Origin of the sequence: Luoshenia tenuis (assembly GCF_014384745.1) — a bacterium.
In the GTDB taxonomy this organism is placed as follows: domain Bacteria; phylum Bacillota; class Clostridia; order Christensenellales.
This window is the reverse complement of the sequence record NZ_JACRSO010000001.1, coordinates 402,659-516,316: the sequence shown is the minus strand read 5'-3', so window position 1 is coordinate 516,316 and position 113,658 is coordinate 402,659. Positions and strand designations below refer to the sequence as shown.

Annotated in this window: 120 protein-coding genes and 1 tRNA gene (1 of these 121 running past the window's edge); 79 read left to right on the top strand and 42 right to left on the bottom strand. The window is 55.6% G+C overall.

The annotated features are described in order from the left end of the window. Positions 1-71 precede the first annotated feature (71 nt). The gene (locus H8699_RS02500) at positions 72-809 is read left to right on the top strand and encodes a YhfC family glutamic-type intramembrane protease (RefSeq protein WP_249284337.1); all 738 of its coding nucleotides are present in this window, start codon (positions 72-74) and stop codon (positions 807-809) included. A 97-nt stretch (positions 810-906) separates the two neighbouring features. Beyond that, on the top strand, positions 907-1,404 hold the full coding sequence (locus tag H8699_RS02495; RefSeq protein WP_249284336.1) for a GNAT family N-acetyltransferase: 498 nt from the start codon (positions 907-909) through the stop codon (positions 1,402-1,404). Positions 1,405-1,458: 54 nt separating this feature from the next. On the opposite strand, the gene H8699_RS02490 is transcribed toward H8699_RS02495, so the two are convergent. Beyond that, positions 1,459-4,518, bottom strand: a complete 3,060-nt coding sequence (locus tag H8699_RS02490; protein ID WP_249284335.1) for a glycoside hydrolase family 2 TIM barrel-domain containing protein — start codon at positions 4,516-4,518, stop codon at positions 1,459-1,461. A gap of 485 nt (positions 4,519-5,003) precedes the next feature. On the opposite strand from H8699_RS02490, the gene H8699_RS02485 reads away from it, so the two are divergent. Both H8699_RS02485 and H8699_RS02480 read left to right on the top strand, forming a co-directional pair. Continuing rightward, positions 5,004-7,187, top strand: coding sequence for a DNA topoisomerase 3 (locus H8699_RS02485; protein ID WP_249284334.1), 2,184 nt, complete (start codon positions 5,004-5,006; stop codon positions 7,185-7,187). A 140-nt stretch (positions 7,188-7,327) separates the two neighbouring features. Beyond that, a complete protein-coding gene (locus H8699_RS02480) occupies positions 7,328-8,176 on the top strand; it encodes a DegV family protein (RefSeq protein ID WP_249284333.1) in 849 nt (282 codons plus the stop codon). A gap of 136 nt (positions 8,177-8,312) precedes the next feature. On the opposite strand, the gene H8699_RS02475 is transcribed toward H8699_RS02480, so the two are convergent. The 4 genes from H8699_RS02475 to H8699_RS02460 form a co-directional block, all read right to left on the bottom strand. After that, positions 8,313-8,519: a helix-turn-helix domain-containing protein gene (locus H8699_RS02475; protein WP_138294853.1), complete on the bottom strand. Its 207-nt coding sequence runs from the start codon at positions 8,517-8,519 to the stop codon at positions 8,313-8,315. Between the two features lie 194 nt (positions 8,520-8,713). Continuing rightward, positions 8,714-8,971, bottom strand: a complete 258-nt coding sequence (locus tag H8699_RS02470) for a helix-turn-helix domain-containing protein (protein WP_147517986.1) — start codon at positions 8,969-8,971, stop codon at positions 8,714-8,716. 104 nt (positions 8,972-9,075) lie between these two features. Further along, positions 9,076-9,363, bottom strand: coding sequence for a helix-turn-helix domain-containing protein (locus H8699_RS02465; protein ID WP_249284332.1), 288 nt, complete (start codon positions 9,361-9,363; stop codon positions 9,076-9,078). A 255-nt stretch (positions 9,364-9,618) separates the two neighbouring features. Next, complete coding sequence (locus tag H8699_RS02460; protein WP_147517985.1) at positions 9,619-9,861, bottom strand: helix-turn-helix domain-containing protein; 243 nt, start codon at positions 9,859-9,861, stop codon at positions 9,619-9,621. Between the two features lie 308 nt (positions 9,862-10,169). Between H8699_RS02460 and H8699_RS02455 the strand changes: the two genes are divergently transcribed. The 3 genes from H8699_RS02455 to H8699_RS02445 all read left to right on the top strand — a co-directional run bounded on the left by H8699_RS02455 (position 10,170) and on the right by H8699_RS02445 (position 17,556). Next, the gene (locus H8699_RS02455) at positions 10,170-13,535 is read left to right on the top strand and encodes a PD-(D/E)XK nuclease family protein (protein WP_249284331.1); all 3,366 of its coding nucleotides are present in this window, start codon (positions 10,170-10,172) and stop codon (positions 13,533-13,535) included. Next, positions 13,532-17,008: a UvrD-helicase domain-containing protein gene (locus H8699_RS02450; RefSeq protein ID WP_249284330.1), complete on the top strand. Its 3,477-nt coding sequence runs from the start codon at positions 13,532-13,534 to the stop codon at positions 17,006-17,008. The genes H8699_RS02455 and H8699_RS02450 overlap by 4 nt, the downstream gene beginning before the upstream one ends. A 230-nt stretch (positions 17,009-17,238) precedes the next feature. Further along, positions 17,239-17,556: a hypothetical protein gene (locus tag H8699_RS02445; RefSeq protein ID WP_138294848.1), complete on the top strand. Its 318-nt coding sequence runs from the start codon at positions 17,239-17,241 to the stop codon at positions 17,554-17,556. Between the two features lie 723 nt (positions 17,557-18,279). On the opposite strand, the gene pckA is transcribed toward H8699_RS02445, so the two are convergent. After that, complete coding sequence (gene pckA / locus H8699_RS02440) at positions 18,280-19,884, bottom strand: phosphoenolpyruvate carboxykinase (ATP) (protein WP_249284329.1); 1,605 nt, start codon at positions 19,882-19,884, stop codon at positions 18,280-18,282. A gap of 227 nt (positions 19,885-20,111) precedes the next feature. Beyond that, entirely contained in the window at positions 20,112-21,128 is a 1,017-nt protein-coding gene (gene gap / locus H8699_RS02435; RefSeq protein ID WP_249284718.1) for a type I glyceraldehyde-3-phosphate dehydrogenase, read from the bottom strand. Positions 21,129-21,376: 248 nt separating this feature from the next. On the opposite strand from gap, the gene H8699_RS02430 reads away from it, so the two are divergent. Genes H8699_RS02430 through H8699_RS02420 form a run of 3 tightly spaced genes read left to right on the top strand, consistent with a single transcriptional unit; the run spans position 21,377 to position 24,239 of the window. After that, positions 21,377-22,216 carry a metallophosphoesterase gene (locus H8699_RS02430; RefSeq protein ID WP_249284328.1) on the top strand — a complete coding sequence of 280 codons (840 nt, stop codon included), beginning with the start codon at positions 21,377-21,379 and terminating at the stop codon, positions 22,214-22,216. Beyond that, on the top strand, positions 22,210-23,610 hold the full coding sequence (locus tag H8699_RS02425) for an HdeD family acid-resistance protein (protein WP_249284327.1): 1,401 nt from the start codon (positions 22,210-22,212) through the stop codon (positions 23,608-23,610). The genes H8699_RS02430 and H8699_RS02425 overlap by 7 nt, the downstream gene beginning before the upstream one ends. Before the next feature lie 14 nt (positions 23,611-23,624). Next, on the top strand, positions 23,625-24,239 hold the full coding sequence (locus H8699_RS02420) for a GNAT family N-acetyltransferase (RefSeq protein WP_249284326.1): 615 nt from the start codon (positions 23,625-23,627) through the stop codon (positions 24,237-24,239). 72 nt (positions 24,240-24,311) lie between these two features. Here H8699_RS02420 and H8699_RS02415 read toward each other — a convergent pair whose 3' ends face one another. The 3 genes from H8699_RS02415 to H8699_RS02405 all read right to left on the bottom strand — a co-directional run bounded on the left by H8699_RS02415 (position 24,312) and on the right by H8699_RS02405 (position 27,979). Then, positions 24,312-27,230, bottom strand: coding sequence for a glycosyl hydrolase family 28-related protein (locus tag H8699_RS02415; protein ID WP_249284325.1), 2,919 nt, complete (start codon positions 27,228-27,230; stop codon positions 24,312-24,314). Between the two features lie 155 nt (positions 27,231-27,385). After that, positions 27,386-27,790: a DUF1540 domain-containing protein gene (locus tag H8699_RS02410; protein ID WP_138295231.1), complete on the bottom strand. Its 405-nt coding sequence runs from the start codon at positions 27,788-27,790 to the stop codon at positions 27,386-27,388. 18 nt (positions 27,791-27,808) lie between these two features. Beyond that, positions 27,809-27,979 (bottom strand): DUF1540 domain-containing protein, encoded by a 171-nt coding sequence (locus H8699_RS02405; RefSeq protein WP_171025936.1) that lies wholly within the window; start codon positions 27,977-27,979, stop codon positions 27,809-27,811. A 201-nt stretch (positions 27,980-28,180) separates the two neighbouring features. On the opposite strand from H8699_RS02405, the gene H8699_RS02400 reads away from it, so the two are divergent. The 3 genes from H8699_RS02400 to H8699_RS02390 are packed head-to-tail and all read left to right on the top strand — an operon-like array spanning position 28,181 to position 29,896. Then, complete coding sequence (locus H8699_RS02400) at positions 28,181-28,840, top strand: hypothetical protein (protein ID WP_249284324.1); 660 nt, start codon at positions 28,181-28,183, stop codon at positions 28,838-28,840. Positions 28,841-28,870: 30 nt separating this feature from the next. Beyond that, on the top strand, positions 28,871-29,596 hold the full coding sequence (locus tag H8699_RS02395; RefSeq protein WP_249284323.1) for an alpha/beta hydrolase: 726 nt from the start codon (positions 28,871-28,873) through the stop codon (positions 29,594-29,596). 30 nt (positions 29,597-29,626) lie between these two features. Next, the gene (locus tag H8699_RS02390; protein WP_249284322.1) at positions 29,627-29,896 is read left to right on the top strand and encodes a glutaredoxin family protein; all 270 of its coding nucleotides are present in this window, start codon (positions 29,627-29,629) and stop codon (positions 29,894-29,896) included. Between the two features lie 156 nt (positions 29,897-30,052). On the opposite strand, the gene H8699_RS02385 is transcribed toward H8699_RS02390, so the two are convergent. The 3 genes from H8699_RS02385 to H8699_RS02375 all read right to left on the bottom strand — a co-directional run bounded on the left by H8699_RS02385 (position 30,053) and on the right by H8699_RS02375 (position 31,651). Continuing rightward, positions 30,053-30,403: a helix-turn-helix domain-containing protein gene (locus H8699_RS02385; protein ID WP_249284321.1), complete on the bottom strand. Its 351-nt coding sequence runs from the start codon at positions 30,401-30,403 to the stop codon at positions 30,053-30,055. Between the two features lie 197 nt (positions 30,404-30,600). Beyond that, entirely contained in the window at positions 30,601-30,894 is a 294-nt protein-coding gene (locus H8699_RS02380) for a hypothetical protein (protein WP_249284320.1), read from the bottom strand. Positions 30,895-31,063: 169 nt separating this feature from the next. Continuing rightward, positions 31,064-31,651, bottom strand: coding sequence for a DUF7018 domain-containing (lipo)protein (locus H8699_RS02375; protein ID WP_249284319.1), 588 nt, complete (start codon positions 31,649-31,651; stop codon positions 31,064-31,066). Between the two features lie 181 nt (positions 31,652-31,832). Between H8699_RS02375 and H8699_RS02370 the strand changes: the two genes are divergently transcribed. Continuing rightward, complete coding sequence (locus H8699_RS02370) at positions 31,833-35,237, top strand: ABC transporter permease (protein WP_249284318.1); 3,405 nt, start codon at positions 31,833-31,835, stop codon at positions 35,235-35,237. A gap of 78 nt (positions 35,238-35,315) precedes the next feature. Here H8699_RS02370 and H8699_RS02365 read toward each other — a convergent pair whose 3' ends face one another. The 5 genes from H8699_RS02365 to H8699_RS02345 form a co-directional block, all read right to left on the bottom strand. Then, the gene (locus tag H8699_RS02365; RefSeq protein WP_330605148.1) at positions 35,316-36,746 is read right to left on the bottom strand and encodes an aldehyde dehydrogenase; all 1,431 of its coding nucleotides are present in this window, start codon (positions 36,744-36,746) and stop codon (positions 35,316-35,318) included. Between the two features lie 8 nt (positions 36,747-36,754). Beyond that, complete coding sequence (locus tag H8699_RS02360; RefSeq protein WP_249284316.1) at positions 36,755-37,438, bottom strand: lysoplasmalogenase family protein; 684 nt, start codon at positions 37,436-37,438, stop codon at positions 36,755-36,757. Positions 37,439-37,564: 126 nt separating this feature from the next. Next, the gene (locus H8699_RS02355; RefSeq protein ID WP_249284315.1) at positions 37,565-38,365 is read right to left on the bottom strand and encodes an amidohydrolase family protein; all 801 of its coding nucleotides are present in this window, start codon (positions 38,363-38,365) and stop codon (positions 37,565-37,567) included. A gap of 185 nt (positions 38,366-38,550) precedes the next feature. After that, a complete protein-coding gene (locus H8699_RS02350) occupies positions 38,551-39,378 on the bottom strand; it encodes an SDR family NAD(P)-dependent oxidoreductase (RefSeq protein ID WP_249284314.1) in 828 nt (275 codons plus the stop codon). A 29-nt stretch (positions 39,379-39,407) separates the two neighbouring features. Next, positions 39,408-40,124, bottom strand: coding sequence for an MgtC/SapB family protein (locus H8699_RS02345; RefSeq protein ID WP_138294827.1), 717 nt, complete (start codon positions 40,122-40,124; stop codon positions 39,408-39,410). A 211-nt stretch (positions 40,125-40,335) separates the two neighbouring features. Between H8699_RS02345 and H8699_RS02340 the strand changes: the two genes are divergently transcribed. The 7 genes from H8699_RS02340 to H8699_RS02310 all read left to right on the top strand — a co-directional run bounded on the left by H8699_RS02340 (position 40,336) and on the right by H8699_RS02310 (position 48,697). Then, positions 40,336-41,433 carry a PIN/TRAM domain-containing protein gene (locus tag H8699_RS02340; RefSeq protein WP_249284313.1) on the top strand — a complete coding sequence of 366 codons (1,098 nt, stop codon included), beginning with the start codon at positions 40,336-40,338 and terminating at the stop codon, positions 41,431-41,433. A 220-nt stretch (positions 41,434-41,653) separates the two neighbouring features. Further along, positions 41,654-42,100, top strand: a complete 447-nt coding sequence (locus H8699_RS02335; RefSeq protein WP_138294823.1) for an FHA domain-containing protein — start codon at positions 41,654-41,656, stop codon at positions 42,098-42,100. Beyond that, complete coding sequence (locus H8699_RS02330; RefSeq protein ID WP_249284312.1) at positions 42,093-43,553, top strand: FtsW/RodA/SpoVE family cell cycle protein; 1,461 nt, start codon at positions 42,093-42,095, stop codon at positions 43,551-43,553. Before H8699_RS02335 ends, H8699_RS02330 begins: the two co-directional genes overlap by 8 nt. Then, positions 43,550-44,956 carry a penicillin-binding transpeptidase domain-containing protein gene (locus H8699_RS02325; protein WP_249284311.1) on the top strand — a complete coding sequence of 469 codons (1,407 nt, stop codon included), beginning with the start codon at positions 43,550-43,552 and terminating at the stop codon, positions 44,954-44,956. The genes H8699_RS02330 and H8699_RS02325 overlap by 4 nt, the downstream gene beginning before the upstream one ends. Before the next feature lie 383 nt (positions 44,957-45,339). Beyond that, positions 45,340-46,698, top strand: a complete 1,359-nt coding sequence (locus H8699_RS02320) for an ABC transporter substrate-binding protein (RefSeq protein ID WP_249284310.1) — start codon at positions 45,340-45,342, stop codon at positions 46,696-46,698. 129 nt (positions 46,699-46,827) lie between these two features. Continuing rightward, a complete protein-coding gene (locus H8699_RS02315) occupies positions 46,828-47,568 on the top strand; it encodes a ThuA domain-containing protein (RefSeq protein ID WP_138294819.1) in 741 nt (246 codons plus the stop codon). Between the two features lie 46 nt (positions 47,569-47,614). Then, on the top strand, positions 47,615-48,697 hold the full coding sequence (locus H8699_RS02310; RefSeq protein WP_249284309.1) for a Gfo/Idh/MocA family protein: 1,083 nt from the start codon (positions 47,615-47,617) through the stop codon (positions 48,695-48,697). 251 nt (positions 48,698-48,948) lie between these two features. Here H8699_RS02310 and H8699_RS02305 read toward each other — a convergent pair whose 3' ends face one another. Continuing rightward, complete coding sequence (locus tag H8699_RS02305) at positions 48,949-49,416, bottom strand: GNAT family N-acetyltransferase (protein ID WP_249284308.1); 468 nt, start codon at positions 49,414-49,416, stop codon at positions 48,949-48,951. A gap of 153 nt (positions 49,417-49,569) precedes the next feature. Here H8699_RS02305 and H8699_RS02300 point away from each other — a divergent pair, with 153 nt between their 5' ends. Then, positions 49,570-50,922 carry an MATE family efflux transporter gene (locus tag H8699_RS02300; RefSeq protein WP_249284307.1) on the top strand — a complete coding sequence of 451 codons (1,353 nt, stop codon included), beginning with the start codon at positions 49,570-49,572 and terminating at the stop codon, positions 50,920-50,922. Positions 50,923-51,002: 80 nt separating this feature from the next. Here the strand turns inward: H8699_RS02300 and H8699_RS02295 are convergent, their stop codons facing one another. The 7 genes from H8699_RS02295 to H8699_RS02265 all read right to left on the bottom strand — a co-directional run bounded on the left by H8699_RS02295 (position 51,003) and on the right by H8699_RS02265 (position 57,819). Continuing rightward, complete coding sequence (locus H8699_RS02295; protein WP_249284306.1) at positions 51,003-51,887, bottom strand: DegV family protein; 885 nt, start codon at positions 51,885-51,887, stop codon at positions 51,003-51,005. 188 nt (positions 51,888-52,075) lie between these two features. Then, on the bottom strand, positions 52,076-52,891 hold the full coding sequence (locus H8699_RS02290; protein ID WP_249284305.1) for a sugar phosphate isomerase/epimerase family protein: 816 nt from the start codon (positions 52,889-52,891) through the stop codon (positions 52,076-52,078). Positions 52,892-53,043: 152 nt separating this feature from the next. Continuing rightward, the gene (locus H8699_RS02285) at positions 53,044-54,270 is read right to left on the bottom strand and encodes an FAD-dependent oxidoreductase (RefSeq protein ID WP_249284304.1); all 1,227 of its coding nucleotides are present in this window, start codon (positions 54,268-54,270) and stop codon (positions 53,044-53,046) included. A gap of 253 nt (positions 54,271-54,523) precedes the next feature. Then, positions 54,524-55,039, bottom strand: a complete 516-nt coding sequence (locus H8699_RS02280) for a hypothetical protein (protein ID WP_249284303.1) — start codon at positions 55,037-55,039, stop codon at positions 54,524-54,526. Between the two features lie 187 nt (positions 55,040-55,226). Next, the gene (locus H8699_RS02275; protein ID WP_249284302.1) at positions 55,227-56,306 is read right to left on the bottom strand and encodes a site-specific integrase; all 1,080 of its coding nucleotides are present in this window, start codon (positions 56,304-56,306) and stop codon (positions 55,227-55,229) included. An 11-nt stretch (positions 56,307-56,317) separates the two neighbouring features. After that, on the bottom strand, positions 56,318-57,037 hold the full coding sequence (locus tag H8699_RS02270; protein ID WP_249284301.1) for a hypothetical protein: 720 nt from the start codon (positions 57,035-57,037) through the stop codon (positions 56,318-56,320). 164 nt (positions 57,038-57,201) lie between these two features. Further along, the gene (locus tag H8699_RS02265; RefSeq protein ID WP_249284300.1) at positions 57,202-57,819 is read right to left on the bottom strand and encodes a LexA family protein; all 618 of its coding nucleotides are present in this window, start codon (positions 57,817-57,819) and stop codon (positions 57,202-57,204) included. A gap of 148 nt (positions 57,820-57,967) precedes the next feature. On the opposite strand from H8699_RS02265, the gene H8699_RS02260 reads away from it, so the two are divergent. From H8699_RS02260 to H8699_RS02055, 44 genes are all read left to right on the top strand, one after another. Then, entirely contained in the window at positions 57,968-58,153 is a 186-nt protein-coding gene (locus tag H8699_RS02260) for a helix-turn-helix domain-containing protein (protein WP_249284299.1), read from the top strand. Between the two features lie 23 nt (positions 58,154-58,176). Then, complete coding sequence (locus H8699_RS02255; RefSeq protein ID WP_249284298.1) at positions 58,177-58,464, top strand: hypothetical protein; 288 nt, start codon at positions 58,177-58,179, stop codon at positions 58,462-58,464. Positions 58,465-58,483: 19 nt separating this feature from the next. Beyond that, positions 58,484-59,077, top strand: a complete 594-nt coding sequence (locus H8699_RS12575; RefSeq protein WP_407943989.1) for a pentapeptide repeat-containing protein — start codon at positions 58,484-58,486, stop codon at positions 59,075-59,077. Next, the gene (locus tag H8699_RS02250; protein ID WP_249284297.1) at positions 59,070-59,429 is read left to right on the top strand and encodes a hypothetical protein; all 360 of its coding nucleotides are present in this window, start codon (positions 59,070-59,072) and stop codon (positions 59,427-59,429) included. Before H8699_RS12575 ends, H8699_RS02250 begins: the two co-directional genes overlap by 8 nt. After that, positions 59,426-59,554: a hypothetical protein gene (locus H8699_RS12425; RefSeq protein WP_283244112.1), complete on the top strand. Its 129-nt coding sequence runs from the start codon at positions 59,426-59,428 to the stop codon at positions 59,552-59,554. Before H8699_RS02250 ends, H8699_RS12425 begins: the two co-directional genes overlap by 4 nt. Beyond that, on the top strand, positions 59,551-60,426 hold the full coding sequence (locus H8699_RS02245; RefSeq protein ID WP_249284296.1) for a PD-(D/E)XK nuclease family protein: 876 nt from the start codon (positions 59,551-59,553) through the stop codon (positions 60,424-60,426). Before H8699_RS12425 ends, H8699_RS02245 begins: the two co-directional genes overlap by 4 nt. Next, complete coding sequence (locus H8699_RS02240) at positions 60,410-61,186, top strand: Rad52/Rad22 family DNA repair protein (RefSeq protein WP_249284295.1); 777 nt, start codon at positions 60,410-60,412, stop codon at positions 61,184-61,186. Before H8699_RS02245 ends, H8699_RS02240 begins: the two co-directional genes overlap by 17 nt. After that, on the top strand, positions 61,179-61,505 hold the full coding sequence (locus H8699_RS02235; protein ID WP_249284294.1) for a hypothetical protein: 327 nt from the start codon (positions 61,179-61,181) through the stop codon (positions 61,503-61,505). The genes H8699_RS02240 and H8699_RS02235 overlap by 8 nt, the downstream gene beginning before the upstream one ends. A gap of 12 nt (positions 61,506-61,517) precedes the next feature. Then, the gene (locus H8699_RS02230) at positions 61,518-62,288 is read left to right on the top strand and encodes a DUF6291 domain-containing protein (protein ID WP_249284293.1); all 771 of its coding nucleotides are present in this window, start codon (positions 61,518-61,520) and stop codon (positions 62,286-62,288) included. Continuing rightward, on the top strand, positions 62,266-62,814 hold the full coding sequence (locus H8699_RS02225; protein WP_249284292.1) for a replicative helicase loader/inhibitor: 549 nt from the start codon (positions 62,266-62,268) through the stop codon (positions 62,812-62,814). The genes H8699_RS02230 and H8699_RS02225 overlap by 23 nt, the downstream gene beginning before the upstream one ends. Then, on the top strand, positions 62,807-63,199 hold the full coding sequence (locus H8699_RS02220) for a single-stranded DNA-binding protein (RefSeq protein ID WP_249284291.1): 393 nt from the start codon (positions 62,807-62,809) through the stop codon (positions 63,197-63,199). The genes H8699_RS02225 and H8699_RS02220 overlap by 8 nt, the downstream gene beginning before the upstream one ends. A 12-nt stretch (positions 63,200-63,211) precedes the next feature. Further along, positions 63,212-63,619: a RusA family crossover junction endodeoxyribonuclease gene (locus H8699_RS02215; RefSeq protein WP_249284290.1), complete on the top strand. Its 408-nt coding sequence runs from the start codon at positions 63,212-63,214 to the stop codon at positions 63,617-63,619. Then, positions 63,597-64,931, top strand: coding sequence for a helix-turn-helix domain-containing protein (locus H8699_RS02210; RefSeq protein ID WP_249284289.1), 1,335 nt, complete (start codon positions 63,597-63,599; stop codon positions 64,929-64,931). Before H8699_RS02215 ends, H8699_RS02210 begins: the two co-directional genes overlap by 23 nt. Positions 64,932-64,943: 12 nt before the next feature. Then, on the top strand, positions 64,944-65,303 hold the full coding sequence (locus H8699_RS02205; RefSeq protein ID WP_249284288.1) for a hypothetical protein: 360 nt from the start codon (positions 64,944-64,946) through the stop codon (positions 65,301-65,303). A gap of 335 nt (positions 65,304-65,638) precedes the next feature. Beyond that, on the top strand, positions 65,639-65,845 hold the full coding sequence (locus H8699_RS02200) for a Lar family restriction alleviation protein (protein WP_249284287.1): 207 nt from the start codon (positions 65,639-65,641) through the stop codon (positions 65,843-65,845). Next, entirely contained in the window at positions 65,820-66,248 is a 429-nt protein-coding gene (locus H8699_RS02195) for a DUF551 domain-containing protein (protein ID WP_249284286.1), read from the top strand. The genes H8699_RS02200 and H8699_RS02195 overlap by 26 nt, the downstream gene beginning before the upstream one ends. A gap of 2 nt (positions 66,249-66,250) precedes the next feature. After that, positions 66,251-66,562 (top strand): hypothetical protein, encoded by a 312-nt coding sequence (locus tag H8699_RS02190; RefSeq protein WP_249284285.1) that lies wholly within the window; start codon positions 66,251-66,253, stop codon positions 66,560-66,562. Continuing rightward, entirely contained in the window at positions 66,540-66,860 is a 321-nt protein-coding gene (locus tag H8699_RS02185) for a hypothetical protein (RefSeq protein WP_249284284.1), read from the top strand. The genes H8699_RS02190 and H8699_RS02185 overlap by 23 nt, the downstream gene beginning before the upstream one ends. Further along, positions 66,853-67,131 (top strand): hypothetical protein, encoded by a 279-nt coding sequence (locus H8699_RS02180; RefSeq protein ID WP_249284283.1) that lies wholly within the window; start codon positions 66,853-66,855, stop codon positions 67,129-67,131. The genes H8699_RS02185 and H8699_RS02180 overlap by 8 nt, the downstream gene beginning before the upstream one ends. Positions 67,132-67,416: 285 nt before the next feature. Beyond that, positions 67,417-67,788, top strand: a complete 372-nt coding sequence (locus H8699_RS02175) for a peptide chain release factor family protein (protein WP_249284282.1) — start codon at positions 67,417-67,419, stop codon at positions 67,786-67,788. Then, positions 67,781-67,930 (top strand): hypothetical protein, encoded by a 150-nt coding sequence (locus tag H8699_RS02170; RefSeq protein ID WP_249284281.1) that lies wholly within the window; start codon positions 67,781-67,783, stop codon positions 67,928-67,930. Before H8699_RS02175 ends, H8699_RS02170 begins: the two co-directional genes overlap by 8 nt. Further along, positions 67,927-68,148: a hypothetical protein gene (locus H8699_RS02165; protein ID WP_249284280.1), complete on the top strand. Its 222-nt coding sequence runs from the start codon at positions 67,927-67,929 to the stop codon at positions 68,146-68,148. Before H8699_RS02170 ends, H8699_RS02165 begins: the two co-directional genes overlap by 4 nt. 78 nt (positions 68,149-68,226) lie before the next feature. Next, the gene (locus tag H8699_RS02160; protein WP_249284279.1) at positions 68,227-68,385 is read left to right on the top strand and encodes a dATP/dGTP diphosphohydrolase domain-containing protein; all 159 of its coding nucleotides are present in this window, start codon (positions 68,227-68,229) and stop codon (positions 68,383-68,385) included. A 23-nt stretch (positions 68,386-68,408) separates the two neighbouring features. Continuing rightward, on the top strand, positions 68,409-68,834 hold the full coding sequence (locus H8699_RS02155) for a hypothetical protein (protein ID WP_249284278.1): 426 nt from the start codon (positions 68,409-68,411) through the stop codon (positions 68,832-68,834). 321 nt (positions 68,835-69,155) lie between these two features. After that, complete coding sequence (locus tag H8699_RS02150) at positions 69,156-69,938, top strand: hypothetical protein (protein ID WP_249284277.1); 783 nt, start codon at positions 69,156-69,158, stop codon at positions 69,936-69,938. A 74-nt stretch (positions 69,939-70,012) separates the two neighbouring features. Further along, entirely contained in the window at positions 70,013-70,450 is a 438-nt protein-coding gene (locus H8699_RS02145) for a DNA-packaging protein (RefSeq protein ID WP_249284276.1), read from the top strand. A 2-nt stretch (positions 70,451-70,452) separates the two neighbouring features. Continuing rightward, positions 70,453-71,787: a terminase large subunit domain-containing protein gene (locus tag H8699_RS02140; RefSeq protein ID WP_249284275.1), complete on the top strand. Its 1,335-nt coding sequence runs from the start codon at positions 70,453-70,455 to the stop codon at positions 71,785-71,787. 13 nt (positions 71,788-71,800) lie between these two features. Continuing rightward, entirely contained in the window at positions 71,801-71,989 is a 189-nt protein-coding gene (locus tag H8699_RS02135; RefSeq protein WP_249284274.1) for a hypothetical protein, read from the top strand. After that, a complete protein-coding gene (locus H8699_RS02130) occupies positions 71,989-73,581 on the top strand; it encodes a hypothetical protein (protein WP_249284273.1) in 1,593 nt (530 codons plus the stop codon). Before H8699_RS02135 ends, H8699_RS02130 begins: the two co-directional genes overlap by 1 nt. A gap of 279 nt (positions 73,582-73,860) precedes the next feature. After that, positions 73,861-74,637 carry a hypothetical protein gene (locus H8699_RS02125; protein ID WP_249284272.1) on the top strand — a complete coding sequence of 259 codons (777 nt, stop codon included), beginning with the start codon at positions 73,861-73,863 and terminating at the stop codon, positions 74,635-74,637. Between the two features lie 13 nt (positions 74,638-74,650). Continuing rightward, positions 74,651-75,715, top strand: a complete 1,065-nt coding sequence (locus H8699_RS02120) for a N4-gp56 family major capsid protein (protein WP_249284271.1) — start codon at positions 74,651-74,653, stop codon at positions 75,713-75,715. A gap of 92 nt (positions 75,716-75,807) precedes the next feature. Then, positions 75,808-76,185 carry a hypothetical protein gene (locus H8699_RS02115; protein WP_249284270.1) on the top strand — a complete coding sequence of 126 codons (378 nt, stop codon included), beginning with the start codon at positions 75,808-75,810 and terminating at the stop codon, positions 76,183-76,185. A gap of 13 nt (positions 76,186-76,198) precedes the next feature. Further along, positions 76,199-78,070: a hypothetical protein gene (locus H8699_RS02110; RefSeq protein ID WP_249284269.1), complete on the top strand. Its 1,872-nt coding sequence runs from the start codon at positions 76,199-76,201 to the stop codon at positions 78,068-78,070. Between the two features lie 6 nt (positions 78,071-78,076). Beyond that, positions 78,077-78,559, top strand: coding sequence for a hypothetical protein (locus tag H8699_RS02105; RefSeq protein WP_249284268.1), 483 nt, complete (start codon positions 78,077-78,079; stop codon positions 78,557-78,559). 4 nt (positions 78,560-78,563) lie between these two features. Further along, complete coding sequence (locus tag H8699_RS02100) at positions 78,564-79,643, top strand: hypothetical protein (RefSeq protein WP_249284267.1); 1,080 nt, start codon at positions 78,564-78,566, stop codon at positions 79,641-79,643. A gap of 11 nt (positions 79,644-79,654) precedes the next feature. Beyond that, positions 79,655-79,978 carry a hypothetical protein gene (locus H8699_RS02095; RefSeq protein WP_249284266.1) on the top strand — a complete coding sequence of 108 codons (324 nt, stop codon included), beginning with the start codon at positions 79,655-79,657 and terminating at the stop codon, positions 79,976-79,978. Beyond that, positions 79,968-80,381, top strand: coding sequence for a carbohydrate-binding protein (locus H8699_RS02090; protein ID WP_249284265.1), 414 nt, complete (start codon positions 79,968-79,970; stop codon positions 80,379-80,381). Before H8699_RS02095 ends, H8699_RS02090 begins: the two co-directional genes overlap by 11 nt. A 1-nt stretch (position 80,382) precedes the next feature. Further along, positions 80,383-81,498 (top strand): N-acetylmuramoyl-L-alanine amidase, encoded by a 1,116-nt coding sequence (locus H8699_RS02085; protein WP_249284264.1) that lies wholly within the window; start codon positions 80,383-80,385, stop codon positions 81,496-81,498. Then, positions 81,492-81,800 (top strand): hypothetical protein, encoded by a 309-nt coding sequence (locus tag H8699_RS02080; protein ID WP_249284263.1) that lies wholly within the window; start codon positions 81,492-81,494, stop codon positions 81,798-81,800. Before H8699_RS02085 ends, H8699_RS02080 begins: the two co-directional genes overlap by 7 nt. A 12-nt stretch (positions 81,801-81,812) precedes the next feature. After that, positions 81,813-82,106, top strand: coding sequence for a phage holin family protein (locus H8699_RS02075; RefSeq protein WP_249284262.1), 294 nt, complete (start codon positions 81,813-81,815; stop codon positions 82,104-82,106). Further along, positions 82,107-82,856 (top strand): hypothetical protein, encoded by a 750-nt coding sequence (locus H8699_RS02070; protein WP_249284261.1) that lies wholly within the window; start codon positions 82,107-82,109, stop codon positions 82,854-82,856. 14 nt (positions 82,857-82,870) lie between these two features. Continuing rightward, positions 82,871-88,309, top strand: a complete 5,439-nt coding sequence (locus H8699_RS02065; protein WP_249284260.1) for a hypothetical protein — start codon at positions 82,871-82,873, stop codon at positions 88,307-88,309. Between the two features lie 117 nt (positions 88,310-88,426). Continuing rightward, positions 88,427-88,690 carry a type II toxin-antitoxin system Phd/YefM family antitoxin gene (locus H8699_RS02060; RefSeq protein WP_249284259.1) on the top strand — a complete coding sequence of 88 codons (264 nt, stop codon included), beginning with the start codon at positions 88,427-88,429 and terminating at the stop codon, positions 88,688-88,690. Beyond that, entirely contained in the window at positions 88,683-88,946 is a 264-nt protein-coding gene (locus H8699_RS02055) for a Txe/YoeB family addiction module toxin (protein WP_249284258.1), read from the top strand. The genes H8699_RS02060 and H8699_RS02055 overlap by 8 nt, the downstream gene beginning before the upstream one ends. Positions 88,947-89,497: 551 nt before the next feature. Here the strand turns inward: H8699_RS02055 and H8699_RS02050 are convergent. Continuing rightward, positions 89,498-89,716, bottom strand: a complete 219-nt coding sequence (locus tag H8699_RS02050) for a helix-turn-helix domain-containing protein (RefSeq protein ID WP_249284257.1) — start codon at positions 89,714-89,716, stop codon at positions 89,498-89,500. A 247-nt stretch (positions 89,717-89,963) separates the two neighbouring features. Here H8699_RS02050 and H8699_RS02045 point away from each other — a divergent pair, with 247 nt between their 5' ends. The 3 genes from H8699_RS02045 to H8699_RS02035 are packed head-to-tail and all read left to right on the top strand — an operon-like array spanning position 89,964 to position 90,881. Next, positions 89,964-90,284 carry a hypothetical protein gene (locus H8699_RS02045; protein WP_249284256.1) on the top strand — a complete coding sequence of 107 codons (321 nt, stop codon included), beginning with the start codon at positions 89,964-89,966 and terminating at the stop codon, positions 90,282-90,284. A gap of 17 nt (positions 90,285-90,301) precedes the next feature. Next, on the top strand, positions 90,302-90,583 hold the full coding sequence (locus tag H8699_RS02040) for a hypothetical protein (protein ID WP_249284255.1): 282 nt from the start codon (positions 90,302-90,304) through the stop codon (positions 90,581-90,583). Positions 90,584-90,632: 49 nt separating this feature from the next. Then, positions 90,633-90,881 (top strand): lipoprotein, encoded by a 249-nt coding sequence (locus H8699_RS02035; protein WP_249284254.1) that lies wholly within the window; start codon positions 90,633-90,635, stop codon positions 90,879-90,881. Positions 90,882-90,980: 99 nt separating this feature from the next. On the opposite strand, the gene H8699_RS02030 is transcribed toward H8699_RS02035, so the two are convergent. Next, on the bottom strand, positions 90,981-91,499 hold the full coding sequence (locus H8699_RS02030; RefSeq protein WP_249284253.1) for a helix-turn-helix domain-containing protein: 519 nt from the start codon (positions 91,497-91,499) through the stop codon (positions 90,981-90,983). 309 nt (positions 91,500-91,808) lie between these two features. Beyond that, a tRNA-Glu gene (locus H8699_RS02025) sits at positions 91,809-91,884 on the bottom strand. A gap of 341 nt (positions 91,885-92,225) precedes the next feature. On the opposite strand from H8699_RS02025, the gene araB reads away from it, so the two are divergent. Genes araB through H8699_RS02010 form a run of 3 tightly spaced genes read left to right on the top strand, consistent with a single transcriptional unit; the run spans position 92,226 to position 96,121 of the window. Beyond that, entirely contained in the window at positions 92,226-93,896 is a 1,671-nt protein-coding gene (gene araB, locus H8699_RS02020; protein WP_249284252.1) for a ribulokinase, read from the top strand. Beyond that, positions 93,889-94,593 carry an L-ribulose-5-phosphate 4-epimerase gene (locus H8699_RS02015; protein WP_283244111.1) on the top strand — a complete coding sequence of 235 codons (705 nt, stop codon included), beginning with the start codon at positions 93,889-93,891 and terminating at the stop codon, positions 94,591-94,593. Before araB ends, H8699_RS02015 begins: the two co-directional genes overlap by 8 nt. Before the next feature lie 46 nt (positions 94,594-94,639). After that, positions 94,640-96,121 (top strand): L-fucose/L-arabinose isomerase family protein, encoded by a 1,482-nt coding sequence (locus tag H8699_RS02010; protein ID WP_249284251.1) that lies wholly within the window; start codon positions 94,640-94,642, stop codon positions 96,119-96,121. A gap of 88 nt (positions 96,122-96,209) precedes the next feature. On the opposite strand, the gene H8699_RS02005 is transcribed toward H8699_RS02010, so the two are convergent. Then, positions 96,210-97,163, bottom strand: a complete 954-nt coding sequence (locus H8699_RS02005) for an NAD-dependent epimerase/dehydratase family protein (RefSeq protein ID WP_249284250.1) — start codon at positions 97,161-97,163, stop codon at positions 96,210-96,212. After that, the gene (locus H8699_RS02000; protein WP_249284249.1) at positions 97,160-97,618 is read right to left on the bottom strand and encodes a MerR family transcriptional regulator; all 459 of its coding nucleotides are present in this window, start codon (positions 97,616-97,618) and stop codon (positions 97,160-97,162) included. The genes H8699_RS02005 and H8699_RS02000 overlap by 4 nt, the downstream gene beginning before the upstream one ends. 300 nt (positions 97,619-97,918) lie before the next feature. Between H8699_RS02000 and H8699_RS01995 the strand changes: the two genes are divergently transcribed. The 4 genes from H8699_RS01995 to H8699_RS01980 all read left to right on the top strand — a co-directional run bounded on the left by H8699_RS01995 (position 97,919) and on the right by H8699_RS01980 (position 101,128). Further along, positions 97,919-98,257 carry a P-II family nitrogen regulator gene (locus H8699_RS01995; RefSeq protein WP_147518403.1) on the top strand — a complete coding sequence of 113 codons (339 nt, stop codon included), beginning with the start codon at positions 97,919-97,921 and terminating at the stop codon, positions 98,255-98,257. A 16-nt stretch (positions 98,258-98,273) separates the two neighbouring features. Continuing rightward, positions 98,274-99,476 carry a cation:proton antiporter gene (locus tag H8699_RS01990; RefSeq protein WP_249284248.1) on the top strand — a complete coding sequence of 401 codons (1,203 nt, stop codon included), beginning with the start codon at positions 98,274-98,276 and terminating at the stop codon, positions 99,474-99,476. A gap of 146 nt (positions 99,477-99,622) precedes the next feature. Then, positions 99,623-100,309, top strand: a complete 687-nt coding sequence (locus tag H8699_RS01985; protein WP_249284247.1) for a GntR family transcriptional regulator — start codon at positions 99,623-99,625, stop codon at positions 100,307-100,309. A 120-nt stretch (positions 100,310-100,429) separates the two neighbouring features. Further along, positions 100,430-101,128 carry a GntR family transcriptional regulator gene (locus H8699_RS01980; protein ID WP_249284246.1) on the top strand — a complete coding sequence of 233 codons (699 nt, stop codon included), beginning with the start codon at positions 100,430-100,432 and terminating at the stop codon, positions 101,126-101,128. A gap of 52 nt (positions 101,129-101,180) precedes the next feature. Here the strand turns inward: H8699_RS01980 and cysK are convergent, their stop codons facing one another. The 3 genes from cysK to H8699_RS01965 all read right to left on the bottom strand — a co-directional run bounded on the left by cysK (position 101,181) and on the right by H8699_RS01965 (position 104,053). Next, on the bottom strand, positions 101,181-102,116 hold the full coding sequence (cysK, locus tag H8699_RS01975; RefSeq protein ID WP_249284245.1) for a cysteine synthase A: 936 nt from the start codon (positions 102,114-102,116) through the stop codon (positions 101,181-101,183). Positions 102,117-102,128: 12 nt separating this feature from the next. Continuing rightward, entirely contained in the window at positions 102,129-103,424 is a 1,296-nt protein-coding gene (locus H8699_RS01970) for an O-acetylhomoserine aminocarboxypropyltransferase/cysteine synthase family protein (protein ID WP_249284244.1), read from the bottom strand. Between the two features lie 236 nt (positions 103,425-103,660). Beyond that, positions 103,661-104,053: a pyridoxamine 5'-phosphate oxidase family protein gene (locus H8699_RS01965; protein ID WP_249284243.1), complete on the bottom strand. Its 393-nt coding sequence runs from the start codon at positions 104,051-104,053 to the stop codon at positions 103,661-103,663. Positions 104,054-104,177: 124 nt separating this feature from the next. Between H8699_RS01965 and H8699_RS01960 the strand changes: the two genes are divergently transcribed. Further along, a complete protein-coding gene (locus H8699_RS01960) occupies positions 104,178-104,519 on the top strand; it encodes a winged helix-turn-helix transcriptional regulator (protein WP_249284242.1) in 342 nt (113 codons plus the stop codon). Here H8699_RS01960 and H8699_RS01955 read toward each other — a convergent pair. The 8 genes from H8699_RS01955 to H8699_RS01920 all read right to left on the bottom strand — a co-directional run bounded on the left by H8699_RS01955 (position 104,516) and on the right by H8699_RS01920 (position 112,235). Further along, complete coding sequence (locus tag H8699_RS01955) at positions 104,516-106,102, bottom strand: oligosaccharide flippase family protein (protein WP_249284241.1); 1,587 nt, start codon at positions 106,100-106,102, stop codon at positions 104,516-104,518. The genes H8699_RS01960 and H8699_RS01955 overlap by 4 nt on opposite strands. A gap of 418 nt (positions 106,103-106,520) precedes the next feature. Continuing rightward, complete coding sequence (locus H8699_RS01950; protein WP_249284240.1) at positions 106,521-107,693, bottom strand: GerAB/ArcD/ProY family transporter; 1,173 nt, start codon at positions 107,691-107,693, stop codon at positions 106,521-106,523. Positions 107,694-107,702: 9 nt separating this feature from the next. Continuing rightward, on the bottom strand, positions 107,703-107,918 hold the full coding sequence (locus H8699_RS01945; protein WP_249284239.1) for a hypothetical protein: 216 nt from the start codon (positions 107,916-107,918) through the stop codon (positions 107,703-107,705). A gap of 13 nt (positions 107,919-107,931) precedes the next feature. After that, positions 107,932-109,086, bottom strand: coding sequence for a Ger(x)C family spore germination protein (locus H8699_RS01940; protein WP_249284238.1), 1,155 nt, complete (start codon positions 109,084-109,086; stop codon positions 107,932-107,934). After that, positions 109,083-110,636: a spore germination protein gene (locus tag H8699_RS01935; RefSeq protein ID WP_249284237.1), complete on the bottom strand. Its 1,554-nt coding sequence runs from the start codon at positions 110,634-110,636 to the stop codon at positions 109,083-109,085. Before H8699_RS01935 ends, H8699_RS01940 begins: the two co-directional genes overlap by 4 nt. A 158-nt stretch (positions 110,637-110,794) precedes the next feature. After that, positions 110,795-111,310: a ferritin-like domain-containing protein gene (locus tag H8699_RS01930; protein ID WP_249284236.1), complete on the bottom strand. Its 516-nt coding sequence runs from the start codon at positions 111,308-111,310 to the stop codon at positions 110,795-110,797. Then, positions 111,300-111,629 (bottom strand): hypothetical protein, encoded by a 330-nt coding sequence (locus H8699_RS01925; RefSeq protein WP_249284235.1) that lies wholly within the window; start codon positions 111,627-111,629, stop codon positions 111,300-111,302. The genes H8699_RS01930 and H8699_RS01925 overlap by 11 nt, the downstream gene beginning before the upstream one ends. Positions 111,630-111,821: 192 nt before the next feature. Continuing rightward, a complete protein-coding gene (locus H8699_RS01920) occupies positions 111,822-112,235 on the bottom strand; it encodes a Fur family transcriptional regulator (RefSeq protein WP_249284234.1) in 414 nt (137 codons plus the stop codon). A gap of 138 nt (positions 112,236-112,373) precedes the next feature. Here H8699_RS01920 and H8699_RS01915 point away from each other — a divergent pair, with 138 nt between their 5' ends. Then, positions 112,374-113,315: a metal ABC transporter substrate-binding protein gene (locus H8699_RS01915; RefSeq protein WP_249284233.1), complete on the top strand. Its 942-nt coding sequence runs from the start codon at positions 112,374-112,376 to the stop codon at positions 113,313-113,315. Next, on the top strand, positions 113,312-113,658 hold the start of the coding sequence (locus H8699_RS01910; protein WP_249284232.1) for a metal ABC transporter ATP-binding protein. Its footprint extends 388 nt past the window's final position; the window shows 347 of its 735 coding nt (coding positions 1-347); the start codon lies at positions 113,312-113,314; the stop codon falls past the right edge of the window. Before H8699_RS01915 ends, H8699_RS01910 begins: the two co-directional genes overlap by 4 nt.

Genomic DNA, 113,658 nt, shown 5'->3' with positions numbered 1-113,658 from the left:
ACGAAAGGCTGCCTTTCGCATAAACTTAAATGACGGGGGAGATGATCCCCGCAAATGAGGGAGGGATCTCCATGACATTTTGGGCAAGCTATGGCATGCCGGTGGGCTTTGTTTTGGTAATTACGGTACTGGTGCCCCTGGCGCTGGTGGCCTTTGGGCTGATACGGGACCGGGCCAATCTTTTGCCCTTTGGCTTTGGCGCGCTGGCCTTTGCCGTCTCCCAGCTGGTACTGCGCCTGCCCCTGCTGGCGCTGGTGGGCAGCTGGTTTACAGCCCCTGCCGCGCAGCTCTCGGTAGGGTATGCCGCATATGTGGCGGCAATCTCCTTTTCAGCCGGGCTGTTTGAGGAATGGGGCCGGTTCTTCTTTCTTAAACTGCTTTCCCGCAGGGAACAACTGGATGGTTACGACGCGCTGGCCTTTGGCTTGGGCCATGCCAGCTGCGAGGCGCTGGTGCTGGTGGGGGCCAGCTACCTGGTGTTGCTGTGCACGCCGCTAGGGCAGCTAACCCTCTCCCAGAGTGCGCCGGCGGATATCGCCATCGCCGGGATGGAGCGGGCACTGAGCTATTTTATCCACGTGGGGCTGACTTTCTTAGTCTTCTCCGCGGTGATCCACAACCGCAGGCGCAAGGTCTGGGGCGCGGTGGCGCTGCACGGCATCGTCAACTTTTTTGCGGTGGTGCTAAGCTCGGTGTTCTCGGGTAACATCTGGCCGGCGGAGTGCTGGATGTTCTTTTGCGCCATTGCCGCGGGGTTGTACGTGCTGCTGCGCCTGCCGGATTATCTGCCGGGTCACCCTAAAGCCTGACAGACGGCCGGCAGCACTTTTTGCCTATTATATACGTACATACATCTGTAATATTAATAGGAAGCGATTTGTCCTGCTTTTGAGGGGAGGCGTGCCCATGGACCTGCGGACGGCTACCCCGGCGGATGTGGAAGCGATCCTGCATCTGATCGCGCTTGCCCGGGAGCACTTGCGCCGCCTGGGCATAGATCAGTGGCAGGGCCCCTATCCGGGCCGGGAGGCGATCCTGGAGGATATTGGTCAAGGCGCAGGGTATGTGCTGGAACGCGCCGGCGTGGCGGGCTATGTGGCGATCCTGCCTGGGGAGGAGCCCACTTACCGCCAGATCGAAGGGGCCTGGCTGCAGCAGGGCCCTTACTGCACCCTGCACCGCGTGGTAGCGGATACGCGGCGGCGCGGACAGGGGCTGGGTGCCTCCCTTTTGGCAGAGGCCGCCGCATTGGCACAAAAAGGGGCCGTGGAGGCTTTGCGCGTCGATACCCATAGGGCTAACACTCCCATGCGCCATTTGCTGGAAAAGCAGGGTTTTGTGCCTTGTGGGCAGATCACGCTGGCGGACGGCGCACCCCGCGTGGCCTATGAAAAACGACTGTAGCGCCGGATAAGCAAAAGGCAGAGGAGCATTTTCCTCTGCCTTTTTGGTTCTGCTTTAAAGCGTATCCCGCTCGGGCGGCAGGGCGCGGCAAAAGGCCGGCAGGTCTCCGTGGGACAGGTGCACCGGCCGCAATAGTACGTGCAGCTGCCTGCGCTTGGGGTAAAGCCGGTGCTGGGGCAGCGGCTCGGGGCCGCAGCTGTTGGAGCCAAGGCCCCCCTGGGCCGCATCCAGCGAAAGGATGACCTGCTCGGTACGCGCCAAAGAAACGTCATGCGTGGCCTTTTCCAGCTGCGCATCGGTATGGTGCCGGGCGGAGAACTCAAAGGGCTGCCGGGCGATCACCGCCAGGCCCAGGCCATGGGGGCTTAAAAGGGCCAGCATGCGGGTATCGTAATGGTTGCCGTACTCCTGCGGGCGGATATAATCCACATACTGCTGGGACACGGTGGAGCGCCATAGGCCAAAGGAGGCGTTCTCCTTCAGGTCGCAATAGGTCTGCCCGGGGCCAAGGCCCAGATAGGTCAGGTTCTCCAGCGCCGGGTCCAGGGCCAGCGTCACGCCCATGCGGGGGAGGTAGGGCAGGTAATCCTGCGGGCGGAAGTCCACCTTCAGGTCGATATCTCCGTTGCCGTATACCGTATAGGTGGAGATGATGTCCGCCACCGGCGGGCAGGCCGCCGCGGCCAGCCTGGCGCAGGCGCACACCGTAAGGGTACCGTCTTTATTATAATGCCAGGAGCAATCCCGCTTGCGGGTCTGTAAGCGATGAAGCCCCGCCTTGCGCCACACTTCTTCGATGGCGTGGGCATCGTTATCCGTAGGGGCGCGCCAGAAGTTAGGCTGCGGGCCCTTGGCGATCAGCTCCAGGCCCTGATAGCCAAGGGCGCACAGGTTGCCCTGGGTCAGGTCAAAACGGGCGGTAAAATCCGTGCCCGTCACGGTGAGGACGCGCCCGTCAGACTGGGTCTGCATACTGGGCAGCGCGGCTAAGGGCAGTTGGGGCGCTGCGGCGGTGTCCGGCAACAGGAACTGCTGGAAAGCCACCCGGTGGCCGGCATGGGCCCACAGGGTATCCTGCGCCAGGGCAAAGGATACCTGCAGCGACCAGACGCCGGGTATGGGCAGCCGCTGGGGGAAGGGCAGCTCCAGCTCCCGGCTCTCCCCGGGGCCGATGTACAGCGGCGCCAGCGCGCCGCTGGCCACGGCGCGCCCATCCACCCGCAAAGACCAGCTGGGGGTCAGGTACCCCAGGTCCCGGAAAAAGTGGCGGTTTTCCACCGTGATGCGCCCCTGCTCCGGGTGCGCGGCGGTGATGTGCACCGGCTGGATGATCCACTTGTAGGCCTTCAGGCTCTCATGAGGCACCCGGTCCGGGTTGCACAGCCCATCGATGCAGAAATTGCTATCGTGAGGGTACTCGCCAAAGTCGCCGCCATAGGCAAAGTGGCTGGCGCCTCCTTCATCCTGTACGCGGATGCCGTGATCCGCCCACTCCCATACGCATCCGCCGATCAGCCGGGGATAGCGGTAAAAGGCGTCCCAGTAATCCTTCAGGTGCCCGGGGCCGTTGCCCATGGCGTGGGCGTACTCGCACTGGAAGAAGGGCCGCTCGTCCTGAACCTGAGCGCCCTGGCGGATGCACTCCTCCAGCGTTGCGTACATGCGGCTGACGATGTCCAGCTCTGCCGAGTCGTAGCCCCCCTCATAGTGGATGGGGCGGGTGGGGTCTAAGGAACGGATGGCCTGAGCCATGGCCACGTGGTTTTGCCCGTGGCCGGATTCGTTGCCCAGCGACCAGATGATCACGCTGGGATGGTTGCGGTCCCGCAGGACCATGCGGTGGGCCCGCTCCAGATAGGCCTGCTGCCAGGCCGCATCGTCCGATATGGCCGATACGTTGCCCACCTCTTCCATGCCGTGGGTCTCAATATCGCACTCATCGATGACGAACAGGCCGTACCGGTCGCAAAGGTCTAAAAAGCGGGGATCGTTGGGATAGTGGGAAGTGCGGACCGTGTTGATGTTGTACTGCTTCATCAGCCGCACATCCCGCTCCATCTCCTCAAAGGTGACGGCGTAGCCCCGGTCGGGCGAAAAGTCGTGCCGGTTCACGCCCTTGAGCTTAACGGATACCCCATTGACCCACAGCTGCCCATCATGTACGGCCACCTCTTTAAAGCCGATGCGCAGCGGGCTGATCTGCTGCAGGCCGCCCGGGCCTTCCAGCGCCAGCACCAAAGTGTATAGGGCGGGCACTTCGCAGTTCCAGGGCGTCACGTCCGGCACGCGCAGGGTCATCTCCTCCTGCAGGGAGGCAAAGCTGCCGCTGGCAGCCAGCTGGCCCCGGGGCCCGTACAGTTTGGCGGAGAGGGTATAGCCGGTGGTATCCTTATTTCCGGCCATGGCCGGGGTAATGCGCAGCACCCCGTCGCGCCCCTCAAAAGCGGTGCGGGTATAGACGTCCGCTAAGTACACCGGCCCTTGGGCGGTCAGGTACACGTCACGGAAGATGCCGTTCATCCGCCACATATCCTGATCCTCTAAATAGCTGGCGAAGGACCACTGAAACACCACCACGTCCAGGTAGTTATCCCCCTCGCGCAAAAAGGCGGTGATGTCAAACTCGCTGGGCAGGTGCGCCCCCTGGCTAAAGCCCACGCGGGAGCCATTTAAATATACGTAGAAAAAGCCGGCCACCCCGTCAAAGTGCAGGTGCACCCGCCGCCCGGCAAAGGCCGCCGGCAGGCGGAAAGCGCGCCGGTAAAAGCCCACCGGGTTCTGGTCCGGCACATAGGGCGGGTCCACCGGGAAAGGATAGCGGATATTGGTGTACTGGTTGCGGCCATAGCCCTGCATCTGCCAACAGGAGGGCACGGGCGTTTCATCCCATTTCAAGGTCTCTACCGCCGAGGTATCCAGCACCTCCGCCGGAGAAAAACCCCCGGCGTTTTCCGCGTAGCGGAAGGCCCACACGCCGCTGAGCAGCTTAAAATAGGGCGATAGCTCCCGCTGGAAGGTCAGCGCCGCCTCCTCCCGGGCATACGGGTACATCGTGGCGCGGGAGGGCAGCCGCCCGGCGGAAAGCACTGCGATATTTTCCAGATCTTTTGCCATTTTTTCTCCCCCTCATAAGGCCCGCAGGCCTTTATCTTCACATGGTTTTGGGGCGCACAGCATCCGGCGCCCTATCTCCTATTATAGGGGGTATCCCCGGGCAGGGCAAGGCGAAAAATGGGGAGAGCAGGCGCGTTTGCGGGGAGCATTCAGGGCATGGTATAATGGTGGCGGATAGCAAGGGCGTAGAGGCCCTGCGCCCATCCGCACAGGAGGCCCCAGCGTACCTTTATAAAGCGTCATTCAGAGCGCAGGCGCAGCCGCAGCGAAGAATCTCCGGCATTGGCACGAGGGCAGGGCTTTACCGGCGGGGCGTGGGCAAGCAATACCCGGCACTCTCCATGAGATGCCTCGCGATGCTCGGAATGACGGGGAGAACAAGCGGGTTCTGGGCCGCCCCCTGCGGCAGGCCGGGGGAAAACGATAGTAAATGGAGGGGCGCCATATCCGTACGCCCATGGAAAACGAATTGGGGGAGTAACGAAATGGGGAAGACCTTGGTGGTGGCGGAGAAGCCCTCCGTTGCCAAAGAGCTGGCGCGGGTGCTTAAGTGCCGCAAGTCCGGCGAGGGGTGCCTGGTGGGGGAGGATTATATCGTCACCTGGGCGCTGGGGCACCTGGTGGGCCTGAAAGAGCCTGAGGAGATCGACGAGCGCTGGGCCCACTGGTCGCTCAAGGCCCTGCCCATCCTGCCCGGAGAGATCCCCTGCAAGGTGCTGCCCAAAACACGCAAGCAGTACAGCGCCATCAAAAAGCTGATGCTAAGCGACGAGGTCACCGACCTGATCTGCGCCACCGACTCCGGACGGGAGGGGGAGCTGATCTTCCGGCTGATCTACCACCAGGCCGGCTGCCGCAAGCCCTTTAGGCGCCTCTGGGTCTCGGCCATGACGGATGCCGCCCTGCGCGAGGGGCTGAAAAACCTGCGCGAGGGCCACGAATACGACGCGCTCTACCAGTCCGCCCGCTGCCGCGCCCAGGCGGATTACCTGGTGGGCATGAACTTTACCCGCGCCTACACCGTGCGCTATCGCTCGCTTTTATCGGTAGGGCGGGTGCAGACCCCCACGCTGGCCATCCTGGTCAGGCGGCAAAGGGAGATCGACGCATTCGTCAGCCAGGATTACTGGGAGGTAGAGGCGGACTTTGGGGACTACAAGGGCACCTATCAGACCCCGCAGGGGGAGAGCCGCCTGTTTGAAGAAGGGCTGGCCCAAAAGGTGCGGGATGCGGTAGACGGCAAAGCGGCCCTTATCCTTCGGGCGGATTATAAAGAGGGCAGCCGCGCCGCCCCCCTGCTTTACGATTTGACCGACCTGCAGCGGGACTGCAACCGGCGCTTTGGCTTTTCCGCCGCGCGCACGCTGCGGGCCGCCCAGGCGCTTTACGAGCGGTATAAGATGATCACCTATCCCCGTACCGACAGCCGGTATTTGAACCGGGCCATGATCCCCAAACTGCCCGGCACCCTGGCCCGGCTGACCTTTGGCGCATACGAGCCCTTTGCCCGTCAGGCGCTGGCGCTCCCTAAGCTGCCCATCACCGGAAGGCTGGTCAACGACAAGCGGGTGCACGACCACCACGCCATCATCCCCACCGATACCACGCCCCACCCCGAGCGGCTGGAGGGGGATGCGGCCAAGGTGTACGATTTGATCGTGCGGCGCTTTATCATGGCCTTTATGCCGCCGGAGCGCTATGAGACCACCGAGATTTTGACCCGGGCGGCGGGAGAATACGATTTTTTGACCAAGGGCCGCCGCACCCTCGACCGGGGTTGGCGCGCCCTGGAGCCGCTCCGCAAGCGCGAGGGGGAGACTGCGGAGCTGCCGCGGGTACAGGCCGGGGAGGCGCGGCAGGTAGAAGGCGCGCAGGTGCTGCAAAAGGCCACCCAGCCGCCCCAGCCCCACACCGAGGACAGCCTGCTCTCGGCCATGGAGAACGCGGGCCGGGAGCTTGCGGATGAAGGGCTGCGCGAGCAGATGAAAGACAGCGGCCTGGGCACCCCGGCCACCCGCGCCGCCATCATCGAGCGGCTGATCGCCGTGGAGTACGTTACCCGCAAGGGCCGGGCGCTTAACCCCACTGAAAAGGGCAAAAAACTGATCGAGATCGCCCCGGCGGAGCTGACCTCGCCCGAGGTCACCGGCCGGTGGGAAAAAGAGCTCAGCCGCATGGCCCGGGGCGAGGCCGCGCCGGAGGGCTTTATGGCCGGCATTGAGGACTATGTGCGCGCCGTGGTGGAGGATATGATCGCCCACCCGGTAAAGATGCAGTTCCCCAAAAAGGAAAAGAGCCCCAAGGAAAAGGCGGCGGCGGAAAAGCGCAAGGCCCCCAAAGAACCCTTGGGCAAGTGCACCCTTTGCGGGGAGGGAGAGATCTTGGAGAACTCTAAGGCCTACTACTGCACCAACTGGAAGGAAAAGGGCTGCAAGTTCACCATCTGGAAAAACGCGCTGGGCGGGGAGGGCGTGCGCACCATCACCCCGCTGATGATGAAAAAGCTGCTGTGCGGCCAAAAAGTCACCCTCACCCGGGGCACGGTCTCCCTGGTTTCCCCGGAGGGCGGGCTGGATTTTGCGCTCAAACCCGGCATGGAGCCGGCCCCGCCGCGCAAGGCGCCGGCCCGGCGGCGCTATGCCCGCCGAGGGGCAAGGACAAAAAAATAAACGCAACGCATCATGTGCCGTGGAAGAAGCATTCGCCTCCGGACCTGGGAGACGAGATTTATACCCTTTGTGGATTAAGCATTGGGCTTACGGCGCACACTATCCCGTAAGAACGGTACGGCGATGGAGGCCCAATCGATATGAATTTAATACCCAATAAAATCAAGATCATGGTGGATTCAACCGCCATGCTCAGCCGCCAGGAGATGGCGGACACCGGCATCGGCGTGATCGAGCTGCCGCTTTTGATCGGCGCTACAACGTATTATGAGCGTCCACGCGGGGAAAATGACGCATTGCTAGCGGCGCTGGCCACACCGCAGGCCCAGCAAGCCACCACCTCCCAGCCGGCGGTGGGGCAGGTGGCTGAACGCTTCCAAACGGCGCTGCGCCAGGGCTATGAGGTGATCTGCATTCTGCTTGGCGCTCAGGTGAGCGGCACCTATTCGTGCTGCCAGCTGGCTGCGCGCATGGTGGACAGCGGGCGCATCTCGGTGGTGGATTCAGGCGTGGGCGCCAGCGCCCTGCGCTTTTTGGCCTTAGAGGCGCAAAAAATGGTAGAGGAAGGGCACGCGCGCGAACAGATCGTCTCCAGCCTTGAGGCGCGCAAAGGCGCATCGGCGGTGCTGATCGCCCCCAAATCCCTGGATCACCTGCGCCGCAGCGGGCGCATCGGCGGAATTGCAGCCATGCTGGGCTCGGCGTTGAACATCCGCCCGGTGGTGCGCCTGCAGGGTGCGCTGCAAACGCTGGGCAAGGCCCGGGGCGAAAAAAGGGCCATGGAGATGATGCTTTCCGCGCTGCCCGCAGGGGCGCGCTTTATCCGCGTGCTGCATGTGGGCGACCCCGAGGGCGCCGCGCGCCTGCAGGCGTTGGTGCTCTCGCGCGTGGAAGGGGCGCAGTGCGGCGTTGAAGAAGCCAGCCCGGTCTACGCTGTGCACTTCGGGCCGGGGGCGCTGGGCATCGCCTACGCGGCAGCACAGGCGTAAAAAGCGTTGCTTGCGCGCTGCGGACGAATCTAAATAGCGAGTCGGGTGTGGGTGAAACAGTAGAATAAGCGCCTGATAAGATCAGTCATATCAGATAAGAAAAACGGCGCTTTGCAAAAAAGCGGGCGGGGAAGGATTATTCCTCAGTGGTCAGGGTAAATAGATCGTTGGGCGTGCATTCCAGCAGCAGGCAAAGCGTCTCGATATTTTCGTACCGGATGGATTTGGTCTGGCCGTTGACCATTTTGTTGAAATTCTGGTAGCTCATACCCATCTGTTTATAGAGCCAGTACTTGGTATGCCCCTTCTTCTCCAGCAGAGAGAGGATATTCAGTTTCAGCATATCGCATTCTCCTAGTATTGGTTTAAGATAATTTCGATACTAGAAAGTTTGCGCCAAAAGGGCATAGACTATTACATTATATAATGGGTCGATTTTTCATCAAAAATCGGCTTTTTTGCATAAAAAAAGCCCGAATGCCACCATAGAGTAGCATGAGGGCGCGGGAATCTCTGTCTTGTGCAGGGGGCTGTTTTTTAAACATCCTGCAGGTTGTCGTCGTCAAACGAGTACTCGTTCAGATCCTTAAAATCCAAAAATTCCGCCAGGGTCATATTCAGGCCCAGAGCAATGTGGTGCAGGGTGGTGATGCGTGGGTCTTTGGTAATGCCGCGCACAATGTTGTCGATGGTGGATTGGTTGAGACCGCACATGGTAGCCAACTTATTAAAGGCGATCTGGCGCTCCTTGCATAGTGCGGTGATCCGTTTGATGATGATTTCAGAGTAGGTCAAGGCAAATCCCCCACTTAACAAAATTTATCTAAAGGGTATCAAGAAAAAAACAATAGCTTACCCGTATTCGGGTAAGCACTCACAGTTTCGTCTGCTATAATAACCTATATTCGGGTAATACCGCCGGGAGAAGGGTCGGTATCAAACCCATCCAGCAGCGCGGCTATCGTGGTATCCAGCGCCCGCGCCAGGAGAACCAGTTCGATATCCGTCACAAACCGTTGGCCGTTTTCAATGCGGCGGATAAAGTGATTGTCCACGTCATAGCCCATCACCTGCAGGCGCAGGGCTAGCCTGCGCTGAGAATAGGGAGGGTTATGCGCCAGACGCAGCCGCCGCAGATTTCGCCCGATCAAATTGTTTGTGCCATCCGGCGCCTTTAACTTGAACATGGACAGGTCCTCAATAAGCTAAGATAGGTGGTATATACTGTTAATCATTACAAGATTTTAAAGTGTTATAATGAAAATATTGGTTAACGGTATTCAACACTTGCGAAATTTTGAAGGATGTACTGCAAGTATTTTCACTAAATTTGCAATGAAAAGGGCAAAGGGGCGTAAAAAAAAGGACGCGTGCCGCATGAATGGGGGCCGCGCCTTTAAGAAGTGAAGGCAAGTGTATGGTGCGCGGCCGATGGTTGAGGTTTAACGGATCTCCTGCTCCAGGTTTTCAAACAGGGGCGAATCAAAAAAGAAGCGCAGGCTGATGTCCAGCCCGTCGCAAATCTTTTTGATGGTGACGATGCCAGGGTTCTGGCTCTTGCGGCCGAGCATGCTGTATATGGTTGATGGCGGCATACCTGCTAGGTAGCCTAAGGCGTTTATAGCCAGCTGTTTTTCAATGCACAGCTCGATGATGCGCCGTGCGACAGCCTCTTTCGTGTTCATGGTAGCACCGCTTTCCTTGAGTACATACATTCATCATAAAAAGTTTGGGGTTGCACGTTCTGGGATATATCCAAATGTAGGGCAGATTTTTAGTAGTAATATTTGGAATATGAGATACGCTGCAAAGCGCATCGCCATTAGCATGTCCGAAAAACGTGGATAGGATGCCTGGAAGATTGAAGCCGGCGCGGGTTCGGTTTTGAATTGCTAATAATCTTTCGGGGAGATATAATAAAAGTGCCCTGATGAGGGCAGATAAATTGATGGCGCACCGCCTGGCAGGCGGGCGCCCGGTTGGTGGGACGCAAATGGAACTACGCTTGCTCTGCGGCCGGGAGGGCAGCGGCAAAAGTAGAAGAATATTACAGGAGATCGGGCAGGTAGCCGCAGCGGGGCGGCCTGCCTATTTTGTGGTTCCCCAGCAATTTACCTTTCAGGCCGAGCGGGACCTGATGGAGATCCTGGGCCTGAAGGGGCTGATGGGCATAGAGGTGCTCAGCTTTGAGCGGCTGGCCCACAAGGTTTTCGGCGTTACCGGCGGGCAGGACGAGGTGTTTTTGGATGAGACCGGACGGCTGATGGTGCTGCGGACCATCCTGACACGGAGAAAGGACGAATTGAAGGCCTTTCGCGCCGCCGCGGGGCAAAGCGGCTTTGCGGGCCGCTGCGGCGAGATGGTGCGGGAGATGCACCAATATGGCATGACCCCGGAGGTGCTGCGCGCCAGGGCTAGCGACTGTGGAGAGGCGCTGCTGGCGGCCAAGCTGGAGGACTGCGCGCTGATCCTGGAGGATTTTGAGGGTTTTCTTGCGGGGAGGTATATCGACCCGGAGGGAAGGCTGGCGGCCCTTTGCAGGCAGATACCGGACTGCGAATTTTTAAAAGACGCTTATGTGTTTATCGACGGGCTGGACTCGTTTACCCCGCTGATCGAGAGCGTGGTGGAGGCGCTGATGCGGGTATGCGCCAGGGTGACGGCCACGCTGGCGGTGGACCATGAACGCCCCTGCCGGGACGAGGGGCTTTTTGCCGTAGACCGGTATTACGAAAGCCGCCTGCGGGAGGCGGCCATGCGCGTAGGGTGCAAGGTGGTCACGGTGGAGGTACGGCCGGAGGCCGGGGCGCTGCGCGCGCGCAAGGCGCCCGAGCTGATCCACTTAGAAAAGGAGCTTTACGCCTTCCCGCGCCGCGGGTACGCGGGAGCGGATACCGGCGCTGTGCGCCTGTTTTCGGGCACGGGCCCGCAGGCGGAGGCGGAGGATGCCGCCCGGGAGATCCTGCGCCTGGCGCGGGATGAGGGGATGCGCTACCGGGAGATGGCGGTGGTGTGCTGCGACCTGGAGGCATACGCGCCCCTGCTTAAAACGGCGCTTGAGCGGGTGGGCGTGCCCTGCTTTATCGACCGCAAGCGCCCCGCCCGGGATGATGCCGCGGCCGAGACGGTGTTGCAGGCGCTGCGCGCGGCGGATGGGCGCTACCGCACTTTGGAGCTGATGCGCCTGGCCAAGGGGGGCTATGCAGGGCTAACGGGCGAGCAGGCCGAGGTGCTGGAGAATTACGCCCTTTTTGCCGGGTTGCAGGGCAGCGCCTGGTTAAAGCCTTTGCACTATGGGGAAGAGCGCTTTGACTTAAGCGTGCTGGAGGTCTGGCGCCTGAAGCTGGTCGAACCGCTGGAGGCCCTGCACCAGGGCCTGCGGGCGGCCCGAAATGTAGAGCAACAGTGCCGCGCGCTGTTCCAGTACCTCGAGCAGATCGGGCTACGACAGGCGCTGGAAGAGGAGGCGGCCGATGCGGGGCAGGACGCGGCCTTTGCCGCCGCCCACGCCCAGGTGTGGGCGCTGATCCTGGACGTGCTGGACCAGGCGGTGACCCTGATGGGCCCAGAGCGCCAGAGCCCGCGGGAGCTGCTTAAAATGCTGGAGAGCGCCATGGATGGCGCGGATATCGGCGTGATCCCCACCGCGCAGGATCAGGTGCTGGTGGGCAGCCTGACGCGCAGCCGCAGCCCGGAGCTGAAAGCCCTGTTCCTGCTGGGGCTAAACGATGAAGGCGGGCAGGACCGGCTGCGGGAAGAGGGGCTGCTGCACCGGGGAGAGGCCGACCTTTTGGCCGCACAGGGTACGGTGGTAGCGCGCACCAGCGCCCTGCGTTTTGGCCAGCAGCGCTTTGCCCTATACCAGGTAACGGCCCGGCCACTGCGCCATTTAAGCTGCAGCTACGCCATGAGCGACAGCGCCGGCCGCCCCCGCCGCCCGGCGTTTTTGATCGCCGGGCTGCAAGAAGCCCTGCCCGGACTCAAGACCCAGAGCGACATTCATCCGCTCTCGCCGGCACAGTTGCTTTCGGCCCCGGGGGAGGCGCTTTACCAGCTGCTGCCAAAGCTGGGCGAAGAAGCCCGGGGCGCCGGGATGGGAGCTGAATACCGCGCGGCAGAGGAATACCTGCAAAGCCAGGAGGCGTGGCGCGGCCGCCTGATGCGCGCGCAGGCGCTGGCCGGGCGGCGGGCCTTCCCCCAGATGTTGAGCGGTAAAGCCCTGGGGGTAATGGGGCGCGCGCCCTATAGGATGAGCGTGACCCGCTTGGAGCAATTTGCCCAGTGCCCCTTTAAGCACCTGGTGCGCTTTGGCCTGGGCGCCCGGCCCCGGGAGGAAGCCCGGGTAGACGCGCCTGGTACGGGCTTGCTGCTGCACGAGGGGATTGAGCAGCTCAGCCGTGCCGCGCTAATGGGCGGGTGGGATTTTGACCGCCTGGAGACAGATGAGCTGGAGGCGCGCAGCGATGCGCTGGCCGATACCATTTTGCCCCGCTACTTTGCCGGCAAGCTGGGGGAAAGCGGCCGGGGCCGGTACCTAAGCGACCGGTTTAAAAAAACGCTGCGCCGCAGCGCCGGCCTTCTGGCCCGGCAAATGCGGGAGAGCGGATTTGAGCTTCAACATGTGGAGTTGGATTTTGGCGGGGAGAGCCAGCTGCCCGCCCTGAAAGTGCCGCTGCCCGGCGGGGGCGAGGTGTGGCTCTTTGGCCGGATCGACCGGATCGACGTGCTGCATGGGCCGCAGGGGGACAGCCTGCGGGTGATCGATTACAAGAGCGGGCAGGCCGCCTTTAGCTTGCGGGATGTGTACTTTGGCCTGCGCATCCAGCTGCCCACCTACTTAAACGCGGCGCTGAACGGACTGCCGGGGGCGCACAAGCGCCCGGCGGGCATGTTTTACTTTGCCTTGCGGGATCCGCAGCTCAGCTTGGAGGCAGAGGACAGCCTGGAGCGCCAGACGCTGGCCGCAGGACGGCTGCAGGGGCTGGCGCTAAACGACCCGGAGCTGCTGCGCGCGGCGGATCATGCCCTGGAGGGGATGGGCGAATCCGCCATTTATCCGGTGCGGCTGAAAAAAGACGGGGATGCCAGCGGCAGCGCGCTGGTCACGGCCGAGCAGTTCGAATCTGTGCTCAGGCGCGCCCTGCGCATGGCGGGCACCTGGGCTAAAGGCATCCTGGAGGGGGATTGCCGGGCCTATCCGGTGCGCAGCGGGGCCTATACGGCCTGCATGCATTGCGATTACGGGGCCATCTGCGGGTTTGACCCACGGGATGCCCGCTGCCGTACCCGTACCCTGCCCGACGGTACCCAGGCCGAGGCCCTGGCGGCCATGGAGCGGGAATGGAAGGAGGGAAAATGATGCCAAACTGGACGCCGCACCAGCATACCGCGATCTACGACCGGGGGAAAAGCCTGCTGGTCTCCGCCGCTGCGGGCAGCGGAAAGACCGCCGTGCTGGTAGAGCGCATCATTTCTCTGATCCGCGAAGGAGAGGACTTAGAGCACATGCTGGTGGTGACCTTTACCAACGCCGCCGCCAGCGAGATGCGCGAGCGCGTCCGGGATGGGCTGGAGCGCGCCCTGCGCGAGGAGGGGGAAAATGCGCATCTGCTCGCCCAGCTGGAGGCCATTGGCCGGGCGGATATCTCGACCATCCACCGCTTTTGCGGCGAGCTGTTGCGGCGTTATTTCCACCTGGTGGGTATTGACCCGGGCTTTCGCATTTTAGAGCAGCCGGAGGCTGACCTGATGGCGGGCGAGGCCGTAGAGGCCGCCTTTGAGGAAGAGTATGAGCAGGCCACCACCCGGTTTTATAACCTGTTGGATTCCTTTTCCGCCACCGGAGATGACGCGCCGGCACGGGAGGCGGTGCTGCGGCTGTACCGGTTTGCCCGCAGCGACCCGGACCCACAGGGGTACCTGCAGCGGGCGCTGGAGAACTACAGCCTCAAGGAGGCGGATTTTGCCGCGTCACCCTTTGGTAGCGAGCTGAAAAGCGCGGCGGTGGAGATGCTGCGCGGCGCTTGCAGCGCGCTTTGGCCCTGCGTGGAGATGAGCAAAGCCCCCGGTGCGCCCGAGAAGTACGCGGCCTATTTTGAGACGCATTATACCTTGTTTGTCCAGACGGCAGAGCAGTTGGAGCAGCTGGATATGGCGCAGGGCGCGGCGCTTTTGGCTGGCCTTGGTTTTGGCCGGCTGCCCGCCCGGCGCAAGGGGGACGACGAGGCGCTGTGCGAGGCCATTAAAAAACGGCGGGGCGCGGCGCAAAAGTTGCTGGCCCAGGCGCAAAAACAGCTGACCCCGCCCGAGGGCGGCTATACCGCCGGGCTTGAGCGGGCTGGGGAGCTGGCTTACGAGCTGGTCTACCTGACCCAAAGCTTTGCCGCACGCTATGCGCAGGCCAAGCAGGAGCGGGGCGTGCTGGACTTTTCCGATCTGGAGCACGAGGCGCTGCGCTGCCTGCGCGCGGGCGCGGCGCAGGAATGTGCCCGACAGTACGCCTATATCTTTGTGGATGAGTATCAGGACTCCAACCTGCTGCAAGAGACGCTGCTGTCCACCTTTGCGCGGGAGGACAATTGCTTTTACGTAGGCGACGTTAAGCAGAGCATTTATCGCTTCCGCCTGGCGGAACCGGGGCTGTTTCTCGAAAAATACCGGCGTTATGCCGAGGGAGGTCCCCATCAGATGCGCATCGACCTCAACCGAAACTTCCGCTCCCGTCCCGAAGTGCTGGAAGCCGTTAACACGGTATTTGAGCGGATCATGCAGGAGGGGCCGGGGGGCCTGAACTACGGCGCGGCCGAGCGGCTATACCCCGGCCGGGAGGCGGTGCAGCCCCCGATAAGGGCGGAACTGCACCTGCTCTCCCCGCGCAAGGAGATGGAGGGCGAGCCCGAGGCCTTGGCCGAGGCGCGCCAGGTGCAAATAGAGGCCAGGGCGGTGGCCGCCCGCGTGGCGGCGCTGTTGGGTGAGGAAATGCCCGATGGCGCGGGCGGAACGCGCAGGATCTGCCCGGGGGATATCGCCATTTTGCTGCGCACGGTGCACAACCAGGAAAAGGAGTTTTTGGATGCGCTCTCCGAGGCAGGCGTCCCCGCCTGGTCAGAAGGGGGGGCGGGCTTATTTGAGGCGCCGGAGGTATCCGCCTTTTTGGCGCTGCTCAAATGCATTGACAACCGCCGCCAGGATGTGCCGCTGCTAAGCGCCCTGCGCGGGCCGGCAGGCGGCTTTGAGTTGGAGGCGCTGTGCGCGCTGCGGCTGCGCTATCCGGGTACCCGCTACTTTTTTGAAGCCTGCCTGGAGGCTGCAAATGATGCCGAAAGCGGGGAAGAAGGGCAGAAAATGCGGGAGTTTTTTGCCCGGCTGGATGGCTGGCGGGCCCGGCTGCATACCATGGGTTTAGGCGACTTTATGGATTACCTGATCGAGGATTCCGGCTTTATGGCGGGCACGCTCACGTTGCAGGACGGGGCGCGCAGGCTGCAAAACCTGCGCCAGATCGCCGGGCAGGCCCGCAGCTATGGCGCGCATATGGGCAACCACCTGGATGGATTTCTCGCCACCTGTGAGAACCTGCGCACGGGCGGGGAGAGCGCGGGGGCCGTGCTGCTGCCCCAGGGCGAGCAGGTGGTGCGGGTGATGAGCATCCACAAATCCAAAGGCCTGGAGTTCCCCGTGGCCATTGTGGCAGGGCTGGGGCGGCGAATGAACCGCAGGGATACCACCGCGCCGCTGTTGATGGACCGGGCTTTGGGCTTTGGACTGCGGGATTACGATGCGCAAAAGCGGCTGTTCGGCCCCACGGTGATCCGCAGGGCCATCGCCAGCCGTACCGGGCGCGAGGCGGTGCGCGAGGAAATGCGCGTGCTGTACGTAGCCATGACGCGCGCGCGGGAAAGGCTGCTTCTCTTTGGCTCTACCGGAGGGATGGAGGAGACGCTTTCGCGCTGGCGCAGCGCAGGGGATTATGCGGCCCAAGCCCGCCAGGCCAAAAGCCTGCTGGATATGGTTGGCCCGGTAGCCCTTTCTCCGGAGGGAGAGGCCGCCTTTGCGGTGACCTGCCACCGGGAAATGGAGGGTTTTGAGGTCCCCGCCGTGGCCCAAAGCCCGCTTTATGAAGAACCGGAGGCGGATGCGGCCGCAAAGCAGGTGCTGCGCCAGCTGTCCTGGCGCTATCCATACGCGCAGGCTACGGGCACACCCAGCAAGCTGACGGTCAGCCAGGTGCGCTTTAAGGAGGGGGCGGGCGAGGTACGCTTTGCGCCCCAGCCCCGCTTTATGGAAGGGGAGCGGCAGATCACCCCGCTGCAACGGGGTACGCTGACCCACCGCATGTGCCAGTTGATGGACTTAAAGCGCGCCCATAGCTTAAAGGACCTGGAAGCGCAGCTGCAGGACTTTGTGGCGCGCAGGTTCTTTTCCAAAGAGGAAGCGGGGGCGATCTCCCTGCCGTGGATTTGGCGGTTTTTGCAAAGCGATATCGGCCGCCGCATGGCTGCGGCCCAGGTTTTGCACCGGGAGATCCCATTTAGCTTATCGATCCCGGCGCGGGAATTGTTTGAAGAAACCGAACATGGAGAGGGGGTCGTGGTACAGGGGATCATCGACGCGTGTTTTTTGGAAAATGGAAGTTGGATTTTGCTCGACTATAAGACCGATTACCTGCCATTTGGCGAAATGGCAGCCTTTAAGCGGCGCTATGGCCCGCAGCTGGACGTGTATGCCCGGGCGCTTGGCACGCTGACGGGTAAGCCCGTATCCAAGGGGTACCTTTACCTGTTGCGCAGTGGGGACTGCATTGAAATGCCTTTGGGCACGTTTTTAGGGTAGGGCCAAAAATGTGGCTGGCTTTTTGAGGCATTGCGGGATGAGGGGGGACAAAACGGGCTATGCTATCCAGGGATGTATACGTTCTTTTCCTGAGCGAAACGCTATGCTATAATGGTAAAGCCCAGGGGAAAAACCTACAAAATTAGGGGAAAATGAAAGATATATAGCAGGAAAACTGCAAAATGGTTTTGGTGGCTTAGGGATAGTTGTAACTAGGAGGGATTTCATTCATGGCAAATGGAAAGGATCATTTGAAAGACGAGGGCGCGGGGAAAGAGCAGGTCAAGCCGCTCGTCAACAAGCAGATATTTTATGACCTATGGGAGCAGGATATGCCAGAGTTGGCCGCAGAGCGGGAAAAACTTGAAAAGATGACAGAGGAACGGCTGGGTGAGGACGAAGCCGGATATCTCTCTTTACAGGTGGATGAGGATCTGCTGGCGCAGAGCCGCAAAGTGGATGAGCTGATCGTCGAACAGATGAAGCGCATGGGTATGCTGGACGAAAACGGAAAGCTGTCCGAAAGCCAGAAGCCCAAAAAGGAATAAAAGACTTTGATGATCGTTTTATCAGGCTATGCATTTTGATGGGTAAAAAATGCAGTACTTAAGGGGAATGGCGCGTATATGCGCCAAAGTTTAAGCATAGGGGCATCATCATTCAATTTCCTATCCACTTTCAAACCTTGAATATAATGAACCGCTTCTGTATAGGGGCGGTTTAGTTTTATGCTGAGGCGGGGACGGGCGCAGGTTTATTATAGCATGGCGTTTCGTGTCAGGGTTCGCATTTGCGCTGGCGGGCGAATGGGAGAGGGGCGCTTAAGAAGGACAGAGTACACGCCCCTCTGGGGAGGCTTGCTCGCGTCCCGCAGGGGACGCGCCTCCCGCGGAGGAATCCCCCCGAGGGGGTTGGGTTCGGTTAGGTTCGGTTGGGTACGGTTCGGTTAGGTTCGGTAGGTGCGTCACACCGCGTCACAGCTGCGTCACGGTTGCGTCACGGTGACGCGTCACCAAAGCGTCACAGCCGCGTCACGGTAAGGCGCTGCCAAAGTGCGGCGCGGGCAGTGGCCTTGCAGGCGTTAAGCAGAAAATATAAAACGCCCTTTAAAGCCGGACGGTTTTTACAGGAACGCCTGATTTTTAGGGGCGCTGGCCGAACAGGCGCGCTTATATTGCGGGCGGGCAGAGCAAAGAGGCGCCGCAGGGCAAAGAAAAAACGGGTGTGGCATTTGCCACACCCGTTTTGTACGCTTTTAAGCGGTAAAGCGCTTATTTCTGGGGGCCAGCGGAAACCAGCGCCTTGCCGGCCTCGTTGCCCTCGTACTTGGCAAAGTTCTTGATGAACCGGCCAGCCAGATCTTTGGCCTTTTCTTCCCACTCGGAAACGTTGGCGTACGTATCGCGGGGATCCAGGATCTTGGGATCCACGCCCGGAAGCTCCGTGGGTACTTCAAAGTTGAAGTAGGGGATCTTCTTGGTGGGCGCATTGAGGATGTCGCCGCTCAGGATCGCATCGATGATGCCGCGGGTATCGCGGATGGAGATACGCTTGCCGGTGCCGTTCCAACCGGTGTTGACCAGGTAGGCCTTGGCGCCGCTCTTCTTCATACGCTTGACCAGCTCCTCAGCGTACTTGGTGGGATGCAGCTCCAGGAAGGCCTGACCAAAGCAAGCCGAGAAGGTGGGCGTGGGCTCGGTAATGCCGCGCTCGGTACCGGCCAGCTTGGCCGTAAAGCCGGACAGGAAGTAGTACTGGGTCTGCTCGGGATCCAGGATGGAAACCGGAGGCAGCACGCCGAAAGCGTCCGCCGAGAGGAAGATGACCTCTTTGGCCGCGGGCGCAGCGGAGACCGGGCGCACGATGTTATCGATATGATCGATCGGATAAGAAACGCGGGTATTCTCCGTTACGGACTTATCGTCAAAGTCGATCTTGCCGTTCTCATCCAGCGTTACGTTTTCCAGCAGCGCGTTGCGCTTGATGGCCTTGTAGATGTCGGGCTCGGACTCTTTATCCAGGTTGATGACCTTGGCATAGCAGCCACCCTCAAAGTTAAAGATGCCGTTATCGTCCCAACCGTGCTCGTCATCGCCGATCAAAAGACGCTTAGGATCGGTGGACAGCGTGGTCTTGCCGGTGCCGGACAGGCCGAAGAAGATGGCCGTGTTCTCGCCGTTCATATCCGTATTGGCAGAGCAGTGCATGGAAGCCACGCCCTTGAGCGGCAGGTAGTAGTTCATCATGGAGAACATGCCCTTTTTCATCTCGCCGCCGTACCAGGTGTTGATGATGACCTGCTCGCGGCTGGTGATGTTGAAGACCACGGCGGTCTCCGAGTTCAGGCCCAGCTCTTTATAATTCTCAACCTTGGCCTTGGAGGCGTTGTAAACGACGAAATCCGGCTCAAAGTTCTTGAGCTCTTCCTCGGTGGGCTGGATGAACATGTTCTTTACAAAGTGGGCCTGCCAGGCCACTTCCATGATGAAGCGGATAGCCATGCGCGTATCGGCATTGGTGCCGCAGAAGGCATCCACAACGTAAAGCTTTTTGTTCGAGAGCTCTTCCTGGGCGATCTTCTTCACCACATCCCAGGTCTCCTTGGAGGCGGGGTGGTTGTCGTTCTTATACTCGTCGGAAGTCCACCACACGGTGTCTTTGGAATTCTCGTCCATCACGATGAACTTATCCTTGGGAGAACGGCCGGTGTAGATGCCGGTCATAACATTCACGGCGCCCAGCTCGCTGACCTGGCCCTTTTCGTAACCTTCCAGGCTCGGATCGGTCTCCGCCTTAAATAAATCGTCAAAAGAAGGATTGTGCACGATCTCCGTCGTTCCGGTGATGCCATACTTGGTCAAATTGATGTCTGCCATATTCTGCTCTCTACCTCTTTTCTTTGTATTTTTAATGCATTGCAAACTGCCTTTGGCGCCGGTCTTTAGGGGAATTAAAAATGCCCCAACCTTCACCACTTACCATTATACAGAAACCAGGGAAAATTACAATACAGATTTGGCAATTTTGCAATAAAAAGGCCCTTTTCATTCACAATGAATGAAAAGGGCCTTTTCTTTAAATGCTCATTCCAAAGGGTAAAAGCTTATTCGGCGTCGACCTTGGCCATGTGCTGGATCAGGTTGACGACCTTGTTGGAATAGCCCCACTCATTGTCATACCAGGCAACGAGCTTTACAAAGGTGGGCGAGAGCATGATGCCGGCGGTCGCATCGAAGATGGACGTGCGCGGATCGGTGGTGAAGTCGCTGGAAACCACAGCATCCTCGGTGTAGCCGATGATGCCCTTGAAGCGATCAGACTCGCTGGCTTCCTTCATCGCGGCTTTGATCTCGTCATAGGTGGTCTCTTTGGCCAGGCGGCAGGTCAGGTCCACAACGGACACGTCAGCCGTGGGCACGCGGAAGGCCATACCGGTCAGCTTGCCGTTGAGCTCGGGGATAACAACACCCACAGCCTTGGCCGCGCCAGTGGAGGAGGGGATGATGTTGAACGCCGCGCCGCGGCCGCCGCGCCAATCCTTCTTGGAGGGGCCGTCAACGGTCTTCTGGGTAGCGGTGGTAGCATGGACGGTGGTCATCAGACCCTCGACGATGCCGAACTTATCGTTGATGACGCTGGCCAGAGGAGCCAGGCAGTTGGTGGTGCAGCTGGCGTTGGAAACAACCTTCATATCCTTGGTGTAGGTATTCTGGTTTACGCCCATAACGAACATGGGGCTCTTATCCTTCGCGGGGGCGGTGATGACGACCTTCTTAGCGCCGCCCACAAAGTGCTTGGAAGCCTTCTCTTCGGTGCAGAACACGCCGGTAGCCTCGGCGATGTACTCAGCGCCGCAATCTTTCCACGGAATCTCCTCGGGGTTCATGCAGGAATACACGGCCACTTCGTTGCCGTTGACCACCAGCTTGTCGCCCTTCACGCACACCTCACCGTCAAAACGGCCATGTACGGTATCGTACGTGAGCATGTATTTCATGTACTCAACGTCGATGAAAGGATCGTTGATGCCGACGACCTGCACTTCAGGATTGGCGGCAGCCGCGCGGAAAACCAAGCGGCCGATACGACCAAAACCATTGATACCAATTTTTACCATGATTTTTCCTCCTTAGCCAATTTATGCTTCTATTATTTTACTCCACCTGCCCCCAAATGACAAGCCAATTTGTGAATTCTTTAACACTTCTTGATGCAATTATAACGCAACCGCCCCGCACACCTGCAAAAATGCGGAAGATTTTGGCAAACGGTGACGTGCAAACGGTTTTGCTGCGCAATTAGCAGCCATAAAGATGGGAAACGTGTTAAAATATAACTTGTAAAGAACGAATGGAAAGGGGGCGGGCCATGGCGGGCTTATGGATCGCGCTGGCGCTGGCGGCCCTGCTGGTTTTGGCGCGGCTGATCTATGATTTCAGCGCGCTGAAGGTGACGCACATCGCTTTAGAACACCCCAAGATCGCCGCGCCTGTACGCATCTGCCACTTGAGCGACCTGCACACGCGCTCTTTCGGGCGGGGCAACCGGCGGCTGCAACAAAAGGTCGCCGCGCTTGCGCCTGACCTGATCTGTATGACCGGGGACATGGCCGACCGGCGCCGGAAAAACGCGCGCTTTGTGCGCGAAACTGCCCGGGTACTGGCCGCTATCGCCCCGCTTTACTACGTATCCGGTAACCACGATACCTATGTAAATAAGCGCAAAAACCGGCTGTTTGGCGCGGTGCAAGTGCGCGCGGGCGGTGGGGAGGCGCCGGGAAGGACCGAGCGGGTGGTACACATCGGCAGGACTTCTATCGGCATCAGCGCGCTTTCGGATGACGACGACAAGGATGCGGCGCTGATCGCACGGGCGCGCAGGCTGCGCTTTAAGGGCGAGGCCTTCCACCTGTTTTTATGCCATAAGCCCGAGATATACCCGGATATCGCGGACATCGGCTTTGATTTGATGCTGGCGGGCCATGCGCATGGCGGGCAGATCCGCCTGCCGGGGCTGCCCGCGCTTTTTGCCCCCGGGCAGGGGTTGCTGCCCCAATATGTGGGCGGCTTGTACCGGGAGGGAGGAAGCGCGCTGGCGCTCAGCCGGGGGCTTGGGGCCTCCAGCCGGATGCCGTTTCGCTTTTGGAACCCGCCCGAGATCTTGTGCATTACGCTGCAGCCATCCAAAAAGGAGGATAAGGGATGCTGAAAAGCTGGGTGCGCCAGGCGCTTTCCCTGGGGCTGGGGCTGGCCTACATCGCACTGGGGCTGGCGGCCCTGGTCAAGCTGGGGGAGAGCTGGCGCTGGACGGTGTACGTTATTGGCCTGGTGCTGATCGGACTGGCAGTCGCCCACCTGATCAGCGGGGCGCAAAAAAGCGAAAAGGGCTATAAAAACCCTGCCCTTTGGGCGCAGGCTGCCCTGACGCTGGCGCTGGGCGTGACCTTGCAGCTGCATCCCGGGGACTTTGAGCCGGTGGTGCAGGTCGTGCTGGGGCTGTGGATCGCAGGGCAGGGGATGATCGACGCGCTGGTCGGCCTGCAGCTCTGGCTGGACGGTGAGCCGGGAGGGTGGACCCGGCTGGCTTTGGCGCTGCTCTCATGGGCTTTTGCCGGCACGCTGTTTGCCGTAGGTCAGGTGGCGGAGCTGTTTTACTCGCTGGTGTTAGGAGTGTACCTGCTGCTGTTTGGGCTGCGCAACATCTACCGGGTATTGGAGCAGCGGGGGGTATTGCGCAAACCCCTGCCCCAGAGCGTCAAGCGGCGGCTGAGCATCTCGCTGCCTATCTTTATAGAGGCTTTCTACCCCTCGCATCTGCTGCGGAAGATCCGCCGGGCGATCCGGAAACAGGGGGCCGAAAGCTTTACCAAGGCCTATGAGATCGGCGGGGAAAGCGCGGATATCGAGGTGTACATCCACCTGGCCGAGCCCTTTATGAGTTCATTTGGCCACCTGGATATCGCCATTGGGGATACGGTGATCTCCTATGGCAATTACGACCCGGGCGGGCACCTGCTCTGGGGATTATTCAGCCGGGGCGTGGTGGCCGTGGCGCCCCGGGAGGACTACATCTATTATTGTATTGAAAAAGAGAATAAGGTGCTGCTGGGCTACACCATTTCCGCCACGGCACAGCAGTTTGCCGCCGTGCGGGAAAAACTGGACGAGCTGTATGGCGACTGGCAGCGCTGGAAGCCGGTGCGGGGGGATAAGCGGCTGGACTATCTTTTTAAGATGCAAAAGTACACCGGCGCCAGGTTTTACCGGGTGGTCAAATCCCCCTTCCGGCGTTTTTCCACCCTTTCGACCAACTGCGTGCGGATGGTGGACCAGCTGCTGGGGGCCATGGGCTTTCGGCGCATCGCGCCGGGGGATACCATTACACCTGGCGCGTGCTACCGCTTTTTTGAAGGGGAGCTGGCGCGGGAGGAGAGCCCGGTGCGCGGGCGGCGTATCTACGTAAAAAACGGCGGCAAGGATCTGGAAAAGCGAAAGAAAGATCAGCTGCGCAGGGAAAAAAAGGAGAAAAAGCGCAGGCGCCGCCAGAAAAAGGCGGCCCGCAGCAAAAGGCGCGCGGCCAAAAAGGCCGGCATAAAAGGCTAAAAGGAGGAATGGAGATGCCGGACAGGATCGAGATCCGTATGGCTACAGCGGCGGATGCGGCGGCGCTGCGGGCGATTTATGCGCCCTATGTGCGCCGCACGGCCATAACCTTTGAGTACGCCCTGCCCACAGAGCAGGAATTTGCCGGGCGCATCCAAAATACCCTGGCGCGCTACCCGTACCTGGTGGCCCTGCGGGAGGGCGCGCCCCTGGGCTATGCCTACGCGGGCCGCTTTAACGGCCGGCAGGCCTACGATTGGGCGGTGGAGACCTCCATCTACCTGGCGCCGGAAGCCCGGGGAAAGGGATTGGGGCGGGCGCTGTACGCTGCCCTGGAAGAGATTTTGCTCGCGCAGCGCGTGCTCAACTGCAATGCCTGCATCGCTACCTGCCAGGGGGAGGACCGGCATCTGCCCGTGGGAAGCGTGCCTTTTCACCAGCGCATGGGCTACCATCTGGTGGGGCGCTTTGCAAAGTGCGGATATAAGTTTGGCACCTGGTATGATATGATCTGGATGGAAAAGCATTTGGCCGCCCACCCGGCGCTGCCGCAGCGCTTCATCCCCCTGGAGGAGATGGAAGCGCAGTGGCGGGGTTATCGAAGGATCATTGACCTTGGGCGGGAATAGGGAATAGCAAAAGCCCCCGGCGTAAGCCGGGGGCTTTGGTCTTTTTAACAGAATTAAGCGGGCAATCCGCTATCAGGCCAGCGCGACGGCGTAAAATCCGCTGCGGGTGGTCATGTACAGCGTCTTTCCATCCGCGCCGCCAAAGGCTACGCAGCTGGGCCGGTCCGGACAGTCCACCCATCCAAGGGGAGCGCCGTCCGCCGCGTACACGTAAAGCTGGCCGTTGGGCACAAACAGGCGGCCGCAGGCATCCTGCGCCACGCTGTACTCGCCCCGCTCGGCCACCACCTGGGGGTTGGACAGGGCGCCCTTTGCATCCACGTCAAAGCGCACGGTGCGCTTTAGATACTCATCCACCGCATAGAAGGGCGCGCCCGGCGTGGCGGGGGAGAGGGTGGACATGCGGATCAGATCGTAGCAGTAGGGGATGATGGTCACCCCATCCGGCGCGACAAAGCACTTTTCACAGGGCTCCACGGCCTTTTGCAGGTAGTCATTGGAATCCCGCCAGCGGTTGCCGGGGTAATAAGCCCGGGCGACCTTAGCTACGCCCTGCATATCCTGCAGGGGCAGGGGCCGCACGCTCTCCTCGGGGTTCTCCGGATCGATGGCGTACATGCGCACCACCGCGTCCGCGCGGTACCAGGTACCATACGAGGTGGGCTCGTTGGGCTTATCCCCCACCACGGGCCGGCCGCCCTGGGTCGCCCCCTTGGGGATGATGAACTCGCAGGCCACAAGCAGGTTGCCAAGGGTATCCACCGCCAGGCCCAAGGGCTTAAAGGGCGCATCCCAGATCAGCTTCAGCGTTTGGGCCGCCGCGTCCCAACGGTAGATGCGGCGCATGCGGGATTCGCTAAAGTACACGTTGCCCTTTTGATCCGTCGTGATGGCGTCGGGGAACTCAAAGCCGCCGGCCAATTTCTGCGGCAGGCCGTTTAACACCGCCGGGCAGGTGACGGGAGGCCGCTTTTCGGCCTTTTCGCCGAGGATGAGGCTGCTAAGCTGCCAGGGGCGCACCTCAAGGCCGCTGGTCCGGTCGAACAGCAGGTTATCCATGGTGTACTTGACCTGGGTAAAGTTATGCACACCCGCAAATTCGATATCCCGGCACCCTTGCGTGGTAATGGCGTAAGGATAGGGATTGTACAGCCAGATCACCCGGAAAAGGTAAGTGTTGGCGAACAGCAGATTAGCGCAGTCCCGCAGCTCCAGCGGCTGGCAATGGCGGCTCTCGGCCACCTCCTCCTCGGTCTGCAAGCCGTACACCTTCCAGTTGCGCACGTTTTTGAACTTGACCTCGTTGCGGCAATGGTGCTCGATGCTCATGGCATAGATGCGGGAGGGGATATGGGTATCCGAGGCGTAAAAGCCCGCCGCCGCAAAGGTAGAGGCGGTCCAGACATCCTTAAAGACACCGCCGCCGCCCGCGACCCAAAGCGACCAATACTGGTAATCCCACACCCGGTCGATATCCGGGTCCGCCGTGCGGTTGGCGTTATAGCTGGGCTGGTTTTGCCCGTCCCAGCCCATGGTGCCGTGGCCGCCCACGAACTTGACATCGTTCATATAGCTACCGGCGCCCGCGCACCACTTGCACCCCACGATGCGGGGGTTATTGGCCCCGGCATTTAGACCGATGCCAAAGAGGATGTTCTGCCCGCCCGGGGCCACCTCCAACAGCGGCAGCGGCGCGCCCACGTCGCCAAAAGCCTCGCAGTTATCCGGCACCACCAGTTGGGTAGAGATGGGGTTTAAGCCGATAAGCCTCGTGCCCGGGCGCATCTTCAGCGGACGGGTGACGATGTACCAGCCCTGGGGCAGATACAAGCAATCGTACTTTTGCAGCGCGGCCTCCAGTACGTCGGTATCGTCGGTGCAGTTATCGCCCTTGGCGCCCAGGTCCTTGAGGTTGACCCAGGCCGAAACCGGCGGCAGGGCCGGAATGTCGCTCTCCGGCATGACCGGCGGCGCAGATAGGGCGGAAACCTCGCAAAGGGTGCGCATCTCTTCGTGCGCGCCCAAGCCCTCCTGCACCAGGCCATGGGTAAAGCGGGTTATGAGATAATCGCCCTCCCGCCCGGCGCAGACCTTGCCGCTCGCCCGGAAGCGGGCCAGGGTAGGCACGTTATGGCAGGCGACATTGCGCAGGTTGATCTGGCCCACGCTGTTATCCTCCAAGCTGATGACAAGGGCGGTATCGGTGATGTTCTCCAGCACGCTGTCCTCCACGTACAGCTTTTCGTAAAAGCCATCCGGCGTTTGGGCAAACACCGGGGTATCCTTTACATGGGTGCGGATGGCGGTCAACCCCACCTCCTGGGTGCAAAGGGCGGCTTTGCGCTGGCCGTAAAAGGCGGTATCCACCATCACAAAGGGCCAGCTGGGGGAGGTACGGGTGGAGATGATGCCGTAATCCCCGCCGAAAAAGCGCACGTCCTCCATCTCATTGCCCGCGTCAAACATCCCGGCCCGGCCGCTTTCAATGTGGATATCCACGTGGGCGATAAAGCTGTGCTGGGCAAAATGGGTGCGCAGCGCCACCGCGCTGGGGTTACCCTTGCCTAAGCGCAGGTCCACATTGACCAGGGCGCTGTAAAAGGTGCCGGCGTTGGCGTCCCGCACTGCCTCGCCCAGCTTAGGCACCCGGTCCACATACCAAAGTAGGTATTTGCTTTGCCCCTTATCCTCCGGGTCATCTTGGTCAAAACCGGGGGCGTTATCCTCCAGCACAAAGGTGGGGCGGTTTTGCCCGTAACCGATCAGCCGCACGGCTTTGGGTACGTAAAGGGTGCGGGTGATCCGGTAAGTCCCCTCCGGGATCAAGACGACGCCGTAGCCCATCTCCTCTTTTACCTGGTTGATGGCTGCCTGTATACCCAACGTATCGTCATTTACGCCGTCGCCGCGCACGGGGAAGTTCTCCGGCGTGAGGTAGGCGGCGCGGGGGTCCTTTGGCGCCTGCAAATAAAACGATTTTGAACTTTGCATAGCAAGCCCTCCTTTTTATCTTTGGCTTTTCTCTTTTAGCGCCGTTGCCGGGGCGCTGTTCATTTAGATTATAGCATAGTTGCCATAAGAATTTAAGGAAAGCTTATAAACAAAAAAGCGCGGGAAATAATCCCGCGCCTTTTGCTTGGATGTGCCTATTCCCGTCCCTGGGGCCGGTAGGTTTCGCAGGCCGCCTCTTGGGTGGGCTGCTGGGAGGGCATGCCGATCTTCAGCTGCCCTGCCGTACATTGCAGGTCTGCATTGTACAGGCACTCCCTGGCCGTACACAGCACCGCCGGGTTATGGTCCTCCATCCGTACGGACGCGCCGGTGATGGGGGAGGCAATGCCAACGCCCGCAAAATCCACCTCGATAAAACCAAAGGTGGACATACCCTCGGTGGGCTTGTTGGGCGTATCCTCCTCGCCCAGACGGTAGCTGTAGGTGGAGCAGCGCACGACGGGGGCGTGGTCGTCCACCACTTCGATATCCCCAGCGCCGCACCGGTAGTTGTTGTTATACGCGCAACTGGTAGCCAGGCAACGTAAACTCGGTCTCATTCTTGCGCCTCCTTTAGGCTAGCGCTGCTGGAAGCTGGCGCACATGCTCTGGTCTTCTTTGCGCCCGGTCCCATCGTCGCGGCAGTTGCAAACGTCGATGGCGTCCAGCCCGCAGCGGCAACTGTCCTCGTTGAACGCGCACTTGGTCACATCGCAGTGGATGGCCTGACGGCCCATGCAATCACTCATGCTTAACATACCTCCTTTGTTTTGGGTTAACCCTAGCTTTCCCCGGCGTGGGCGAAAACAAGCTGGCAATTCCTAGCTTAAAATTTTGCCTAGAAGGCGGATTTGCCCGCCAACGGCTCAGGAGGTATAATAAAAATAACCGATTCTAACGCGGCCGCATTGGGCGGCGCTTAGACATAAAAGCGATTTGGAGGAACGGGCATGCCCAACCATAAAAACCGAAAAAAGAAAAAAAGTAAGGGCAAGGGCGCGCCGCTTGCCGCGCAGGGCCCATGCGCGTCCACGCCATCTTTTAGCTGCCGGTGGCTGCCCTACTATATTTATGGCTGCCTGCCGGTTTACGCGCTGGCTGCTGTGGCGTATTTTGCGTTTTTAACGCTGCCCGCTTTGGTGCTGCCCGCCTGGGAGATGGGGATGCAGGGCATGGCGCTGCTGATTGCGGCAGCCTCGCTGAGCCCGGCGGCGCTGGCGGCGTACCTGGTCGTTCCGCTGGCCCGGCGGCGGGCGGCGGGCTTCCGGGGCAACCGCATTTTTTTGGCGGTAGCCCCCTTGCTGCCGCTTTATATGCCCTGGCAGATGCTTTTGCTGCTGGCGGCCTTCGCGCTGCCCAACCTGATCTATTTTGAACGGCGCAAATCCCTGTTTGCCGGGCCGGAGATGCACCAGAAGCTGTGCGGCCGGCTGGTAGCCATCCCCATGCTGGTTGGCCTTACGCTGTGCCTGGTGCAGTTTGGGCTGGGGCCTGTGGGGGTGTACTGGATCTACGCGGCGAACATCGCGGCGCTGGTGCTGGCGCTGTGGGTGCGCCGCCGCCCGCCGCTTTTAAGCGACCGGGACGTGTATTTTGACGGAGAGCATTAATAGGTTGTTTTGCCATAAAGGAGGGCGGCCATGCAGGGAAATTTGGAAAAATTTGACCTGTCCGGGCGAGTGTGCGCGGTTTTGGCGCCCCGGGGAAAAGGGCCTTATGGCTGCGCGCTGCTTTGCGGGCTGGAACCAGAGCAGCTGCCTGCCCTGGCCCAGAACCTGCCGGATATGGTGCTGATGGCCGTACAGGCTGATGGCATGCGGGATTACACCCCCTGGGCTGCCCCGCCGCTGCAGGCGGACAGGCCCTTTACCGGGCAGGCGCAGGATTTTTTGGATTTTTTGACCGGACAGGCGCTGCCGGCGCTGGCGCTGCGGGCGCCGGTGGAGGAGCGGCCCTGCCGCAGGCTGCTGGCGGGTTACTCGCTGGGCGGCCTGTTTGCGCTATGGGCCGCGGGGCAATGCGGGGCGTTTGGGCTGGTCGCCTCGCTGTCCGGCTCGCTATGGTACGATGGGTGGCTAAGATACCTGCAGGATACCCCGCTGCAGGCCGGCCGCATCTACCTTTCCCTGGGGCGCGCGGAGGAGCATGGCGGCCCTGCGCGTATGCGCGCCGTGGGGGAGGCTACGCGCAGCAGCTACGCGCTTTTATCCGGGCGGTTGGGGCCGGGACGCGTTACCCTCCAGTGGAACCGGGGCGGGCATTTTACCGGCATCCCGGCGCGCTGGCAAAGGGCGCTTTGCTGGGCGGCGCCCTATCTGACGAATTCTGATTATGGGGATATGGCCCCTGACGCTGGGCCAGACTAATGAATGATGATTGATGAAGGGAGAAGCAAAATGCAGGAGATACTGATGTTTATTCTGCCCGATTGCCCTTATTGCCATGAGGCGAAAAGGCTGATCGACCAGCTCTGCCGAGAGAACCCGGAGTATAGCAAGATCCCGCTGCGGGTGATCGACGAGCGTGCGCAAAAGGAGTTGGCGGACCGGTACGATTATTATTACGTGCCTACCTTCTATGTGGGCGGGCAAAAGCTGCACGAGGGCGTGCCGGATATGGAAAAGGTGCGCCGGGTATTGGAGGCCGCCTGCCGCCCGGCGCTGTAAGGGCTATGCGCGGCCGCTGCTATAACGGCGCCCTGCCGCGCATAGGAAGGATTGTGTTTGCGGCCGGGGCGCGCTATCCTAATAACGCAGGTCCCACCAAAACCACCTGCGGCCCGCTGGTTCTCCTAGACAGCGGGCCATTCTATATCCGCAAGGTCAATGTTGCTGTGTTTTAAAGACGATCTTAATAAAATCGCTGAAGGATTGTATGGCCGCGGCCTGATTTTCAGGGCTGAGGGATTGGAAGCCATTGAGCTGTTTGAACAGTGGCAGGTAAACATCCATGATGTGCAGTTTGCAATTTTCTGCCAGCAGGCTGGACAGGTCCACATCCAAGCCGTCTGCCAGGCGCTCCAGCGTGCTTAAAGTCGGGTTGCCCCGGCCATGCTCCAGCTCGCGCAGCACCGAGAGGCTGATCTCGGTATTCAGGGAAAGGTCCTCTTGCGTTAGGGCATGGATGGCGCGCAGAGATTTGATGTTTCGGGCAAGGCGATGCAGATATTTCATGAGACTTGTCCTCCTTAAGTATAACTTATGTGAACATGACTCATGTATCAATTTGATATAGCATCGGTATTCCACCGATGAGTCGGCGGTGACGGTTGCCCGGGCAGCCCTTACACCTATGGATCGGGCATAGCCTGAAACGGTAGAAATACAAACGGCGCAGGGGGTATCCCCTGCGCCGCGCAACCCTACCAGGGTTATTGTGCGTTAAAGATGATGTCCTCCACCGCGGATACGATATCCTGGGTGGTAAAGCGGGCCACGCCCAGGGAATCCAGCAGCGCATCCGTATCGGTCCGGGTCAGGTCCAGATAGCGGAACTCGGCTTTGGAGATCGCCGTTTTCAAAATACGGCTCTCCTCCGGGGTATTGTTGGGGTCGTTGGCCTCCATCTCCAGCAGCCGCAGCGTAACGGTAACGGCCTGCTGCTTATTAAACAGGGCGTTGCTGGCCTCGCCGGCAAATTCGCGAACCTTTGAAAGCGTCCTCATTTCCAACCATTCCTCCTTTGCTAAGCTTTACCTTATTGTACACCCCCATACTTTGAAAAGCAAACCGGCCGGGCGCCTAAGATAGGGGGCAAAAAGGGCGGGTCGCTTGCGCTTCCCGCCCTTAAGGTATGCCATTATGCTTTTTTTCATGCGGCGTACGCGCAAAAGCTTATTTTACCGCGTCCTGCATGGCCTGGGCGCCTTCCTGCATCGTTTGGCTGCCATCCAGCAGCAGGTCATTGGCCTGGGTCACATAGTCCACCAGCTTGTTCACATCCTTGGAGGACATGTAATCGTTGATGCCATCGCGGTATTGGTTCAGCGCGGCGATGAATTTTTCTGCGGCCTCGCTGTAGAGCTGCTGGGTCTCCTGGAAGATGGAAGGCGCCTGCATGTTTTTAAAGTTTTCGCAGTCCTTTTTACAGGTCTCGATCTTATCCAAAATATCCTGCGCCCAGGCTTCGTCCGCCTCGGCCAGGTTCTGGAAGGCCTTGCCAACATCCGTCATGGAGGTGGAAAGGGCGTTGGCTTTGCTGGTCATATCGTTAATATAACGCAACAGGCTGGTTTCATCGTCGCCGGCGGCAGATGAGGCGGACGCTTGGGGCGTAGCAGTGGCCTGCGGGGTGGCGGTGGCTTCCGGCGTGGCGCTGGGGGATGGGGTGGCCTCGGGAGCCGGCGCGGCGCAGCCGCCCAGCATCAGCGTTGCGGCTAAAAGGGCGCATAGAAGTGCGCAGATCAGCGTTTTGGTTTTCATGTTTTTTCCCTCTCTCTTTCTCAAATCTGCCCATTCTCTCAATGAGGCATATTTGCATAATACATATTAAGAATAGATATTGTAGACGTTCCTGTCAACCCCGCTGGATTGTGGTGGCAACGGGAAAAAGTGTGATATACTGACAAGATAGAGTGGTTTTCGCATTTTTAAGGAGGCAAGCATGAGAAATAACAGCGGCCCCATGCTTTTGCGGGACCTGCGCCGGGAGATCGCCCGCACGGCGGGGCGCTTTATCTCCATCACCGTGATCGTGGCGCTGGGCGTAGCCTTTTTTGTAGGCCTGCGGGCCACGGGGCCGGATATGCGCCAGAGCGCCGACGGATATTTTGACCGCCAGCAGATGATGGACCTGGAGCTGCTCTCCACCCTGGGCTTCACCCAGGAGGACGTGCAGGCTTTACAGGCCCAGACGGGCGCTGCCCAGGTGCAGCCCGGCTATCAGTTAGATGCGCTGGTGGTGCAGGACACGGCGGAAACGGTGGTCAAACTTTATTCCATCCCGCCGCAGGGAGAGCAGATGCTCAGCCGGCCCAGCCTGGTGGAGGGCGCCTGGCCCCAAAGCGAGGACGAGTGCCTGGTCGATACCCGGCTATGCCAGCGCGCGGGCCTTGCGGTGGGGGATACCCTTACCCTGGATGAGGGGCGCGGCGCGCAGGAAGGCCAGCAGGATGAGCCGCACCTTGGCAGGCAGACCTTCCGCATCGCAGGGACGGTGGAAAGCCCGCTGTTTATCGATCTGGAGCGGGGCACCAGCACCCTGGGCAACGGGCAGGCGGATGCTTTTGTTTACCTGCCCCAGTCCGCCTTTGAGAGCGAGGTCTATACCCAGGTACAGCTCACCGTATCCGGCGCATCCGGCCTTAACAGCTTTTTGCAGCCCTATTGGGATGTGGTAGACCCGGTGGCGCAGCAGCTGGAAACGCTGGGGGAGAGCCGCGCGGCGCAGCGGTTAAGCGATGTGCGCGGCCAGGCGCAAGAAAAGCTCTCCGATGCCCGGGAAGCGTTGGAAAGCGCCGGGCAAGAGCGGGACGCCGCGCTTGAGGCGGCCCAGGCGGAGCTGGATGAAGGGGCGCAGGCCATTGAGCAGGGGGAGGCGGAGTACGCCCGCAGCCAGGCGGAGCTGGCCGAAAAGCTGGAGGCCGGAGCGCAGGCCATAGAACAAGCCCAGGCGCAGATCGACGCGGGCCAGTTGGAGTTGGAAGTCCAGCAACAGGCGTTGGAGCAGCAGGCCGCACTTTTGGATGAGCAGCAGGCAGCGCTTGAGGAAAATGAGGCGGAATACCAGGCGCGAAAGGCGCAGCTGGAGCAGGGCCAGGCGGACTTTGAGGCACAACGGCCCCAGATAGAGGCGCTGGAAAAGCAGGTGGCGGATTTTGATGCGCTGGCTGCGCAGATCGCGGCCTACCCCACGCCAGGGGATGAGACCTATGCCCTTTTGGTGGCCCGCTATGAGGCGCTAAAGCCTGCGGTAGAGGCGCTGCGCCCCAAACTGGAGGCAGCGCAGGAGACCCAGCAGGCCCTGGAAGCATGGGATGCGCAGCTTGCCCAGGCGGCGGCCGAGCTTGAGCAGGGGAGGGCTGCGCTATCTGCCGGCCGCACGGCGATTTCCGATGCGCGCAGCCAGCTGGATGCCGCTAAAGCCCAGCTGCAACAGGGGCGCCAGGAGCTGGAGCGCCAGCGCACAGCGCTGGAAACCGGCCGCCGGGAGGGGTACCAGGCGCTCGCCTTAGCGCGCGCCCGGCTGGACGAGGCACAGGCGGCGTACGATGCGGGCCTGGCGGAGCTTGAAACGCAAAAGGCCGAAACCCAAGGGCAGCTGGATGAGGCGCAGGCGCAGATCGATACGGCGCAGCAGCAGCTGGACGGGGTGACCAGTTGCCGCTGGTACGTGCTGGACCGCAGGGATAACGCAGGGTTTTCCGGTTACGATGAGGATGCGGCCCGGGTGACGGCGGTAGCGGATGTGTTCCCGGTGCTGTTTTTCCTGGTGGCGGCCCTGGTCAGCCTGACCACGATGACCCGTATGGTAGAAGAGCAGCGCACCCATATCGGCGTGCTCAAGGCCCTGGGTTACAGGCCCTGGGCGGTGGCCTTTAAATATGTGGCGTACGCGCTGCTTAGCACGCTTTTGGGCTGCGCGCTGGGGATGATGGCGGGCTTTTGGGGCCTGCCGCGGGTAATATCCTCGGTATACGCCATTTTATACACGGTGCCGCCAGTGCAAACGCCCTTTATCCCGTCCTATGCCATTGGGGCTACGCTGCTGGCCGTGGCCTGCACGGCGCTATCGGCCTTCGCGGCCTGCGCGGCGACGCTGCGGGAGGCCCCCTCCCAACTGTTGCGCCCGCGCGCGCCCAAGGCCGGGCGCCGGGTGATGCTGGAGCGGATCGGCTGGTTTTGGAAGCGGCTCTCTTTTATCCGCAAGGTGACCGCGCGCAACCTTTTGCGTTACCAGCGCCGGTTTTGGATGACGGTGCTGGGCATCGCCGGGTGCATGGCGCTGCTGCTGACCGGCTTTGGCCTGCGGGATTCCATCATGTCCATCGTGCCCAGGCAGTTTGAGGGGATCAGCCACTATCAGCTGATGGTATCGGTTGACCCGGATGCCGCCGCGGGCGACCTTGAAGCGGTAGCCGCCGCGCTCAAAGGCCCGGACGGCGCGGCCAGCACCCTTATGGTCTCCATGCAGAACATGCAGGCCACGGGCCCGGAGGGCGGAGGCAGCAACGATGCCATCGTCGTCGCTTTAGAAGAAGGAGAGCCTTTAGGGGATTACATCTCGCTGCACCCCCGCGCCTCTGAGGAGGAGACCGCGGTGACCGGCGGCGAGGCGGTGATCACCGAAAAGCTGGCCAGCCTGCTGGGTATCGGCGTGGGAGATGCCCTCACCCTGAAGGCGCCGGGCAATGGGGAAGAGCCGGTGAGCGTGGTGGTGGGCGCGATCGTTGAAAACTACGTTTACCATTACGTGTACCTGACCCAGGAGGGGTACGCCGCGACCTTTGGGAAGGCGGCGCAGCCCAATACCTACCTTTGCCGCCTGGAAGGGGAGGATGCGGCCCGGGATGATGCGCTGGCCAAGAAACTGACCGCCAACGCGGCCGTGCGCCAGGTGCGCTTTACCACCAAGGGCCTGGAGGATATCAACCAGATGCTGAGCAGCATCAATTACGTGGTTTACGTCATCATCATCGCCGCGGGGGCGCTGGCCTTTGTGGTGCTTTATAACCTGGCCAATATCAATATTACAGAGCGCACGCGGGAGCTGGCTACCATCAAGGTGCTGGGCTTTTACGATGGCGAGGTGACGGCCTATGTCTGCCGGGAAAACGCCCTGCTGACGGTGCTGGGCATCCTTTTGGGGCTGGTGGGCGGCTACTTTTTGCACCAGTACGTGGTGGTGACCTGCGAGGTGGATATGGTGATGTTTGGCCGGGAGATCGCCCCCATGAGCTACCTGTACGGCGCGGGGATGACGGCGCTGTTCGCCGCGCTGGTCAACCTGGTACTGCACCGCAAGCTGCAAAAGATCGATATGATCGAGGCGCTGAAAAGCGTGGAATAAAGGAAAATGAATCCTAAAACGTAAAAGTCAAGGCGAAAAGGAATGCTCCTTTTCGCCTTGATTTTGTTGTTCATACAGCTATTTCATCACCTTGCGGATCATGTCCTGTTTTCGCTTTGTATAGGGCGGGTAACGCAGGGGAATATCCGGCCACAGGCCCTTTTTAAGCACACCCTTCCGGTGGGTGAAGGCCTCAAAGCTGGCCTGGCCGTGGTAAGCGCCCATCCCGCTTTCCCCCACGCCGCCAAAGGGCAGGGCGGGCGAGGCCAGGTGCATCACCGTATCGTTGATACACCCCCCGCCAAAAGAGAGGGTGTGCAAAAAGCGCTGCTGGGTATGCCGGTCCCGGGTAAAGCAATAGGCAGCCAGGGGTTTAGGGCCGCTGCGCACCTGGGCAAAGGCCTCGTCAAGGCCGGCATAGGGCAGCACCGGCAGCAGAGGGCCAAAGATCTCCTCCTGCATGATGGGGCTGTCCATATCCACATCGCCCAGCAGGGTAGGGGCGATCTTGCAGGCGTCAGGATCGGTCTTTCCCCCGGCAAGGACGCGGCAACCGGCCAAAAGCCCGGTCAACCGTTCAAAATGCCGGGGCGAGATGATCTTGGGATAATCCGGGTTCTGCAAAGGCTCTGGGCCGTAAAACGCGGCGATGGTCTCGCGCATCCTCTCCAATAAGGGTTGGCATACGTCCTGATGGACGAGCAGATAATCCGGCGCGACACAGGTCTGCCCGGCGTTTAAAAATTTGCCCCATACGATGCGCCGCGCGGCCAGCGCAAGGTCGGCAGTCTGATCCACGATACAGGGGCTTTTGCCCCCCAGCTCCAGGATCACCGGGGTCAGATGCTGGGCCGCAGCCGCCATTACCTTGCGGCCCACCTGGCCGCCGCCGGTGTAAAAGATAAGGTCAAAGGGGTGCTGGCAAAGGGCCTGGCTCACCTCCGGGCCGCCCTGCACCACGGCCACGTACTCCGGGGCAAAGGCCTGCGTCAGGATATCCTCCAGCACCCGGGCCGTATGCGGCGCGTATTCCGAGGGCTTGAGCACCGCGCAGTTGCCGGCGGCCAGCGCGCCTACAAGCGGCTGGAGGCTGAGCAGCGCGGGGTAATTCCAGGGCGCCAGGATCAGGCAGCGGCCATAGGGCTCTGGGTAGATTCTGCCCTTGCCGGGGAAATTGGCCAGCGGGGTGGGGACCCTTTGCGGGCGGGCCCACTTCCCCAGGTGCCGCTGCATCTCGCGGGCCTCGGCGTAGATCATGCCCACCTCGCTTAAATAACTTTCCGAAGGGGACTTGCCGAGGTCTTCGGCCAATGCGCGCACCAGCGCCGGCTCGTGGGCGCGCAGGGCATCGGTCAGCTTTTGCAGCTGCGCGCGGCGAAAGGCTGCCGGGCGGGTGTGCCCCGCGTCAAAATACGCCTGCTGGCGGGAAGCCAAAGCCTGTAGATCCATATACGTACCTCCTTGAACAAAAAAGAGGCGCTTGTATGCGCCCCTTTGTGTTGGTCCAATTCTAATGTTTAAAATGAAGCGTTCATCAACCCCAGCACCAGGGCGATCTGCCCGGCAAAGCTCAGTATCAGCGCAGGGATCCTGTGGCGGCTAAAGCGGGAGGAGAACTGCGGCAGGGCTACTACCGCCTGTCCGCCCAGCAGCAGCAGGGTACCGGCCACGCTCCACCAGCCGCAGGCCGCGGGCAGGCGAAAAACATACAAAAGGGAAAAGGCTTTGGTCAACATCAGCGTGGCGCTGATAGCGGCCAACACGGCCGGCACCTTCAGCGTTTCGATCCGCAGCCCCGCCATCCGGGGAACCAGGATGAACAGCGCCAGTATGCCGATGAAGAACAAAATATCCAGCCAGTGCATGCCGCTGGCCTGTGCAAAGGCCATGGAAAAGATCACATTTGCGACCAGCGCGCTGAAGAACCCCGCCAGAAACCGGGGGGACTCCACCTGCTCGTGCATCACAAACACCACGGCAAATAGCAGCAGCGCCAGTATCATCAGCAGTGCGTAGCCTACGGCTGCCTTTCCGGCCAGGGCGCCAGTGGCCGCCGCCGCCAGGATCAAGCCGCCGCAGATCAGCAGCTCTACCATCGTCTTTTGGTTGCGCTCTTTTGCGGTGTGGATCATATAGACCGTTGCCATGACGGCGAAGCCCGCAAGGAACAGATAAGTGAGAATCGAGAAGAAAACGGCCATGTTCAATACCACCTTTCAAACGAGGCCCGTCCAATCGTTATCGATTAAAGCTACCCCTTATTTCCATTATAACCCATTTATCGCCCCTGTGAAACCGGGGCCGTGTAAATAATCGGTTAATTCTGCCTAAGCGTCAAGCCCCAGCAGCCTTGCCGCGTTATCTCCCAGTATGGCCTCTTTTTGGCTGGTGGGGATGGGGAGCGAATCGATCAGGCGCATCTCGTTTTCGGGTAGGTGCCAAGGGCAGTCGCTGCCCAGCAGCACCCGCTCGTAGCCGTGGCGGGCGATCATCTCCTGCAATAAGGCGGGGGCCATGAAGCCTTCGGCACAAAGCGCGGTATCAAAGTACAGGTTGGGGATGCCGCAAAGGGTCTCCAACGCCTCTAAACGGCACTCCATCCCCCCCATATGGGCGGCGACCACTTGCAGGCGGGGAAAGTCCGATGTGATCCGCCGCAGCATGGCGGGCGTGGTATGGATCAGCTTGGGCGAGAGCGGATCGTATCCGGCGTGGAAGACGATGGGCAGCCCTAGCGCCTGGGCCTGTTCATACACCGGGTAGGCGGCCCGGTCGTCGGCCCGGTAATCCTGATAATCCGGGTGCAGCTTGAGCCCATGCAGGCCCATTTCCCGGATACGGCCTACCCACTGGGCCGCGCCGGGGTCGGTGGGGTAGACCGAACCCATACAGATCAGCCTGTCCGACTGGATCTGCTGGGCAAATTTGTTTACGCTCTCCGTCTGTCCGGGGCGGGTGGCGATGTGCTCGATCACCCCCGCGTCCACGCCGCAGCGGTCCAAAATATCCAGCGTGTCCGCTACCGTGCCCGCGCCGCGGGGGACCATGCCGCAGGTACGGGCCAGCCCGGCCAGTGCCTTGGGGGCAATAGCGTCCGGAAACAGGTGCATGTGAAAATCGACGATCATTTGACAAGCCTTCTTTTCAAGAGTCTAGGGCCCGTCCCATTTGAGCATACCCGCAGGGACGGGATTTATGCAGCCCGCCTTATATGAGGGGGCAACGATTTTGGAGAAACAGTTGCGTGATTTTCCTCCTAACCCGTGCAGCCTTCGCGCGCACAACCGGGTTCCGGCGGCCATGCCTTGGGGGCTTATTCGCCGGGGAAGCGGTAGTCCAGTATCTCTCTGTCCGGCGGATAGTCCGGGTTGCCCCAGGCGGGGCCAAAGGGTACCTCCGGCATGCCGGGAAGGATCAATCCGCCATCCACCCGCAAGGTGGCGCCGGTGATGTAGGCGGCCTGAGAGGAGCACAAAAAGCGCACAGCCTGGCCGATATCCTCCGGCCGCCCGGCCCGGCCCAGGGGAATGCGCGCGCCGAACCCATCTGAAAACGCCTGCACTTCGGGGGTATCCCGGGTCTGGATATAGCCCGGGGCCACGGTGTTGACCCGGATGCCGTAGCGCGCCAGATCAAGGGCCATCCCCTCAGCCGCGCGGCAGAGCGCAGCCTTGATCCCGCCGTAGACCGCATCCTCCGGAAAGGCCCGCGTGGCCCGCACGGAGGTGATCATTACGATGGCGCCCGGCCTGCCCGCGGAGATCATCACCTTGGCGGCGGCCTGCGCCGTAAGCAGGTAGCCCCGCAGGTTCAGGTCCATCAGCGTTTGCATCTGCTCCAGAGGAAAATCCTGAAACGGGTAAGTCAGCGTGACGCCGGCGTTGCACACAGCCGCGTCCAGCTGCCCCAGCGCCTGGGCGGCCCAGGCCACGGTTTCCCGGCAATCCTCTACCTTTTCCAGGTTGGCCTGGCGGCAAAAGGCGCGCGCGCCATAGCCTTCCAGCTCCCGGCAGAGCGCCTGCGCCTCCTTATGCGCGCCGCGGTAGGTAAAGGCCACGTCATACCCGTCCTGGGCCATACAGCGGGCAATGCCGCTGCCGATACCCCGGCTCCCGCCGGTGACCAGTACGCCTTTACGCATGAATGTTCCTCCTTATCTTTTAAGTGGGCCTAAAAACCGGCCTCTTCATCGTTGCCCACGTGATCCTCCCGATACCAGGAGGCGCGGCGCACCCCCTCGCGCAGGGCAAGCTCGTGCACCACATACTCGGCGGTGGCATCCTGCGGGGTGCGCTGGCGGGCATAGACCGTAAAATCCACAAAACCGTCCTTGGCGTCCTTGCTCTCCAGGGCCTGCAGCTGCATTTTCTGGTCGCGCAGCATTTGCGCCAAATCGCCGCGCAGGGTCCACTCGTCGCTCTGGCGGCAGGTGATCTCAAAGCGGTACAGGCAGCCATAGCGGGTATTCTGGCTGAAGTTTTTGGCAGAGATATGGTTGGAAAAGGGCCGCAGCAGGATATTGGTCAGCAGTACCAGCGCGGTGGCCATGCAGGCAAACATCAGGTGCCCGGCGGCCAGCAATACGCCGATGGCGGCGGTGCACCACAAGGTGGCCGCGGTGGTCAGCCCCTTGATGGTAAACCCATCGCGCACGATCACGCCGCCGCCCAGAAAGCCGATGCCGGTGACCACCTGGGCCGCTACGCGGGAACGATCCCCCATTTCCTCATCGATCAGGGAAAAAAGCACGAAAAGACAGGCGCCAACGCAGACCAACACGTTGGTGCGGATGCCGGCCATATGCCGGTGCATCAGCCGTTCAAGGCCGATGAGCGCCCCCAGTACGGCGGCTAAACTGATGCGGATCAAAAAGTCGGTCCAGACCATGTGGGCCGTATCCTCCTTTACAAGGAACGCACAGTTCCTTTACATAATATTGAATGTTAACAAGATTATAGGCCATTTACCCCATGCGGCACAAGGGCAAGATGGGCAGGTTGACGGCATTTTCCTTCATGATGTATGATAATGAAGGATAAAGTATGTTGATCTGGCCCTAAAAGCGGGGCCTTTGGCTTATAGAAGGGGGGCGCGGTATTTGATCGCCAGGGTATTGCGGGGGATCGTCACGCTGGTGGGCGTGCTGGCCGGGTGGAGCCTGGGGATCGTGATGCTGGGCTTCAACTTTCTGGGCGGGGGAGAACTGGGCCGGTACATGCCGATTTGGGGGCATCTGATTTTGGTGCTGACCTGCGCGGCGGTGGGCGGGGCGATGGCCTTTTTGCTGGCGCCGCCGCTTTTTCGCGCGGTGTACCGTGTAGCCGGGGCGTTGGAGCAGCGCCTGAGCGCCACGCCCATTGCGGATCTGGTGGCAGGCGCCCTGGGGCTTTTGGTGGGGCTGGCGGTGGCCTTTATGCTCTCTTTTCTGGCTAACGATCTGCCGGTCTTCTGGCTGAGCGTGGTGGTCAAGCTGTCGATCTACATGCTGCTGGGGCTGCTGGGGATGCGCCTGGCTGTGCGCCGCCGCAGCGAACTGATGGATTACTTTGCCGCGCTGCGCCGCCGCGAGCAGGAGCGGGCCGCCCAGGCCGAGGGGCTAAAGCCACCGGCGGATAAGGTGCTGGATACCAGCGCGATCATCGACGGGCGGATCTTTGACGTGGTGCGGGCGGGCTTTGTGGACGGGCGCTTGTCCGTGCCGGATTTTGTACTGCAGGAGCTGCGCCACATTGCCGATTCGCCGGACCCTTTGCGCCGCCAGCGGGGCCGGCGAGGGCTGGAGATGCTCGAAAGCATCCGCCAGGAACTGCCCGCCCGGGTGCATGTGGTGCGCCGGGAGCGCCGGACAGGTGAAGAGGTGGACGCGGCGCTTTGCCGTATCGCCCGGGAAGAGGGGGGGTGCGTGGTTACCACCGATTATAATCTAAATAAAATGGCGGGGGTACAGGGGGTGCGGGTGCTCAACGTCAACGAATTGGCCGGGGCCATGCGCCAGCGCCTGCTGCCCGGGGAGCAGTTCACCGTGCAGATTCTGCGGGAGGGCCGGGAAAAAGAGCAGGGCCTGGCCTATCTGGACGATGGGACGATGATCGTCATCGAGGGCGGCAGGCCTTATATCGGCATGCGGCGCCAGGTAGAGGTGACAAGCCTGCTGCAAACGGCGGCGGGGCAGATGGTATTTGTGAAGTTGGTGTAAAAGTGGGATTGTAGGGCCGGGGCGTTTGCTCCGGCTTTTGTTTACCCCCAAAAGTTTACACCGCCCATACAAGGCGGATACAGCGCTTTTGCATCTTAAAGCGGCGCCATGGTATAATTGTAGGCGTAAACCGACCGGCTTACCGGGCAGCCCCCGGGCGCGGTGTGGTATAATAGGCTATCTGTAATAGGATAAATCGAATGGAAGGATTTTAGGCGATATGGAGGATACGCTTTATCAGTTTATAGCGGGGATCATGCGTTATGTGTTCATCCTGCTGATCTGGCTGATCCTGATCGTTACCGCCCGCAGCGCCTGGAAGGAATACCGCCTCCAGCGCCGCTACATGGGAAAGCGCGTAGTGATCGGGTACTTGGAGCGCCGGGGCCCGGAGGGGGCGCTGGAGCGCTATCCCCTGGGGATGGATGCGCTGATCGGCTCTGGACGGGGATGCGATGTGCGCATCCGCGACGAGGGATTAGAGCGGCGCCAGGCGCAGATTTCCTGCCGGGATGACGGCGTGTTTTTGCTGGACCTTTCCAAGGGAGACCCGCCGGTGATCAACGGCGTGGGCGCCCCTGAGCGGGTGCAGCTGCTAAACGGCGACCAGATCCGCTTTGGAGAGGTGACGTTTCGCTTAAGATTGGAGGTGGAGCGGGATGCGTGAACATTGGCCCAGTGCCAACGGCCTGGTCTTCGTTATCGCGATATTCCAGCTGCTGGCCTTCGCGCTGTTGGCGGTAAAGGCGCAGCCCGTGGATTACGGGGCGTTGATGCTGGGGGCGCTCTCGGTGGCGATATTGCTGTTTCAATACCTGGTTTTTGTGCGGGTATTCCCGGGGCTAGACCGGTGGATCCTGATCATCGCCAACATGCTGGTATCCCTGGGCTTTATCTTGCAATACCGGCTGAACCCGGATATGTGCATCCGACAGATGCAGTGGTTCGGCGTGGCGGTGGTGTGCATGGTGGTGGCGCTGATCGCCGTGCGGTATTGGACGTGGCTGGATAAGCTCAGCTATGTATATATGGGCATTACCCTGGCCTTTCTGGTGCTGACGCTGCTGTTTGGCAGCCGGGAGGGCGGGGCTAAAAGCTGGTTCAGCTTTGGCACGGTCAGCTTTCAGCCGTCCGAGTTGGGCAAGATTCTGCTGGTATTCGCTCTGGCCAGCGCCATGAAGGAGCGGCGCAGCCTGTGGCGGCTGATCCCCTTGGGGATATTTGCCGCCGTTTCGGTGGGGCTATTGGTGCTGCAAAAGGATCTGGGCGCAGCGCTGTTATACTTTTCAACCTCTATTGTGGTGTTTTATATCGCCACCAGCAACCTGCTGCTGACTGGGGCGGCCCTGGGCGCGGCGGGGGTAGGCTCGGTGGCCGCGTATAAGCTGTTCTCCCACGTGCGGGTGCGCATCGCGGCCTGGCAAAACCCCTGGGCGGACGTGGAGGGCGGCGGTTATCAGATCGTGCAGTCGTTGATCGCCATCGCCAGCGGCGGGCTGCTGGGTCTGGGCCTGGGCCTGGGAAGCCCCAAGAGCATACCGGCCTACCATACGGACTTTATCTTCGCGGTGATCTGCGAGGAGTTCGGGGTGCTGGTGGGCATCGCCGTTATCCTCTTTTATGTGGTGCTGATCCTGCGCGGGGCGCGCATCGCCCTGGATGCGGGGCAGACCTTTTACAAGCTGGTGGCCATCGGCTGTACGGCCATGGTGGCGCTGCAGACCTTTATCATCGTAGGCGGGGTGATCAAGATGATCCCGCTCACCGGCGTAACGCTGCCCTTTGTCAGCTACGGGGGCAGCTCGCTGGTCACCAATATGGTGCTGATCGGCATTCTGGAGGCGGTGGCTGTGCGCAACCATGCCATGCGCGAAAGCGCCATGGGCCCGGTAGAGATCCCCGGTTATAATATCGACGAGGACGCCTATTACGATGAGGATGCGTATGACCAGGAGTACGCCGACTACGAGGATGAGTATTACGACCAGGACGATGATGAAGCGCAGCAGGCCTACGACCAGGAGGACGAATATCCGCAGGACGGGCAGGAAGACGCGGTAGAGCGCCGGCAAAGCGGAGAATCGGGAACGCGCGGCAAGAAGGGAGGCGGCCGTAAATGAGGCAGATGGACCGAAATATCAAGCTGATCACTACGGTATTCGCCGTGGCCTTTAGCTTTTTGCTGGTCTACTTTGGCTATCAGGTGATGACCGAGGGCGGGCGCTGGTTCGTCAGCCCCAGCAACCAACGCTTGGGCAAGCAGCTGGAGAACATCACCCCCGGCGATATTTTGGACCGGGCGGGCGCGACGCTGGCCTCCAGCGACGAAAGCGGCAACCGCACCTATTCGGATGACGCGGCCCTGCGCCTGGGCAGCGCCCACGTGCTGGGGGACCATACCGGCTACAGCGCCACCGGCGTGCAGACCTACCATGCCAATACGCTTTTAGGCTTTAATAACTCCCTTTCGGGACAATTAGGGCAGCTGATGGGCGGCAAACGCCAGGGCTCGGATATGCGGCTTACCTTGCTGAGCAGCATGCAAAAAGCGGCCTGGGAGTATTTAAGCGGCAAAAAGGGCGCCGCCGTGGTGTTGAACTACAAGACGGGGGAAGTGCTCTGCTCGGTCTCCAGCCCCGCCTTTGAGCCGGCCAATGCCGCCCAGGAGGCCAAGGGAGCGGATGCCGAGACGAACGGCATCTTCGTCAACCGGGTGACCCAGGGCAAGTACGCCCCCGGCTCGATCTTTAAGATCGTCACCGCCAGCGCACTGCTGAAAAACGACATGGGTGGTTTGACGCACACCTGCACGGGTACCCTGCAGCTGCCCGGCGGCACGGTGACCTGCGAGGAGGCCCACGGCGCCTGCGATCTGAATAAGGCGATGACGGTATCCTGCAATACCTATTTTGCCAATGCCGGCGTAAAGCTGGGCTACAGCGCCCTGCTCTCCGCGGCGGAGGATCTGGGCTTTGAGGATGATTTTACCTTTAGCGACCTGTCTTTGTACAAGGGCCGCGTGCCCGAGCCGGAGAACGACTTTGAGCTGGGCTGGGCCTCGGTAGGCCAGAATAAGGATACCATGACCCCCATGCAGGCCGCCATGATGGTGGGGGCCGTAGCCAACGACGGCGTGATGATGGAGCCCAAATTGGTGTTGGGGATCACAGAAAACGGCGGGGAGGAGAAAAACGCGCTGAATAGCAACGTATACCGTACCTCGATGAATGCGGAGGTGGCGGACACGCTCAAGAGCATGCTGCTGGGCGCCGTGCAAAACGGCACCGGCCGCAGCGCCCAGGTCAAGGGCCTCTCTATCGGCGGTAAAACCGGTACCGCGGAGGTATCCACCAATAAAGAGGTAGCCCCGCATGCCTGGTTTGTCGGCTTTTTGGATGACGAAAGCGCGCCGCTGTGCGTGGCGGTGATCGTAGAAAACGGCGGGTACGGTTCGGGCGCTGCGGCGCCGCTGGCCGGCCAGCTGCTCAAGATCGGCTCGGACTATTACCATACCAATGGATAAAGCGTAAACAGCATGCGCCCGGGAAACTTCCCGGGCGCTTTTTTTATTTGCGGGCAAGACGTTGCTGCATGAGGCAATGATTTGGGGGAAAAGTAAAAATGATAAATTTCTAAAATAATGTTGACAAATATAGAATATAAACATAAAATAGAATTGAAAAGAATACAATTTTAAATAAGAGATACATAATTAATAATAGATACACAAATATCTAACGCATACATAAGCACTGCTTTAAAAATATTTTCGTAAATAACATGGCGGCCAAGCGTGACCGGGCGGCGGAAAGGGGGCTGATATACGGATATGCAGCGGCCCGTGCTAGCAAGCGACGAAGCGGCCATGCGTTATTAAGATTACACAAATACAGGGGGAAAAGAATAATGAAAAAGACTATGGTAGGGGCAATGGCCCTGGCGCTTAGCGCGGCGATGTTGCTAACCGCCTGTACAGCGCAACAGAGCAGTCCGCCGACAGGATCTACGGCGGCAGAGAACACGTCTTCAGCCGTGCAGGAGAATACAGAGCCCGTGACCCTTGCATTTTGGGATATGAACTGGGGTTCATCCAATTACCCTGCTGCTGCGGAAGCGTTGGCCAAAAAATATACAGAAGTAGCCTCGAACGTAACCGTCAATTACACCAGCGTGCCATGGGGTAACTGGTTTGAAACATATTCGACCGCTGTGGCTTCCAACGGCGCGCCAGATGTGGCTACGGGCGGCGGATACATGCCTTTCCAGTTTGCGGCAAGTAATGAAACGGCCGACCTGAAGTGGATCTATGACGAGTGGAAAAAGGAAGGTACGTTGGACGATTTTCTTGAAGATGATATCGAATACTGGAATTGGAAAGGCAAGTACCTGGCTATCCCTTCGGATAAAGACTTTAGAACTATGTTTATCCGTAAGGACTGGATGGAGGAAGACGGCGTATCCATGCCCAAGACCTGGGACGACGTGTACGAAGCGGCTAAAGTTTTTGACCGACGCGGTAGCGATGTTTATGGCCTCTCCCACGGTGTGACGGGTAGCGGCAATGGTATGGTATTTATGCACTTCCTGGGGGCCAACTATGGCGGCATTCTGTATGATAAAGATGGAAATGCTACCGTCGATACCGAAGGCACTTATGTGATTCAAAAATTCCTGCGCAAACTGAAGGACGAAAAACTTGTGCCCGAAGGCATCGAGAACTATCAAGGTGAGGACGCCTCCAAATTGTTCGGCGCTGGGAAGGCGGGCATGTTTATCGGCAATAATAGCCATTTGCGTGATTTTTATACCGCCGGTATGACAAAAGATCAAATCTCTGTTGTCCCGCCGCTGACAGCGCCCAACGGCAACAGTTATTCTGCCGTCAGCCGCAATGGGCAAATGGTTTTTGAAGCCTCTGCGAATAAGCAGACGGCTATGGAGTTTCTCAAATGGTTCAACGAGAACAGCGAGATCCTCTGGACGGAGGGCGAGCGCAACAATATCCCCGCGAGGATCAGTATCCAGAATAACGATATGTTTAAGGATGATTTCCGCACCGAGGTCATTAAAACCTATGCCCCGGTAGGCCATCAGTTCCTTTGGCCGGTCACCCACGGCATTCCTACCGGCTCCTATGTTGAGGGGCAGAAGATCGACATGCAGATGTTGCAGGGCGCCTACACCATGAGCGATGATGATTTTAAGGCGCTGTGCCTGAAAATCAAGGCCGACCTGCAAGAAAATATCGACAATATGGATCAATAGGTTCAGGCTTATTGAAAGACCTGGTTAAACCAAAGCAGAGGGAAAAGGGACGCGGCGGGCAAGGCGTCGCGTCCCTTGGCCTGCCGCGGTGGAATAGAAACGAACCAAACAAACGGGGAGGAAAAGGACATGAAGATCACAATTTGGAACGAAAACTGGCAGGATCGGTTCCAGGACGACGTCAAGGCGGCTTATCCGGAGACGATCCACGGAGCCATCGCCAACTTTTTAAAGGCGCGGGGAGATAAGGACTGGGAGATCCGCATCCGTACCATGGATATGGAAGAGTGCGGGCTGAAGCAGGAGGACCTGGACGATACGGACGTGATGCTGTACTGGGGGCATTTAAAACATAAGGAAGTGCCCGATGAGTACGCCCTGCGGATCGCCGAGCGGGTGCACCAGGGGATGGGGCTAATCCTGCTGCACAGCGCGCACGCCTCCAAGGCGGCCAAGTACCTGATCGGCGGTGGCCACGGGTGCGGGCTGACCTGGCGGGAGGACGACGAGCACGAGCGGGTGTGGACGATCGCACATAATCACCCGATCACCAAAGGGATTCCCCAGGCGTTTGTGGTACCGGCGGATGAGACGTATGCGGAGCCCTTCCATATCGATACGCCCGATGAGCTGATCTTTATCACCTGGTATCCCGGCGGCGAGGTGTTCCGCAGCGGGATAGCCTACAGGCGGGGCGCCGGCAAGGTGTTTTACTTCCAGCCGGGACACGAGACCTTCCCGATCTATCGCGAGCAAAAGGAAGTGCAGGACGTGATTATGAACGCGATCCGCTGGGCAGGCGAGGGGTGCAGCCATTACGAGTTTATCAATGATAACGGCAGATCCCACGGCACCCGCATCGAGCCGTAAGGGCAGGAGAGGCAAAAGCCCCATGACAGGTGGAAGGAGAGGTAAAATGTCTTTGAAGTTAGGCATCATCGGTTATGGAAAGATGGCGTCGGGCTGGCACGCGAAGATCCCCACACAGCTGCCGGAGGTGGACCTGGTGGCGGTGCACGACATCGACCCGGAGCGGGTGGCGGCGGCCAGGGCGGACGGGTACCGGGCGTACGACAGCCTGGGGGATTTTTTAAAGGATGAAGAGGTTAACTTTGTATTGGTGGCCACGCCCAACGACTTCCACAAGCCACTGGCGATAGCGGTGATGGAGGCGGGGAAGAACGTGATGGTGGAAAAGCCGGCCACGCTGAGCGCCCGGGACTGGGAGGAGATGATGGCGGTATCATCCCGCACGGGCAGGGTGCTGACCGTGCACCACAACCGCAGGTGGGATTTGGATTACCAAACGGCCAAAAAGATCATTAGTGAGGGGTTTATCGGCAAACCCCATGCCATCAGCTCTACCTATCAATTATGGATGCCCGGCCGCAAGCTTTCGGGCCTGCGCTGGCGGGATATTCCGGAGCACGGGGGCGGCCTGTTTTACGACTGGGGGGTGCACCTGTGCGACCAGCTGTTGAATTTGTACCCGGAAGACCCTATCGTATCGGTTTATATGCAGATGCGCAAGATCCATAAAGATTATGTGGATAATTTCAGCAAGCTGGAGATGCAGACCCGCAGCGGATTGCTTTTGGAAATGAATCTGGATGGATACGCGACCGATTGGCTGCCGCGTTGGCGGCTGTATGGCGACCTGGGCGTGGCGACGATTGAGGATTTCGGCGGCAAGCTTGGGAAGATCACCACGATCAACTACGGCGCAGCCCAAAAAAACGACTCGGATGGCATGCCTGTCGAGGCGGCGCTGCCTGTGATTGCGGTCAAGGATGGGATCACTTCCGCGCCGGAGGGCGAACTGCAGCGCGATTCTAAAGGCAGCGCGCCCTGGGTGGAGCTGTATCGCAACCTAGCGGATGTGGTGGACAACGGCGCGGAGTTGATCGTCAAGCCCGAACAGGTGCTGCGCACCATGAAGCTGCTGGACGCGGCGTTCCAGTCCGCAAGGACGGGAGAGGTGATCCACACGGATATTTAGTAAAGAGAAGCGGCCCTGATAGAATCCCTTTAATCTATCAGGGCGTGTTCCCCCTCATCATGCGGTCGCTTCGATACGGCCGCAGACCCAGGGCACGGCGGCAAGGCCGTGCCCTATTTTTTATAAAAGTGTGATGCGGCTGTGGCCCAATAAAAAAACTAGCAGGGGTATTGATGTGGCACAGCCGCCCCAAACGCGCATTGAAGCGTATTGCAAAGCGCAAACGTAAAGCTTACGGAACCCGCCTTACGTTACTTTAAGTACTTCTCCAGAGCCAGATAATCTCCGCCCGGCGGCGTAAAGCCCAGGGCGCGGTAGAGTGGCAGGCCCATAGGGGTAGCCTTGAGGTCTACCCGGCAAATGCCCCTGGCTGCCGCGTCCAAAAGCAGGTGCTGCATCACCGCGCGTGCCAGCCCCTGGCGGCGGAAAGACGGGCGGGTGTACACGTTTAGTACTGTGCCGGTCAATCCAGTAGGGAAAGCGGGGCTGTAGGGCTTCTCGCTGACGAGCAGCAGCGCGATGGCCGCCGTCTGCCCCGCATCTTCGGCCAGGTAGGCGTGCAGGCAACTGCCTAGGTTGCGGGCAAAATAGCCTGGCAGCGTTGCCTGCAGCGCCGCCTCTTGTGCCTGCGTTAATGGCCCCAGATCCTCTTGCAGATAGGCGCGCCGCAACGCCACCAGTGTTGGTATGTCTGCTTTTTCCGCATTTCGTATCAGCATAAACGCTACCCCCTTAGACAATATTATACGCCTATTTCACACCGCGGGGCTTTAAATAAGCAATAGAGCTTTAAAAAAAGCCGCGATTTATGGTACAATGGACGCTGGTGTCCTATCTATTAAACTTCATTTGGAAAGCGGGAATTTCAACGCATGGAACAGAGAATCGGCGCGCCATTTTATCGTAAGTTCTTCCGCATCTTTATCGTACTGGTACTACAGAACATCGTGACCTTGAGCGTAAACCTGGCGGATAATATGATGCTGGGCGCTTATAACGAGGCTGCGCTTTCAGGGGTCGCTGCGGTCAACCAGATCCAGTTCGTCTACCAGCAGCTGCTGATGGCCTTTGGCGATGGGCTGGTGATCATCTGCAGCCAATACTGGGGCAGGCGCCAGACCGAACCGATGAAAAAGATCGCCTCGATCGCCATGTGGGCCGGGTTGGGGCTGGCCGTATTGCTGTTTGTGCTGGTCAGTTTCTTCCCCCATCAGGCGGTGGGCATCTTTACGACCGATGGGCCCATCATCGCCCAGGGCGTCGAATACCTGGCGATCATCCGCTTTACCTATCTGTTTTTCGCCGTGACGCAGATCTTGCTGGCCACGCTGCGCAGCGTGCAGATCGTCAAGATCGGCTTCTACCTCTCGGTGATGACGCTACTGGTCAACTGCTCGATCAACTATGTGCTGATCTACGGTAATTTCGGCGCGCCGGAGATGGGGGCGGCGGGCGCGGCTATCGGCACGCTGGTGGCCCGCATCCTGGAAACGGCTGTGGTGGTCCTTTATGTGCTGCGGCATAACGAGCAGCTGCGTCTTAAACTGCGGGATTATTTCCACTTTGATAAGGTGCTGGGACGGGATTATTTTAAGACCACCCTGCCGCTTTTGATCGGCTCCGGACTGTGGGGGCTGAATACCGCCATGCAGACGGTGATCCTGGGGCACATGACGGCGGCGGCCATCGCGGCCAACAGCGTGGCCTCCAATATCTTCCTGATGGTCAAATCCATGGCGGTAGGCGCCTCGGCTACGGCGACCATCATCATCGGCAACGCCATCGGCGAGGGTAATATCGACCTGGTCAAGCGCTATGCCAAGGTGATGCAAAAGCTGTTTTTAGGTATCGGCGTATTCTCGGGCATCCTGCTGTATCTCATCCGCGTGCCGATCTTAAGTTTTTACGAGCTCTCGCCCGAAACCATGGAGATGGCCAACAACTTCTTATTGATCTTAAGCGTGGTGGTAGTAGGGATGAGCTACCAGATGCCCACCAACGGCGGCATCATTCGCGGGGGCGGGGATACGGCCTTTGTGGTGAAGATGGACCTGATCAGCATCTGGGGTATCGTCATCCCGCTTTCGCTGATCATGGCGTTTGTGGTGCAGGCCCCGCCGATTGTGGTGGTGTGGTGCCTAAATGCGGATCAGCTCTTTAAATGCATACCGGCCTATATCAAATGCAACCATGGCCACTGGATTAAAAAACTGACCCGGGATTAGAAAAGGACGCCGGGCGATAGGGCTAAAAATGAAGGACGGATCGATATGATCCGTCCTTTTTTGCTGCCTTTTTTATCGTACTACCGCGCATCCCCCAGGAAAAAGAGGGCTACCGTGCCCGGCCCGGAGTGGGTGCCGACCGCCACGCCGATATGGTTGACGATAAAGGTCTTAGCGGCGGGGAATTTTTCCATCACCATCTGGCGCACATACTCGGCATCCTGCTGGCAATCGCCATGGCTGATAAAGACCACGCTGTTATCCCAGTTGCCCGAGAGCTTGACCATGTTGTTCACCAGCTCTTTAAGCGAACGTTTGCGCCCCTGTACTTTATAAAGGGGGATCAGCCGTCCCTCGTCATCCACGTGCAGCACGGGCTTGATGTTGAGCACCGAGCCGGCCATGGCTGCCGTGCGGGATACTCGGCCGCCGCGGTACAGGTGCATCAAATCGTCCACCGTGAAGTAGTGGCACAAATGCCCCTTGGTATCTTCCACATATTGCGCTACCTCGTCAATGCCCATACCGGATTTCTGACGTTGGCGGGCGTAGTAGACCATCAGTCCCTCGCCCAGAGAGGCACAAAGGGTATCGATCACGATGATCTTACGCTCCGGATAGCGCTCTTTAAGCTCCTCAGCAGCCAGACAGCAGCTGGCATAGCAGCCGCTAAGGGCGCTGGAAAAGCTCAGATGCAATACGTCCTTGCCCGCCTTGAGGTACGCCTCAAAGGCTGCGGTGGCCTGGACCGGGGTGATCTGCGCGGTCTGGGGCATACTGCCCGCGCGCACCTTGGCATAAAACTCCGTAATGGGGAGGTTGACGCTGTTTTGATCGTAACTTACGCCATCCAGCGTATAGGGGATAAACAGTACGCCGATGCCGTTTTCACGGCAGAATTCCTCCGGCAGGTCGGCGGTGGAATCCGTAGTGATGACAAAAGGCGCGCCATGGTTTGCTTCCATCTCATCTGACTCCTTTAGGTAGGATATGGCGGTTTACGCCGCCTGTTTATCTCATTATACCGGCTTTTGCCTTAAATTGGAATACCCGGCGGGCAACTTGGGGTTCTCCGGACGGGCTGCATGTGCGGCTGGAGGGAAAAGAAAAAACCCGCCCATGGAGACCACGGGCGGGTTTTGGGGGCCTTGGCTTATTCGGCCAGGCCGTACTCTTTAACGTTGTAATAGGAAGCGCGCAGGCTATCCATGGGGGAGAGCTGGTTCATGGCATCCTGTTCCATAATGCCCCAGGTCAGCCCAAACTCCAGCGCCGCCTTCATGCAGCCGCGGATATCCACCACGCCGCTGCCCACAGAGGTAAAGGCGCTGTGGTAACGCTCGTTCCAGGCCGTGCGCAGCGGCGCGTACTGGAAGTCTTTCAGGTGCAGGGCGTGCAGGCGCGGGCCCCACTCATAGATGATACGAACCGGGTCAGCCCCGCCATAGGCCACCCAGGCCACGTCCAGCAGCACCTGCAAATCGTCGGTATTGCGCATCAGGATGTCAAAGGCCGGAAGGCCGTCAAACACCTGCTTAAACTCGGGCGCATGGTTGTGGTAGCGCAGGGTCAACCCCTCTTTTTTCAGCGCCGCGCTGGTCTCGGCCAGCACATCCACATCCTTCATGAAGCCGTCAAAGGTCACATGGCTATCGCGGCCGCGGTGGCCGTTGAGGATGGAACAGGCATAAACGCTGACGTTGTCCACACCCAGCTTAGCTGCTTTCTCGGGCAGGCCGGCGATGCCGTTGTTGGTCAGGTAGTCGATATCGGTAGAGACCGTCAAGGGCTCTAAGCCGATGTCGCGCAGGCGTTTGATCTTGTCAAGGCCATCGGGGTCATCCAGCATACGGCCGGCGCCCTCCATGCCCTGGTAGCCTACGTCTGCCAGAATTTTGGCGTTCTCCCAAAAGTCGGGCTGATCAGGCTGGATATAACCTACGAAACCGATCTTCATCTTCTTATCCATCGTGTAGTCCCCTCCTTAATAAATTGAGTGATAACTCCCCGCTTCCAAGTTTAATCGGTGAGCAACACCCTGTCAATAGGAACATTTTTAAATAGAGTGCAAAAACCTTCCCGGGAGGGCTGCACGCGGTCTATTGGCCCGGGGGACGGGGGCTAACGGAAAAGTTCGCCTTCGTGCAATGGAACGCCCGCCTTTCGCAGGGCGGCTTGCAGTACAGGCACGGATAGCGCTGCAAAATTCCCAGTCAGCGCCGCGGCAGTGCCTGCGGCCTGCCCGGTTACCGCGCAGGCCGGGATCACCCGGGAGATATCCCACATGGCGTCCGTCACGCTGATGCAGCGCCCGGCGCTGCACAGGTTGGCGATGCGGTTCCCATATAATGTACGATAGGGGAGCTCGTAGACCGGCCCGGGCTTTCGCCAGTCGCCGATCATGCCGATGCTGTCCTCAAAGGCGGTGTGCATCTGCGCATCGTCCAAAGTATAGGCGCCGTCCAACCGGCGGGTCATGCGCACCTGCGGGGTGGTGGCGATGTTGGCCAGGGCGTGATCTGGGCTAATGCCGCCCTTTGAAAGAAAATCGGCCAGGATATTGGCGTGGGAGGCGCAGGTCAGCTCGCTGAGTTCCTGTGCGTCAAGACCGGTATAGCGCCGCCCCTTTTCCGCCTCGGAACCGGGTTGCTTATACTTATCCGGAATGTCGGCAAATCCCAGCATGCGCAGGGCAAAACGGCCACCTGTATGCTGGAAATACCAGGAAGCCAGCACGTTGCCTTGGGCGAAGGTGGCGGTGTGCTCGCCTGCCAGGTGGCAAAGGTCCGCATCGCCGGAAGCGTCGACAAACGAACGGGCCAGGATGGCGGACCGGCCGGACTTGTTCTCGATGAAAAGGGCTTTGATCCGGCCGTTTTCTACCTTTGCGCCGCACACGGAGGTGCCGTAGAGCAGGGCTACTCCCTCCTGGAGCAGTTGCTGCTCGCAAAGAATGGCAAACAGGTTGGCGTTGAACTCTGCCTCAAAGCGCTCCCCAGCCCGGGCCTGAGGGCTACCGCCTTCCAGCCAGGCAGGGCAGAAGTATTGGCTGTGATGGTCGCCTGCTGGCTCATAGCCGTGGCGCACGGAAAGGCGCAGCAGTTCCTCGGCCAGCCCGAAGCTGACCTGGCGGCCCATCCCATCGCAAAGCGGGAGATAGATGGCGATCAGCCCCGCCGTGGCCAGCCCGCCCAGCAGAAATTGTTTCTCGATCAGCAGGGTTTTAGCGCCCTGCCGCCGGGCGGCCAGCGCCGCTGCAATGCCTGCAATGCCGCCGCCTACGATCACTACGTCGTACTCTCCGGAGATGGGGACGTCGCGGGAGGGTTCGGGGATGGTGTGCGCCATAGTAATACCTCCAAAACAAAAGATAAATCTGTTCGTTATCCTACTAGTATATAGTAAAAAGTGCGATTGGGCTATAAGCCGGTAGCAGTAAAGAAGATGAGGATTTTTATGCATTTAGACGCTGCAAACAAACTGAGAAACCTGAAATAACCAAATGCCAAAAAGCCCTGACGAAGCAGGACGTTTGTTTTCGCATAGAATGGCTAGAGAGAGTATAATCAAATACAAAATTAAGAGAAAGAGCGGTGCATTTCTACCTTTTTACTTTCTTTGCCCTCCTTTTTCTGATCGTTTGCAGAATTATTTGGTATAATCCAACAAGGGCGCAAAAGTACATGAAAATTCCGAAGAAAAGAAATCCAGTCGCCTCCTGTTCTAGTTTTTCGATTGTTTCATCAAAACGCAATAATATGGCCGTTTCATTGGCTAGTTCGACGATGGTGTTGCTATTTGGATGAATCAGTAACGAAATATTTTCGTGTACCTTTAATTCAGAAAGGGCATTTAATAGTTCTGTGTTTATGGATACGATATCTATAAAATACCTTCCGCCATTAGAGCAATCAATTCTAATTTCTTTTTTCTTACTTGGAAGATATTTGGGCCGTCCCTCATCATATGCAACGAACTGTGTTTCAAAAGATTTGCATGCCTCCCGTTCGATCGGTTTATTCCAAAATTGCATACCGAATGTAGCGACAGTGCCAAGTAGAACCCCAATAATTAAAAGTCCAATGGCTGCACCGAAAGATAGTGGTCTCCTTTTCATTAAAAGCCTCTTTTCATATTGATGGATGAACAAACGGCATTAATCTATTTTCGAATTATATCGTATAATTATAACATTTTTAAGCGAGACTATAAAACAAAACGCCCTACTTTTTGTAGGGCGTTTTGTTTTGGCACCTCCGAGGGGATTCGAACCCATCAAAAAATCGATAAAACCGCTGATATAACTAGGTGTTGTTGCTGCCGTGTGATAAATCGTGTGATATAGTGCTTGCAAAGTGCTTATTTACTTGAACCCCAAACTGTATAGATTTTGCGTTCATGGTGCGTTGATATACTTGTTGCAGCATATAGTCGGTTGCATGTCCCATGCGCTCTGCCGCGTATTTGTTAGGGATATTAAGCGCCAACATTACAGAGGCATAATAATGGCGCAGCCCATGGAAGGTAAATCCAAGCCCCAAGCGCTTTTTGATAAAGCGGAATTTGTCCGTTATCTGATCCGGGGTTAAGTCTACAATAGGCTTGCCGTCCTTAACCCTTGCTACCATCCTATCCATTACAATGCCCGGGACCTCCAGAATTCGATCGCCAGCATATGATTTCGGGGCCTTAATAACCCACTTGCGATCCTTGTCCAAAACCATAGCTTGTTTGATATGTATAGTGTTCGCTGCCGGATCTATATCAGATAAAGCGCTGATCTCGCTCCTCCTTAACCCTGCACATCCTGCAAGCAGGACAGGTATTTCCATATCCGTTCCCACAACATCTTGCAGCAGCCTGCTAAATTCGGCTTCTGTCGGGATTGTAACCCACTGTTTTTGCTTTTTGGGTAAATCTACACGTATGGCAAAATCTGGCCTATAAACCGCCATTGTAGCGGTTAGGAGGCCAAACACATTGCGTACTGTTTTAGGTGAGTGACCAGCTGATATGCCGTTGATCCATATTTGCAAATCCTCGTTGGTTACCTTGTAAATGTCAAGGCTTTTAATAGTATTAAAATAATTGTTTTTGTCCTTGATGTATCCTGCAAGCGTTGTAGGAGATATTATATTGGTTTTTGCATCAATATAGCGCGTTACTGCCTCATCTATGGATAGCTTTTTGTTACCCTTGCTTTGCGCTTTGCGATCTAGCCTATATTGAGCCGCTAAAAAATTGGCCTCGTCCGCTGTATCCGCCGTAAAAGATTCGTATTTTGGCACCTTTTTGGTGCTACCATCCGGTTGCACTACAATCTCGCTATGGCTGTACACCTGTACCCGCCACGCGCCACTAGGCAGTTGTTTAGCCTTTGCCATAATTAGTCACCTCATTTACAGCAATAGGGGCATGGTTTATATCCTTGCGCTTTTGCATTTTCAGAATTAAATACAAGAATGCTACCACCAGTAATTAAGTGATTGCAACCGTATTTGTGGTAGGTATTGCTCCCTTTCCCGATAAAAACTGCATACCAATCCAAGGCGTTCGCTTTCGTTTGCAGTGCTTCTACTTGCCCTTGGTAGCTATATATAATACTTGACTTACTGTCGACGTCTTCTTTAAGTCTGGATATTTTATCTGCCTGTATGTCAATCGTTTTCTGCAAATCATCAAGCTTATCTAGCTGTTCGTTATATGCGTTTATCCATAGCTGGTTGTTACTGCATTGCAATATAATAACAATGGCTAATACAATGCATATAACAGGCGTAAAAACACGCCAAAATAGCTTTTCGTTGAAGTATGGGTATTGCTTGCCACAGCCAGTGCATTTTTTCGTTTCTGTGTCAATTTGGCTGCCACAGCGCTTACAAAACCTTGATACTTGCCTGAAAGTATGTGGCTTTTCGTTCTGCACGGTTAAGGTTTTAACGTTAGGGTGATTCTGTATCCGCTGTTTCCCTTTGCCGCTATTTGCAATAAGAGCAATTCCGCCCAGCAGGAGTAAAATATAAATGAGACCCATCGGAGGGATACCTGTTTTCATGTATCCGCCAATCCAAGCTAATGCATCAAAAACAATCATAATGATTCCAGCAATTTTCATATTTAACCCTACCTATCACTAATTATCATGTGCATAATCAAAATCTAAACCGCCATTGCGGTAATCATCTATTGCATCTCCGTAGCCAATATTCCAACCTTCAATTTCTCCATCAACCGTACCATATGCGTCACCCTACCAATATAAAGTTGTAATGTAGCTACCTAAAACTTAGCTCTTAGCTCCATAACCCTGCCAAGAATCTTAACAGGAAGAGAATCAATATCCGCTTGTGAGTATAGCATCGGGGCAAAAGCCGTATTAAACGGGATTAGATAAATCCCGTTTTGAACTATCTTAACCTTTTTAACGGTAGCCGAATCACCATTTACCAGTACAACGGCAATATCTCCATCTTCGACAGTATCTTGTTTCCGTACAATAACTACATCTCCGGTTTTCATGACAGGGAGCATCGAATCGCCTTTAATGCGTAGGCCGAAGAACTCACCGGACTTTGCCATTTCGTTGGGGATTTCCTCGTAGTCAACGATATCCTCAATAGCGTCAATCGGAATACCGGCAGCAACATCCCCAAGCACAGGTATCCAGCGTCCCTTCGATGATTGCAGCGCTGCGCCGCGGAATGGTTCATCATCTCGGCCCAGCAAGTAATCTACAGATACGCCAAAGTAAGACGCTAGCTTTTGCGCATTTTTAGTTGATGGATCTTTACGCCCGGCCTCCCAATCGCTTATAGTAGGTTGCCTAACCCCAATATCTATTGCCAGTTCCTTTTGTGGTTTATTCGCTGCCTCGCGTAGCGCTCTTATTTTGTTCATTCGCGATTCACCTCTTTTCAAATATATTTTATAGCTATATCTGATAAAATTCAATTTAAAAAAAATAGCAAATAGCTATTGACATTATAGCTGTATAGAGTATAATATAGCTATAGGCTATTCGAAAGCGATAAAACGAGGTGATGACATGAACTTAAAAGCTATCCGCAAGCAGGTCGGGTTAACACAAGTGCAGCTTGCTAAAAAGATTGGAGTTTCCCAGCCGACTATTGTTGCGTGGGAAAAAGGCGATAGCCATCCTAAAGTAAACCACCTATTGGCTCTGTCCGAAGCGTTGCATTGTACAACTGATGAGCTGTTAAAGGCGGGGTAAATCGATAGAAAGGAGAGATCACGATGCCGAGGGTTAAACCACTAACGCAGGCGCAGGAACAGGAGAGGGCGCGCCAGCAGTACGCAAAGCGTATCCCGTGCAACATTGCTTACTACATGCAGCGGGCAGGGATACGGTCGCGCCGCCAGTTAAGCGCTAAATTAACCACCATGAGCAGATCAACCTTTGACGAGCGCATGAACAGGCCAGAGAGATTCATTATTGCAGAAATGATAGATGTAGCGCGTCAACTGGGTGTAACACTCGAAGAACTAACAGAGGATAAAGAAGTAAGGAGGGTAGCAATATGAATGAATTTTTGTCGGGCATATGTTTTGGGGTTGCCGGTATGGCGTTGCTGGTGCTGCTAGACGGCATAGCCCGCAAGCTGATCGCCAGGGCGAGGCGCAGACACACAAAGCAACACCGAGGACCAGCACGACTACAGACGGTGAGAGAAATGCAGGGGATAACCAACCTGAGAAAGGAGGCAAGGTGATGAAACGTCTTACACAAGAGCAATTAAACAGCATGATAGCGGCCCACGCAAAATGGTTAGCAGAGGACTCGGACGGGGCAAGGCTTGATCTATCCGATTGCGACATGCGCGGGGCCGACATGCGCTGGGCCGACATGTGCTTGGCCGACATGCGCGGGGCCGACATGCGCTGGGCCGACATGTGCTTGGCCGACATGCGCGGGGCCGACATGTGCGGGGCTAACATAGACTATTCCGTGTGGCCGCTATGGTGTGGCAGTTTAGGCGTTAAGGTCGATAAGCGCCTAGCAGCGCAGCTCGCATACCACTTTTGCCGGTTAATATGTGACGATCCAGAGGTTAAGACAGCGCAACGCGCGATAGCAGGCCTTGCAAATCAATTCCATCGGGTTAACGAGTGCGGGAGGATAAACTGCAATGACTAGCTACAAAGAAAAATCGCCCCGGCTGCTGGCACAGACCATGGGCGAAGAATCGAAACTATACGCCATTAATATAACACACGGCCCAGAATTTTACAATATTGAAGCGCTAGACGATTGCATTTTTATTTTAAATTGCCAAATTGAAGGGCTTGAAAAAGTGACGGAGGGGTCTTTCTTGGGCACGATGGCTACACAGCAACGCGGGAAAATATGCGATGAGCTTTTAACACAAGCCCGCGAAGAGCGTGATGAACTGTTAGCCCGGCTTGCTGAACTACGTGAACAGGCAGACGCGCAAGCGCTTGAAGATGAGGCGGAACGGCTAAACGAGTATTGGGGGGCGGTGTTATGAAATACCTAGAAGATTGGTGCGGCAGCGCAGAACAGGAACGCGGCGAGGATATAAACGCCATCATGGATGATCTGGAACACGGGCACTTCCCGGTTCCATGCGCAAGGGGTGTTTATGACGAATGATCATAACCAATGAAGAAGGATACCCGCAGGCCCTCGTTGATGCGTGCCAATCAGATTATGAACTCGAACCAAACGAATGGCGCGTTACCAGCCTGCTAAAAGGGCCGCGAGAGGCGATATTAGAACGGCGGCACAGCCATGAAATCACACGCGATGTATCCGATATGATTTGGTTGTTGTTCGGGACATCCGTTCATAGCTTGCTGGAGCGTGTTCCGATTGGCCCGCTTGAGTTTCGGGAGGAACGGATAAAAATACCAATTGGCGGTTACGTCTTATCTGGTAAGTTCGACAGCTACGATGCGGGGGAAAAGCTTTTAACGGACTATAAAACGTGTTCCGTTTGGCAGATCATCAACAAGCGTTTTGACCACTGGCGGCAACAACTACTGATATATGCCTGGATGCTTGAGAAAATCGGCTTTGAATGTAACCAGGCTAGGGTAATGACCCTTGCGAAAGACCACCGCCGATCACTGGCCAAGTTTGAAAAGGGCTATCCTCGCAAGCCGGGTCAGGCTATCCCATTTACGTTTAGCAAAAAGGACTTTGGCGATATCGAGGTATGGTTAATCGAACGGTTTAGTGAGATTGCACGCCTTGAGCAGCTACCAGACGATCAACTGCCGGTATGTACACCGGAAGAACGCTACAACAGCGGAACAAAATACGCAGTGATGAAAAAGGGAAAGAAAAGGGCGGTTCGCCTGTTCGACAACGCCCAAGCCGCACAAGACCATATCGCAAAAGGCAAAGGGGACTTCGTGGAGATTCGCCATGGCGAAGATAAGAAGTGTATGGATTACTGCGTAGCATGCGAGTTTTGCAATTACTACAAGGAGAAGGTGGAGAAACATGTTCAGAGCGCTTGAACCAAGTGAAATCAATGTACGTGTGCAGCAAGTGAAAAAAACGCAAAAAGGCGTAGGCGCACAGCTGCTACTATATAAAGACGCGCGTGTAGACATGGCTTTACTGGATGAAGCCTACGGCCCTATGGGTTGGCAGCGTATACATGATGTTGTAAACGGCAATCTGTTTTGTACAGTTTCCGTATGGGATGCGGAAAAGTGCCGGTGGATTGCCAAGCAGGATGTGGGCACGGAATCTAACACAGAAAAGGAGAAAGGGCAGGCCTCCGACGCATTCAAACGGGCATGTACCAATTTTGGCATAGGTCGGGAACTATATACCGCTCCTTTCATTTGGATCAACCTAACTCCTAAGGAATATGCGGAAAAGAATGGAGCCGTGCGTATCGTGCCATCGGCACACTTTGAAGTTGCTGCAATCAGCTATGAAGAAGTTGGAGGCAGCAGAAGCATTAAAGAATTACACATATGCGATAAAGATGGAGTTATCCGTTATAGCTACCATGCATCTAAAAAGGAGTTACAGGCTCAGAACCCAAAGCCGCAAGTATCTCCCAATACTAATCAGCCTGAACCGCAGGAAATGCTTATCACCAAAGATCAGGCAAAAGAACTGGTCGCGATCACCCGCGCCAAGTGGGGTGACAATGCAGGAGATTTGTTCAGATCCATCACAGGATACGACAGCACAAAGAATGTACCAGCTTTTGCATTCCAGAGGGTCAAAGAAATGCTAGAGGAAGCTGAGAACTATGAATGAGTTGATGGACGAGATCAACCTAAAGCGTCAACAGATGCACGAGGCGCTGCGTCAAATTAAAATTAGAGGCCGTGAAAGAGCACAAACGGAGAAGGATTACAGGGTTGCGCTCCGGGCTGAGTATTTGAAGGAAAGGGACAAGGGAACGCCAGTAACGATTATAAGCGATATATGCAGGGGTTCCCCGTCAATAGCAGCGTTAAAGTTTGAGCGCGATGTAGCCGATTCCCTTTATTTTTCAGCATGCGAAGCGGTAAACGTTTATAAGCGCGAACTAACCATTTTAGAGAACCAGATCAACCGAGAATGGAACAGTTAAAGGAGCAACGGAATGGCAGACAAAAAGAGCTTTATGGTCTATCTGGATTATGAAGGGCCGATTAGTAAACTAAGCGACGCGGAGAGCGGACAGCTTTTTAAGGCCTTGTTTGCGTATGCCTCAACCGGAGTTGCTCCCGCACTAGAAGGAGCAACCGCGATTGCCTTTGAATTTATCCGCGCACAGATGGACCGTGACACAGAAAAGTGGGAATCTGCAAAGCAGGCGCATATAGAAGCAGGCAGACGCGGCGGAAGGCCACGGAAGCAAGAGCCCGAAAAAACCGAACGGTTTTTTGATGGTGCAGAAAAAACCAAATGCTTTTCGGAAAAACCAAATGAAAGCGTAACAGTAACAGTAGAAGATACAGTAACAGTAACAGAAACAGTAGAGGATATTATTACTCCCCCTACCCCCTCTAAGGGGAGAAAGTCAAAAAAGGTTGATCCGTTTGTGGAGTTTGCCGGGGGAGATGCGGAGATGGCAGAGGCTTTGTCAGGCTTTGCAGAAATGCGCAAGAAGATGCGCAAGCCTATGACCGATAGAGCAAAGACGCTTTTGCTCGCCAAACTTGAAAAGCTGTCCCCTGATCGCGCTAGGCAAATAGCGTTACTAGACGAGGCAACGGCTAAGAACTGGCTGTCTGTTTACGACGGCAGCGATTACAACCGGGTTTCACACGCTCCGCCCGGCTCTAAGGGCGATGAATGGGATAGGTTAATAGCAAGCTATGGTGGCTATGACGAAGGAGGGAAAATAATTGACATTACAGAACACGGCTAAGGTCTTAAAGATGCTATGCAAGGCTTACCCGAAAAGCGGGATAATGCCAGACGAAGAAACCGTGCAGCTGTGGAACATGATGCTTGATGATATGGATGATGCGCTTATCATTGCCGCAATAAAGAGCATGATCGCACGCAGCCCATACCCTCCCACAATAGCAGAGGTGCGGAAAAACGCAGTAGAGCTTGCGCGCGGCACAGAAGGGCAGCTAACAGGTGCGGAAGCATGGGGAATAGTGCAGAACGCTATTGGTCGATATGGATACATGCAGCAATCAGAAGCCTTGGCGAGTATGCCGCCTGATGTAGCACAGTTGGTAAAGCGGTTTGGGTGGAAGGAACTATGCATGGAGCCTATCAACACAACTGGCGTAATGCGTGGACAGTTTATCAAGGCCTATGATGCAACAGCCGCTCGAAATAAGGAGCAATTACAGATACCGGCAAGCTTACGCGAAGGGTTCGCGGCACTATCTAACGGCATGAAAATGAAGCAGCTTGAAGGAGGAAAAGACGATGAATAAAGCGTTTATTATCGGGAACCTGACGAAGGAGCCTGATTCAAGAACTACTGGAAACGGAACAGCCGTTTGCAGTTTTACCGTAGCGGTTCAGCGCCGGTTTAAGAATCAAAACGGCGAAAGGGAAGCCGATTTTATCCCGGTTATCACGTGGCGTAGTACAGCTGAAGCGTGCGGGAACTACCTGCACAAGGGCAGCAAAGTAGCCGTTTGTGGCACCATCCAGACGCGCAGCTATGATGCACAGGATGGCGGCAGGCGATACGTGACGGAGATTGTGGCCGATGAGGTTGAATTCCTCAATACCAAAAACGCAGATGCACAGCATGACGAGCAAAGCCAATATAGCCAGATGCGACCCATCGAAGATGATTCTTTGCCTTTTTAGGGTGGTGAAATCGTGAAACAATATTTGCTGGTTATTCCCGGCCAGCTCCCGGGGTTGAACGAGTACACTACAGCTACGCGGTCTAATAAATACGGCGGCGCAGGCATGAAAAGGCAGGCCGAACATGTTGTACAACACGCTATCATGTCAAGCATGCACGGGATAAGGGTAAAAAGCCCTGTTAGGATTCAATACACCTGGTATGAACCGAACCGGAAGCGGGACAAGGATAATATTGCATTTGCAAAAAAGTTTATACAAGATGCGTTGGTGAAAAGCAGGGTTTTAAAGAACGATGGATGGAATGACATAGACGGGTTTAGTGATGATTTCCGGGTGGATAAGAAAAGGCCGCGTGTGGAAGTTAGGATAGAAGAGATAGGGGAGGAATTGAACCATGGGGATGCCGCAGATGTATAGAAAACCACTGGAAGATATGATTAATGCAGGAGCATCATATAGCAAAATCGCCTTATCTTTAGGCGTTGGCAAATCAACGGCGATGCGGTGGGCTGTAGAGATTGGAGCCAACGGCAAAACAAACAATAAATTTAGCAAACTAAATAAATCGCAGAAAGAAAAGTTTGCCGAGATGTTTTGTGGGGATTGCACATATCATCAGATAATGGATGAATTTGGAATATCGGCTGACACTGTTAGGCTGTGGGCGAATAACTTAGGCTTGCCGAAAAAGAAAAGTTCTATTTCGGAAATCCTGACGGAGGATAAGCACGCAGAACTCGAAAAGATGTTTCGTGAAAATGTTCCAATTAGCCAAATAGCATTAGCATTTAATGTTAGCGAGAAAAGGGTTAGATACTGGCGCAAAGCAGCGTTTACCGACTTGCCAAAGCTGCAAGGGACTCCGCCGATGTTCGAAAAACTACCAGACGACGAGAAAGTTGAACTAAAACAAATGTATATTTCTGGAACGCCAATAAAAAGAATCGCGGAGCATTTCAATGTATCAGAATCTACAATCCGCGTTTGGCTAAGAAACATGAATGTTAAGCGCAAGAGAATAAATTATACGTATGAGATACTAACGGAACAGCAAAAACAGAAGTTTGTAGAAATGTATAAAAGTGGCGTGCCATTCTCCAACATTGGAGATGAATTTGGAGTTAGCGGAGATACGGCGCGAAGGTGGGCGAGCCAAAAACTATGTATAGCAGAAAGTGAAAGAGAGTTGACGGGTTCGCGCGCGCGAGTAGCAAGCGTGATAAACGATAAAAGGCGAGCGGAAGATTTTAAAAAGGATTATGAATCCTTTGTTTCGCGCGATAATATGACCGTCAAATATGGAATTACAACGTATGATTTTAAGAAAATCATTCAGGCGTTAAACATTGAAAAGCGCGACAAGAACAAGGTCGAGCAAACCCGGAAGATTGAACTACTCGCGGGTGATATGAAATCCATGTCTAAAGCCGGGAAATCCAATAGCGAGATTGCAAAAGCGCTGGGCGTATCAGAAAAAGATGTGCGAATGCAAATGGGGACAAGCGGGTATCGGAACGATGGCGTTTACGAAGCAAAAAAACTAACTGTTCTACCTGTGGGGGAAAGGGTGTGGGCGATTCAGCCTAAAAACACTAAAAATTTAACATTAAGCTACAAAAAAGTGCCTGTAACAATCGAGAAAGTATATCCCCGGTTCTACGACTGCGTAACCGATAACGGGTATCACGTATCAGTTCAAATTGCTGGGGCAAAGAGGGTTATGCAATAGAGGGGGATTTAGATGGAGAGCCAGAAACTTGCCGACGTGCTGGATTACCTACGAAGCTGTAAATCGACAATGCGGATTGCAATAGATGAACAGCATGAACAAGAAGCCTTAACACAGGATATAGAACACAAGCTTGAACTGGAAAAGCTAACGTATCACGAAACTGCAAAGCTAGGTCTGATGCTAAGAGATGCAAGACAAAAAAGGAGACGGGCAAAAGATCTGGCAGAAATATTGGAACCACTTGTGCTGTGGATCGAAGAAAATGAAACCAGCATCAAAGCGCTAGAACGAACTTTGGGTAAGATGCGAACCAAAGAGAAGAATCACAACCTAAGGCGTTATGCGCCAAGAGTGCTGAACGAGGGGTAAGGAGGCAGGAGAACTATGGCGCGTAATAGGTATCCGGGGTATTGCTACCGCTGCGGTAAATGGGTGGAGCCTGGGTATGGTCACTTTGAAAGATCACACGGACGATGGCTTATAAAATGTGTTAAATGCGCAAGCGGACGCGAGCTGACGGACAAAGACCCGGGGGTAATATGGGCCCAGAGAGCAGTAGAGGAGGAACGCAGATGCAAACAGTTGCAAAATCGGAGGAATCGGAGGCCTTAAAAAAGGCGTTGCGCGCCGAACGGCTGCGGTTTGCGCACCTGTGGGGACTACCGCAGCTTTTTAATGCAGGGGTTTGAGAGGGGGAACAAGCGATGAGCAAATTGAAACCATGCCCGTTTTGCGGGCATAAAGCTATGATCGAAACATGGTCAAGCGGAGGAAGGATGTATATGGCAAAATGCAGCAATCCGGACTGTGGCGTGCCGGACGGCGGATATCCAACAGGCAATGACATGAATAAAGTAATCGATGAGTGGAACAGGAGGGCCAGCGATGAGCAAGTGGATCAGCGTGGATAAACAGCTGCCGGAAAAAGACGGTGCATATCTATGTGTGGTCGAATATTTCAGTGGCCCTCATATTGAAATCATAGACTTTGCCACTAAATTAAGCGACATAGACTCTTATTATTTTAACGGAAAACACAGAAAAGGATGGTTTGAGTTTGATGTAGATGAGTGCACCTATTGGGAGGTACTTACCGTCACCCACTGGATGCCGCTGCCGGAGCCACCGGAGAAACAGACCAACGCAGACCGCATACGCGATATGACGGACGATGAGCTGGCGAAATTTTTGTGCGACCTTAGGTCGTGCGACACAGACGCACATCCGTGCAACAAGTGCAAGGCAGCGCCGTTTTGCCGTCCAGGACACACGGGGATGATCGACTGGCTGCAAAGCCCAACTAATGAGGGGTAAACATGAGCACGATGACAGCTTTCTTAAATGCTTTGCGTTTTGAGGATGAGATAGATATGGATACGGCGGGAGACCTAATGAGTGATGCCGCAGATGTAATAGAGCAGCAGATGGCCAAGATCGAGCGCCTAAAGCGTGAGCGGGATGCGGCGGTGAGATTACTCCCGCGCGAGTGCAGCACATGCCTGTATTGGCATCCAAAGACCAACAAACCATGCCGTTTACCCAAAGGTCAGTGCAGCTGGTTAGGACGCGAGGGTTGGCAATGGCGCGGGCTGGAGGAGGGGCAGCATGAGAAAACAAGATGCGATTAAAATTTTAACGGACGGCGAGTGGTGGTACTATCTAGGGGATACGTGCCCAGACATATACAATCTGAGCGATGCTATAGATTACGCGATTGATGCAATGCATGAGCGGGATGCGCTAAAAGCCGAGATCGAGCAGCTAAAGCATGAGCGGGATGCGGCAATTACTGACCTAAGAATTTGTTGTGGATGTGAAGCATGCAAGTTTCGCTTCAAGCCAGATTGTCTTCATAAAATGTGTATTAATCATAATTATAGCAACTGGCAATGGCGCGGGATTAAGGAGGGCGCGGAAGATGGCTGATTTAATCGATAGAACTGCGCTTGGAATAGGAGAGGCAAATCGAGAAGTGTTTGAAAATCCGGCTTATGCAGACGGATGGAACAGCGCAATAAAGATTATCAAAGCGGCACCTTCCGTTGACGCTGTGCCTGTGGTGCAGTGTAAGGATTGCATCTGGTTTGGGGACAAACATGGGTGTCCTCTTGCGGAGAGCGGATACTTTTTAGTTGGAAGAATGTTACCGCTTGAAAACGACTATTGCAGCTACGGAGAACGGAGGGGAGAAAGATGAGGTTGATTGATGCGGATTTTCTACACAAAGAGATAGGCGCAATGCTTGGACTTCTTGGTTTTAATACTCCTGCGAGTGCAATCTACTGCGTTAAAAGGGTAATCGAGAGGCAACCCACCATCGACCCGGAGAGCCTGCGACCGGTGGGGCGGTGGGTAGATGCAGTTGAGCAGCCGTACTTCCGCAAACATTCCCACACTAAGGTATGTTCAGAGTGTGGGAGAAGGAAAGAAGGACGTTGGGATTTCTGTCCACACTGTGGGGCGAGGATGGAGGTGTAACAAAATGGGTAAAGAACTATTATTTACTCTCAGTAAAGATAACGGGGATTTTATCGTTCAGCCGTTCAAGGGGAGCGGAAAAGGCGGACAAAAGCGAAACAAAACCATGTCCGCGTGTCGAATAATCCACCAGGCAAGTGGAGCTGTGTCGGAATGTCAAGAAGAACGAAGTTTTGAACAGAATCGGAAGAAAGCATTTGAGCGTCTTGTTGAAAAACCTCTATTTAAGACTTGGCATAGATTTGAGGTAGCTAGACAGATGGGGTATATGGATGAAATCGAAGCTAAGGTAGAAGCAGATATGAAAAATATCCGCGTGGAGATAAGGCACAACGAAAGATGGATCGACGAGGCGGAGGTGCAGGGCGATGAATAAGCAAATATGCGGCACGTGCAAGTGGCATAAACACGAGGACATATCGGACGGATGGGTCTGCGTAAACGATAAAAGCGATAACTGTGCAGACTGGACGGGGCATGATGACACTTGCGACGAGTGGGAGGGAATAGGCAAATGAATCCCAATCTTGAAGGATACGACCTAGAAGAAAGCCTAGCTTTTTATAAAAAGCAACTTGAACAGGCCATTAAACACGCAAAACAGGCCGTAACGCGAAACGCTACAGTCGAGGAAATGTCGGCGCTGGGCGCCAAGATGCGGCATCACTGGGTGGCTATAGCCTGTATAAAAATCGCGATACAGAACGGGGGAGGCAAGAACGATGAACACGTTTAAGGTTGGAGATAAGGTGCGGTTTACAGACAATTATTTACACGAGCACTACCCGAGCCTTTTCCCTGAGGCAGGAACAATTTGGAGTTGCAGCGGTACATCGACGCCCTGTACCGGCACATGCTGGCTTTTGTGGCCGATCCGGCAAGCACGGATGATGAGAGCGGGCTGCGACACTACAAGCACATGGCGTGTAACATGGCTTTTATCTGCGATATGATGGCACGGGATAATAAGTAGTTAGACTTGACTAGGGGGAACATATGGACAAGCACACCTTAATGTCGTATCGGGATAAACAGGCAGCTATAAACAATCTCAAAGGTAGAATTGATGAAATCACGGCTGCTTTGGAGCGCGTTACGCCGGTTCCACTCGATACGGCAATTATAAGCCACGGGAAAAGCGGCGATAAAATGGCGGGACTAATTGCGGAGCTTGTAGACACAAGAGAAAAGCTGTGCAAGCAAGTAAAAGCCGCAGAGGAACAAGCCTCGCAGATTGAATGGTTTATTGAATCCATAGAAAATCCAAACCACAGGAAAGTCATGCGATTATATTTTATGGGGTGCTTAACTATGGAGGAAGTTGCGCGAAAATGTAATTATAGCGATAGAAAAGTTATTGATAAAATTATTCGCGCAGAAACAGAAAGAGATAGACAAATAACGACAGGCAATGTGGTATAGTGTAAACAGGCAAAGTGGTCATGTTTCATGATTCTCTCCTTTCTCTAGGCGGTTCATGCCGGGTGCTCACCCTCCGCCCGGCAGACCGCAATTTGTTAATCCGGCCAACAAAGTACGGCGCTCACTATCATGAGCTTTCCGGAAATTAGGCCTTGTATTTAGCGTGAATTATACCCCTCGCAAAACTCAGCTGGGATGAGATGATCTTGTCGTAGGGCGCGACAAGGGTAAAATAAAAAAAGCCCAACAGAAGAAAATCCCACGGAAGAAGCGGCATCAAAAACGATGCTGCTTTTTTCGTACCTTTCGGGAGGCGAAGCGTTGTACAGTAGCGATAAAATGATTATTCATCGGTTATCGGCGGATGTTCCATATGTCAATATATATCCGATAGCTGATGCTCATATCGGTAGCGCAGAGTTCGATGAAAGCCTTTTTAAAACATGGCTGGGCGTCGTTTTATCCGATAGTCTGGGCTATGTGGTAATGGCCGGAGATATGCTCAACAACGGAATCAAGAGCAGTAAAACCAACGTATACGAAGAAGTAATGCGGCCACGAGATCAAAAGGAATATCTTTACGAGAGCTTGCGGCCTATTGCAGAAGCTGGGAAAATCCTGTGCGCAAACGGGGGTAACCACTGTTACCGCAACGTAAGAGAGGTTGACAATGACCCGCTGTACGACGTGATGTGTTGGTGGCGTATAGGGCACCTATATAGGCAAGATGCGTGCTACATGAAGCTATCACTTGGAAAAACGGTCAAGAACCACAGCAAGCCTGTAGTGTACGGAGTTGTTACCGTACACGGTGCAACGCAAAACAAGCACGATAAATGGGCCGCTGGTGTGGATGGCGCAGACGTGATTATTTCAGGGCACACGCACACGCCAGATTATAAGCCAAGATCAAAGATCAAGCTGGATTTACGCAACGACAAAGTTATATTGGCACCCTACAGGCAGGTAGTGTGTCCTCCATTTACCAAGTATGGCGGGTATGCACAGCGAGCAGAGTACCAACCGTTTGCATGCACAGAGATACAACGATTGAAGCTATACGGCAGTCGAAAGCGGATAGCTTTTACAGCAGAAGAAGTATAAAAGATGGGCTAGTGGGATTCGCGTTTATGAAATTGGCACAGGGGTAGGGAGTGCGAACGCGGAAAGGAGTTATTATGGCAAAAGGTAAGAGTAAGCTGTACAAAACACCGGAAGAATTTAAAGCTAAAGCGCAAGAGTATTTTGACCTTTGCGAAAACGGTGTGCCTATGCTGGATGCAGACGGAAATCCGGTGATAGGGAAGTTTGGAATCGTCTATGAAGTATCCCCTAAGCCCCCCAATCAGGCGGGGATGGCCTTATATATGGGCTTTTCTAGCAAGGATGGGATCCGCAAATATAGGGAATATCCCGAATTTAAAGACGTTTGGGCGTGGTGCAACCTCCACATTGAGGCCTATAACAACGAACGACTGTATGACCGGGAAGGTGTGAACGGCGCCAAATTTACCCTTACCAACAATTTTGGTTATTCCGAAAAGCAGGATATTAATATCGGCGGGCAGCCGGATAATAAGTTCAAAGTTGAGATTGAGATCGTGGATGAGGCGTAACAATGGATACTGTTCATTTTAAGATTACAAGGAAGCAGAAAGCCTTTATTAATGCCACTGCCGACGAGGTTATGTTCGGCGGCGCAGCGGGAGGCGGTAAGAGCTATGGGCAGCTAATAGATGCTTTTTTGTTTGCACTGAAATATCCAGGGAGCAAGCAGCTGATCTTGCGACGCACCTTTCCCGAACTTGATATGTCTTTGATTCGAGTATCACGGGAGCTCTATCCGTCTAATTTATACCGTTATAACGCGGCCAGACACGCGGGGGTATTTTTCAATGGTTCGCTATTCGACTTCGGCTATTGCGACACTGAACGAGATATATACCGATACCAAAGTGCAGAGTATGATGTGATCCGTTTTGACGAATTGACCCACTTTCCAGAGCACATGTATATCTATTTGCTTAGCCGCGTACGTGGCGCGAATGATTTTCCGAAACAGGTAAAGAGCAGTACAAACCCCGGTGGGGTCGGTCATACATGGGTAAAAAAACGATTCATTGATCCATCTCCCGCTAATATGGAATTTAAAACAAATAATGGCACGAGAATTTTTATTCCGTCTAAGGTAACAGATAATATCTTTCTTATGAATAATGACCCTGGATACTTGCAACGCCTAGATAATCTGAATGAAGATGATCGGCGCATGTTAAAAGATGGGGATTGGGATGTAAACCAGGGTGCGTATTTTGGAGAATTCACTCGCAGTATCCATGTTATGCCCCCGTTTGAAATTCCTTCGCACTGGCGTAGATATAGGGCGTTGGACTATGGCCTTGATATGCTGGCGTGCTATTGGATCGCGGTTGATATTTACGGGCGGGCTTATGTTTATAAAGAACTGCACAAGCCGGATGTTATTATCCCAGATGCCGCACGCATGATTCGTGAAATGACGGATAAAGACGAGCGGATAACCGCGACGTATGCGCCACCCGATCTAATGAATCGCAGGCAGGATACGGGCAAGAGCGTTTTTGATACCTTCGCGGAGAATGGTGTTCCGCTTGTTAAAGCCAGTAATAACCGTGTCCAAGGTTGGTATGCCATGAAGGAATGGCTGCATCCTTTCAAGGATGAGCTGGGACAAACGATAGCTGGGATTAGGATATTTAGTACCTGTATCAATTTGATTGAGGATATACCGGCACTGATCCACGATAAAAACAACCCGAACGACTGCGACACAGAGCCACACGAGCACACGCACGGCCCGGATGCGATCCGCTACTTCATAGCGGGCAGGCCGTCGCCTACACCGAAACCGAAAATTCAAGATGAGGAAAGGCCACGGAATAATATTCAATCTTTCCTGTCGTTCGGAACGTAAAGGAGGAAATAAAATGTTTGGACGAGCGCGAAAAGAGATTGGCGAACTACGGGTGAAACTGGCCGAAGCGGAGGCAGAAAATGCACGGTTAAAAATGGAAAATAGCAATCTGCGGCAGAATATCAGGATGCTAAAGCAGTACGAAAATCTGTTTTCGTATGACGGTACTCCCCAAATGAAGAATCTCGAAGGAGAGGAATAATGAGGAAGATCAGAACCGCTCCGGCAGAAGTATGGAGCGAGTATGAACACCTTAAAACGTACAATAACCACATCGAGTTGTACGAAACGGTGAAGCAGAACGAAAACTTTTTCATCGGTAAACAATGGGAAGGCGTTAATGCCCCAGACCTTGACAAGCCGGTAGTGAATATTCTAAAACGCGTTGTGGCTTACTTCTTGTCCAATATCGTTTCGGACGATGTTTCGGCCCGCATGACGGTGGGGAATGACGACGATTTAGTCGGCACCACGATTACGCAAACGATCTCGCAAGTGATCGAAAATACAAAAATGAAGGCCAAAAACCGTGATATGCTTCGGAACTCAGCCGTCGATGGAGACGGCTGTTTTTATATCAATTTCGACCCGGAGGCGGGGCAACAGGCCGATGAGAATAGGGTAGGCGGAGATATTGATATAGAGCTGATCGACAATACAAATATTCTTTTTGGGAATCCGCAGGTATGCGATGTACAGAAGCAGCCCTATATCATTATTTCGATGCGCAAAATGCTTGACGATGTTAAGGACGAAGCGGAGGGCAACGGGCTTCCTACAGATGCAATTACACCGGATAATACGGATGCACAGATTTTGGGAAGCGACTACGAAGATACGAACAAAATCACTGTGCTTTTAAAGTTGTGGAAGCAAAACGGTACAATACACGCGGTAAAAACGACACAGGGAGCAACGATAAAAGAGGACACTGACCTTGGATTAAAACTCTACCCGGTAGCGTGGATGCCGTGGGAAAAGGTAAAAAACAGTTACCACGGGCAGGCAGCAATTACGGGGCTTATCCCGAACCAGATATTTATTAATAAGCTCTTTGCTATGGGCATGGAACATGTGAAAAAGACCGCATTTCCGAAGGTTGTATTTAATCAATCGCTTCTGCCTGATGGCTGGAATAACCGCGTCGGTGAGGCTATACCGGTTCAGGGTGACCCAAATGTAGCGGTAATGTCTGCAACCCATGTGCCTGATATGTCAAATCAGGTAATGATGATGCTGGATAAGGTTATTGATTATACGCGGGATACGATGGGCGCTTCCGATGCTGCGCTGGGTAATATCAGGCCGGACAACACAAGCGCTATCATTGCGGTACAAAAGGCCAGCGCTATGCCCCTGGAATTGCAACGGATGAGCTTCTACCAGTTCGTGGAAGATGTTGTGCGAATTTTGATTGATGTGATGCGCGTTAATTTTGGCGTGCGTCAAATCGTCGTTGATGATGAAAACGGCAATAAGTCCCTTGTCGATTTTGACTTTGCGAATATCGGAAATTTAGAGCTACAGCTAAATGTAGATGTTGGAGCCAGCACCTATTGGTCGGAACTGATGAACGTTCAGACTGCGGATAATTTGTACACCAAAGGGATTATACCTGATCCGATAACTTATCTTGAAATCATGCCTGATGGATATGTCCCAAAGAAGCAGAAGCTTATTTCCAAGTGGGAACAATCGCAAATGCAACAAGAAATGCTTGCACAGATGCAGGCTGAACAACAGATTGGAGGAATGCCGGATGCAGCTTTGCCCCAAATGCCAAACGGAGCTTAGGATCACCAAGACCTACCTAGAGGTAAGTGGCGATCAAAGCCCGCTTACGCCAACGACAGTTATTCGGAAACAAGACAAGACCTGCAAAAACCGTAACTGCGAGAACTACAAACAAACGGTTTTTACAGAGGAAAACAAGATTTTCGAAAGCCCCAAAAACTGAATTAAAGCTGGGACACCAACAGCTTTAAAATACAATTTTAGCCGCGCTGCACGGGACACCAACGTGTAGGCGCGGCTTTTGCGTGGGACACCAACACGCAAAAGAAAGGAACAGCCATGGATGAAGAAATGATGATGAACGCAGGCGCAGAAGAAGTCGATGATGATTTCGATTTCTTTAGCGAGGAAAGCGAAGAAGGCGGTGATGAATCCGTAACGGAACCTACGGCGGACGATGCCGAAACATCCCCGGAGGAAGGGCCCGATGCAGGGGAAGCGGAAGAAGAAAATCCTGCCGCTGAAGATGAGCAGAAGTACAAGGTGAAGTTTAACGGGCAGGAGATGGAAGTCCCTGCGAGCGAGCTTGTGGCCTATGCGCAAAAGGGCATGAATTACGACCATATTCGGGAGGAACTGGATAAGGCTACTCCCGCTTATAGCCTACTATCTTCTGTTGCGGAACGTAGCGGTATGACTGTAGCACAGTACATTGAAGCTTATAACAAACAGCAGCAGGAGCAGCAGGTTCAAAAGAATATTAAGGCCGGCATGCCAGAAGAAGCGGCTCGAGAAATGCAACGGATGCGGGCAGAAAACGAAACGCTTAAACGGAAGGAATCAGAATGGACAGCCGAAGAACAGCGGAACAAGGAAGTCCGCGCTTTTATGAGTGCTTATCCGGATGTGAAAAAAATTCCGAAAGAGGTGTTTGATGTTTATTTCAATACCGGCGAACCTCTCGTTTCTGCCTATCAAAGATACGAGAACCAGCAACTAAAAAAACAGATCGAAACCATGAAACAGAACCAGGCAAATAAAGCCAGAGCAGTTGGAAGCGTTCAATCAAATGCTTCCGATGATGCAGATGACTTTTTAGCCGGGTTCTTGTCGTAATAGGAGGATTTAAATGGCAATTACTCTGCACGATAAGTACGCGAAACAAATTTCTACCATGTTCACCACGCAGTCTTTGATTTCGGGTCTGCTGTCCAATGAATATGATTGGTCTGGCGTTAAGACCGTTAAGGTGATGACCCCGCAGACTGTACCCATGAACGATTATACCCGCACCGGGGCTAACCGCTACGGTAGCCCGGTAGAGATGCAGGACATCGTTCAGGAAATGACCCTGACCCAAGATAAAAGCTTTGCCCTGACCATCGACAAGGGCAACAACGCTGACCAGAACGGACTGAAGGCAGCCGGGAAGATGCTCAAATTGCAGCTGGCGGAACGTGCCGTTCCGACTATGGACAAGTATGTTTTTGAGCAGCTTGCCCAGCTGGCCGGTACTGTCGTTGGCAATTCCACCGCGCTAGCGAAAAATACCGTTTGTGATCGTATTTCCGAAGGTACGCAGGTGCTTGATGATGGCGAGGTACCGCAGGAAGGGCGCACGCTGTTTGTATCCAATGCAACGTACAAGCTGCTCAAACATTCGGATGAATTCCTGGGTATTGATAAGCTGGGTGAAAAGGCGCTTGCTAAGGGACAGGTAGGCGAATACGACAACATGAAGGTGGTTAAGGTTCCTTCTGGTCGTTGGCCTGCAAATGTAAACTTCATGATTGTATACAAGAACAGCGCCACCGCACCCGTGAAGTTGAACGATACCCGCGTGCATCAGGATCCTCCGGGAATCTCGGGCAACCTGCTTGAAGGGCGGCAGTATTACGATTGTTTCGTGTTCGGGCCTAAGGCCGTTGGTATTTACGTTGAAGTTAATACCGGTTCCGGCAAGGGTACGGTTTGCTCTGGCCCCTCCATCGCGGAGGCTACTGGCGCAATTACCGTCGGCACCACTGGCGCTACGGTTAAGTACACCACGGATGGCACTGATCCGCGGTATAGCAATACTGCAAAGGTTGGTACGCAGGCCGATGTGACCGGTGAAGGTGTTGTAGTTAAGGCTTATGAATACAAAGCCGGTTGCTATCCCTCTGTAGTGGAGGAAGCCACTTTGACCGCGTAAGCACAACTGAATAGCATGAACACATGATGAAGGGCGGGAGGATATTTGAGCGATCTATCTTCCCGCCCTTTATTTTGTATAGGAGGCGGCTAATGAACGGACGAGATATTTACAGGGCTGCGTTGGCACAGATGGGCGAACCATTGACCAGTGAAGCCGACTATGAGGAAGATGTAGTCCTCGGGAAATTAAACATCATGCTTCCAAACTTGTTTGTGGTGAATAACCTAATGCGCGAAACGCGGGGCAAAGAGCGCATGGAGAATATCCCAGTTTTAACCAGCTTAGACGCAGAACAGATAGGTTATGAAGATGAGATAGAGCGGACTGTGCTTCCTTTTGGATTGGCAGCTATTTTGCTGCTTGACGATGAGGAAGATAATAAGGCATCGTTTTGCAACAACAAATATTATGAGGCTATCCGCGAATTGCAGTGCGTGCCCAAAAGGGCCATTGAAGATGTGTATTAAGGAGGTGGGCTAATTGGCTGTTGAAATACCGGTGCAAAAAACGCAAAGGTCGGTTATGAATGTTTCTTCTTTTAAGGGTATCGACCTTACTAACGCACCGGCAAACGTAGCGGCTGGGAGAAGCCCGAACGCGCCTAACATGATTCGAGATGTGCCTGGCAAGGTGCGAAAGCGCATGGGTTTCACTACGGTAGCCACCTATACGGATAAAATCAACGGAAGATATTATCTGAACGGGATCGAACTGCTGCATGTAGGCGATAAGTTATTTGCAGACGGCGAACAGGTCTATAGCGGTATGCAAAACGAACGTTCATCCGGCGTACAGATCAACGGGAAGATGTATATATTCGATGGGTTGAACGCGTTGGTTTATGGCGAATTTGATGAAAGCAATGCGGCCAAAAAGCTTTTGGACATTGCCTATGTACCTACGGTGGTTATCAGCCGGGAGCCGACAGGCGGCGGCACGGACTATGAGCCGATCAATCTATTAAGCCCTAAATGGTGCGAAATGTTCCGGGGCAATGGAACGGCAACGGACTATCAGCTTTCTTTTGATTCGCTGGACAGTACAGCGGTTCAGGTCGAGATGATGAACAGTGACGGGGAATGGACAGGGAAAACGGAAAATACGGATTTCACTGTAGACCGCGCAAAAGGAATCGTTCATTTTACAAGTGCGCCGCCGGAACCGCCGGTGGCTGGGCAGGACAACGTGAAGATCACCGCCAGCAAGACGCGTGAAGGATCTGCTGACAAGGTAAACAAATGCAATATCTGCACATTGTACGGGGTAAACGGTTCGCCAGATCGTATCTTTGTTTCCGGCAATCCTGATTTTAAGAATTACGATTGGTACAGTCAGTATAACGATCCCACCTTCTTTGGTGACTTATGGTATTCCGTGCTGGGACAGGATGATAGCCGTATCGTTGGATATTCCATTGTTAATGACATGCTGGCTGCGCATAAAGACCGCGCGGAGAACGGGCGCAATGTGATCCTGCGCAAGGGTGACATGGTACAAGATGGCGAAACGGAACAGGCTGCATTCCCGGTAACCGGGATGCTTCAAGGAAACGGCGCAATCGCACCACATAGCTTTGCATTCTTAGGGACTGAGCCGGTATTCTTGACTGAGCTTGGCGTATTCGCCCTAACGCCGCAGGATACGACCGGAGAACGTTTTTCACAAAACAGAAGCTTCTATATTGATAAAGCATTAGAAGATGAACCAAATAAAGCGGATGCCTACGGATTCGTGTATAAGGATATGTATTTTTTGGCTATGAACAGCGGCATCTATATCCTTGATGGTCAGGTAAAGACCTATGAAAAGGGCAGGCCATATTCCACTTATCAATACGAATGTTATTATTGGCCGGGCCTTAATGCACGGGTGTTGTGGGAAAGCGAAGATGGAGCCTTGTGCTTTGGAACTACGGACGGGAAAATCAATAAATTCGCTACCGATCCGGAAAGCATCACATCCTACAACGATAACGGGCAACCCATTGAAGCGTGGTGGGAAACGCCGGATTTCTCCGGCGAGCAGTTTTATATGAATAAAACCGTGCGTTATTTTGCAACACGGTTAGCGGCACACAGCCAAACTTCTTTAAAATTGTTCGGGCAGATAAAGGGCGCGTGGAAATTGCTGCGCGAGAGTATTACAAAAGCGCGTTATTTCTCATGGCCACAACTCACATGGTCTAAGTTTTCGTGGTCTGGCGATATGACACCGAAAACAATTGGCATGAAGATCAAAGTTAAGAAGGTGGATAAAGTACGGTTTAAGCTATATAACGCTGAACTAAATGAACCGTTCGGTATTTATGAGTATGCCATTGAATACCGGGAATCCGGAAAATATAAGAGGTGATAAAGTTTGATCGAAAAAATTACGGATGCGGATTTAACGGGGAAAGGCGTTGTTGGGCAACCTGATGTACCGGGGTTAAGCGCATTAGAGATGCAAAACAAGGTTGAGGAAATCCCTAGAAGCGTGATTATCCCCGCCTATAACGCCATGGTGGATGATTTGCAAAGCACGGCGGGGGGCAGCGGTGCGGCCAATGTTGGTAGTGCTCCCATAGAAGGGTTATCCGGGGATACGGTACAGGGCAAATTGGAAGCCGTAAAGGTTATCCTTGACCAGAAAGTTGCTTCAGAGCTAATAAAGAAAATTAGGATCAATGGATATAACCAAATGGAGTACACTTACGATGGGACTAACTTTTTTCCGATTTCGGCGGATGAATCAGGAACATCGAAGGTGCCGTATGTCCTTATGTCTCAGGGTCAAGATATACCGGTGTCGGAGCGTATCCCTAATACCCTGTACTTTGCAACACTAGAAGCGGGAGCGTAAGAATATGGCATATAGAAAAATTGAAATACAGGACTATAGCGGTACTATTTTTTACCCCAAAACCACAGCGGATATTGTTGTTACGAGCAACGGAGAAACGCTGGAATCGGTTGCAGCAAAGGCAAACGGAGCGAGTAACCCCAACCTGCTTGTCAACGGCGGGTTTGATGTGTGGCAGGAGCTGGAGAGCTATACATTTAAGGGTAATAGCTTGGCTGGTTACTGTGCGGATCAGTGGATGTTTTGGAGTTATGGTGATGGGTCAGAGGCCGCAACGATCACAAGGGTGGAGGATGGACTGCACGTTGCGTTAAATGGATACGCTGGGCATGCGTATGTGCATCAGACCTTCCCAGAGACAGAATATAGCAAAAAGTTGGCGGGGAAAACGGTCACCGTGTCTTTTGAGGCAACCATATCAGCCGCAGGTAGGATGGAATTTGCCCTAAAAAACAGCCTGAGTAATTTTGGCAATGTCAGCACGTCAGCCTGTGCGCCTAGTTTTGCGCTAAAAGTAATAACAGGCAATGGTGCAAGGCAAGCATATAGCTTATCTGGCGTTGTACCAGATAATATCAATGATCTATGTGTGGCGTTTGATTTCCGTGGGACAGATACACCTAACGCCGCTTATACAATCCACTGGGTCAAGCTGGAGGTTGGCGGCGCGGCCACACCGTATGTGCCGGAGGATAGCACACTAGAGCTATTGCGATGCCAGCGGTACTATCGGAGACCAAAAGATACAGTGACGACATTGCCGAGGATTACAGATAATCAATACCTACTGCTGGACCATTGGTTTAACGTGCCAATGCGCGGCGATCCAACCGTAACCTTATATGAGCCAGGCAATATTTACGGGCCAGGCAACCCGGAAGGGTATAAATTTGGCGATGAGGGTTGGGGAACGGCAAACCATGTTTGGGTTAAGGGTTACGACGACAGGACAGGATTTAAGCGCGTAAATGGCATCGGAGCGAACAACGAGAAGCTAGACAGCTTTTTGCTTGCTGACTCAAGTGGCGTGGCCGGTAATAGCTACTATTGCCACTACGAGGCAGACGCACGGCGATATTCATAGGAGGGGAAACGATGAAGGTATATGCAAGATGCAACGACGCAGGACTGGTGGAGCACATCTTCTCGGAGGTTTTCGAGGCGCCAGAAGAAACGGACCACCTGCTCAAAGAGGGCGAAGGGGACGAGTATGTCCATGTGCAAAGCCAATACCAGCTATATGACCAGTGGGGCCGGCACAATTATATCTGGGACGAGGAGACCGGCGGCATGCGGGAGCTGACGGAAGAGGAAAAGCCGCCCAAGCCAGAGCAACAGCCAAGCGAAGTAGAGGTTTTGCGCCAGCAAGTGGCTTCGCTGCTGCAACAGGTCAACATCCTAACGGGAGGTGCAGATTAATATGGATGCTCTGGAGAGAGCCCGGCAGACGCGCCGGGCTATTACTTTGTATACGCGGGATGTGCCCGACGAGCAGGCGGCGCAGATGCCCAGTCTGTTTGAGAAGTGGGGCGGTAGCGGCATGGCCTACAATGTCGGTGACCGGGTGCGGTACGAAGACCTGCTGTACAAATGCCTGACAGATCACACGTCACAGGATAGTTGGGCACCGGATGCGGCCCCGTCGCTGTGGGTGCGTATTGACGATCCGGCGATCGAGTGGCCGCAGTGGAGACAGCCCGCAGGGGCCCATGACGCATACGCCAAGTGGGCAAAGGTCAGTCACAACGGCAAGCACTGGATCAGTGATGTAGACGCAAATGTATGGGAGCCGGGTGTATCCGGCTGGACGGAGGTAGAGTGATATGGCATATCTGGTAGCGGTAGACAGTGGACACGGCATGGAGACGGCGGGCAAGCGCACGCCCAAGCTGACGCAGGACTTAGTGATTAACGGACAGACGGTACGCAGGGCTGGGGACGAAATCCACGAGAAGGAGTGGAATAAGGCGGTAGCGGAGGCGCTTATGTCGGCGCTTAACCGGTGCGGCATCGATACGGTCAATGTTAGTCCTGATACGTATGATGTTGCTCTATCGACGCGGGTAGCGACGGCGAATAACGCGGGGGCTGACATCTATATCTCAGAGCATTACAACGCGGCCAAGGGCGTGTGGTGGGACGGCGGCTACTTTGTGGCATTTTATAGCCAGTATGCCAGCGAGGCGACAAAACGCCTTGCGGCGGCGGTCTGTGCAGAGCAAGCTAAGGTGGTGCCATGGCCCAGTAATGGGTATGTGACGGATGTATCCTATGGACAGGGTAAATTGTATGTGCTACGGCACACCACCATGCCCGCAGTATTATTTGAGACCGGTTTTATGGATGTGTGGGAGAGCGCTACGCGTATGCTTGACCCGGCCTTTGTGCAGGAGGTAGCCGAGGCCCAATGCAGGGGTATCTGCAATTACTTTGGTGTGGGATACGTCGCACCGGACGGTAGCGCCACGGCCCCAGCACCGGAGCCGGAGCCGAAACCCGAACCGGAGCTGCCGCCCACGATCCGCAAGGGGAGTAGCGGCGCATGGGTCAAAAAGCTGCAAGAGCTACTTTTATCGCTGGGTTATGTGCTACCCCGTTATGGCGCGGACGGCGACTACGGGGATGAGACATACTATTCCGTGCGGCTATTCCAAGAGGTCAACGGTTTAGTGGTGGATGGCATCTGTGGCCCCAAGACCTGGGCGGCGCTGCAAAACGGCGGCAAAGGCCCGACGTGGCCGACGCTGCACAAGGGCGACCGTGGCGAGTTTGTAAGGTACATGCAGTATCGACTTAACTACCATAGGGTGGCGGTGGATATTGACGGCATCTTTGGCGCTAAGACGCAGGCGGGCGTGATCCTATTCCAAAAGGCGCATTGTAGCATGGTAGATGGGATTCCCGGCGCGGAAACGTGGGGGTTACTGAAGGGATGCTAGAATTCATCGCAAAATACTGGCTGGAATTTGTTTTCAGTCTTGCAATCTCTGGCCTTACAGTATGGTTTCGCCGGATCAGCGGTAAGGTAAAAAAGCAGCAGGCCGTAAACAATGGCGTAAAAGCCCTATTGCGTAACGAGATTGTACAGGAATACAACCGTTACAGCGATAAGGGCTTTTGCCCTATCTATGCCAGAGAGAATATCGAAAGCCTTTATAAAGAGTACCACGAGCTGGGCGGAAATGGAACGATAACTGAATTGGTCGGGAAGCTCCATAGCTTGCCGACAGAGAAAGAATAAGGAGGAATAGCAATGGATTTTGCAAGCATTTTAATCCCAGAATTTGTGGTTTTGGCCGCTTTTCTGTACGGCCTTGGGGCCGCTATGAAAGCGATCCCTAAAGTGCCGGATTGGTGCATACCGCTAACGCTATTGATCTGCGGCATGCTGATGGGACTTTGCTATGGCCCATTTGCATTAAGCGGGCAGAGTTGGCCCTATTACCTGATGATGGGCGGCGTTGCGGGCTGGTCTGCCGTTGGGCTGAACCAGACCATTAAGCAGATTGCAAAGAGCGACAGCGACGAGGATTCGGAGGTGGAATAGTTGGCAACGAACCCTTATAGTATTCAAACCGCAGCATTAGAAAAGATGTATAACGACCAGCTGCAATCTTATAGAGATGCGCAAGCAGCGCAGGAAGCACAGCAGCAGGCCCAAACGCAGCAGACCATTAATAACCTTGAGGCCGAACGCCCTAAAATTAACGACCAGTATAAATCCTCTGCGGCTCAGGCATACGTAAATAAGATGATTCAACAGCGCGACCTTCCCCAGCGGATGGCCGCGCTTGGTTTAACTGGCGGCGCATCGGAAACATCTCAATTAAAGCTAAACACCATGTACGGCAACAACATGAACGATCTAACCAAGCAGAGGGATAGCAGCACTAACGACATGAATCTGCGAATTGCAAACGCCCGCGCAGAGGGCGATAATGCGCTGGGTACGATCCGCAATAACTTTGCCTTACAGATGGCACAGGCGCAAGCGGAATATAACGAGCGCTTAGCCGAAGCAGAACTACAGCGCCAGATTTGGGAGGCTGAACAGGAAGCAGAGCGGCAGCGTGCAGCGGCGGCAGCGGCGGCTGCAAGGTCTAGGAGTTCTAGTTCTTCTGGCAGTAAAAAATCCAGCGGGAATAATAATTCAGCTTCTTCTGGTACGGCTACCAAAAACGATCAATATACTTACAAAGAACAGTATGATTATGATATGTATTTAGCTAAGCATGGGTCTGGTAAAGCGCAGGCTGGAGCGATTGAGCGCCTTAGAAAAGCTGGTGTATCGATTTAAAATGGAGGATTTTTATGGCAAACGGTGCTGACTACTTAAATAGGAAGATTACCAAAAAATATACTGATGTTGAACTTGCTCCAACATATAATGAATGGCTAAAATCCGCCGAAACAAAAAAGTGGCTCGAAGAGACAGAAGGAAGCCGTATCAGTAAGCAAGCCAAAAAATCTATGAATGAAATTATTAACAGGCGGCTTGAAGCAGAAAAGGGTGTTAAGGAACCTGATTATGAGGACGAAAGCACTCAAAAGTTGCTGTATGGTGATGAAGATGTTGGCGCAGAAGCTACAAAGTTTATTGATGGGTCAAATGGACTTGCAGGTGCAGTAGCAGCGGGGGCTGCTAATGTAAATGCCGCGGCAGAAAACATTGTTGGTGGGGGCGCTATTGCGCCCCTTCCTGTTTTTACTAAAGAAGAGGCTAGCCGTGGTGCGTCGATGTCCGATCAGTACACATCAAGCGAAGATAACGCTTATAAACAGCATTTGGCGTTGGGAGGAGAACTACCTTACAACATTGCTGGATCTTTGATCGGCGCAGAAATGAACCCCGAAGCTCATGCGATGGATCAAAAGCATGCAGCAGAGGTCAATGCAAAATATGACTTTAAAACTAGACCGCTTGGCGAACAGATGCAAGAAGAAGCGGAAAAGATAAATCAATTATACCTGGAAAACAGAAAGCAGGGGCAAAGCCACGAACAAGCGCTATGGAATGCCTATAACACAAGGTATGATGAAGATAAACAATATTTTGTGCAAAACGGAATTGTAAAGCCGCTAGTTGGCATGGGTGAACATTTGCTTGGCGGAGCTACAACTCTAGCCACTTATGCAACACCGGCCCTAAATGCCATCGCGGAAGTGGATACAGGCGAAGTGGATAACCCGGTGCAAAATATACGTGACTGGGGTTTATCCCTGGATTGGGCAGAACAGTATGGGGAGAACCTTAAAGAGAAATACAAACCGATTGAGGTGCTAGAAAAAACCTCTGACGTTGTCGGCGATGTCGTTTCAATGGCTCCTGTTGTTGCTGCATCTTATCTTCCAGGCGGCGCTAGTGCTGCTGCCTATGGCTTATCCTTTGCGGATAACTTTGGCTCTAAGGCGCAGGCTGCATACAAGGAAACAGGGGATGCGGATCAAGCTGTGATCTATGGTGTTACTTCTGCCGCAGCCGATTTATTGGTGGATAAAATGTTTGAGGGCTTTGGTGGCGCAGTATCCGGTAGAACCGGCTGGGCTGGTAAAGCATTAGATAAAACAGGGCTAAAGAACAGGTTGGTATCTAAACTGTCGAAGAACCCAAAGGTAGCACAAAGTATTGTAAGTGCATTCCGATTTTCGGAAGAGCCCATATCTGAGATTATCCAGAATTATACGGATGCTGCTGCAAAATGGGCTACTGGTGTTACGGATGATTTTGAATCTCCGACGCTTGAAGAAAACCTGTATTCAGCTGCCCTTGCATCGCTTATCCAGGGTGGCACAAACGCAATTAACAGCCGTATTAATAAAAGCAGGAATGCACAAGCACAAAACGATAATAGCCTTGTTAAACCCGCAGAACAGAAGATGTTAAGCCCGCAGGATTCCCCTCTAAAAAGCGTTGTGCCGCTTGATGAGAACGGGAACATACAAACAGTGCAGCAGGATATTCAAACGCAGCAGGGGCCGATTGTGGAGCCCACAGCACCATATAACGAGGTACAACAAAGCGTTGCCGAATTATCCGTGTTTAATAAGGCTGTACAGAAAGACGGCGCTGCATTTTTGGCAGATTTAAAAGACCTAACCATTAAAAAGCCAGTCGGAATAGATGGCATTGAAGGAGAGGTAAAAGGGCTAAACGTTCGCGTCAATAGTGGAGTAGATGTTGATACTGTTTATAACGAGCTGTTCCAAAAGTACCCGGATTTATTGGGAAATGATAGCATACCGTTTGCTGATTCTGTAGATAAATTACGTGAGATTTCCGACATCCGCAACCGTGTGATTGAGACAAAGAAATCTAATGAATTGCAGATTGAGGAAAGCGTTAAAGAATCTTTAAAGCAACTCCCCATCCGTAATGAAGATGGTAGCGTGAATACGGCAAACTTGCTAGAGCTGCGGAGGAATGAGTGGCGTATTGATACTGATCTAAAATGGTTTAACGAACGCAGCGGCATAACGGCTGCCGAAAAGAAAGTAGCTGATCTTGTGGCTAGCGGGGATATGGACATCCGTAATATCCCAAAAGATATGAGTGCAGCGCGGATTATGGAGTACGCTACGCTAAAAGCAGACGCAGATGCTTTGCATGCGCCTATCCGCGAATATAACTCCGAATATCAAGCCGACCTTGAAGCGCGCGCGGATGCTATCTTGGAAGGAATGGAAAACTGGCAGGACGTTCGTATCCCTGCTAGTAATGCTATTAGCACGCCGGAGCGCGTTATCCGCCACACCGTCAAAGACCAGGCGGAACAGAGCAAGGTAGTTGACGCGCTTATCCGCACAGGCGGTGATGCGGATACAAGGGCGGTGAAAATTTATAATGACATTGCAGAGCAGGTCAACCCGTATAAGTTTACACCTGAAGAAAGCAAGTATATCCAGATGCTAGGTGAGGGCGTTATAACCGAAGCCGAATTGCCCAGCAATGTAAGCGCTAGCCGTGTAAAAGAGGGCGTGCAGGTTTTCCGGGGCATTTATGAGAACTTATACCAAATGGTAAACGAAGAACTTGTGCGCACCGGGCAGAAACCAATGGGGCGTATAGAAAACTATTTCCCGCACATCAGCGACCCGCAAGACCCCATGCGCAGAGCGTTAAAGGCTATGGGCTTTGATGTTACGCCCAATGCACTGCCAACGGAGATAAACGGCAGGACGGAGGACTTTAAACCCAAGCACCAATGGTCTAGGTTTATGCAACGCCGCACGGGGAATAAGACGGACTATAATGCCCTGTATGGCCTTGACCAGTACGCCCGCAGCATGGCTAACGTGGTGGCATATACCGACCATATCCAGTTACTGCGCACGGTCGGGAACAAGGTTAGGTTTGCGCACTCGGACGAGGGCACACAGGCAAAAATCCGTGAGATCATGGCCGATCAGAGCCTTACCGTCGACGAAAAGCAGGCTGCTATTGACAAGTTTAAGGCTAACGGTGATACGCACCTATCCAACCTTGCGGCATGGCTTGACGAATACGCAAATATTATCGCGGGCAAAAAGACGCGCCCTGATCGTGTGATAGAAAGCATGATTGGTCGTAGAGCGTATAGCGTAGCAAATTGGTTATCCAATCAGCTATCTCGCAGCGCGGTTGTAGGAAACATAGGGTCTGCTGCTACTAACCTAATATCAAGCACGCAAGCGGTAGTATTTACGTCAAAGCCAGCTATGCTCAAGGCCAATATCGATATGGCCAAGAATCTAAAGCATAATGATGGATTTGTCGAACGGTCAAAGTTTTTGCAGCGGCGTTTTGGTGAAAATAAGATCTACAAAACAGGCATTGAAAAGGCTATGGATAAAGTGGACATTATGGGCCTTACTGACAGATATACCGCAGAGCTTATTGTCCGTGCCAAGTATAATGAGCGTTTAGCAAAGGGCGATACGCCTGACGCCGCTATGAAATATGCCGATGGTTTTGCCGCTAATCTAATGGGCGATAGATCACGCACACAAGCCCCTACAGCATTTGGCAGTAAAAACCCCATATACAAGGCCCTTTTGCAATTTCAGCTTGAACCATTTAATCAGCTTGGTTTTGCAAAAAGCGATCTTAAGCGCTATGCTGGTAGCAATGGAAAAGCGGTCGGAAAGCTTATTGAATATGCTTTGCTAATGTACCTGTTTGACGATGCATACGAGGCTATCTTTGGCCGTAGACCTGCGCTAGACCCGCTAGGCATGGCTAACAACGTCGTTGGCGATGCGACCGGGAAAAAGCTGAATAATGTATTTTACATGCTAGGTGGCGAACCTGTTGTGCGTGATGTTGAGCAAAAAGGCGCAACCGAAACCGTGCAAAACGCCGCCATGGATGTAGCCGAGCAAATACCCGTGCTGGGCAGTGCGTTAGGTGGTGGCCGTGTACCAGTATTAAACACAATCGGAAAAGTGCTTGATTTTGAACTGCTAGGCGAGATTGGCCAAACGCTAGAAGGTAATATAGCGCCTAGCAAGCTGCTGGATGATGCGGGCACCTGGGCGCTGGAAACAGGCGCGTTTTTGGCTCCTTTTGGCGGCGGGCAAGCCAAGAAAACAATACAGGGCTTGCAAACGGTTGGCGCTGGTGGCTCCTACAAGCGCCAAAACGACGGTAGCGAGGAACTACAGTATGAGGTAGACCAAAACCCGTGGAACTGGGTTAAAGGCGTTGTAGGCGGCAAGACGGCAGTAGGCGGTGGGCGCTACTATGAGGATGGATACCCAAAGGCAGAGCCTAGCACAGATGAGGGCATCATAGAGCAGCATGTTAGAGCACTGCCTAACATCGTCACATACAAGACGGGAGAGGGGGAGGATGCCGAGGAACACAAGGTTACCTTATCCGATGATATGCGTGCACTGCGTCAGCAGTTTGCCCGCAACCTAATCCCGGATGGCGTTGACCTCATAGAGCTTGACGAGGATGTGCGCAAGGATATGTTTAAGGCCATCGACGATTTTACCCTAGATGCTGTTTTGGAGCGCATGGGGCATCCAGAATACACGACGAGCAAGGACACCAATACCGCTATTGAGGCGTTAAAGACCGATGTTAGCTTGCCTGTATTTTACGGTATCAAGCAGGCGTTTGCCGATAAAAACGAGGATGGGGACAGCTTAACCAAGCAGCAAAAGCGCAATATCCTTATGGACTGGCCAGACCTCAGCACAGAGCAAAAAACGCGGCTCGATGAAATCATGCTTGATGTGGGTACGGATGTTGACTACTCTAGCGCAAGGACGTTTGAGCTTACTAACTCCGAGCTAAATGACAAGCAGCAAAAGGCCTATAGCCAGCTGAGATCGCAAGGAATAGATATGTCCGAGTACGAGGATATACTGGATACCATATCCACGATCAAGAGCAGCGGTGACGGTAGCGGGTCGGGTAACGGAGGTAGTGCTGCGGTAGCGCGTTATATCAATAACCTGCCATATGATAGTACGGCCAAACAGACCATAGCCGATGCCGCGGGGATAAACCGCGATTACAGCACTCAAGACAGCTTTGTCGTGAGCGCCATGAATGAGAGCCCACAGCTCAAGTACAAGGAAGCTAAAAAGTATATCCCCGATATGACGGGTGACGCATGGGCCAAGGCGTGGCAAGCAATGACGGACGCAGGGAGCAGCAAGACCAAACAGAGGGCAGCGCTAAAGCGCCTGGGCTATACAAGCCAGCAGGCTAACAATATTGTAGATGTGCGCTGGATGAAACTCGCAGACCTCAAAGACTAATCCATTCACAAGGCCGGGAGCAATCCCGGTCTTATTTTTTTTGCCTATTTTGCGCATAAACACTTGACTTATTGTACAAAATATTGTACAATATATTTAGCAAAGGAGGGATAATAAATGTTAGCTGTAACCTACTCAACGATTAGAGGTAACCTTAAAACGTATTGCGATCAAGTAACGGACAACAACGAGACCGTTATTGTAACGCGCAAGGGCGAAAAGAACGTTGTAATTATCAGCCTCGACGAATGGAACGCACTGCAAAAGGCAGCCCGCAATGCGGAGTACCTAAGCAAACTAGACCGATCAATAGCAGATATACAAGCAGGGCGCGGTGTAGTAAAAACCATGGATGAGCTAGAGGCGATGGCCGATGAATAATATAACGTTTGGCCCAACCGCATGGGATGACTATCTCGACTGGCAAATGCAAGACAAAAAAACCACGCGCCGAATAAATCAACTGCTAAAGGATATACAGCGCAATAGCTTTGACGGGATAGGCAAGCCTGAGCCACTAAGGCACAAGGATAATTGTTGGAGCAGACGTATAGACGCAAAAAACAGGCTGGTATATTACATCCAAGGCGATCACGACATTATGATTGTATCGTGCAAAGGACATTATGAGGACTAAGCATTATTCAAGGCCCTGGTATTTGCCGGGGCCTTGTGCTATAATAGATAGAGGATTGAGGCGTATGTTTACGGACTGCGCTGGCGTAGGCGCTCTGCGGTTACGCAACAACATTTTACGGGCGGTATGCGCGCTATATCCCGCCCGGCGGAAAAAACCGAAAGGTTTTTGCGGAGCACGATTGCAGTTACTTGCGATTGTGCTCTATTTTTTATCTTTTTCGTGGCGCCACGAAAAAGATAAGGACGTGTTACCCTTGCATCCCAATTGTCCTGTGGCCGAGGCAATGGTCTCTTTGCGCCGTTTGCATCAACGTTACATGCGCGGGTGTATACCGCGCACCCATAATCGTCATATATCGCCTCGTTGGTAAGGATAACGTTACCGCAATCAAGGGTATCCGCTATCTGCTTGATAACATCCTCGCCCATGTCATGACTGCGCTCAGCCACATCATCGTATACAATTTTAACGCAAATCTCCCGTCGCATATTTACCTCCTATTCGTCGCGCGTAGTCGAGTGTATTTGTTTGTTAGCTAACTAAATAATTTATTCTATCGGCTCTCCCGTATCTCGATCAACAAATACAATTTTTAGGTCTGCATTAAGTGCATTTGCTACCTTTTCCAGCTCGGATATTTTAAATGTATTACGTTTGTATTTATTATTCATATTTTGCGGGGTCTGGCCTGTTCTGCGCGCTAATTCCGCCTCTGTGATATTGCCGCGCTTTACACAACAAAGCCTTATATATTCCCTGACATCCATTTTATACACCTCCAATATTATAATATACTATTCTGTTTATTTTGTAAACGTAAAAATTTAAAAAATATAAAATATTTTATAAAAAACAGTTGACATTATATAAAAAATAGTGTATCATAAAGATGTCGAAAGGGAAAAGGAAAAGCGCTCCGGACAGCTACCAACTAACACGGAGCGCAGCACACGTAGACCGCGGCCAAAGCTATTATAGCAGAGCCGCAGAAAAAAAGAAAGGCGGCAAGCAAAAATGAAGCTCACACAAGCAATGATTAACAAGGCCCTGGAGATCGCAAAAGAAGCTAGCTGGGATTATGAAGTAGTAGGCGTGCGCGTCCAGGAAATGCCCTTTGAGCTTGGCGAAATGGATCATGTATCTAAAGTATGGATCGACGGCGAAGAAACCGACGAAGAGCTAGACGGCGTATGCGCGACCGATATTAATAGCTTGAATGTAAATGAGTATTACGGAGAGCATGTGGCAATTGTGGCTGGCAATTATTTTGAATATGGCGAGGACATCGGCGAGATCATCATTAAGGACGCGCAAGTAATAGCGATTGCAGCTTAAAAATGGAGGAGAAAAACATGAAGATCAAAATGTACGCAAATTACAACGTCCGAGGCCGTAAATACCCCATCTACCATCCTGTAGCGCAGGATATCAGCGAGCCGGTAATGATAACCATCCCGGACGAATGGGAAACGTACCACAATAATATGGCCGAGCTTGTAATTGTTACACCTGATGGCGCACGTAATCTTGCATACGAGATTGAGTCAGATCCCAAAGGCCCGTTTTTTTGGGGCGCAAACCGTAATAAATGGCGTGTGCAGGTGGCCTACAGCAACAGGCTGGCGCAGGCGTAACACAACCAAAGCCGGGCGGGGCGGCATAACTCCGCGAGGGAGGAAAACCATGAAGAAGTTATTAATTGCTTTACTGGCGGTCGTAACGCTCACCGGTTGCACGGCACAGGATACGCACACCATCACTGGCACAGTGACCAACGTTGACGAGCAAGCACTATATATCAATCTTGACGATGGCACAGGCTGGGTGGCGGACTATGCGCCCGGCTATGAGGTAGGGCAGCGGGTGACGCTCACGGTAGATGGCCGCGGAACAGAATCTATATACGATGACTTACTGACTGGTATAGATTAAGATAGACAAGAGGCCCGGCATAAGCCGAGGCCTCTTGTTAGCCACTAGATCAATGTATTTCAACCCACGCCGGGCACTCCCGGCGACAGAATAATCCTGCTAGACCAGATCGTCCATGCTGCACCCTAACGCATCAGCAATCTGCTTGATTGTATCAGCACCAGGGATAACCGCCCCCGTCTCCCAGCGGCTTATGTGCTCTTGAGAGCAGCCCATCTTGTCGGCTAGTTGTGCCTGCGTCATCCCTGCGGCCTTGCGCATCGCGCGGATGCCTGTTTTGTGATCATACGCAGGCTCTTTACCGCCAAGGGCATGATAATAACCAAGTTGCCAAGTCCCCTGTAGTGGTAATGGTAGTGGCTTTGGCATCATACCTGCGTCATCATCTATAGGTGCGTCGATAGTTGCAGCAATATCCGCTATTCGCGCAGCGAGATCATCGGTCAATAACTTGCTGCGTCGTGCGGCATTATTGATCTGCGCAAACCCAACGCTTGGCCGCATACTAGCATCCTCAAATAGTTTTGCGGTAACAATGGTTTGTCCGTGCGATACTGCCTCACGCTCGATCAATCCAGCAATATACCCGTAAGCATAGACTTGATTTGTGTCAAACATGATTATCCCCCTTCTTGTGTATTCTCTTACCGCCATAATATACCATATATGATATATTGTCAAGCGGGTTGTGTACAATTTATTGTGCGTATATCCAATATAACCCCATGCCGGTTATAATATATTGAACTAAGCATAATTTGTACATAACTCCGTGTGATATTTCGTGTGATATTAGCGCCCAAAACAGCATAATTTTGTCCTTGATATGCACAATTTGCCCAACACGTCGGACAATGAGGAAACCCGCAAACCCGCATGAATAAAGGAAAAACCCGCCATCCATTGAGAATAGCGGGTTTCTTGTCTTGGCACCTCCGAGGGGATTCGAACCCCTGTTACCGCCGTGAGAGGGCGGCGTCCTAGGCCTCTAGACCACGGAGGCATAATTCCGCGCGACCGGGATGAACCAGCAGCCGCACGGGGGACGGGCACGAACCGTGCCACATGCGATATTATAGCAAGCGGGGTAGGGCTTGTCAAGCAAAAAATGTCGATTATTTCTGGAAAAATTTTTCGCGGATGATTCCGGCGAAAGATGGGGGAAAAAGGCACGACGATCTTGTACAACAAAGCGGGATAGATTGCATTTGAACCGGGCGAAATGATATAATTTATAAAAATAGGCGTGCCGGACGCGGGGGCTTCGCGCGCGCTTTTTATGGGGGTAATTTCAACTTCTGTGCATCTATAGGCGACGACAAAGTTAAAGGGGAGTATTGAAAGATGAAGTATACGCTTGGTGTGGATTTTGGCACGCAGTCCGGCCGCTCGGTACTGGTGGAGGTAGGCACGGGCAATATCGTGGCCCAGGCCGTAAAGGAATACACCCACGGTGTGATGGATGAAAAGCTGCCCTGCGGCAAAGTATTGCCGCCGGATTGGGCGCTGCAGCACCCGCAGGATTATCTTGAAGTGTTTTACCAGACCATCCCGCAGGTCTTGAAGGAATCCGGCGTAGAGCCTGCGGATGTGATCGGCATGGCAGTGGATTTTACCAGCTGTACCATTTTGCCGGTGGATCAAAACGGAACCCCGCTTTGCATGCTGCCCCAGTGGGAGGAGGAACCCCACAGCTATGTAAAGCTGTGGAAACACCATGCCGCCCAGAGCGATGCGGATAAGCTCAACGCCATCGCCCGGGAGCGGGGGGAGAGCTTCCTTGGCCGCTACGGCGGCAAGATCTCCTCGGAGTGGGTGTTCCCCAAGATCATGCAGATCCTGCGCGAAGCGCCCGAAGTTTATGAGGCAGCTGACCGCATTATGGAACTGGCGGACTGGACCACCATGATGCTGTGCGGAGAGGAAAAGCGCAACAGCTGCACCGCCGGCTACAAGGCCATTTGGTCCAAACGGGAAGGGTATCCTTCTAACGATTTCTTTAAGGCATTGGACCCGCGGATGGAGAACGTGGTGGATGAAAAGCTCAGCCGGGATATCTATCCCATCGGCTCGCGGGCGGGCTATTTAACAAAGGAGATGGCGCAAAAGACCGGGCTGACCACCAATACCGCCGTGGCGGTAGGCAATGTGGACGCGCATGTGAGCCTGCCGGCGGTGGGCGAGGTCACCCCCGGGGCCATGCTGCTGATCATGGGTACCTCCACCTGCGATATCCTGATCGCGGACGAGGAGAAAATGGTGCCCGGCATGTGCGGCGTAGTAGAGGACGGCGTAGAGCCCGGCTATATGGGCTACGAGGCCGGCCAGAGCTGCGTAGGCGACCACTTTGAGTGGTTCGTGGAGAACTGCGTGCCCGAAAGTTATGAAAAAGAAGCCAGAGAGCGCGGCATGGGCATCCATCAGCTGCTCACCGAAAAGGCCAGCGCCTTAAAGCCGGGCGAGAGCGGCCTGCTGGCGCTGGATTGGTGGAATGGCAACCGCTCGGTATTGGTGGATGTGGACCTGACCGGCATGATGCTGGGGATGACGCTGCTGACCAAGCCCGAGGAGGTTTACCGGGCGCTGATCGAGGCTACGGCCTACGGCGCCAACCGCATCATCGAGGAGTTCATCCGCTCGGGCGTGCCCATCGACCACCTGGTGGCCTGCGGCGGCATTGCCGAGAAGAACCAGATGATGATGCAGATTTATGCGGATGTGACCAATATGGAGATCTACATCTCCGATTCGCCCCAGGCGGTGGCGCTGGGCAGCGCCATGTTCGGCGCGGTGGCGGCCGGCAAGGCGGCCGGCGGGTACGATACCATCTTTGAGGCCGCCGAGAAGATGGCCAAGGTCAAGCCCCAGCCCTATAAGCCCATCCCGGAAAACGCGGAAGTTTATAAGAAGATCTACGCGGATTACTGCAAGCTGTACGATTACTTCGGCCGCGGGGAGAACGACGTGATGAAGCGCATGAAGGCCCTGCGCGCGGAGGTGCGCCGCCATGACTAGCCTGCGCGCCTTAAAAGAGGAAGTATTTGAAGCCAACCTGGAGCTGGTGCGCCAGAACCTGGTGATCTATACCTTTGGCAACGTCAGCGGGATCGACCGGGAACAGGGCCTTGTGGTCATCAAGCCCAGTGGGGTGGATTACGCGACCATGCGCCCGGAGGATATGGTGGTGGTCTCCCTTGAAGGAGAACGGGTGGAAGGGGAGCTGAACCCTTCCAGCGACCTGGAGACCCATCTGGCGCTCTACCGGGCCTTCCCTTCGCTTGGGGGCGTGGCCCATACCCACAGCCGCATGGCTACGGCCTGGGCGCAGGCCGGGCGGGGCATCCCCTGCTACGGCACCACCCAGGCGGATTACTGCCATGGGGAGATCCCCTGCACCCGGCCCATGACCGGGACGGAGATCGCCACCGATTACGAGGCCAATACCGGTTTGGTCATCGTGGAGCGGTTCAAGGGTGAAGACGCCTCCCAGTATCCCGGGGTGTTGGTCTTTAGCCACGGCCCCTTCTCCTGGGGCAAGGACCCGGCCGAGGCCGTATATCACGCCACGGTGATGGAATACGTGGCGGATATGGCCCGGGTGAGCGAGCAGCTGACCGGCGGCCTGCAGCCTATGAGCCAGGCGCTGTTGGATAAGCATTATTACCGCAAGCACGGGGCAAACGCCTATTATGGGCAGGTCAAGCGGAAGTAGTTTTCCGCTTAGGATAAAAAAGACATCATTTAAAGGGGGTTCTACCATGTTTAACATTCCTGAGGTACGCCTGGGCGTCGTGGCCGTCAGCCGCGATTGTTTCCCCATCGATTTGAGCGAGCGCCGGCGCGCCGCGCTGTGCGAGGCTTACCGCAAACAGGGCGGACAGATCGTAGAGATCATGACCACCATTGAAAACGAAAACGACGCCATGAAGGCCTTGGACGAACTTGAGGCGGCCGGCTGCAACGCGCTGGTGCTGTTCCTAGGCAATTTTGGCCCGGAAACGCCGGAGACCCTGCTGGCCCAGAAGTTCCCGGGGCCGGTGATGCCGGTGGCCGCGGCCGAGGAATTCACCGAGATCCTCAAGAGCGACCGGGGCGACGCCTACTGCGGCATGCTCAACTGCTCGTACAACCTGGGCATCCGCAACGTGCGCGCCTATATTCCGGAGTACCCGGTGGGCACGGCTGAGGATATCTGCAAGATGATCGACGACTTTATCCCCGTGGCCCGCATCATTCTGGGGCTAAGCAAGCTCAAGGTCATCGCCTTTGGCCCGCGTCCCAACGATTTTGTGGCCTGCAACGCGCCGATTAAGCCCCTGTTTGATTTGGGGATCGCCGTGGAGGAGAACAGCGAGCTGGATCTTCTCGTAGCCTACGAGGCCCATAAGGACGATCCGCGCATCCCCGAGGTGATGGCGGATATGGAAAAGGAACTGGGCGAGGGCAACAAGATGCCCGGCATCCTGCCCCGGTTGGCGCAGTTTGAGCTGACGCTGCTGGATTGGGCCGAAGACCATAAGGGCGCAAGCGAGTACGTGGCCTTTGCCAACAAGTGCTGGCCCGCCTTTGAGGAGAAGTTCGGCTTTGTGCCCTGCTACGTCAACAGCCGCCTGGCCTCCAAGATGATGCCGGTCTCCTGCGAGGTGGACATCTACGGCGCGGTGACCGAGTACATTATCGCCTGCGCCACCATGGTCCCGCCCACGCTGCTGGATATCAACAACACCGTGCCCAGCGATATGTTTAACGCCAATATCGCCGGCAAGTACGATTATACCCTGCAGGATACCTTTATGGGCTTCCACTGCGGCAATACCCCGGCCTGCCACCTGGTCAAGCCCGAGATGAAGTATCAGCTGATTATGAAGCGCTCGCTGGAGCCGGATAGCGAGCCGGATATCACCCGCGGTACGCTGGAGGGCGACATCCGCCCGGGCGATATCACCTTCTTTAGGCTGCAGGGCGCGGCGGATTGTTCGCTGCACAGCTATGTGGCCCAGGGCGAGGTGCTGCCGGTGGCCACCCAGTCCTTTGGCGGCATCGGTATCTTTGCCATCCCGGAGATGGGGCGCTTCTACCGCCACGTGCTGGTGGCGGGGCGCTATCCGCACCACGGCGGCGTGGCCTTTGGCAAGGTGGGTAAGGCGCTGTTTAGCGCCATGAAGCTGCTGGGCGTGGAGGACGTGGCCTTCAACCAGCCCAAGGGAATGCTGTATAAGGACGAGAATCCCTTTGCTTAAGAACGATAGGGATTGGCGCTAGAAAAGATCATAAAATGAAAAGAGAAAAAGCCGCCTGCATACTTTGCAGGCGGCTTTTTGATGTGCTTTAAAACCAGTGATGTTCCACCATATAGGCAACGCTTTGCTGCACGGTTTCCAGCAGCGTATGGCGCGGGCGGTAGTCGATCAGGCGCCGGCCCTTTTCAATACTGTAAGTCCCGCTGCGGGCGATGTGGTAATAAGTGTGTTCGATCCACTTTTCATCTCCGGTGGCCGCGCACCACTCGTCCCAGGGCAGCAGGCGGATATTTTCCTCCTGGCCGAAAAAGCGGTACATGGCCTGCGCGTATCCCAGCAGCGTGATCGATTCCGCCCCCACGGCGTGAAAGCTCTCGCCCAGCGCGGCCTTACGGTGTACGATGGCGTTAAAAAAGACCTGGGCCACGTCGTCCGCATGCACATGGTGCAGCGTTTCCATACCCAGATTGGGAATGGAGATCTCTTCGCCGCGCTGGATCTTGCCAAAGGTCGTATAATCCGCATTGCCCGTGGGCGTGATGATCGCCCAGCCCGGCCCGGAGATCTGCCCGGGCATGACTACCGTTTCAGGGAAGCCCTCCTGGCGGTAGAGCGCGTGCAGGTAGGCCTCGCTTTTGGCCTTTTGGATGCCGTATTCATCCAGGGGGAACTTAGGCTGATCCTCGGTCGCCGGTAAAAGCGTGGCCTTGCCATGCGCCCAGATGGAGGAGCAATACAGGTAGTGGGAAAGGTTGGTGCCCTTTAGCGCCTGCGCCATGCGCTTTGTGCTCTCCAGCGAGAAGTTGATCAGGTCGATCACCACATCGGCGTTGAGTGCGGCGATCTCCCTTTCAAAACTGCCCTGAGGCGACATCTCCCGATCCAGGATCACCCGGCGGACCTCCCGCCAGGCGGGGCCTTGCGTGTAGGGCTTGCTTTGCCCGCGCGAAATGCAGGTCACCTCGTGTCCCGCCTCCACCAATTTAGGGGCAAGATAACTGCCGATATGGCCATAGCCGCCGATGATAACGATCTTCATCATATTCCCTCCGCTTCGTTTTCACTTATTTTAGCCAGCCGCCCCAGAACCATCTCCGGCTCGCCATCCCGCTGCTGCCAGTGGATGGCCTCAGTACCGGCTTGCAGGGCTTTTTCATAATAGTCGCATTTATAGGCGATGCAGTCGCGGTAAGAAAGCAGCTGTTCAAGCTGGCGGTCGACCTCCCTTTTGCGCGCCATAAACATATCGTAGCGCTGCTGAAGCGAGGCGTCGCCCTGGGTGGTCCAGACGATAAAGGTACGTATGTCCTTAATGGGCATGCCGGTCTTTTTTAAACAGTCGATCACGCGCAGAAATTCCAGGTCGGACTCCTCAAATATCCGCACCCCATTTTCATCCCGGCGTACAAAGGGCAACAGGCCCTCTTTATCGTAATAGCGCAGGGTAAAAGCGCTGATGCCCATTTTTTTAGCCACCTGGCCAATGGTATAAGTCATACCGATCATCCTTTGCAATGGATTTGGAACGCGGTTTCAATGTATCACTATCATCAGACTAGCCCTTAGAGTACGCTCTAAGTCAAGCCCGGCAAGGTGATTTTCGCCTTTAATTTTAGCACACTGCGCACCGGTTGTGAAATAAGTGTGTCAAAACGCATCCCGGGTGCTATAATAAAAACGGCCGCTATTTAGAGGGCTACAAGTTACAATGAACAAAGAGCAGCTGCCACAATCCCTTAAAAGGAGGATTGTGGCCGTTTCATGCCGAGGATAAACGACGAGAGGGGTTGAGGAAAATTGAAACTAATGGTATTCATCTTAAACAAGGTGGAGGTGCTGGAGGACTTGCTGCGGGAGTTCAACACGGCGGGCATCCACGGGGCCACGATTTTGACCAGCACCGGCATGGCCCGGGCACTGCACGGCAACGATGAGGAAAGCCCGCTTTTCGGCTCGCTGCGGGCGCTGCTGGACCCGGGACGGGAGGAGAACCGTACCCTGCTGCTGGTGCTGCGGGACGAACAGGTACACGCTGCCGTTTCCGTTATCCAGGGCGTAGTGGGCGACTTGAACAAGCCGGATACCGGCATCGTATTCACCCTGCCCATTGATCTGGTCGAGGGCGTGCGAAAATAGAGGGGTTGAAGAAAAGTTGGAACTGGGTGTATTGTTTTATCTTGCGGTTATCGTATTTTGCGCGCTGGCCTTTGGGCGGCTGGCCAAATTATGCAAACTGCCCAACGTAACGGGGTATCTGGTAGCCGGGCTGATCTTGGGCCCCTCGGTGCTGGGGATCATCCCCAAAGAGGCGGTGACAAATTTCCACCTGATCTCGGATATGGCATTAGGATTCATCGCGTTTTCCATCGGCAGCGAGTTTAAGATGAGTTATTTTAAGCGCGTGGGCTTTACGCCCATCGTCATCGCCATCTTTGAGGCGCTGATTGCCAGCGTGGCGGTCACGTTAGGGATGCTGGCCCTGGGCAACGACCTGGCGTTTTCCCTGGTCATCGGCTCTATCGCTGCGGCTACGGCACCGGCGGCCACCATCATGGTGGTGCGCCAGTATAAGGCCAAGGGCCCGGTGACCGAAACGCTGATGAGCGTGGTGGCGCTGGACGACGCGGTGGCGCTGATCGCCTTTGGCTTTGCGGTCACCATCGCCAAATCCTTAAATGGCGGCGTGCAGGAGAATATGCTGCTCTCCATCCTGGAGCCGGTGTGGGAGATCGTGCAATCGCTGGGCATCGGCGCGGTGCTGGGGGCGCTGTTTGTGGTGCCGCTGCGGTGGTTTAAAAAGGAATCCAACCGGCTGTGCCTGATCGTGGGGTTCGTATTTATCGCCATTGCACTATCCAACCTGCTGGATATTTCGGCGCTGCTCACCTGTATGGCGCTGGGCGGGGTTATGGTCAACGTCTGCCGGGAGGGGGATGCGATCATGCGCATTACCGATTTTGTCACCCCGCCGCTGTTTATGATGTTCTTTGCCGTTTCGGGCGCAGAGCTGGAGCTCTCGGTCATCCCCACCATCGGCGTGGTGGGCATTTGTTACGTGGTCATGCGCGTGGCGGGCAAGATGGGCGGCGCATGGCTGGGCGCGAAGATCATGAAGGCGCCAAGGGCCGTACAAAAATACCTGGGGCCCACGCTGATCCCCCAGGCGGGCGTGGCGATCGGCCTTACGCTGGTGGCCCAGTCCGCCGTGCCGGAGTATGCGCAGGTGATCCGCGCCGTGGTGCTGTGCGCCACCTTTATTTACGAGATCATCGGCCCTGCGGTCTCCAAATTTACCCTGCAAAAGGCGGGAGAGATCGTCACCGCCCCGAAGGTAAAAGCCAAGCGGGTGGGATAAATCAAAAGCGAGAAGGCGGAGTTTTGCGCTCCGCCTTTTATAATTGAAAAAATCCGTTTGTTGACAATCTGTTGTGGATGTGCTAAGAATAGACTATATCCTAACTGCTAAATATTATTGCTAGATATGATTGGAGAATTGTGATTATGCAAAACGGCGCTTTATCCCGTAGCAACAGTGTACAGACGATCCTCAAGGCTCTGCGTAAGGACATCATCTTTTACCGCTATCAGGATGGTCAGCAGGTACGGGAGATCGAACTGGCGCAGGAGTACGGCGTCAGCCGGGCAGCGGTGCGGGGCGCGCTGATGATCCTGGAAAAAGAGGGGCTGATTATCGCCAACCCCAACGGCACGCGTAACATCGCCTGCCTGAGCGAGAAGGACTTGAGCGAGTTCCACGACCTGCGCGCGCACCTGGAGACCGTGGCGGTGGAGCAGGTGGCCGCGGGCGATAAGGATATGGAGGGCATCTTTGAGGTGGTCAACAAGATCCGTATGTTGGATGAGGGGGCGTCCCAGAGCGATATTCAGAAGCTGGACAGCGATTTTCACGGCAGCATCACCCGCGCCAGCGGCAATAAGGCCGTGATCGGCGCCTGGACCAATATCGAGCAGGTGATGTGCGAGGTCGCCTGGCCCGACCTGCCCGGCGCGGTCAACACCAACGTGGAACACTTTAAAAAGCGGCACCTGGACCTGTTTATGACCCTGATGCAGGGGCCGGAGACGGCCGTGGCAGCGTATGAGGCGCACCTGGCCAGTTCCAGGGATAAGGCGCTGAACAACTATGGCAACTTTGTGCGGCATACCCGCCAGCAGGTCGGCCGGTAAATTTGTCAGACGGATCTCCGATGCAAGACTATGCACTTGGATTGTTGACATTATTCATCAAGCCGTGATAGAATAAGGCAAATAATACCGTTGAGGTATATTGATCGGAGAGATTAGATCGTGAGAAATGGCGCATTATCCCGCAGCGGCAGCGTACAGCACATACTAAGGGCTTTGCGCCGGGACATTATCCGTTACCGCTATAAAGACGGCCAGCAGATACGCGAACTGGAGCTGGCCGATAAGTACGACGCCAGCCGCGCAGCGGTACGGGGCGCGTTGATGGTATTGGAGAAAGAGGGCCTGATCGTCACCCACAAAAACGGCACGCGCACGGTATCCTGCCTGAGCCGCACGGATATGGACAATTATCACGACCTGCGCGCCTATCTGGAAACGGTGGCTGTAGAGGAGGTTGCCCGTGGGGATAAGAACATGGAGGGCATCTTCGAGGTGGTCAATAAGATCCGCATGCTGGATGAGCGCAATACCCATGAGGAGATACAGCAGCTCAACAGCGACTTTCGCGGCAGCATTATTCTGGCCAGCGGCAATAAAGCCGTGATCCAGGCCTGGAGCAATATTGAGGACGTGATGCGTGAGGTCACCTGGGAGGATATTCCCCAGGCGGTGCGCCAGGAGCCAGAGGATTTTAAAAAGGCCCATACAGGGCTTTTTATGGCGCTGATGCAGGGGCCGGGGGAGGCAGTGCGCCTTTACAAAGAGCATCTGGAAAGTTCCAGGATGAAATCGCTGAAGAATTATTATACCTTTTTAAGTTATGTGCAGCGTGACGAAGGGGTGGCGCAGGAGCTTTAAGAAGTATAAAAAAGGCCGGAGCATAATATTGCTCCGGCTTTTTTATATGCGGCTAGCCTTGCGCAAACAGCGGGGTGGAAAGGTAGCGTTCTCCGGTATCCGGCAAAAGCGCCACCAGGGTCTTCCCGGCATTTTCCGCCCGCTGCGCCAGTAGGATAGCGGCCCAAAGAGCAGCGCCGGAGGAGATGCCCACCAGCACGCCCTCGCTGCGCGCCGCTTCGCGTGCGGCTGCAAAGGCATCGTCGTTTTCCACGCGCACCACCTCGTCGTAAATGGCGGTATTGAGCACTTCCGGCACAAAGCCGGCGCCAATGCCCTGTATCTTGTGCGGCCCGGGCTGGCCGCTGGAGAGTACGGGCGAGGCTGCCGGCTCTACCGCCACCACGCGAACATGGGAGTTTTGCGCCTTAAGATACTCGCCTACGCCGGTCACCGTGCCGCCTGTGCCCACGCCGGCCACAAACAGGTCTACCTGCCCATCGGTATCCCGCCAAATCTCCGGGCCGGTGGTCTGGCGGTGGATAGCCGGGTTGGCGGGGTTTTGAAACTGCCCGGGGATAAAACTGCCCGGCGTTTGCGCGGCCAGCTCCTGCGCCTTGGCGATGGCGCCCTTCATCCCCTGGCTCCCGTCCGTCAGTACCAGCTCGGCGCCGTAGGCGCGCATCAGCGCGCGCCGCTCGTGAGACATGGTCTCGGGCATGACGATGATGGCGCGGTAACCCCGGGCCGCGGCCACGGCGGCCAGGCCCACACCGGTATTGCCGCTTGTGGGTTCGATGATGACCGAGCCGCGGGTCAGCTTGCCCTCTTGCTCGGCCTGGTCGATCATCGCCTTGGCGATCCGGTCCTTCACCGAACCGGCGGGGTTGAAATACTCCAGCTTAGCCAACAGCTTTGCCTGCAGGCCATGCGCTTTTTCAATGCGTTGCAGCCGCACAAGCGGCGTGTTGCCGATCAGCTGATCGGCAGAAGCATAGATCCTGGACATGATGTTCCTCCTTTAGCCCTGCGCGATGGCGGCAAAACCATGTGCAAGGTCCTCTAAGATATCCTCAATGTGCTCGGTGCCGATGGAAAGACGCACGGTGTTGGGCCGGATGCCCGCGGCGAGCAGCTCATCCCCGCTCATCTGCGAGTGGGTGGTGGAGGCGGGATGGATGACCAGCGACTTCATATCCGCCACATTGGCCAGCAGCGAGAATAACTCCAGCGATTCGCTGAACTTTTTGGCCGCTTCCTCTCCGCCTTTAATTTCAAAGGTAAAGATCGAACCGCCGCCCCTTGGATAGTATCGCGCATAAAGGGCTTTTTCATCCCCGGCGGCCAAAGACGGATGGTGTACCCGGGCTACCTGCGGGTGGGCGTCTAAAAAATCCACCACCTGCAGCGCGTTTTGCACGTGGCGCTCTACCCGCAGCGGCAGGGTCTCCAGCCCTTGCAGCAGTAAAAACGAGTTGAAGGGGGAGAGGCAGGCGCCGGTATCCCGCAAAAGGGTGGTGCGTATCTTCATAATATAGGCCAGCGGGCCGCAGGCCTGGGTGAACACGGCCCCGTGGTAGGAGGGGTTGGGCTGGGTCAGGCCGGGGAACTTGTCGTTTTGCGCCCAGTCGAACCGGCCGCCGTCCACGATCACCCCGCCCATTACCGTGCCATGGCCGCCGATAAACTTGGTGGCCGAGTGCACGACGATGTCCGCTCCATGTTCCAGCGGGCGGAAAAGATAGGGCGTGGCAAAGGTGTTGTCCACGATCACCGGGACGCCCCAGCTGTGCGCGATGGCGGCTACTGCCTCCAGGTCGATGATATCCGAGTTGGGGTTGCCCAGGGATTCCAGGTAAACGGCCTTGGTGTTGGGCCGCAGGGCGGCGGCAAAGTTCTGGGGATCGCGGCCATCTACAAAGGTGGTGGTAATGCCGCTTTCCCGCAGGGTATTGGCAAACAGGTTATAGGTGCCGCCGTATACGCTGGAGGAGGAAACGATATGGTCGCCCGCCACGGCGATATTCTGTATGGCATAGGCGATAGCCGCCGAGCCCGAGGACGTTGCCAGGGCCGCGGCGCCCCCTTCCAGCGCCGCAATGCGCTGCTCAAATACGTCGGAGGTAGGGTTTCCCAGCCGCGAATAAATGTTGCCGCCCTCGGTCAGGGCAAAGCGGCCGGCCGCCTGGGCCGAATCCTTGAATACATAAGAGGTGGTGGCATAAATAGGTACGGCCCGGGCGTCGGTAGCCGGGTCGGGCTTTTCCTGGCCTACGTGCAGGGCCAGCGTTTCAAAACGGTATTGTTTTTTGGACATAGGGACCTTCCTTTCAGTCTAAAATGTGCTTTGCCGGCGTGAGGCGAGGCACATTCGCCCAAAACGGAAGTTTTCCCGCAGCAGGGTGGTAAAGTAATATTGCATGGCCACCCGTCCTTTCGTAGTTTCATTAAAAGCAGTATAAAGCCTTTATCTTATATTGTCAATATGATTACTAGGATATAAACAAAAAAGTCAGGCTGGGCGCAATCTTCCCAGCCTGACTTTGCAGATGCCTAGAGCGACACCTTGCGGGATTCGCCGCTCATGGAGGCGAAAGTAGCCTGCGCCCCTTCCAGGTAAAAGACCTCAAAGCGGCCGTCATCCGGCGCATACATGTTTTTAAGGCCGGGGCAGGCCAAAAGCATAGCGGCCCGGGCCTCCCGGCGGGGGTCTACGGTCGCGCGGCCGGCCAGGCGCAGCCAACGGTCCTCGATACAGGCGCAAAATTCCACCTGGGGATTTTGCTGCATTTGCTTATAAACGTCCTTTTGGTTATTGGTGCAAAAGTAGAGGTGGCCCTCATAGATCATGGCCGCGCCGAAGGGACGGACGCGGGGCTGGCCGCCCTCATCAGTGGCCAGAAAATACACGCCCGCCTGGTTTAGAAACTGCAATACCTCTTCCATATTACGCTTGCCCCTTTCCAATAATATCCTTATACTACAAAGATAGAGGATTGCTTTGTAAATAACAAGTACGATATTAAGTAATAGTAGGTCGCCTTTAAGATACTATTGGAGGGAACAGAGGATGGAAAACCATGATAAGCAGGATCTTTACTTGGTCTGCCCTTATGTGACGGCGCAAAAGGTAGTAGCGGGTAAGTGGGCGGTGGTGGTGCTGCACCACTTGAGCGGGGGGACGCTGCGCTTTGGCCAACTCCAGCGCCTGATGCCCGGGCTCACCCAGGCCACGCTGACCAAGCAGCTGCGCGCGCTGGAAAGCAGCGGCCTGGTGCGCCGGCAGGTCTATCCGCAGGTGCCTCCCCGGGTGGAATACTCGCTAACGCCCATCGGTCAAGCCTTCCGTCCGGTGCTGGACAGCATTGCCCAATGGGGCGAAAAATATATCGCCTACATGCAGCAGCGCTAGGGATTTTGGCTGTCGGCCAGAACGGAGAAATCCTTTTGATGGCGGGGGATCAGCGTGCGGATATACCGCAGCGGGTGCAGCCCCAGCGCTGGGAAGAGGAAAAGGTAGAGCCCCACGCTGCCCAACAGCGTCAGGATGATCGCGCCAAAATCCCCCAGATTGCGGGCGAGCAGGCTCAGGTGGAAGATGCGCGTGCAAAGCCCCACCACCACCGCCGCCACGATGGGGACAAGTCCGCTGGCCACTGCCCTGGGCCAAAGGCCAAAGCGGCGGCGGATCAGGCACAGGCTGGCGGCCACTACGATCAGGGGGCTGACTACCATGCCCGCCAGGTAGCCGTAAATGTGCACTTGGGGCAGCGCCGCCACAAAATAGGTTACGGCCAGCTGGCAGGCCTCGCCTATGATGATGTAAAACATGCCCTGCTTTTGCAGCCCCAGCCCGTTTAAAATGCTCATGCAGATCATCTGGTAGTCCATCAGTATGGCGGAGACGGCCAGCAGGATCACGTAGACCTCGCTTAAATCCTGCCCGTAGAGCAGCCGGGAGAGCGAAGGCGCCAGCGGTACGATGATGGCCGTAGCCGGGAGGATGATCAGCCCTGTGGCCTGAAAGGCCTTTTGGATCTTGCGGCGCACATCCTCCCGCCGTCCCTGGGATAGGCTTTGGGACAGATGGGGCAGCAGCACGTTGGCAAGCGAGGTAGCCAGCACCATGGGCAGGGTGATCAGCGGCTGGGCCATGCCGGAAACGATACCCAGGGCCGAAACCGCCTCCTGCCGGGAGAGCCCCGCGCACATCAGCCGCTGGGGGAGCAGCACCGTGCTGGCGGCCGACAGGATGTTGGTAAAGACCGAGGAGCAGGATACCGGAAAGGCGATGGCCAGGATGCGGGTGAGCAGCCCGCGCCCCACCTTGCGCGGGCGGGGGCAGGCGTTGCGCCCGCACAGCTCGTGACGGTAGGCCATGCTCAGCCAGATCACTACCGGTATCTCGCTGATCACAAGCCCGGAGACGATCAGCGCCGCGGTACGGGTGTGGTCCCCGTTGCGTAGGCAGTAAAGCAGCCCCAGCACGGCGGCAAACTGCACGCCCTGCTCCAGCAGGTTGGAGATGGCGGTGTACTTGGTCTTGCGGATGCCCAGAAACAGAGATTCAAAAATGCCCTCAAAGCCGGCCAGAAAGATCACGCCCATAAAGATGATCAGCGCCGGGCCGGTGCGCTCGTCGCCCAGGATATGGGCGGAGATCACGTGATTATACTGCACCAGCGGCCAGGCGCAGGCGGCAAAGAGCAATAGAAAGATCAGAATACAGCTGCGGGTCAGGCTGCGGATAGCGGGCCCGTCGCTATGGGTGCGCATATCCGCGCTCAGCCGGGTCACGGCCAGGCGCACGCCCGTCAGCGTAGCGGAGATGACGATGGTGAAGACCGGCAGCACCAGCCGGTAGACCCCCAGCCCCTCGGCCCCGGCCAGACGGCTTAAATAAATGCGGTAAACAAAGCCCAGGATCTGCAGCGCCACCCCGGAGGAAGAGAGCACCAGCGCATTATAAAAAACCGAATCTTTACTGATCTTCAAATATCTATCCCTGCCTTTATGGGCCATCTGCCAGGGCCGCCGGATCACGGATGACAAAACCGTTTATTTACCATATATATCCTTGGGCAAAGGAATTTAGACGGGATAAAAGATAGAATGGCGAGAAATGCAAAACCGGCGCTTCTAAATAAGAAGCGCCGGTTTTTTAGGGATTTCGCCCGGCGGCTATGCTGCTCTTAGGGGTAAAACAGCGGCCACGGGCTTTGGAGGGTCGCAGCCTCGAACGCAAAGCCGCATGAAGCGGCGGGTAGGGCGCGGGCAAGGCTGCACGAATATTTACAAGGCATGCGCCCAGTAAAGCTGGTACAGGCCTGGTGATCAATAAAAAGCAATTTAGGCAGAAGAATGGCTCAACGCCGGTCATACAAAAAGAAGTATCGAATGAATACATAAGTCATTATAACGTTCGGCTTGTTATTTGTGAAGGGCTATCCGTCAATTCCTTAGGCGTTTGTGTATTCCGCCTCCCCGTAAGACCGGGTTTATGCGGTGAACGCCGCCGGTACCGGAATTCGCCAATCAGCCACATTAGCGTAGGAATGCCCAGCTGGAGGGGCAAAACAAAGTAGGGATAGACCGCATAAATGTGCTCTGCCTCCAGCGAGGTACGGTAGATCCACAGGGACAGCGCGGCCGTGGCAAAGATCAGCGGCACATTCAGCGCCTTGCTGGATACCGGGATGCCCAGCAGTGTGCTTAGCGCCCGGCTGGCGGCGAACACCCCAACGCAGATTTTGATGAACCCCGCCAGGATCAGATTGACGCTGACCAAGGCCTCAAACCGGGTGAGGAAGTTGCCCGCCGAGAGAATACGTACGGAGGAATAGCCCGGGTAGAGGGTATGGGAGATCGCCACCGGACCCAAGACCAGGATATTGCGCAGGGTGCTGAGCATGAACAGCGCCGCGGTGATGGCCAGGGCGATATAGAGCGCGCGGTTGGGTTCCTTTTTAGGTTTGAAGGTATCGAACACAAACAGAAATAGCACCGTTTCCCCAAAAGGGGAGCCCAGCGCGTTGAACGACCCCTGGATCAGATCCTTGGGCGGGGCCTCAAACATGGGCAGTAAATTATGGAAGTCCATATCCGTAATGCCGATGATACAGGTTCCCGCTACCACCAGCACCACCAGCGGAAGGATATAGATGCTCCACTGCCCAAGGGTGCGTACCCCGCTGCGCACGCCATATAGGCTGAGTATCGCCAGAGCGAAGATCATCAGGTACTGCGGCGTCTCGGGGATCGAGGTGATCTGGATATAGTCCGACAGGGTGCGCAGCGCATGGGCCGCCGTATACAGGGCATAGAGGCAAAAAAGGATGGTAAGGAAGCCGCCCAGTACCCTGCCAAAGCACAGGCGCAGCATCTCGGCCCCGTTTTTGCCGGGGAAGAGGGTGAGCAGCCGCGTATACAGCACGATCAGCGGGATGGCCATGATCAGCCCGCCCAGCGTGGCGATCCACCCATCCTGATAGAGGTGCGTGCCCTCTGCGTGGATCAGCCCGGTGCCCAGTGTAAAGAGCACGAAAAGGCAGACGGCCTGCGAGCGGGAGAGGATTTGTTCGTGCATAAGCGCCTCCTAGTGATCGGTCCCCACGACGGGGGTAAATAATGAGGTCAGCGAATCCGATCCGTGGTTGACCGGAAGGATCTCATAGAGGATAAACCCTGACATGGATAGGGCGAGGATACATACGTAAACCACTGCCAGCCGCCTGGGCTTTTCCTTGCGGTGCGGCCAGAAATCCACAAAAAATGCCAGCACGCCAAAGAAGAGGATCAGCACAATCGCCATGGTATAACCTCCCTTATATCTGGAATAGGCCTGCGTTGCGCAGGTTGACGGTCACCGTCAGCTCATAGGGCAGCGCGGCAAACTCCTCCCGCCAGGCGGCAGCGTGGGCCTTCCAGTAATCCGGATAGGCGATCTCCAGCGCCCGGCCAAAGCCCAGAATGTCGTTGCGGTAATGCTTTTGTGATAGGGTCAGCAGCTCGTCTATGCTCTGCTCCACTTCCTGTTGGGCAATATCCCGCAGGCGCTGTACATCCTCGCCCAGCACCTCGGCAGAGCGGTTATCAATCTCACCCAGCGAAAGGTTGAGGATGACCTCGATCCCCATATGCAGTTCGCCGTCCTCAAAGCGGGGATTGAGCGAGCAATGGGTATCGTATACTTCAAAGGAGATATTGCCCTCAGGCACCTGCGGAAGATGCGTAGCCAGAATGCTGCCCTGGGACTGGTTGGTCAAAAGCGTATAGACCTTGGAAAGCTCGGGGGAGAGGTAGCCCGCCAGCGCATCGCCTTCAAAAATGGCCGTGCCGCTTAAAATAGGGATGGGTTCTTCGATGGAATCGTCCAGCCCGACGGCGGGCAGCGCGAGGGCCTGCGCCTGGGAGGTTTCAAGCATGGTATAGGCGCGGTAAAGCGCGATGTCCGGGGCCATGGAGGCACTGATAAGATCGCTGCGCAGACTGTCGTTGATGGTAAAGGCGGTAATCCCTTCCGCGATGGGAGGGCTCATCAGCACCTCGGAGGCGCTGGCTTGCTGCGAGACCAGCAGCTTCATGGTCGAGCGGGGCTCAAGGTCGCGCAAAAACCAGTCCATCACCGGTTCAATGCCCTCTTTGGCCAGTTCCTCCCCCAGGATGAGGATCTCACAATGGCTCCAGTAAAGGCGCTTGGCGGTCTTGGGTACCGCGTTGCGCACGGCCTCAAAAATCGTATCGCCTTGGCTTTGGATGTAGACGGTGCGTATCTCATTCCCCTGGATGTCCGAGTTGGTATCCAGCACCTCTACCGTCAGCTTATAGCGCTTTCCATCCTCCCCTTTATCCAGCGCGGCGCCCGCAACGACCGAGAGGGATTCGATCTCCCGGGCGTACTGGCACCCGGTCAGGGGCAGCAGGGTGCATGCGATCAGCAAAGCGGCAAAAATTCTGCAGGCGGTTTTAAACTTTTTCATTGGCTCTTCTCCCTGGGGCTAGGCCCCATGCGCACGCGGTTGCGGGATAGGAAGCTGGGCCGGGTGCGCATATTCCACCAAGGGGCGCGCACGGCCAGATCTTTAAGCTGCTGCCAGGATGGCTTGCTCAAAGGGGTGATGATGGGCAGGCCAAACGAGCGCACGTTGAGCAGGTGCAGTAGCAGCGCGGCCATGCCGAATATCCATCCGTATAGCCCTAAAACGGAGGACAATACCAGTAAAAAAGCGCGGAAGATCATCGCCGAGGATTTCAGCTTGGGCACCATAAGCCCTGTGATCCCCGTCATGGCGATGACGATCAGCAGCGGAGCGCTGACGATCTTGGCCTCTACGGTAGCCTGCCCAATCACCAGCGCCCCCACGATGGAGAGCGCCTGGCCCACCCCCATGGGCATGCGGATGCCGGTCTCCCGCAAAATATCGAATACCGCCAGCATCAAAAAGGTCTCCAGTATCGTTGGGAAGGGGACGTTTTGGCGCGAGGCGCTGATGCTGATGAGCAGCGGGGTGGGAATCAGCTCCTGATGATAGGTGACCAGCGCCACATAAATAGCCGGTAGGCTGATGGTGATGAAAAAGGCGAGAATGCGCAAAATGCGGCTGATGGAGGCGTATAGGTAGTTGACGTAATAATCCTCATCGCTCTGGAAGGATTCGATCAACAGATAGGGCGCGCTCAGCACGATGGGGGTGCCGTCCAGCAGTACCGCCACGCGGCCCTCCAGCAGCCTTGCCGCCACCACATCCGGTTTTTCGGTTATGCCTACGGTGGAAATAGGGGAGTAGGGCGAATCGGTAATGAACTCCGCCAGATAGTTGACGTCCAACAGCCCATCCATATCAAAGGTGGAGATGCGCCTTTTCACCTCTTCCACCATCTCGGGTTTGGCGATCCCCTCAATATAGCAAAGGCAGGCCTGGGTATGGGTGGTATCCCCCAGGGACTGGAATTTCATCTTCAGCCGGTTCGAGCGGATGCGCCGGCGGATCAGGGAAAGATTGATCATCAACCCTTCGGTAAAGCCCTCCCGGGGGCCGCGCAGCACCTTTTCGGATTCCGGCTCGGAGATCGAGCGGGTCTGCCATCCCTTGGTATCGATGATGACGATCTGATCCACGCCGTCGATAAAAAAGGCGGTATCCCCATAGGTCACCCGCTGAACCAGGTCCTCAAAATCCTTGGCCATGGAGATATCCCCCATGGGCAGCACGGTGGAGAGGATCTCGCTTAGCGGGGCCCCCTCAGGCGGGGCGATGGGGGTCTTCATCAGGGGATAAAGCACGTTTTCGTTTACCGTTTCTCCATTGGCTAACCCCTCAAAATAAACGATGGCCCCTTGAATGGAGCTGTCGTGCCGGTTGGCAAATTCGCGTACTTTCAGCACGTCGATATCCTTAAAGATCTCCCGGAGCATGGCCAGGTTTTCTGCCCGCGATGCGGAAAACTTCAGATCCTTGAGCGGTTTCCCGTCGATGCCGGTGTAGGGCAACTCGGCTTTTTTCTTCCGGACGATGCGTTTTAGCTGCATGTTCGCGCTCCCCCTTTCTAGGTCTACATTAGTATGGATGCCCGTTTGGTAAAATATTCAGGCCCGTCCCCAAATAAAAGACGGGCGCAAAAAGAAAAACCGCGGCGCTGGTCGGGCGCCGCGGTAAAATTGAAACCGGTAAGGAGGCCGCATGCCGTCTATGACGGGTTGTCGTCTATTTGGTCGATCAGGCCGGTCAGCAGGGCAGCGTGCCCTTTCTCATCGGCGATGATGTCATCCAGCGCGTTTTGTACCTGCGCATCGGGTATCTGGGCGCGGTGGCGCCTGTAACGGGCGATGGCGCGCTTTTCATCCGCAAGGTTCTTTTGCAGCAGGCCTCGTACATCCTGCCGGTAGCAGGGCATTGCGCCATCCCAGTATTGTACGTGTCCGTCAGGATAGGCCGCTACGATGGGGTCGCCGCCCCGCTGGGCGATCAGGATAGAAAGCGTCTTAAAGTGCCGCATTTCGTCTTTGGCAATTCTGCCTAGCGCTTGGGCAATGCTTTCATGCCCAATGGAAAGGATGACGCTGGCATAGGTATATTGGAATATAGCCGTGGTTTCCGAGGCTTCATCAAATGCGTCTTGTGCCAGGAGAGAGAGCCAGCACGGGCAGCAGGGGCCGCCGGGCTGCTGGGGGCGGCAGGGGCAAAGGCCCTTTTTACCAGCCACAGCCGCAGCCGCACTTGCAACCGCATTTGCACCCACAGCTGAACGCGCCGTCGTTACAGCCTACGGTATAGCCGGCGGTCTGGGCACAGTTGCATTCGCAGGGGGCCTGGCAATTCATCGTACCGTTGCTTTTGGTGCAATAAGTGCAAAACGGCTTGCACCGGCAGGTGTCGTTATCAAAACAGCCGTTGTCGCGGTTATTGTCATCCACGATCTGGCGCCAGTCGCAGTGGCGCAGCAGGGCCATATCCAGGGTACGCTCGTCGCCGCAGGAGCAGGCGGGGTAGCTACAATTGCAATGGGAAGAACAGCAAGACATAAGTTTTTCCTCCTTCAAAGATATCTTCGTGCCGGGCGGGCCTTGTTTTCCGCCCTACCATAAGATATGTGGAGGTATAGTTTTGGGTGATATGGAATAGGGATATTTTTTAAGATATTTTAAAGGCCGGCAGGGTATTAAAATCCCCCGCTTTTATTTCGCGGGGGGATATACCAGCTTTATATCTAAGTGCTAGTGTTCTTTTTCGCGGCAGTTGGGGCAATATCCGTAAAGCAGGAGCTGGTGCTCGGTAATATCAAAGCCGGTATCCTTGGCCAAATTCTCCGTCACCTCATGCAGCGGGCATTCGTCCAGCGTAAGGCGCTTATTGCACTTTAAACAGACCAGATAATGGTGGTGGGCCTGGGTTGCCTTGCGGTAACGGGCCGCGCCGTCGGCCTCCGGCTCGCGCACCGCAAGCCCGCGGGTGCAAAGCCGGTCCAGCGTGCGGTAAACGGTGGTCAGCGCCAGTTTGGGGTGCTGGGCGCGCACGCTTTCATACACATCTGCCGCGGTCAGGGGGACGCTGGCCTGCATCAGGCACGCATAGATCGCATCGCCCGTGGCGGTCCGGCGGAAGTTTGCCATGCCTAAAACCCCTTTCATCCTTCAGATCACCCCTATTATCCATCAATTTGGCTGAAAAATCAATCGAATTGGGACGTAAGGCTTGCAAGAGCGGGGATCAAACGGTTATACTCTTACTGCAAGCAATTTGCAATAAAGCGGCGGGGAAGGGATAGCTTGAAAAAAACGATGGCGGTACTGCTGGCGCTGGTGCTGGCACTGCTCCCTTTGGGCGGCTGCGCTTCCACCGGGGAGGAGACGCCCCGGGCGCGGTTGCAGGTGGTGGCTTCCTTTTATCCCATGGCGCTTTTGACCGAGCGGGTGATAGAGGGGGTGCCCGGGGTCGCCCTGCACACCATGGCGCAGATGAACACCGGCTGCCTGCACGATTATCAGCTGCAGCCCCGGGATATGAAGATATTAGAAAATGCGGATGTGCTGGTATATAACGGCGCGGGGATGGAAGGGTTCATTGGCCGGGTCGCCGCGTTAAGGCCCGGGCTTAAGCTGATAGAGGCCAGCGCCGGGCAGGCGCTGCTGGAGAGCGCCGCGCACGAACACGAACATGAAGACGGACATGAGGCGCACGAGGAACATCACCATGGCGATGCCAACGCGCACCTTTGGCTCTCCCCCAAGCGCGCCATGGCGCAGGTGGAGAATATCCGGGATGAGCTGATAGCGGCCGACCCGGAATACGCCCAAGTTTACCGGGAAAACGCCCAGGCCTTTTTGCAGGAGTTAGAGCAGCTGGACGGGCAGGTCGCAACCCTGCTGGCCCCCTGCCAGGGACAGGGCGTGGTGACCTTCCACGAGGGGTTTACCTATCTCTTAGAGGATTATGGCCTATACCAGGCAGGGCTGCTGCAGACCGATGACGAGAATGCGCCCAGCCCCCGCTATATGGCGGAGCTGATTGATCATATCCGCCAGGAGGGCATTGCCGCCCTGTTTTGCGAAAAGCAGTATTCCACCCGTCTGGCTGAGGCTATCTCACGGGAAACGGGCGCGAAGATCTACACCCTGGATACCATTGTTTCCGGCCCGGGTGGGCGGGATGCATATGCCAATGCCGTGCTGCAAAATGCGCAGACCATAAGTGAGGCTTTGAAAAAATGAACCATAATCATCAACAGGGGCTGTGTGAGATCAAGATCAAGGAGCTGAGCGTGAAAAAGGGCGGCCGGCAGCTGCTGTCAGGTATATCCTTTGCGCTGGACTGCGGGCAGCTCACCGCGCTGATCGGCCCCAATGGCGCGGGCAAGACCACGCTGTTGCGCGCGCTACTGGGGGACCTGCCTTATCGTGGCAGGATCGATTACGTGCGCTACGACGGGCGCCCCAGCCGGGCGCAGATCGGCTATGTGCCGCAGCTGCTGGAATTTGACCGCAGCGCGCCGGTCAGCGTGCTGGATTTTCTGGCCGCGGGCTATACGGGCTTCCCGGTGTTTCTGGGCGTGCC

Coding starts and splice junctions, on each gene's coding strand:
- H8699_RS02175 (WP_249284282.1), top strand. CDS start 67,417: ATGGGTAAAGAACTATTATTTACTCTCAGTAAAGATAACGGGGATTTT.
- araB (WP_249284252.1), top strand. CDS start 92,226: ATGAAGTATACGCTTGGTGTGGATTTTGGCACGCAGTCCGGCCGCTCG.
- H8699_RS02135 (WP_249284274.1), top strand. CDS start 71,801: ATGTTTGGACGAGCGCGAAAAGAGATTGGCGAACTACGGGTGAAACTG.
- H8699_RS02285 (WP_249284304.1), bottom strand. CDS start 54,270: ATGGCGCACACCATCCCCGAACCCTCCCGCGACGTCCCCATCTCCGGA.
- H8699_RS02395 (WP_249284323.1), top strand. CDS start 28,871: ATGCAGGGAAATTTGGAAAAATTTGACCTGTCCGGGCGAGTGTGCGCG.
- H8699_RS01960 (WP_249284242.1), top strand. CDS start 104,178: ATGGAAAACCATGATAAGCAGGATCTTTACTTGGTCTGCCCTTATGTG.
- H8699_RS02075 (WP_249284262.1), top strand. CDS start 81,813: ATGGATTTTGCAAGCATTTTAATCCCAGAATTTGTGGTTTTGGCCGCT.
- H8699_RS02100 (WP_249284267.1), top strand. CDS start 78,564: ATGGCATATAGAAAAATTGAAATACAGGACTATAGCGGTACTATTTTT.
- H8699_RS02085 (WP_249284264.1), top strand. CDS start 80,383: ATGGCATATCTGGTAGCGGTAGACAGTGGACACGGCATGGAGACGGCG.
- pckA (WP_249284329.1), bottom strand. CDS start 19,884: ATGGCAGACATCAATTTGACCAAGTATGGCATCACCGGAACGACGGAG.
- H8699_RS02155 (WP_249284278.1), top strand. CDS start 68,409: ATGGACAAGCACACCTTAATGTCGTATCGGGATAAACAGGCAGCTATA.
- H8699_RS02500 (WP_249284337.1), top strand. CDS start 72: ATGACATTTTGGGCAAGCTATGGCATGCCGGTGGGCTTTGTTTTGGTA.
- H8699_RS02430 (WP_249284328.1), top strand. CDS start 21,377: ATGGCGGGCTTATGGATCGCGCTGGCGCTGGCGGCCCTGCTGGTTTTG.
- H8699_RS01935 (WP_249284237.1), bottom strand. CDS start 110,636: ATGCAGCTAAAACGCATCGTCCGGAAGAAAAAAGCCGAGTTGCCCTAC.
- H8699_RS02120 (WP_249284271.1), top strand. CDS start 74,651: ATGGCAATTACTCTGCACGATAAGTACGCGAAACAAATTTCTACCATG.
- H8699_RS02165 (WP_249284280.1), top strand. CDS start 67,927: ATGAATCCCAATCTTGAAGGATACGACCTAGAAGAAAGCCTAGCTTTT.
- H8699_RS02010 (WP_249284251.1), top strand. CDS start 94,640: ATGTTTAACATTCCTGAGGTACGCCTGGGCGTCGTGGCCGTCAGCCGC.
- H8699_RS02420 (WP_249284326.1), top strand. CDS start 23,625: ATGCCGGACAGGATCGAGATCCGTATGGCTACAGCGGCGGATGCGGCG.
- cysK (WP_249284245.1), bottom strand. CDS start 102,116: ATGTCCAGGATCTATGCTTCTGCCGATCAGCTGATCGGCAACACGCCG.
- H8699_RS02125 (WP_249284272.1), top strand. CDS start 73,861: ATGGATGAAGAAATGATGATGAACGCAGGCGCAGAAGAAGTCGATGAT.
- H8699_RS02335 (WP_138294823.1), top strand. CDS start 41,654: ATGGAGGATACGCTTTATCAGTTTATAGCGGGGATCATGCGTTATGTG.
- H8699_RS02445 (WP_138294848.1), top strand. CDS start 17,239: ATGGCAAATGGAAAGGATCATTTGAAAGACGAGGGCGCGGGGAAAGAG.
- H8699_RS02235 (WP_249284294.1), top strand. CDS start 61,179: ATGAATGAGTTGATGGACGAGATCAACCTAAAGCGTCAACAGATGCAC.
- H8699_RS02185 (WP_249284284.1), top strand. CDS start 66,540: ATGAGAAAACAAGATGCGATTAAAATTTTAACGGACGGCGAGTGGTGG.
- H8699_RS02385 (WP_249284321.1), bottom strand. CDS start 30,403: ATGAAATATCTGCATCGCCTTGCCCGAAACATCAAATCTCTGCGCGCC.
- H8699_RS02055 (WP_249284258.1), top strand. CDS start 88,683: ATGAATAATATAACGTTTGGCCCAACCGCATGGGATGACTATCTCGAC.
- H8699_RS02230 (WP_249284293.1), top strand. CDS start 61,518: ATGGCAGACAAAAAGAGCTTTATGGTCTATCTGGATTATGAAGGGCCG.
- H8699_RS02465 (WP_249284332.1), bottom strand. CDS start 9,363: ATGTTCAAGTTAAAGGCGCCGGATGGCACAAACAATTTGATCGGGCGA.
- H8699_RS01945 (WP_249284239.1), bottom strand. CDS start 107,918: ATGGCGATTGTGCTGATCCTCTTCTTTGGCGTGCTGGCATTTTTTGTG.
- H8699_RS02255 (WP_249284298.1), top strand. CDS start 58,177: ATGCCGAGGGTTAAACCACTAACGCAGGCGCAGGAACAGGAGAGGGCG.
- H8699_RS02380 (WP_249284320.1), bottom strand. CDS start 30,894: ATGAGGACGCTTTCAAAGGTTCGCGAATTTGCCGGCGAGGCCAGCAAC.
- H8699_RS02270 (WP_249284301.1), bottom strand. CDS start 57,037: ATGAAAATTGCTGGAATCATTATGATTGTTTTTGATGCATTAGCTTGG.
- H8699_RS02310 (WP_249284309.1), top strand. CDS start 47,615: ATGTCTTTGAAGTTAGGCATCATCGGTTATGGAAAGATGGCGTCGGGC.
- H8699_RS02220 (WP_249284291.1), top strand. CDS start 62,807: ATGAATAAAGCGTTTATTATCGGGAACCTGACGAAGGAGCCTGATTCA.
- H8699_RS01985 (WP_249284247.1), top strand. CDS start 99,623: ATGCAAAACGGCGCTTTATCCCGTAGCAACAGTGTACAGACGATCCTC.
- H8699_RS02195 (WP_249284286.1), top strand. CDS start 65,820: ATGAGCAAGTGGATCAGCGTGGATAAACAGCTGCCGGAAAAAGACGGT.
- H8699_RS01925 (WP_249284235.1), bottom strand. CDS start 111,629: ATGTCTTGCTGTTCTTCCCATTGCAATTGTAGCTACCCCGCCTGCTCC.
- H8699_RS02400 (WP_249284324.1), top strand. CDS start 28,181: ATGCCCAACCATAAAAACCGAAAAAAGAAAAAAAGTAAGGGCAAGGGC.
- H8699_RS02045 (WP_249284256.1), top strand. CDS start 89,964: ATGAAGCTCACACAAGCAATGATTAACAAGGCCCTGGAGATCGCAAAA.
- H8699_RS02205 (WP_249284288.1), top strand. CDS start 64,944: ATGGAGAGCCAGAAACTTGCCGACGTGCTGGATTACCTACGAAGCTGT.
- H8699_RS02035 (WP_249284254.1), top strand. CDS start 90,633: ATGAAGAAGTTATTAATTGCTTTACTGGCGGTCGTAACGCTCACCGGT.
- H8699_RS02080 (WP_249284263.1), top strand. CDS start 81,492: ATGCTAGAATTCATCGCAAAATACTGGCTGGAATTTGTTTTCAGTCTT.
- H8699_RS02295 (WP_249284306.1), bottom strand. CDS start 51,887: ATGGAAGCAAACCATGGCGCGCCTTTTGTCATCACTACGGATTCCACC.
- H8699_RS02460 (WP_147517985.1), bottom strand. CDS start 9,861: ATGAACACGAAAGAGGCTGTCGCACGGCGCATCATCGAGCTGTGCATT.
- H8699_RS02050 (WP_249284257.1), bottom strand. CDS start 89,716: ATGGATGTCAGGGAATATATAAGGCTTTGTTGTGTAAAGCGCGGCAAT.
- H8699_RS02145 (WP_249284276.1), top strand. CDS start 70,013: ATGGCAAAAGGTAAGAGTAAGCTGTACAAAACACCGGAAGAATTTAAA.
- H8699_RS02330 (WP_249284312.1), top strand. CDS start 42,093: ATGCGTGAACATTGGCCCAGTGCCAACGGCCTGGTCTTCGTTATCGCG.
- H8699_RS02210 (WP_249284289.1), top strand. CDS start 63,597: ATGGGGATGCCGCAGATGTATAGAAAACCACTGGAAGATATGATTAAT.
- H8699_RS02180 (WP_249284283.1), top strand. CDS start 66,853: ATGGCTGATTTAATCGATAGAACTGCGCTTGGAATAGGAGAGGCAAAT.
- H8699_RS02350 (WP_249284314.1), bottom strand. CDS start 39,378: ATGCGTAAAGGCGTACTGGTCACCGGCGGGAGCCGGGGTATCGGCAGC.
- H8699_RS02265 (WP_249284300.1), bottom strand. CDS start 57,819: ATGAACAAAATAAGAGCGCTACGCGAGGCAGCGAATAAACCACAAAAG.
- H8699_RS01940 (WP_249284238.1), bottom strand. CDS start 109,086: ATGAAAAAGTTTAAAACCGCCTGCAGAATTTTTGCCGCTTTGCTGATC.
- H8699_RS02240 (WP_249284295.1), top strand. CDS start 60,410: ATGTTCAGAGCGCTTGAACCAAGTGAAATCAATGTACGTGTGCAGCAA.
- H8699_RS02370 (WP_249284318.1), top strand. CDS start 31,833: ATGAGAAATAACAGCGGCCCCATGCTTTTGCGGGACCTGCGCCGGGAG.
- H8699_RS02250 (WP_249284297.1), top strand. CDS start 59,070: ATGACTAGCTACAAAGAAAAATCGCCCCGGCTGCTGGCACAGACCATG.
- H8699_RS02115 (WP_249284270.1), top strand. CDS start 75,808: ATGAACGGACGAGATATTTACAGGGCTGCGTTGGCACAGATGGGCGAA.
- H8699_RS02280 (WP_249284303.1), bottom strand. CDS start 55,039: ATGAAAAGGAGACCACTATCTTTCGGTGCAGCCATTGGACTTTTAATT.
- H8699_RS02030 (WP_249284253.1), bottom strand. CDS start 91,499: ATGTTTGACACAAATCAAGTCTATGCTTACGGGTATATTGCTGGATTG.
- H8699_RS02480 (WP_249284333.1), top strand. CDS start 7,328: ATGAATTTAATACCCAATAAAATCAAGATCATGGTGGATTCAACCGCC.
- H8699_RS12575 (WP_407943989.1), top strand. CDS start 58,484: ATGTTTTGGGGTTGCCGGTATGGCGTTGCTGGTGCTGCTAGACGGCAT.
- H8699_RS02345 (WP_138294827.1), bottom strand. CDS start 40,124: ATGGTCTGGACCGACTTTTTGATCCGCATCAGTTTAGCCGCCGTACTG.
- H8699_RS02415 (WP_249284325.1), bottom strand. CDS start 27,230: ATGCAAAGTTCAAAATCGTTTTATTTGCAGGCGCCAAAGGACCCCCGC.
- H8699_RS01950 (WP_249284240.1), bottom strand. CDS start 107,693: ATGCACGAACAAATCCTCTCCCGCTCGCAGGCCGTCTGCCTTTTCGTG.
- H8699_RS02170 (WP_249284281.1), top strand. CDS start 67,781: ATGAATAAGCAAATATGCGGCACGTGCAAGTGGCATAAACACGAGGAC.
- H8699_RS02320 (WP_249284310.1), top strand. CDS start 45,340: ATGAAAAAGACTATGGTAGGGGCAATGGCCCTGGCGCTTAGCGCGGCG.
- H8699_RS02360 (WP_249284316.1), bottom strand. CDS start 37,438: ATGGCCGTTTTCTTCTCGATTCTCACTTATCTGTTCCTTGCGGGCTTC.
- H8699_RS02490 (WP_249284335.1), bottom strand. CDS start 4,518: ATGGCAAAAGATCTGGAAAATATCGCAGTGCTTTCCGCCGGGCGGCTG.
- H8699_RS02095 (WP_249284266.1), top strand. CDS start 79,655: ATGAAGGTATATGCAAGATGCAACGACGCAGGACTGGTGGAGCACATC.
- H8699_RS02060 (WP_249284259.1), top strand. CDS start 88,427: ATGTTAGCTGTAACCTACTCAACGATTAGAGGTAACCTTAAAACGTAT.
- H8699_RS12425 (WP_283244112.1), top strand. CDS start 59,426: ATGAAATACCTAGAAGATTGGTGCGGCAGCGCAGAACAGGAACGCGGC.
- H8699_RS02495 (WP_249284336.1), top strand. CDS start 907: ATGGACCTGCGGACGGCTACCCCGGCGGATGTGGAAGCGATCCTGCAT.
- H8699_RS02130 (WP_249284273.1), top strand. CDS start 71,989: ATGAGGAAGATCAGAACCGCTCCGGCAGAAGTATGGAGCGAGTATGAA.
- H8699_RS02375 (WP_249284319.1), bottom strand. CDS start 31,651: ATGAAAACCAAAACGCTGATCTGCGCACTTCTATGCGCCCTTTTAGCC.
- H8699_RS02355 (WP_249284315.1), bottom strand. CDS start 38,365: ATGATCGTCGATTTTCACATGCACCTGTTTCCGGACGCTATTGCCCCC.
- H8699_RS02015 (WP_283244111.1), top strand. CDS start 93,889: ATGACTAGCCTGCGCGCCTTAAAAGAGGAAGTATTTGAAGCCAACCTG.
- H8699_RS02040 (WP_249284255.1), top strand. CDS start 90,302: ATGAAGATCAAAATGTACGCAAATTACAACGTCCGAGGCCGTAAATAC.
- H8699_RS02245 (WP_249284296.1), top strand. CDS start 59,551: ATGATCATAACCAATGAAGAAGGATACCCGCAGGCCCTCGTTGATGCG.
- H8699_RS02425 (WP_249284327.1), top strand. CDS start 22,210: ATGCTGAAAAGCTGGGTGCGCCAGGCGCTTTCCCTGGGGCTGGGGCTG.
- H8699_RS02000 (WP_249284249.1), bottom strand. CDS start 97,618: ATGACTTATACCATTGGCCAGGTGGCTAAAAAAATGGGCATCAGCGCT.
- H8699_RS02140 (WP_249284275.1), top strand. CDS start 70,453: ATGGATACTGTTCATTTTAAGATTACAAGGAAGCAGAAAGCCTTTATT.
- H8699_RS02390 (WP_249284322.1), top strand. CDS start 29,627: ATGCAGGAGATACTGATGTTTATTCTGCCCGATTGCCCTTATTGCCAT.
- H8699_RS02065 (WP_249284260.1), top strand. CDS start 82,871: ATGGCAAACGGTGCTGACTACTTAAATAGGAAGATTACCAAAAAATAT.
- H8699_RS02325 (WP_249284311.1), top strand. CDS start 43,550: ATGAGGCAGATGGACCGAAATATCAAGCTGATCACTACGGTATTCGCC.
- H8699_RS01965 (WP_249284243.1), bottom strand. CDS start 104,053: ATGGAAGAGGTATTGCAGTTTCTAAACCAGGCGGGCGTGTATTTTCTG.
- H8699_RS02290 (WP_249284305.1), bottom strand. CDS start 52,891: ATGGATAAGAAGATGAAGATCGGTTTCGTAGGTTATATCCAGCCTGAT.
- H8699_RS02005 (WP_249284250.1), bottom strand. CDS start 97,163: ATGATGAAGATCGTTATCATCGGCGGCTATGGCCATATCGGCAGTTAT.
- H8699_RS02475 (WP_138294853.1), bottom strand. CDS start 8,519: ATGCTGAAACTGAATATCCTCTCTCTGCTGGAGAAGAAGGGGCATACC.
- H8699_RS02410 (WP_138295231.1), bottom strand. CDS start 27,790: ATGAGACCGAGTTTACGTTGCCTGGCTACCAGTTGCGCGTATAACAAC.
- H8699_RS01920 (WP_249284234.1), bottom strand. CDS start 112,235: ATGAAAGGGGTTTTAGGCATGGCAAACTTCCGCCGGACCGCCACGGGC.
- H8699_RS01970 (WP_249284244.1), bottom strand. CDS start 103,424: ATGTCCAAAAAACAATACCGTTTTGAAACGCTGGCCCTGCACGTAGGC.
- H8699_RS02405 (WP_171025936.1), bottom strand. CDS start 27,979: ATGAGTGATTGCATGGGCCGTCAGGCCATCCACTGCGATGTGACCAAG.
- H8699_RS02455 (WP_249284331.1), top strand. CDS start 10,170: ATGGAACTACGCTTGCTCTGCGGCCGGGAGGGCAGCGGCAAAAGTAGA.
- H8699_RS02275 (WP_249284302.1), bottom strand. CDS start 56,306: ATGGCAAAGGCTAAACAACTGCCTAGTGGCGCGTGGCGGGTACAGGTG.
- H8699_RS02485 (WP_249284334.1), top strand. CDS start 5,004: ATGGGGAAGACCTTGGTGGTGGCGGAGAAGCCCTCCGTTGCCAAAGAG.
- H8699_RS02200 (WP_249284287.1), top strand. CDS start 65,639: ATGAGCAAATTGAAACCATGCCCGTTTTGCGGGCATAAAGCTATGATC.
- H8699_RS02190 (WP_249284285.1), top strand. CDS start 66,251: ATGAGCACGATGACAGCTTTCTTAAATGCTTTGCGTTTTGAGGATGAG.
- H8699_RS02305 (WP_249284308.1), bottom strand. CDS start 49,416: ATGCTGATACGAAATGCGGAAAAAGCAGACATACCAACACTGGTGGCG.
- H8699_RS02315 (WP_138294819.1), top strand. CDS start 46,828: ATGAAGATCACAATTTGGAACGAAAACTGGCAGGATCGGTTCCAGGAC.
- H8699_RS02300 (WP_249284307.1), top strand. CDS start 49,570: ATGGAACAGAGAATCGGCGCGCCATTTTATCGTAAGTTCTTCCGCATC.
- H8699_RS02260 (WP_249284299.1), top strand. CDS start 57,968: ATGAACTTAAAAGCTATCCGCAAGCAGGTCGGGTTAACACAAGTGCAG.
- H8699_RS02450 (WP_249284330.1), top strand. CDS start 13,532: ATGATGCCAAACTGGACGCCGCACCAGCATACCGCGATCTACGACCGG.